The organism is Neisseria mucosa, assembly GCF_013267835.1.
Taxonomy (GTDB): Bacteria; Pseudomonadota; Gammaproteobacteria; order Burkholderiales; family Neisseriaceae; genus Neisseria.
Map to the genome: position 1 here is coordinate 571,951 of NZ_CP053939.1, position 113,417 is coordinate 685,367.

At 49.6% G+C, this 113,417-nt stretch carries 112 protein-coding genes and 3 tRNA genes (2 of these 115 only partly in view); 45 read left to right on the forward strand and 70 right to left on the reverse strand.

Features of this window, described 5'->3' with window-relative positions; translation table 11 throughout:
* The 3 genes from FOC66_RS02655 to alaS all read right to left on the reverse strand — a co-directional run.
* Window positions 1–95, reverse strand: the start of a protein-coding gene (locus FOC66_RS02655; RefSeq protein ID WP_172884818.1) for a hypothetical protein. 637 nt of this gene lie to the left of the window's left edge; the window shows 95 of its 732 coding nt (coding positions 1–95); its start codon is at window positions 93–95; its stop codon lies off the left edge, out of view.
* Between the two features lie 9 nt (window positions 96–104).
* Window positions 105–539, reverse strand: a complete 435-nt coding sequence (locus tag FOC66_RS02660; RefSeq protein ID WP_036493594.1) for a hypothetical protein — start codon at window positions 537–539, stop codon at window positions 105–107.
* Between the two features lie 170 nt (window positions 540–709).
* A complete protein-coding gene (gene alaS, locus FOC66_RS02665; protein ID WP_003746382.1) occupies window positions 710–3,604 on the reverse strand; it encodes an alanine--tRNA ligase in 2,895 nt (964 codons plus the stop codon).
* A gap of 251 nt (window positions 3,605–3,855) precedes the next feature.
* Between alaS and FOC66_RS02670 the strand changes: the two genes are divergently transcribed.
* Window positions 3,856–4,986: a polyamine ABC transporter substrate-binding protein gene (locus tag FOC66_RS02670; RefSeq protein ID WP_003746385.1), complete on the forward strand. Its 1,131-nt coding sequence runs from the start codon at window positions 3,856–3,858 to the stop codon at window positions 4,984–4,986.
* A 169-nt stretch (window positions 4,987–5,155) separates the two neighbouring features.
* Here the strand turns inward: FOC66_RS02670 and ubiE are convergent, their stop codons facing one another.
* The 7 genes from ubiE to ilvD form a co-directional block, all read right to left on the reverse strand.
* A complete protein-coding gene (gene ubiE, locus FOC66_RS02675; protein WP_003746386.1) occupies window positions 5,156–5,893 on the reverse strand; it encodes a bifunctional demethylmenaquinone methyltransferase/2-methoxy-6-polyprenyl-1,4-benzoquinol methylase UbiE in 738 nt (245 codons plus the stop codon).
* A gap of 29 nt (window positions 5,894–5,922) precedes the next feature.
* A complete protein-coding gene (locus FOC66_RS02680) occupies window positions 5,923–6,288 on the reverse strand; it encodes an MBL fold metallo-hydrolase (protein ID WP_231288067.1) in 366 nt (121 codons plus the stop codon).
* A gap of 20 nt (window positions 6,289–6,308) precedes the next feature.
* Entirely contained in the window at window positions 6,309–6,740 is a 432-nt protein-coding gene (locus FOC66_RS02685) for a gamma-butyrobetaine hydroxylase-like domain-containing protein (RefSeq protein WP_003746392.1), read from the reverse strand.
* Window position 6,741: 1 nt separating this feature from the next.
* Window positions 6,742–6,975, reverse strand: a complete 234-nt coding sequence (locus FOC66_RS02690) for a hypothetical protein (protein WP_003746394.1) — start codon at window positions 6,973–6,975, stop codon at window positions 6,742–6,744.
* A gap of 76 nt (window positions 6,976–7,051) precedes the next feature.
* On the reverse strand, window positions 7,052–8,341 hold the full coding sequence (locus FOC66_RS02695; protein WP_003746395.1) for a CAP domain-containing protein: 1,290 nt from the start codon (window positions 8,339–8,341) through the stop codon (window positions 7,052–7,054).
* 68 nt (window positions 8,342–8,409) lie between these two features.
* Entirely contained in the window at window positions 8,410–8,541 is a 132-nt protein-coding gene (locus FOC66_RS10805) for a hypothetical protein (RefSeq protein ID WP_256388404.1), read from the reverse strand.
* Between the two features lie 69 nt (window positions 8,542–8,610).
* Entirely contained in the window at window positions 8,611–10,470 is a 1,860-nt protein-coding gene (ilvD, locus tag FOC66_RS02700) for a dihydroxy-acid dehydratase (RefSeq protein WP_003746398.1), read from the reverse strand.
* Between the two features lie 279 nt (window positions 10,471–10,749).
* Between ilvD and FOC66_RS02705 the strand changes: the two genes are divergently transcribed.
* The gene (locus FOC66_RS02705) at window positions 10,750–11,313 is read left to right on the forward strand and encodes a YceI family protein (protein WP_003746400.1); all 564 of its coding nucleotides are present in this window, start codon (window positions 10,750–10,752) and stop codon (window positions 11,311–11,313) included.
* 97 nt (window positions 11,314–11,410) lie between these two features.
* On the opposite strand, the gene FOC66_RS02710 is transcribed toward FOC66_RS02705, so the two are convergent.
* Together FOC66_RS02710 and FOC66_RS02715 are read right to left on the reverse strand one after the other, a co-directional pair.
* Entirely contained in the window at window positions 11,411–12,358 is a 948-nt protein-coding gene (locus FOC66_RS02710; RefSeq protein WP_003746401.1) for a bile acid:sodium symporter family protein, read from the reverse strand.
* A gap of 150 nt (window positions 12,359–12,508) precedes the next feature.
* Entirely contained in the window at window positions 12,509–13,390 is an 882-nt protein-coding gene (locus FOC66_RS02715) for an NAD(P)H-hydrate dehydratase (protein ID WP_003746404.1), read from the reverse strand.
* Window positions 13,391–13,443: 53 nt separating this feature from the next.
* On the opposite strand from FOC66_RS02715, the gene FOC66_RS02720 reads away from it, so the two are divergent.
* On the forward strand, window positions 13,444–14,100 hold the full coding sequence (locus FOC66_RS02720) for a cytochrome b/b6 domain-containing protein (RefSeq protein ID WP_003746405.1): 657 nt from the start codon (window positions 13,444–13,446) through the stop codon (window positions 14,098–14,100).
* A 91-nt stretch (window positions 14,101–14,191) separates the two neighbouring features.
* On the opposite strand, the gene FOC66_RS02725 is transcribed toward FOC66_RS02720, so the two are convergent.
* From FOC66_RS02725 to FOC66_RS02760, 8 genes are all read right to left on the reverse strand, one after another.
* Window positions 14,192–15,280, reverse strand: coding sequence for a methyltransferase (locus FOC66_RS02725; RefSeq protein WP_003746407.1), 1,089 nt, complete (start codon window positions 15,278–15,280; stop codon window positions 14,192–14,194).
* Between the two features lie 36 nt (window positions 15,281–15,316).
* Window positions 15,317–17,020 (reverse strand): AMP-binding protein, encoded by a 1,704-nt coding sequence (locus tag FOC66_RS02730; protein ID WP_003746409.1) that lies wholly within the window; start codon window positions 17,018–17,020, stop codon window positions 15,317–15,319.
* Window positions 17,021–17,035: 15 nt separating this feature from the next.
* Window positions 17,036–17,791: a hypothetical protein gene (locus FOC66_RS02735; RefSeq protein WP_003746411.1), complete on the reverse strand. Its 756-nt coding sequence runs from the start codon at window positions 17,789–17,791 to the stop codon at window positions 17,036–17,038.
* Window positions 17,792–17,830: 39 nt separating this feature from the next.
* On the reverse strand, window positions 17,831–18,370 hold the full coding sequence (locus FOC66_RS02740) for a membrane protein (protein ID WP_003746412.1): 540 nt from the start codon (window positions 18,368–18,370) through the stop codon (window positions 17,831–17,833).
* Between the two features lie 72 nt (window positions 18,371–18,442).
* On the reverse strand, window positions 18,443–18,691 hold the full coding sequence (locus tag FOC66_RS02745) for an acyl carrier protein (protein ID WP_003680823.1): 249 nt from the start codon (window positions 18,689–18,691) through the stop codon (window positions 18,443–18,445).
* 12 nt (window positions 18,692–18,703) lie between these two features.
* A complete protein-coding gene (locus FOC66_RS02750; protein ID WP_003680822.1) occupies window positions 18,704–18,964 on the reverse strand; it encodes a phosphopantetheine-binding protein in 261 nt (86 codons plus the stop codon).
* On the reverse strand, window positions 18,961–19,719 hold the full coding sequence (locus FOC66_RS02755) for a lysophospholipid acyltransferase family protein (protein WP_003746415.1): 759 nt from the start codon (window positions 19,717–19,719) through the stop codon (window positions 18,961–18,963). The genes FOC66_RS02750 and FOC66_RS02755 overlap by 4 nt, the downstream gene beginning before the upstream one ends.
* Entirely contained in the window at window positions 19,716–20,477 is a 762-nt protein-coding gene (locus FOC66_RS02760) for a beta-ketoacyl synthase chain length factor (protein ID WP_003746417.1), read from the reverse strand. Before FOC66_RS02760 ends, FOC66_RS02755 begins: the two co-directional genes overlap by 4 nt.
* A 110-nt stretch (window positions 20,478–20,587) precedes the next feature.
* Between FOC66_RS02760 and FOC66_RS02765 the strand changes: the two genes are divergently transcribed.
* The 3 genes from FOC66_RS02765 to FOC66_RS02775 all read left to right on the forward strand — a co-directional run bounded on the left by FOC66_RS02765 (window position 20,588) and on the right by FOC66_RS02775 (window position 23,099).
* Window positions 20,588–21,076, forward strand: a complete 489-nt coding sequence (locus tag FOC66_RS02765; RefSeq protein ID WP_003746419.1) for a thioester dehydrase — start codon at window positions 20,588–20,590, stop codon at window positions 21,074–21,076.
* A gap of 65 nt (window positions 21,077–21,141) precedes the next feature.
* Window positions 21,142–21,870: a 3-oxoacyl-ACP reductase FabG gene (fabG, locus tag FOC66_RS02770; RefSeq protein WP_003746422.1), complete on the forward strand. Its 729-nt coding sequence runs from the start codon at window positions 21,142–21,144 to the stop codon at window positions 21,868–21,870.
* On the forward strand, window positions 21,864–23,099 hold the full coding sequence (locus FOC66_RS02775) for a beta-ketoacyl-ACP synthase (RefSeq protein WP_036493600.1): 1,236 nt from the start codon (window positions 21,864–21,866) through the stop codon (window positions 23,097–23,099). Before fabG ends, FOC66_RS02775 begins: the two co-directional genes overlap by 7 nt.
* 94 nt (window positions 23,100–23,193) lie before the next feature.
* Here the strand turns inward: FOC66_RS02775 and FOC66_RS02780 are convergent, their stop codons facing one another.
* From FOC66_RS02780 to rluD, 6 genes are all read right to left on the reverse strand, one after another.
* Window positions 23,194–23,718, reverse strand: a complete 525-nt coding sequence (locus FOC66_RS02780) for an RDD family protein (protein WP_003746425.1) — start codon at window positions 23,716–23,718, stop codon at window positions 23,194–23,196.
* A 91-nt stretch (window positions 23,719–23,809) separates the two neighbouring features.
* On the reverse strand, window positions 23,810–24,229 hold the full coding sequence (locus FOC66_RS02785; RefSeq protein ID WP_003746427.1) for a hypothetical protein: 420 nt from the start codon (window positions 24,227–24,229) through the stop codon (window positions 23,810–23,812).
* Between the two features lie 146 nt (window positions 24,230–24,375).
* On the reverse strand, window positions 24,376–25,377 hold the full coding sequence (gene holA / locus FOC66_RS02790) for a DNA polymerase III subunit delta (protein WP_003746429.1): 1,002 nt from the start codon (window positions 25,375–25,377) through the stop codon (window positions 24,376–24,378).
* Window positions 25,377–25,856 carry an LPS assembly lipoprotein LptE gene (gene lptE, locus FOC66_RS02795; protein WP_003746431.1) on the reverse strand — a complete coding sequence of 160 codons (480 nt, stop codon included), beginning with the start codon at window positions 25,854–25,856 and terminating at the stop codon, window positions 25,377–25,379. The genes holA and lptE overlap by 1 nt, the downstream gene beginning before the upstream one ends.
* 120 nt (window positions 25,857–25,976) lie before the next feature.
* Window positions 25,977–26,747: a peptidoglycan editing factor PgeF gene (gene pgeF, locus FOC66_RS02800; protein WP_003746433.1), complete on the reverse strand. Its 771-nt coding sequence runs from the start codon at window positions 26,745–26,747 to the stop codon at window positions 25,977–25,979.
* A gap of 81 nt (window positions 26,748–26,828) precedes the next feature.
* Window positions 26,829–27,953 (reverse strand): 23S rRNA pseudouridine(1911/1915/1917) synthase RluD, encoded by a 1,125-nt coding sequence (rluD, locus tag FOC66_RS02805; RefSeq protein ID WP_003746436.1) that lies wholly within the window; start codon window positions 27,951–27,953, stop codon window positions 26,829–26,831.
* On the opposite strand from rluD, the gene FOC66_RS02810 reads away from it, so the two are divergent.
* The 5 genes from FOC66_RS02810 (at window position 27,952) to pflA (ending at window position 35,111) form a co-directional block, all read left to right on the forward strand.
* On the forward strand, window positions 27,952–28,755 hold the full coding sequence (locus tag FOC66_RS02810; RefSeq protein ID WP_003746438.1) for an outer membrane protein assembly factor BamD: 804 nt from the start codon (window positions 27,952–27,954) through the stop codon (window positions 28,753–28,755). The two genes, rluD and FOC66_RS02810, sit on opposite strands and share 2 nt — an antisense overlap.
* 322 nt (window positions 28,756–29,077) lie before the next feature.
* A complete protein-coding gene (locus FOC66_RS02815) occupies window positions 29,078–30,235 on the forward strand; it encodes an ATP phosphoribosyltransferase regulatory subunit (protein ID WP_003746440.1) in 1,158 nt (385 codons plus the stop codon).
* 43 nt (window positions 30,236–30,278) lie between these two features.
* Window positions 30,279–31,577, forward strand: coding sequence for an adenylosuccinate synthase (locus FOC66_RS02820; RefSeq protein WP_003746442.1), 1,299 nt, complete (start codon window positions 30,279–30,281; stop codon window positions 31,575–31,577).
* 302 nt (window positions 31,578–31,879) lie between these two features.
* Window positions 31,880–34,165: a formate C-acetyltransferase gene (gene pflB / locus FOC66_RS02825; RefSeq protein WP_003746444.1), complete on the forward strand. Its 2,286-nt coding sequence runs from the start codon at window positions 31,880–31,882 to the stop codon at window positions 34,163–34,165.
* 139 nt (window positions 34,166–34,304) lie between these two features.
* Window positions 34,305–35,111, forward strand: a complete 807-nt coding sequence (gene pflA, locus FOC66_RS02830; RefSeq protein WP_003746445.1) for a pyruvate formate lyase 1-activating protein — start codon at window positions 34,305–34,307, stop codon at window positions 35,109–35,111.
* Between the two features lie 65 nt (window positions 35,112–35,176).
* On the opposite strand, the gene FOC66_RS02835 is transcribed toward pflA, so the two are convergent.
* Window positions 35,177–36,889 carry a proline--tRNA ligase gene (locus FOC66_RS02835; protein WP_003746446.1) on the reverse strand — a complete coding sequence of 571 codons (1,713 nt, stop codon included), beginning with the start codon at window positions 36,887–36,889 and terminating at the stop codon, window positions 35,177–35,179.
* A gap of 496 nt (window positions 36,890–37,385) precedes the next feature.
* Between FOC66_RS02835 and fghA the strand changes: the two genes are divergently transcribed.
* Entirely contained in the window at window positions 37,386–38,234 is an 849-nt protein-coding gene (gene fghA, locus FOC66_RS02840) for an S-formylglutathione hydrolase (RefSeq protein WP_003746449.1), read from the forward strand.
* Window positions 38,235–38,329: 95 nt separating this feature from the next.
* On the opposite strand, the gene recA is transcribed toward fghA, so the two are convergent.
* From recA to FOC66_RS02855, 3 genes are all read right to left on the reverse strand, one after another.
* The gene (gene recA, locus FOC66_RS02845; RefSeq protein ID WP_003680794.1) at window positions 38,330–39,376 is read right to left on the reverse strand and encodes a recombinase RecA; all 1,047 of its coding nucleotides are present in this window, start codon (window positions 39,374–39,376) and stop codon (window positions 38,330–38,332) included.
* A gap of 147 nt (window positions 39,377–39,523) precedes the next feature.
* Window positions 39,524–40,816, reverse strand: coding sequence for a 3-phosphoshikimate 1-carboxyvinyltransferase (gene aroA, locus FOC66_RS02850; RefSeq protein WP_036493605.1), 1,293 nt, complete (start codon window positions 40,814–40,816; stop codon window positions 39,524–39,526).
* A gap of 138 nt (window positions 40,817–40,954) precedes the next feature.
* Entirely contained in the window at window positions 40,955–43,507 is a 2,553-nt protein-coding gene (locus FOC66_RS02855) for a glycoside hydrolase family 66 protein (protein ID WP_003746451.1), read from the reverse strand.
* 321 nt (window positions 43,508–43,828) lie between these two features.
* On the opposite strand from FOC66_RS02855, the gene cysG reads away from it, so the two are divergent.
* Window positions 43,829–45,226: a siroheme synthase CysG gene (gene cysG / locus FOC66_RS02860; RefSeq protein ID WP_003746452.1), complete on the forward strand. Its 1,398-nt coding sequence runs from the start codon at window positions 43,829–43,831 to the stop codon at window positions 45,224–45,226.
* 52 nt (window positions 45,227–45,278) lie between these two features.
* Here the strand turns inward: cysG and FOC66_RS02865 are convergent, their stop codons facing one another.
* Complete coding sequence (locus FOC66_RS02865; RefSeq protein ID WP_003746453.1) at window positions 45,279–45,884, reverse strand: CoA pyrophosphatase; 606 nt, start codon at window positions 45,882–45,884, stop codon at window positions 45,279–45,281.
* A gap of 175 nt (window positions 45,885–46,059) precedes the next feature.
* On the opposite strand from FOC66_RS02865, the gene FOC66_RS02870 reads away from it, so the two are divergent.
* The 8 genes from FOC66_RS02870 (at window position 46,060) to FOC66_RS02905 (ending at window position 51,472) form a co-directional block, all read left to right on the forward strand.
* The gene (locus FOC66_RS02870; RefSeq protein WP_036493608.1) at window positions 46,060–47,922 is read left to right on the forward strand and encodes a tetratricopeptide repeat protein; all 1,863 of its coding nucleotides are present in this window, start codon (window positions 46,060–46,062) and stop codon (window positions 47,920–47,922) included.
* 56 nt (window positions 47,923–47,978) lie between these two features.
* Window positions 47,979–48,563 carry a lipoprotein insertase outer membrane protein LolB gene (lolB, locus tag FOC66_RS02875; RefSeq protein ID WP_003746457.1) on the forward strand — a complete coding sequence of 195 codons (585 nt, stop codon included), beginning with the start codon at window positions 47,979–47,981 and terminating at the stop codon, window positions 48,561–48,563.
* A gap of 8 nt (window positions 48,564–48,571) precedes the next feature.
* Window positions 48,572–49,420 (forward strand): 4-(cytidine 5'-diphospho)-2-C-methyl-D-erythritol kinase, encoded by an 849-nt coding sequence (gene ispE, locus FOC66_RS02880; RefSeq protein WP_003746458.1) that lies wholly within the window; start codon window positions 48,572–48,574, stop codon window positions 49,418–49,420.
* 5 nt (window positions 49,421–49,425) lie between these two features.
* Window positions 49,426–49,501: transfer RNA gene (locus tag FOC66_RS02885), tRNA-Gln, on the forward strand.
* 10 nt (window positions 49,502–49,511) lie between these two features.
* Window positions 49,512–49,587, forward strand: a tRNA-Gln gene (locus tag FOC66_RS02890).
* Between the two features lie 11 nt (window positions 49,588–49,598).
* Window positions 49,599–49,674, forward strand: a tRNA-Gln gene (locus FOC66_RS02895).
* A gap of 176 nt (window positions 49,675–49,850) precedes the next feature.
* Window positions 49,851–50,834 carry a ribose-phosphate pyrophosphokinase gene (locus FOC66_RS02900; RefSeq protein ID WP_141746368.1) on the forward strand — a complete coding sequence of 328 codons (984 nt, stop codon included), beginning with the start codon at window positions 49,851–49,853 and terminating at the stop codon, window positions 50,832–50,834.
* A gap of 65 nt (window positions 50,835–50,899) precedes the next feature.
* Entirely contained in the window at window positions 50,900–51,472 is a 573-nt protein-coding gene (locus FOC66_RS02905; RefSeq protein WP_003746463.1) for a 50S ribosomal protein L25/general stress protein Ctc, read from the forward strand.
* Between the two features lie 151 nt (window positions 51,473–51,623).
* On the opposite strand, the gene hscB is transcribed toward FOC66_RS02905, so the two are convergent.
* Window positions 51,624–52,124: a Fe-S protein assembly co-chaperone HscB gene (hscB, locus tag FOC66_RS02910; RefSeq protein WP_003746465.1), complete on the reverse strand. Its 501-nt coding sequence runs from the start codon at window positions 52,122–52,124 to the stop codon at window positions 51,624–51,626.
* An 82-nt stretch (window positions 52,125–52,206) separates the two neighbouring features.
* Here hscB and FOC66_RS02915 point away from each other — a divergent pair, with 82 nt between their 5' ends.
* Complete coding sequence (locus FOC66_RS02915; protein ID WP_003746467.1) at window positions 52,207–52,428, forward strand: alternative ribosome-rescue factor A; 222 nt, start codon at window positions 52,207–52,209, stop codon at window positions 52,426–52,428.
* On the opposite strand, the gene iscA is transcribed toward FOC66_RS02915, so the two are convergent.
* From iscA to iscR, 8 genes are all read right to left on the reverse strand, one after another.
* Complete coding sequence (iscA, locus tag FOC66_RS02920) at window positions 52,388–52,708, reverse strand: iron-sulfur cluster assembly protein IscA (RefSeq protein ID WP_003685774.1); 321 nt, start codon at window positions 52,706–52,708, stop codon at window positions 52,388–52,390. The two genes, FOC66_RS02915 and iscA, sit on opposite strands and share 41 nt — an antisense overlap.
* 69 nt (window positions 52,709–52,777) lie before the next feature.
* Window positions 52,778–53,023 carry a recombinase RecA gene (locus FOC66_RS02925; RefSeq protein WP_003746468.1) on the reverse strand — a complete coding sequence of 82 codons (246 nt, stop codon included), beginning with the start codon at window positions 53,021–53,023 and terminating at the stop codon, window positions 52,778–52,780.
* Between the two features lie 262 nt (window positions 53,024–53,285).
* Window positions 53,286–53,672, reverse strand: coding sequence for a Fe-S cluster assembly scaffold IscU (iscU, locus tag FOC66_RS02930; protein WP_003746470.1), 387 nt, complete (start codon window positions 53,670–53,672; stop codon window positions 53,286–53,288).
* A gap of 69 nt (window positions 53,673–53,741) precedes the next feature.
* Window positions 53,742–53,870, reverse strand: a complete 129-nt coding sequence (locus tag FOC66_RS10810; RefSeq protein WP_269208296.1) for a hypothetical protein — start codon at window positions 53,868–53,870, stop codon at window positions 53,742–53,744.
* A gap of 154 nt (window positions 53,871–54,024) precedes the next feature.
* Window positions 54,025–54,459, reverse strand: a complete 435-nt coding sequence (locus FOC66_RS02935; RefSeq protein ID WP_003746472.1) for a hypothetical protein — start codon at window positions 54,457–54,459, stop codon at window positions 54,025–54,027.
* Window positions 54,460–54,476: 17 nt separating this feature from the next.
* A complete protein-coding gene (locus FOC66_RS02940) occupies window positions 54,477–54,929 on the reverse strand; it encodes a hypothetical protein (protein ID WP_036493614.1) in 453 nt (150 codons plus the stop codon).
* 117 nt (window positions 54,930–55,046) lie between these two features.
* On the reverse strand, window positions 55,047–56,261 hold the full coding sequence (locus tag FOC66_RS02945) for an IscS subfamily cysteine desulfurase (protein ID WP_003746474.1): 1,215 nt from the start codon (window positions 56,259–56,261) through the stop codon (window positions 55,047–55,049).
* Window positions 56,262–56,312: 51 nt separating this feature from the next.
* A complete protein-coding gene (gene iscR / locus FOC66_RS02950; protein ID WP_003746476.1) occupies window positions 56,313–56,759 on the reverse strand; it encodes a Fe-S cluster assembly transcriptional regulator IscR in 447 nt (148 codons plus the stop codon).
* A gap of 358 nt (window positions 56,760–57,117) precedes the next feature.
* On the opposite strand from iscR, the gene FOC66_RS02955 reads away from it, so the two are divergent.
* On the forward strand, window positions 57,118–58,290 hold the full coding sequence (locus tag FOC66_RS02955; RefSeq protein WP_003746480.1) for an alpha-hydroxy acid oxidase: 1,173 nt from the start codon (window positions 57,118–57,120) through the stop codon (window positions 58,288–58,290).
* 61 nt (window positions 58,291–58,351) lie between these two features.
* Here FOC66_RS02955 and dsbD read toward each other — a convergent pair whose 3' ends face one another.
* Both dsbD and folE2 read right to left on the reverse strand, forming a co-directional pair.
* Complete coding sequence (dsbD, locus tag FOC66_RS02960) at window positions 58,352–60,157, reverse strand: protein-disulfide reductase DsbD (protein ID WP_036493616.1); 1,806 nt, start codon at window positions 60,155–60,157, stop codon at window positions 58,352–58,354.
* Between the two features lie 216 nt (window positions 60,158–60,373).
* A complete protein-coding gene (gene folE2 / locus FOC66_RS02965; protein WP_003746484.1) occupies window positions 60,374–61,147 on the reverse strand; it encodes a GTP cyclohydrolase FolE2 in 774 nt (257 codons plus the stop codon).
* 177 nt (window positions 61,148–61,324) lie between these two features.
* Between folE2 and FOC66_RS02970 the strand changes: the two genes are divergently transcribed.
* The 4 genes from FOC66_RS02970 to FOC66_RS02985 all read left to right on the forward strand — a co-directional run bounded on the left by FOC66_RS02970 (window position 61,325) and on the right by FOC66_RS02985 (window position 64,962).
* Window positions 61,325–62,482, forward strand: coding sequence for a trans-sulfuration enzyme family protein (locus tag FOC66_RS02970; RefSeq protein ID WP_003746489.1), 1,158 nt, complete (start codon window positions 61,325–61,327; stop codon window positions 62,480–62,482).
* A gap of 70 nt (window positions 62,483–62,552) precedes the next feature.
* Window positions 62,553–62,996 (forward strand): META domain-containing protein, encoded by a 444-nt coding sequence (locus FOC66_RS02975; protein WP_036493619.1) that lies wholly within the window; start codon window positions 62,553–62,555, stop codon window positions 62,994–62,996.
* Window positions 62,997–63,094: 98 nt separating this feature from the next.
* Window positions 63,095–63,874 (forward strand): ferredoxin--NADP reductase, encoded by a 780-nt coding sequence (locus tag FOC66_RS02980; protein ID WP_003746492.1) that lies wholly within the window; start codon window positions 63,095–63,097, stop codon window positions 63,872–63,874.
* Window positions 63,875–63,951: 77 nt separating this feature from the next.
* The gene (locus FOC66_RS02985; protein WP_003746493.1) at window positions 63,952–64,962 is read left to right on the forward strand and encodes an adenosine deaminase; all 1,011 of its coding nucleotides are present in this window, start codon (window positions 63,952–63,954) and stop codon (window positions 64,960–64,962) included.
* 44 nt (window positions 64,963–65,006) lie between these two features.
* Here FOC66_RS02985 and bioB read toward each other — a convergent pair whose 3' ends face one another.
* Window positions 65,007–66,059, reverse strand: a complete 1,053-nt coding sequence (gene bioB, locus FOC66_RS02990) for a biotin synthase BioB (protein ID WP_003746495.1) — start codon at window positions 66,057–66,059, stop codon at window positions 65,007–65,009.
* A 217-nt stretch (window positions 66,060–66,276) separates the two neighbouring features.
* Here bioB and miaA point away from each other — a divergent pair, with 217 nt between their 5' ends.
* From miaA to hpnC, 3 genes are read left to right on the forward strand one after another with little or no spacing between them, the layout of a single operon-like run.
* On the forward strand, window positions 66,277–67,218 hold the full coding sequence (gene miaA, locus FOC66_RS02995) for a tRNA (adenosine(37)-N6)-dimethylallyltransferase MiaA (protein WP_003746497.1): 942 nt from the start codon (window positions 66,277–66,279) through the stop codon (window positions 67,216–67,218).
* 3 nt (window positions 67,219–67,221) lie between these two features.
* Window positions 67,222–67,944 (forward strand): tRNA adenosine(34) deaminase TadA, encoded by a 723-nt coding sequence (gene tadA, locus FOC66_RS03000; protein WP_003746499.1) that lies wholly within the window; start codon window positions 67,222–67,224, stop codon window positions 67,942–67,944.
* Window positions 67,945–67,997: 53 nt separating this feature from the next.
* Window positions 67,998–68,813, forward strand: a complete 816-nt coding sequence (gene hpnC, locus FOC66_RS03005; protein WP_003746501.1) for a squalene synthase HpnC — start codon at window positions 67,998–68,000, stop codon at window positions 68,811–68,813.
* Between the two features lie 49 nt (window positions 68,814–68,862).
* Here hpnC and htpX read toward each other — a convergent pair whose 3' ends face one another.
* From htpX to surE, 6 genes are all read right to left on the reverse strand, one after another.
* Window positions 68,863–69,702, reverse strand: a complete 840-nt coding sequence (gene htpX, locus FOC66_RS03010) for a protease HtpX (RefSeq protein ID WP_003746502.1) — start codon at window positions 69,700–69,702, stop codon at window positions 68,863–68,865.
* A 189-nt stretch (window positions 69,703–69,891) separates the two neighbouring features.
* On the reverse strand, window positions 69,892–70,800 hold the full coding sequence (gene hemF, locus FOC66_RS03015) for an oxygen-dependent coproporphyrinogen oxidase (protein ID WP_003746503.1): 909 nt from the start codon (window positions 70,798–70,800) through the stop codon (window positions 69,892–69,894).
* Window positions 70,801–70,928: 128 nt separating this feature from the next.
* Window positions 70,929–71,462 carry a C40 family peptidase gene (locus FOC66_RS03020; protein WP_003746505.1) on the reverse strand — a complete coding sequence of 178 codons (534 nt, stop codon included), beginning with the start codon at window positions 71,460–71,462 and terminating at the stop codon, window positions 70,929–70,931.
* Between the two features lie 43 nt (window positions 71,463–71,505).
* Window positions 71,506–73,029 (reverse strand): phospholipase D family protein, encoded by a 1,524-nt coding sequence (locus FOC66_RS03025; protein WP_003746508.1) that lies wholly within the window; start codon window positions 73,027–73,029, stop codon window positions 71,506–71,508.
* 78 nt (window positions 73,030–73,107) lie between these two features.
* Window positions 73,108–74,019: a peptidoglycan DD-metalloendopeptidase family protein gene (locus tag FOC66_RS03030; protein WP_003746510.1), complete on the reverse strand. Its 912-nt coding sequence runs from the start codon at window positions 74,017–74,019 to the stop codon at window positions 73,108–73,110.
* A gap of 93 nt (window positions 74,020–74,112) precedes the next feature.
* On the reverse strand, window positions 74,113–74,868 hold the full coding sequence (gene surE / locus FOC66_RS03035; RefSeq protein WP_003746512.1) for a 5'/3'-nucleotidase SurE: 756 nt from the start codon (window positions 74,866–74,868) through the stop codon (window positions 74,113–74,115).
* Window positions 74,869–74,966: 98 nt separating this feature from the next.
* On the opposite strand from surE, the gene FOC66_RS03040 reads away from it, so the two are divergent.
* Entirely contained in the window at window positions 74,967–75,305 is a 339-nt protein-coding gene (locus FOC66_RS03040) for a hypothetical protein (protein WP_003746515.1), read from the forward strand.
* Window positions 75,306–75,359: 54 nt separating this feature from the next.
* On the opposite strand, the gene FOC66_RS03045 is transcribed toward FOC66_RS03040, so the two are convergent.
* Window positions 75,360–75,728 (reverse strand): rhodanese-like domain-containing protein, encoded by a 369-nt coding sequence (locus FOC66_RS03045; protein WP_003746517.1) that lies wholly within the window; start codon window positions 75,726–75,728, stop codon window positions 75,360–75,362.
* Between the two features lie 112 nt (window positions 75,729–75,840).
* Window positions 75,841–76,176 carry a carboxymuconolactone decarboxylase family protein gene (locus tag FOC66_RS03050; RefSeq protein ID WP_003746520.1) on the reverse strand — a complete coding sequence of 112 codons (336 nt, stop codon included), beginning with the start codon at window positions 76,174–76,176 and terminating at the stop codon, window positions 75,841–75,843.
* A 129-nt stretch (window positions 76,177–76,305) separates the two neighbouring features.
* On the opposite strand from FOC66_RS03050, the gene FOC66_RS03055 reads away from it, so the two are divergent.
* The gene (locus FOC66_RS03055; protein WP_003746522.1) at window positions 76,306–77,262 is read left to right on the forward strand and encodes a cupin domain-containing protein; all 957 of its coding nucleotides are present in this window, start codon (window positions 76,306–76,308) and stop codon (window positions 77,260–77,262) included.
* A gap of 101 nt (window positions 77,263–77,363) precedes the next feature.
* Here FOC66_RS03055 and typA read toward each other — a convergent pair whose 3' ends face one another.
* Window positions 77,364–79,175: a translational GTPase TypA gene (gene typA / locus FOC66_RS03060; protein ID WP_003746523.1), complete on the reverse strand. Its 1,812-nt coding sequence runs from the start codon at window positions 79,173–79,175 to the stop codon at window positions 77,364–77,366.
* A gap of 419 nt (window positions 79,176–79,594) precedes the next feature.
* Here typA and bfr (FOC66_RS03065) point away from each other — a divergent pair, with 419 nt between their 5' ends.
* Both bfr (FOC66_RS03065) and bfr (FOC66_RS03070) read left to right on the forward strand, forming a co-directional pair.
* On the forward strand, window positions 79,595–80,059 hold the full coding sequence (gene bfr, locus FOC66_RS03065) for a bacterioferritin (protein WP_003746527.1): 465 nt from the start codon (window positions 79,595–79,597) through the stop codon (window positions 80,057–80,059).
* A 30-nt stretch (window positions 80,060–80,089) separates the two neighbouring features.
* On the forward strand, window positions 80,090–80,563 hold the full coding sequence (gene bfr / locus FOC66_RS03070) for a bacterioferritin (RefSeq protein ID WP_003746529.1): 474 nt from the start codon (window positions 80,090–80,092) through the stop codon (window positions 80,561–80,563).
* Between the two features lie 124 nt (window positions 80,564–80,687).
* On the opposite strand, the gene FOC66_RS03075 is transcribed toward bfr (FOC66_RS03070), so the two are convergent.
* Entirely contained in the window at window positions 80,688–81,803 is a 1,116-nt protein-coding gene (locus tag FOC66_RS03075) for a methyltransferase (protein ID WP_003746530.1), read from the reverse strand.
* A gap of 226 nt (window positions 81,804–82,029) precedes the next feature.
* On the opposite strand from FOC66_RS03075, the gene FOC66_RS03080 reads away from it, so the two are divergent.
* Window positions 82,030–83,823 (forward strand): 2-isopropylmalate synthase, encoded by a 1,794-nt coding sequence (locus FOC66_RS03080; protein WP_003746532.1) that lies wholly within the window; start codon window positions 82,030–82,032, stop codon window positions 83,821–83,823.
* A gap of 82 nt (window positions 83,824–83,905) precedes the next feature.
* On the opposite strand, the gene FOC66_RS03085 is transcribed toward FOC66_RS03080, so the two are convergent.
* The 5 genes from FOC66_RS03085 to FOC66_RS03105 all read right to left on the reverse strand — a co-directional run bounded on the left by FOC66_RS03085 (window position 83,906) and on the right by FOC66_RS03105 (window position 86,535).
* Window positions 83,906–84,238, reverse strand: a complete 333-nt coding sequence (locus tag FOC66_RS03085) for a hypothetical protein (protein ID WP_003746534.1) — start codon at window positions 84,236–84,238, stop codon at window positions 83,906–83,908.
* Window positions 84,239–84,333: 95 nt separating this feature from the next.
* Window positions 84,334–84,819 carry a 5-(carboxyamino)imidazole ribonucleotide mutase gene (purE, locus tag FOC66_RS03090; RefSeq protein WP_003746536.1) on the reverse strand — a complete coding sequence of 162 codons (486 nt, stop codon included), beginning with the start codon at window positions 84,817–84,819 and terminating at the stop codon, window positions 84,334–84,336.
* A gap of 79 nt (window positions 84,820–84,898) precedes the next feature.
* Window positions 84,899–85,654, reverse strand: coding sequence for a tetratricopeptide repeat protein (locus FOC66_RS03095; RefSeq protein ID WP_003746539.1), 756 nt, complete (start codon window positions 85,652–85,654; stop codon window positions 84,899–84,901).
* 14 nt (window positions 85,655–85,668) lie between these two features.
* On the reverse strand, window positions 85,669–86,337 hold the full coding sequence (locus tag FOC66_RS03100; RefSeq protein WP_003746540.1) for a class I SAM-dependent methyltransferase: 669 nt from the start codon (window positions 86,335–86,337) through the stop codon (window positions 85,669–85,671).
* Between the two features lie 12 nt (window positions 86,338–86,349).
* Window positions 86,350–86,535 carry a DUF3460 family protein gene (locus FOC66_RS03105; protein WP_003746542.1) on the reverse strand — a complete coding sequence of 62 codons (186 nt, stop codon included), beginning with the start codon at window positions 86,533–86,535 and terminating at the stop codon, window positions 86,350–86,352.
* A 217-nt stretch (window positions 86,536–86,752) separates the two neighbouring features.
* Here FOC66_RS03105 and FOC66_RS03110 point away from each other — a divergent pair, with 217 nt between their 5' ends.
* Entirely contained in the window at window positions 86,753–88,105 is a 1,353-nt protein-coding gene (locus tag FOC66_RS03110; protein WP_003746545.1) for a polynucleotide adenylyltransferase PcnB, read from the forward strand.
* A gap of 104 nt (window positions 88,106–88,209) precedes the next feature.
* Here FOC66_RS03110 and rpoD read toward each other — a convergent pair whose 3' ends face one another.
* Together rpoD and dnaG are read right to left on the reverse strand one after the other, a co-directional pair.
* Window positions 88,210–90,162: an RNA polymerase sigma factor RpoD gene (gene rpoD / locus FOC66_RS03115; RefSeq protein WP_003746546.1), complete on the reverse strand. Its 1,953-nt coding sequence runs from the start codon at window positions 90,160–90,162 to the stop codon at window positions 88,210–88,212.
* Window positions 90,163–90,356: 194 nt separating this feature from the next.
* Window positions 90,357–92,129, reverse strand: coding sequence for a DNA primase (gene dnaG, locus FOC66_RS03120; RefSeq protein WP_003746548.1), 1,773 nt, complete (start codon window positions 92,127–92,129; stop codon window positions 90,357–90,359).
* Between the two features lie 329 nt (window positions 92,130–92,458).
* Between dnaG and FOC66_RS03125 the strand changes: the two genes are divergently transcribed.
* Window positions 92,459–93,895: an NAD-dependent succinate-semialdehyde dehydrogenase gene (locus tag FOC66_RS03125; protein WP_003746550.1), complete on the forward strand. Its 1,437-nt coding sequence runs from the start codon at window positions 92,459–92,461 to the stop codon at window positions 93,893–93,895.
* Between the two features lie 379 nt (window positions 93,896–94,274).
* Window positions 94,275–94,466 (forward strand): hypothetical protein, encoded by a 192-nt coding sequence (locus FOC66_RS03130; protein WP_155811697.1) that lies wholly within the window; start codon window positions 94,275–94,277, stop codon window positions 94,464–94,466.
* Window positions 94,467–94,562: 96 nt separating this feature from the next.
* Here the strand turns inward: FOC66_RS03130 and FOC66_RS03135 are convergent, their stop codons facing one another.
* Entirely contained in the window at window positions 94,563–95,549 is a 987-nt protein-coding gene (locus FOC66_RS03135; protein ID WP_003746555.1) for a malate dehydrogenase, read from the reverse strand.
* A gap of 121 nt (window positions 95,550–95,670) precedes the next feature.
* Window positions 95,671–96,645 (reverse strand): PhoH family protein, encoded by a 975-nt coding sequence (locus tag FOC66_RS03140; protein ID WP_003746557.1) that lies wholly within the window; start codon window positions 96,643–96,645, stop codon window positions 95,671–95,673.
* A gap of 101 nt (window positions 96,646–96,746) precedes the next feature.
* Between FOC66_RS03140 and FOC66_RS03145 the strand changes: the two genes are divergently transcribed.
* The 3 genes from FOC66_RS03145 to rlmB all read left to right on the forward strand — a co-directional run bounded on the left by FOC66_RS03145 (window position 96,747) and on the right by rlmB (window position 98,574).
* Window positions 96,747–97,457, forward strand: a complete 711-nt coding sequence (locus tag FOC66_RS03145) for an AzlC family ABC transporter permease (RefSeq protein ID WP_003746558.1) — start codon at window positions 96,747–96,749, stop codon at window positions 97,455–97,457.
* A complete protein-coding gene (locus tag FOC66_RS03150) occupies window positions 97,454–97,762 on the forward strand; it encodes an AzlD family protein (RefSeq protein WP_003746560.1) in 309 nt (102 codons plus the stop codon). Before FOC66_RS03145 ends, FOC66_RS03150 begins: the two co-directional genes overlap by 4 nt.
* A gap of 62 nt (window positions 97,763–97,824) precedes the next feature.
* The gene (rlmB, locus tag FOC66_RS03155; protein WP_003746563.1) at window positions 97,825–98,574 is read left to right on the forward strand and encodes a 23S rRNA (guanosine(2251)-2'-O)-methyltransferase RlmB; all 750 of its coding nucleotides are present in this window, start codon (window positions 97,825–97,827) and stop codon (window positions 98,572–98,574) included.
* Window positions 98,575–98,627: 53 nt separating this feature from the next.
* Here rlmB and FOC66_RS03160 read toward each other — a convergent pair whose 3' ends face one another.
* From FOC66_RS03160 to pdxH, 3 genes are all read right to left on the reverse strand, one after another.
* Window positions 98,628–100,220, reverse strand: coding sequence for a vWA domain-containing protein (locus FOC66_RS03160; RefSeq protein ID WP_003746564.1), 1,593 nt, complete (start codon window positions 100,218–100,220; stop codon window positions 98,628–98,630).
* 251 nt (window positions 100,221–100,471) lie between these two features.
* On the reverse strand, window positions 100,472–101,530 hold the full coding sequence (locus FOC66_RS03165; RefSeq protein ID WP_003746566.1) for a pseudouridine synthase: 1,059 nt from the start codon (window positions 101,528–101,530) through the stop codon (window positions 100,472–100,474).
* A 159-nt stretch (window positions 101,531–101,689) separates the two neighbouring features.
* Complete coding sequence (gene pdxH / locus FOC66_RS03170; protein ID WP_036493623.1) at window positions 101,690–102,322, reverse strand: pyridoxamine 5'-phosphate oxidase; 633 nt, start codon at window positions 102,320–102,322, stop codon at window positions 101,690–101,692.
* A gap of 110 nt (window positions 102,323–102,432) precedes the next feature.
* Between pdxH and dut the strand changes: the two genes are divergently transcribed.
* The 3 genes from dut (at window position 102,433) to guaA (ending at window position 105,112) form a co-directional block, all read left to right on the forward strand.
* Window positions 102,433–102,885, forward strand: a complete 453-nt coding sequence (gene dut, locus FOC66_RS03175; RefSeq protein WP_003680707.1) for a dUTP diphosphatase — start codon at window positions 102,433–102,435, stop codon at window positions 102,883–102,885.
* A 186-nt stretch (window positions 102,886–103,071) separates the two neighbouring features.
* On the forward strand, window positions 103,072–103,398 hold the full coding sequence (locus tag FOC66_RS03180; protein ID WP_036493628.1) for a hypothetical protein: 327 nt from the start codon (window positions 103,072–103,074) through the stop codon (window positions 103,396–103,398).
* A gap of 148 nt (window positions 103,399–103,546) precedes the next feature.
* Window positions 103,547–105,112, forward strand: coding sequence for a glutamine-hydrolyzing GMP synthase (gene guaA / locus FOC66_RS03185; protein ID WP_003746573.1), 1,566 nt, complete (start codon window positions 103,547–103,549; stop codon window positions 105,110–105,112).
* A gap of 134 nt (window positions 105,113–105,246) precedes the next feature.
* On the opposite strand, the gene FOC66_RS03190 is transcribed toward guaA, so the two are convergent.
* Window positions 105,247–106,119, reverse strand: coding sequence for a pirin family protein (locus FOC66_RS03190; protein WP_003746575.1), 873 nt, complete (start codon window positions 106,117–106,119; stop codon window positions 105,247–105,249).
* A gap of 132 nt (window positions 106,120–106,251) precedes the next feature.
* Between FOC66_RS03190 and FOC66_RS03195 the strand changes: the two genes are divergently transcribed.
* A complete protein-coding gene (locus FOC66_RS03195) occupies window positions 106,252–106,602 on the forward strand; it encodes a winged helix-turn-helix transcriptional regulator (RefSeq protein ID WP_036493631.1) in 351 nt (116 codons plus the stop codon).
* 113 nt (window positions 106,603–106,715) lie between these two features.
* Here FOC66_RS03195 and gloB read toward each other — a convergent pair whose 3' ends face one another.
* The 4 genes from gloB to purL form a co-directional block, all read right to left on the reverse strand.
* Window positions 106,716–107,465, reverse strand: a complete 750-nt coding sequence (gloB, locus tag FOC66_RS03200; protein ID WP_003746579.1) for a hydroxyacylglutathione hydrolase — start codon at window positions 107,463–107,465, stop codon at window positions 106,716–106,718.
* A gap of 23 nt (window positions 107,466–107,488) precedes the next feature.
* A complete protein-coding gene (locus tag FOC66_RS03205) occupies window positions 107,489–108,574 on the reverse strand; it encodes a hypothetical protein (protein ID WP_003746582.1) in 1,086 nt (361 codons plus the stop codon).
* Window positions 108,575–108,758: 184 nt separating this feature from the next.
* On the reverse strand, window positions 108,759–109,565 hold the full coding sequence (locus tag FOC66_RS03210; protein WP_003746584.1) for an HNH endonuclease: 807 nt from the start codon (window positions 109,563–109,565) through the stop codon (window positions 108,759–108,761).
* Between the two features lie 302 nt (window positions 109,566–109,867).
* On the reverse strand, window positions 109,868–113,417 hold the 3' portion of the coding sequence (gene purL / locus FOC66_RS03215; RefSeq protein WP_003746585.1) for a phosphoribosylformylglycinamidine synthase. 377 nt of this gene lie beyond the right edge of the window; only the last 3,550 of its 3,927 coding nucleotides appear in the window; its start codon lies beyond the right edge, outside the window; the stop codon is at window positions 109,868–109,870.

Below are 113,417 nucleotides of genomic sequence, written 5' to 3' on the forward strand. Positions count from 1 at the left end.
ATGATTAGTAACCAAAAACTATTCCAAACAATGTTCCAATTATTCTTCCCAGTTTTTTTATTATCTTGAGATGCGGTATCAGTATTTTTAGACATAATTAAACACTACTCTTCAAAAGAGAATAAATTTGATAATGCAACAATACTGCTTTGCATACTCTGCAATGCACGCTCAATTTGATTAGGTGAAATTTCTTCTTGATAATTAATGAGTATATCAACTGAACAAACAGCATACTCAGCATTCTTTTCTTTATCAGCACTCCATTTAATTAACTTTTTCTCTAGATTTTCTTGAAGCAATCTTTTTTGAAAGTCAAGGCAATTTGGTTTTAATTTTAATAAGGAAAAAAATTGTATAAAATCACCACCTTCTTGCACAGAGATTACTAGCTTGAATTGTATTTCCTGATTTTTTCTATGAGAAAAACGTAATACAAAGCCATCAAAATCTTTATTATTCCTATCTTTATATTTTAATGAATTTTTATCTAGATATGATCTAATTACTTCTTTTGTTGATTCTACATTAACTGCCATAATAATTTCCTTGTTTGTCAAGATTGTTTTTTAAATTAAACTGAATATAGAATAATTCTTCTATTTGGCTTTCTAATGTATTAGAGGAAAATTTAAATGAAATTAACCTTCTAACAAGAGATCGTCTGAAAAATTTTCAGACGATCTTCTTTGTACCTACATATTACTTATCAAACCAGTTTACTGCTTACCCAACCTTCCACGCTTACCAGCATTTCAGGCAATTTGTCGGCATCCGTACCGCCGGCTTGCGCCAAGTCAGGACGGCCGCCGCCTTTGCCGCCGACTTGTTCGGCTGCAAATTTAACCAGATCGCCTGCTTTGACTTTGCCAGTCAATGGTTTGGATACGCCTGCACATAGGGAAACTTTGCCGTCGTTGACTGCGACGAGCAATACGATGGCTTGTTCTGATTTGCCGGTTAAGTCGGTCACGATTTCGCGCAGGGCTGCGGCATCGGCTTCGATTTGTGCGGCAACGAGTTTGGCTGCACCCAAGTCTTTTGCATCGTCCAAGAGTTTGGCACCTGCATGGACGGCGAGTTCGGCTTTGGCGCGTGCCAATTCTTTTTCCAATGCTTTGGCGTGTGCTGCGCCTGCTTGGATTTTCGCCAGTACGTCTTTTTCGGTTTGGGCTTTGGTTTCGGCAATAATGTCTTTAACCAAGCGTTCTTGTTCTTGCGCCCATTTGAGTGCGTTCAGGCCGGTGATGGCTTCGATACGGCGCACGCCTGCGGCAATACCGCCTTCGCTGATGATTTTGAAGAGGCCGATGTCGCCGGTGCGTGAAACGTGTGTACCGCCGCACAATTCGGTAGAGAAACCGCCCATTTGCAATACGCGCACTTCGTCGCCGTATTTTTCGCCGAAGAGCATCATGGCGCCGGTTTTTTGGGCATCTTCCATGCTCATAATAGCTGCGTTGACGGCAACGTTTGCCAAAATGGCTTCGTTGACGCGGCGTTCTACTTCGGCGATTTCTTCGGCAGTTACTGCTTGAGGATGGGAAATGTCGAAACGGGTGGATTCGGCGGTAACCAAAGAGCCTTTTTGTTCAACGTGTTCGCCCAATACATCGCGCAGGGCTTTGTGCATCAAGTGGGTCGCGCTGTGGTTGCGCATATTGGCATTGCGGATTTCGTCATCCACTTTGGCGGTAACGCTGTCGCCGACTTTCAGACGGCCTGAAGTTTGTACGCCGAATTGACCGAATACGGCCGCTTTGATTTTTTGGGTATCGCGTACTTCAAAGCGGTTTTCGCCTGCGAAGATATAGCCGACGTCGCCGACTTGGCCGCCGGATTCTGCGTAGAACGGGGTAAAGTCGATAACGACGGCACCTTCGTCGCCTTCGTTCAATTCGTCGACTTGCTCGCCGTCTTTGTAGAGGGCGAGGACTTTAGATTCGGTTTGGCGTTCGCTATAGCCTTTAAACTCGGTGTCCTGACCTTCGTAAGGCAGTTGGGCATTGGCTTTGAAGCTTTGTGCGGCGCGTGCGCGTGCACGTTGGGCTTCCATCTCACGCTCGAAGCCTGCTTCGTCCAGTTCGATGCCCAGTTCGCGCGCCATGTCGGCGGTTAGGTCGTAGGGGAAACCGTAGGTGTCGTAGAGTTTGAAGATGTGTTCGCCGCCGATAACGAGTTTGCTGTTGGCGATGTTGTCCATCAAGTAGGTATTCAAGGCTTCGGCAAACGGTTTTTTCGCGTCGGGAATATGGGCGGTTTCCAAAGCAGCCTGCAAATCGATATACATGCCTTCGTTCAGGCTGCCTGAAACTCGAGGACGGATAACGATTTGCTTTTTGCTCGGAGCAACACGGGAAGCGGCGGTAAATTCCACACCATCTGCGGTTTTCAATGTCAGAGGTTTGCCTACACCGTCTTGCGGCAACAAGCTTTCCAGTTTCAGGAATTTCATGCCGTTGAGCACTTGGTTGAACAAGCCCATGCCTTTTTCCAGCGTTTCGCCGAAGCGGCTTTCTTCCGCGCGCAAGGCTTCCATAATCTGTGTCTGTTTCTCTTTCAACTCAGGATACGCGGCGCCCATTTCTTTCACCAAATCGGGCACGAGTTTGTAGAAAAACGCCTGTTTCTGGCCTAGTTTGTAACCGTGGCGCACGGCGCGGCGGATGATGCGGCGCAATACGTAGCCGCGGCCTTCGTTGGAAGGCAAGACACCGTCTGCAATCAGGAAGGAGCAGGATCGGATGTGGTCGGCGATGACTTTCAGGCTGGGTTCTTCCATGCTGAAAGCTGCGCCGGTTTCGCGGGCAACGGCTTTGAGCAGGTCTTGGAACAAGTCGATTTCGTAGTTGCTGTGAACATGCTGCATGACGGCGGCCATGCGCTCCAAGCCCATGCCGGTATCGACGGAAGGCTTAGGCAGTGGATTCATATTGCCTTGTTCGTCGCGGTTGAACTGCATAAATACGCAGTTCCAAATTTCAATCCAGCGGTCGCCGTCTTCTTCAGGGCTGCCCGGAATGCCGCCCCAGATTTCTTCGCCGTGGTCGTAGAAAATTTCGGAGCAAGGGCCGCAAGGGCCGGTGTCGCCCATTTGCCAGAAGTTGTCGGATGCGTATTTCGCACCTTTGTTGTCGCCGATGCGGACGATGCGTTCGGCAGGCATACCGATTTCGTTCAACCAGATGTTGTAGGCTTCGTCGTCTTCTGCGTAAACGGTTGCCAACAGTTTGTCTTTAGGGATGTTCAACCATTCGGGGGAAGTCAGGAATTCCCAAGCGAAGTGGATGGCATCGCGTTTGAAGTAGTCGCCGAAGGAGAAGTTGCCCATCATTTCAAAGAAGGTGTGGTGACGGGCGGTGTAGCCTACGTTTTCCAAGTCGTTGTGTTTGCCGCCTGCACGTACGCATTTTTGCGCGGTAGTGGCGCGGTTGTAGGGGCGTTTGTCAAAGCCGAGGAATACGTCTTTAAATTGGTTCATACCTGCGTTGGTAAACAGCAGGGTTGGGTCGTCGTGTGGCACGAGCGAGGAGGAGCGGACGATGGTGTGGCCTTTAGATTCGAAAAATTTCAGGAATTTTTGGCGTAGTTCGGTGGTTTTCATAATGTCTCGATAAAATTTTGTACAAAGATTTCAGACGGCCCGGACGGCACGTTGAGATTAAAAACGAATGGGCGTTATCTTACCGCAAAACCATATTTCAAGCTATCGGCAGAAAGGTTTTAAGTTGGCGGCAAGCTGTCTTTCAGACGGCTTCAAGCGGGTCGATATCTTTTAACAATGAAGCCTATCCGCCCCGGCTTGCCTGCTTTATAATGCCTTTCTCTTTTCAACCGGATACGCAAGGAATGATAATGGCCAAACATCTGCCCCTCATCGTACTGACTGCGCTGGCGCTGGCCGGCTGCGGCGGCTCGGACAAAAACTCTGCCGACAAGGCGGCGCAAACCGATAATCAAAAGGTATTGAGCATTTACAACTGGTCGGAATATGTTGATCCCGAGACGGTTGCCGCGTTTGAGAAAAAACACGGTATCTCAGTAACTTATGATGTGTATGACAGCGATGAAACGCTGGAAAGCAAGGTGTTGACCGGCAAGTCGGGTTACGACATCGTGGGTCCTTCCAATGCGTTTGTCGGTAGGCAGATTAAGGCAGGTGCGTATCAGAAAATCGACAAATCCCTGATTCCCAACTATAAAAACCTGAATCCACAACTGATGAAGCTGATGGAAGGCGTTGATCCGAATCACGAATACGCCGTTCCGTTTTATTGGGGGACTAACACTTTCGCCATCAATACCGAGCGTGTGAAAAAGGCTTTGGGTACGGATCAGTTGCCGGACAATCAATGGGATTTGGTGTTTAACCCCGAATACACGTCCAAACTCAAGCAATGCGGCATCAGCTATTTGGACAGCGCGGCAGAGATTTATCCTATGGTATTGAATTATATGGGTAAAAATCCAAACAGCAGTGAAACGGCGGATATTAAGGCGGCTACGGAAGTCTTGAAGAAAAACCGTCCGTACATCAAGCGTTTTACCTCGTCCGGTTTTATCGATGATTTGGCGCGCGGCGATACTTGCGTAACAATTGGTTTTGGCGGCGATTTGAACATTGCCAAACGTCGTGCCGAAGAAGCCGGCGGCAAAGAAAAAATCCGTGTGATGATGCCGAAAGAAGGCGTGGGGATTTGGGTGGATTCGTTTGTGATTCCGAAAGATGCCAAACATGTGGCCAATGCCCATGCGTATATCAATGATTTCTTAGATCCCGAAGTTGCGGCGAAAAACGGCAATTTTGTCACTTATGCGCCATCCAGCAAACCGGCTCAGGAGCTGATGGATGAAGAGTTTAGAAACGACAATACGATTTTCCCGACTGATGAAGATTTGAAAAACAGCTTTATCATGGTGCCTATCCAGCCGGCGGCGTTGAAATTTATGGTCCGTCAATGGCAAAGCGTGAAAGCAGGAAAATAAGCTGATTTGAGCATATTCAGGCCGTCTGAATGGTGTAACCGAAATCCTTGATTTCGTTTTATGGCTGTTCAGGCGGTCTTTGGTTTGTGTCAGACTGGCTTGGGTAAGGTTTGAAAAAAACAAAGGGCGTGTCTATCAATCACGCCCTTTGTTTTTGTTTCAGACGGCCTTAGAATTTCACGCCTTTATGCAGGGCGACGATGCCTGCGCTCATGTTGTGGTAATCCACGCTGTCGAAGCCTGCATCCAGCATCATTTGTTTCAAGGTTTCTTGGTCGGGATGCATACGGATGGACTCGGCGAGGTATTGGTAGCTGTCGGCATCTTTGGCAATCAGTTTGCCCATAATCGGCAACAGTTTGAAAGAGTAGAGGTCGTACACGCCTTCCAAAGGTTTGTACACTTTGGAGAATTCCAACACCAGCAGGGTGCCGCCCGGTTTCAATACGCGGTACATTTCTTTCAGCGCGGCATCTTTGTGCGTCATGTTGCGCAGGCCGAATGCGACGGAAACCAGATTGAAATAGTTGTCGGGGAACGGCAATTTTTCAGCGTCTGCCAACGATACGGGCAGAATCATGCCTTCGTTAAGCAGGCGGTCGCGGCCGACGGTCAGCATGGAGGAGTTGATGTCTGTCAGCCAAACTTCGCCTTCTTTGCCCACACGTTTTGCCCAGCCTCGGGATAAATCACCTGTACCGCCGGCGATGTCCAATACTTTGTCGCCTTTTTTCAGGCGGGCGGTATTGATGGTGAAATGTTTCCAAACGCGGTGCAGACCGCCGGACATTACGTCATTCATAATGTCGTAGTTTTTTGCCACGGAGTGGAAGACTTCGGCAACTTTGCCTGCTTTTTCGTCTTCGTCAACGGTAGTGAAGCCGAAATGGGTTTTGTGGTCGCTCATAGTGTCTGCCTTCTTAAAATAATACGGATTCAGATATCGAATACGTCGAAATCGCCAACCACTTTCGACGCGGGAAATATAGTTTGTGCCTGCTGTTCCAGCATCAGGCGTTGTTCTTCTTCGGTATAACGTGCGCTGATGTGGGTCGGGTAAAGTTGTTTCACATTGGCCTGCAAAGCCAGCTTGGCGGCATCGGATACGGTCGAATGGAACACTCGTTCCGCTGTTTCTTCATCACCTGCCGCAAAGGTTGCTTCATGCACCAAAACGTCTGCATTTTGTGCGGCGCGTACTGCCTGCGGACAGGCTTTAGTATCGCCGAAGATGGCCACTTTTCGGCCTTTTTTGGGCGGGGAGAGGAACGCTTTGCCGTCAATGCTTCTTCCGTCATCCAAGCTTACGGTCTTGCCTTTTTTCAGACGGCCTTTCCGCCGCAACCACCACTACCGCAGGAATGTGTGTGTTTGGGTTTTAAGTCTTCGGCACTTGGCGTTCTGGACGCGCCGGCTTTTTCGAGGCGGTCGAGATAGTCTTGCCAAAGCGCGTCTTGATTGTGCGCCAGTCGGTAGAGATAGTCCCAATCGTAAAGGCCGCTGTCGTGGCCGTCTGAAAAAGTAATTTTCAAGGCGTATTGGCCGACGGGGTCTAAATCGGTAATGCTGACTTCGGCTTTGCCTGTTTGCAAAACATCTTGGCCGGCACCGTGTCCGCGCACTTCCGCGCTGGGCGAGTACACGCGCAGGTATTCGGCAGGAAGGCTCTTTGCACCGTCAACATAGACCAAAGTCAGTACGCGACGCTCTTTTTGGAGGCGGATTTCTTGTGGAATTTTATCGGCTTGGGTCATGTCATGCTCCGTTCTTTTTACGCAAATAGGCAACGCGTACAGAAAAAATACCGCCAAGTACGGCAAACAGCACGATTGCGTAGAGTGAAAACCGTATCAGGCCCACTTGTGTGTCCGCCGTCAGCCCCAAGGGCAGCAACATCACGGCAACGAACAGTAAAAATGCGGCCAACATGGCGGCAATGCTGGCAAAGGCATAGCGGGTATTGGCTGCTGTTTGCGGATGTTTGGTCATATTGGATGGCTTGCCGTAGGGTGGTGAGGCGGTATTTTATCAGCTTTTTGGTGCTTCATGCCGTCTGAAAACGGCTTTATTTCCATAAATAAAGTGTAATGGCGCGCCTGTCTTCGCCTTCGGGCATTAAGCGGATGCTGCTGCCTTTGCTTCCGTTGACACGGATAATGATGCCGCCGGTCTGCCGCTCGATGATGTCGAGTTGGGTGTCGCGGTTCATGCGGTAGTTGTAACGTTCGCATTGTTTCAAGCACCAGAAATCTTGCCAATGGATAAAATATTTTTGTCCGGATTCGATGGCCAGCGTTTCGCCGCCTTTGACGATAAAGTAAGGATAATCGGGTTTTTGCGTGCTGAATGTCCATTCGGCTGTTCTGTTTTTTCCGTTTTGACGGTATTGGAACACGGCACGGTATTCGGTGTCGTATTCCAAGGGCTGTAAAGGAAACAGCGCAAATTGGCGGTCGGTTAGGAGGCGGTTTGGGTCATTATTTTTATCTAAGATTTTGACGTCTTTGATTTCTTTTGTGTCCTGATACAGTTTGAACGAACGCATTTTGACCGGAGGCGATTGTTCTGAGAATGCGATGCTGACCGGATTGCCGGTCATTTCATAATGCGGCATAGGGTCAGGACGTTCGCCGTGGAAAACCGGCGAAGCGAAATTGCCTTGTGGATAGGTGATGTAAGGCCGGGTTTTGCGGTTGGAAATTTCATCCGCATAAACAATGGCATGGCCATGACAGGCATCTTGATAAAACGAACGGCTGAGGTCGGATAGGGGGCGGTTTTTTTGGCAGAGGCTGTTGAATCTGCTGTCGCCCTGATTAATGCTCAACGCGATTTGTTTGCCTTGAGATTCAAACGCGGCACCGGCCTCGTCGATATTTTGATCGAGCAAGGAGAAACGGTGGTAAATCGCCGTCATCAGGTTGTCCAGCTGATGTTGGGCAGGCAGGTGGTCGTTGATTTTTTCGTTTGGCGGGTGTTGGCCGGTACTGACGTTTTCATGTACGCCTTGATAGGCATAACCGGCTTTGCGCGTGCGGTCAGATGGGCGTGGGCCTGTGTAAAAGGGATTGCGTGTATTGTGTTCGTCATGTCCATCATCAGGATTTTGCAGCAGATAGCGGGCATGATTGCGCGCGGCGCGTTCGAGTGTGGCCGAGTGCGCCAGTGTGGGCAGATTGGCTGAAGCGCGGAGGAAGTTTAAATACGCCAAGGCGTCAAAATCGGCAACGGCAGTACGATTTTGCGGCGGTTGGGCGTAGATGAGCTGGTCTTCGGAATAGCGATGGGTTTCGTAGTATTGGAATATGCCGAGGGCGATGGCGAAACCCCCCAGCCAGTAAAGAAAGTGTTTCATTATATGTACTGCGTTCAGACGGCCTTGAGCTGCGGCTCTTTCCCCTTGAAACTCATGCCGTTAAATGATTATTTTGATAGCGGCTTGACTTGGAATGCTTCAGGATGGGATTTGAAATATTCGACAGCGATAAATCCGCCGCCAATAATAATCAGTAGGGCAATGGCCATGCCGATCATCGCTAAAATGAATTTGTCCATATTTGTCCGTTTGAATGAAGGCCGTCTGAAACACTTGGAAGCGTTCAGACGGCCTTAAAGTCAGGTTAATTAACGTTCGATTTGCGATACGTCGCGCACTGCACCTTTGTCGGCGGAAGTCGCCATCGCGCCGTAGGCACGCAGGGCAGCGGAGACGTAGCGGTCGCGGTTTTCCGGTTTCCACGCTTTGCTGCCGCGTGCTTCCATTTCGGCACGGCGTGCGGCAAGCTCTTCATCGGAAATGACAAGGTGGATGCTGCGGTTTGGAATATCGATTTCGATGGTGTCGCCTTCGTGTACCAAACCGATGGCGCCGCCTTCTGCCGCTTCAGGCGAAGCATGGCCGATGGACAGGCCGGAAGTACCGCCGGAGAAACGGCCGTCGGTCAGAAGGGCGCAAGCTTTGCCCAAACCTTTGGATTTCAGGTAAGAAGTCGGGTACAGCATTTCTTGCATGCCCGGGCCGCCTTTAGGGCCTTCGTAGCGGATGATGACGATGTCGCCTGCCACGATTTGGTTGCCCAAAATGCCTTCGACTGCGTCTTCTTGGCTTTCAAATACACGGGCGCGGCCGGTAAATTTGAGGATGCTCTCGTCCACGCCTGCGGTTTTTACCACACAACCGCGTTCTGCGATATTGCCGAACAATACTGCCAAGCCGCCGTCTTGCGAGTAGGCATGTTCGACATCGCGGATACAGCCTTTTTCACGGTCGAGGTCGAGGGTTTTCCACATACGGTTTTGCGAGAACGCCTGAGTGGTGCGCACGCCGCCGGGAGCGGCTTTGAAACGCTCGATGGCATGGGTGTTTTCAGGGTTGGTCACGTCCCATTTTTCAATCGCGTCTTTCAGTGTCGGCGCATGGATGGTGTACACGTCGGTGTGCAGTTTGCCTGCCTTGTCCAATTCTTTCAAGATGGCGAAAATGCCACCGGCGCGGTGCACGTCTTCCATGTAGTAGTCGTGATTGTTTGGCGCGGTTTTGCAGATGCAAGGAACAACGCGGCTCAGGCGGTCGATGTCGGCCATTTTGAAATCGACACCGGCTTCGTTGGCAACAGCCAACAGGTGCAAAATAGTATTGGTAGAGCCGCCCATGGCGATGTCCATGGTCATGGCGTTTTCAAACGCTTTTTTAGTGGCAATGCTGCGTGGCAACACGGTTTCGTCGTCTTGCTCGTAGTAGCGTTTGGTGATTTCGACAATCATGCGGCCGGCTTCGAGGAACAATTCTTTGCGGCCTGCGTGGGTGGCAAGGTAGGAGCCGTTGCCCGGCAGGGAAAGGCCGAGTGCTTCGGTCAGACAGTTCATGGAGTTGGCGGTAAACATGCCGGAGCAGGAGCCGCAGGTCGGGCAGGCGTTTTGCTCGACTTCTTCGACTTGTTTGTCGCTGATATTGTCGTCAGCCGATTCGATCATGGCGTCAATCAAGTCCAAGCGGCGTTCGGGTTGAATGTTTGCAACTCCGATAACTTTACCGGCTTCCATCGGGCCGCCGGAAACGAAGATGGTCGGAATATTCAAGCGCATGGCGGCAATCAGCATTCCCGGGGTGATTTTGTCGCAGTTGGAAATGCACACCAGCGCGTCGGCGCAGTGGGCGTTGACCATGTATTCGATGGAGTCGGCAATCAGGTCGCGGCTGGGCAGGGAGTAGAGCATACCGCTGTGGCCCATGGCGATACCGTCGTCAATGGCGATGGTGTTGAATTCTTTGGCAATGCCGCCGGCTTTTTCGATTTCACGGGCAACCAGTTGGCCCATATTGTGCAGGTGCACATGGCCTGGGACGAATTGGGTGAAGGAGTTGGCAATGGCAATAATCGGTTTACCGAAGTCGGTTTCCATGACGCCGGTCGCACGCCACAATGCGCGCGCACCTGCCATATTGCGGCCGTGGGTAGAGGTTTTGGAGCGGTATTCAGGCATTTTTGTTCCTTTGTTTTATGCTGAGGCCGTCTGAAATAGGCTGAATATTGTGGCGGCCCGTTGTAGAAATAACTCGGTATTTTATACCAATTACGAGCGATGAAGCACGCTATTTTGTAATAAAACTAAACTGTGTTTGCTTCACCTGAATTTGCTGCTCACTTCTTCAGACGGCCTGAAGTTTTCTTAAGATGAAACGCTGTCTTTCTCAGTTGCAAAAGATGTTGGTGTCAAAAAGTGATATGATAGGGAACTTCTCACACTTTTAAGGATAAGACGATGAAAAAAATCATGTTTGCATTGTGTTCGGCCATGTTGGCTTCTGCTGTGTCTGCCGCTGTTTATAAAGTGGACGAATTCCATGCCAATGCCCGCTTTGCCATCGACCATTTCAACACCAGCACCAACGTCGGCGGTATTTATGGTTTGACCGGAAATTTGGAATTTGACCGCGCCAAACGCCAAGGCTCTATCGATATCGTATTGCCTTTGTCCAAACTGCAAACCGGTTCTGAACACTTTACCCAACACTTGAAATCTGCCGATATTTTCAACGCGGACAAATACCCTGAAATCCGTTTTGTATCCACCAAATTCAATTTCAACGGCAAAAAACTGCTTTCTGTTGACGGCAACCTGACCATGAACGGCAAAACTGCGCCGGTGAAACTCAAAGCCGACAAATTCAACTGCTACCAAAGCCCGATGTTAAAAGCAGAAGTGTGCGGCGGCGACTTCAGCACCACCATCGACCGTACCAAATGGGGCTTGGATTATCTGGTAAGTGCCGGCATGAGCAAAAAAGTAAACATCAATATCCAAATCGAAGCAGCCAAACAATAATCCTGCTTGATTTTAAAATAAAGGCCGTCTGAACAGCTTAGGCAGAAATCGTTGATTTCGTTTATCCCTGTTCAGACGGCCTGATGATTAAAGTCGATTAGGATTCTTTATTTTTATCGGCTTTGGCTGCCCAATAAGTTGCCAAAAGCGAGCCGGAGATATTGTGCCACACGCTGAACAATGCGCTGGGAACGGCAACAACCGGCGCGGCGGCAAAGTGTGCGGCGGCAAGGGCGGCACCCAAGCCCGAGTTTTGCATACCGACTTCGATGGCCAGCGTTTTTTGTGCATCATAAGGCAGGCCGGTCCATTTGGCGGCAAAGAAGCCGAGCAGATAGCCGATGCCGTTGTGGAGTACGACAACCGCGAAAATCAGCAGGCCGCTTTCAATAATCTTGCCTTTGCTGGCACCGACGACCGCGCCGATAATCAGCACGATGGCGGCAACGGAAACCAGCGGCAGTGCGTCGGTCAGTTTTTCAGTTTTGTTGCCCAAGACTTTATGGACAATCAAGCCCAAAACGATGGGGAACAAAACCATTTTGACGATGGACATCAACATACTGCCCGCTTGGATTTCCAGCATTTCACCGGCGAGCATCAGGAAGATGGCGGGGGTCAGCAATGGGGAAATCAGGGTGGAAACCGATGTAACGGCAACCGACAAAGCCACATTGCCGCGCGCCAGATAAGTCATTACATTGGAAGCAGTACCGCCCGGGCAGCAGCCGACCAAAATCACACCGACTGCGATTTCGGCAGGCAGGTTCAACAGCTTGGCCAGCAGATAGGCGGTTGCCGGCATGATGGCGAATTGTGCAATCACGCCGATGATGACGGCTTTGGGGCGTTTGAACAAAATATCGAAGTCAGAAGGTTTGAGCGTCAAGCCCATGCCGAACATGATGATGCCCAGAAGCCAAGGAATGTAAGGGCCGACCCATTTGAAGGTGTCGGGTGCGAAAAAAGCGATGCCGGCAAAGAGCGCCGCCCAAAGGGAAAATGTTTTTCCAATAAAGTTGCTGATTTTATTGAGGATACTCATGATAATATGTTGTGAAGTTGTTTTTAAGGGAAATCAAGGATACACGCCTTAACCTTAATTTGCAAAATGACTTAAAAATAAACCAGGCCGTCTGAAAATAGAGATTGATTTTCAGACGGCCTGCAATCTGTATTTATGATATAGGCGGTATTACTCTTTTGATAAAATATTGCGCAGCCATCGGGCGGCAGGTGCGATTTCTCCGGCGAGCATCCCGGTTTCGATTTGGCTGCTGTGTTTGATGACATCGGCTGCCGCGCCATGTAGCCAAACGCCGGCGCAAGCAGCCTGGAATGCCGGAATGCCTTGTGCCAGCAGGCTGCCGATCATACCGCTTAAGACATCGCCGCTGCCGGCGGTAGCCAATCCGGCATTGCCGCTGGTGTTGGTATAGACCATGCCGTCAGTTGCGGCAACTAATGTATGATGGCCTTTCAATACGACAGTTGCGCCATATTTTTGGCTGATTTCGGTTACGGCTTTCTGTCTGTCGGCTTGAACTGATTGGGTATCGATACCGAGTAGGCGGGCGGCTTCGGCCGGATGCGGTGTCAGGACGATATGTTTGTACGATTTGAGGCGTTCGGCTAATTCGGGAGAACGGGCCAGTAGTGTCAAGGCATCTGCATCGAGCAATAAAGGCCGGTCATGGTGTGTTGACAGGATTTTGGGCAGCAGCTGCTCTGATAATCCGTCCAGACCGAATCCGCAGCCGATTACCCGTGCGCTGACATCGTTGCGCTCCATCAGTTGGGCCGCAGTGGCGAGCATGATTTCAGGGCGTTCGGGAATGATGGCAAAAGGCAGCGCGGCTTGGTTGAAGCCTGCCCAAACCTTGCCGCACCCCTGATACATGGCGGCTGTGGCTGCCAAAACCACTGCGCCGATCATTCCCGTTGAGCCGCCGATAATGGCAAGCGTGCCGTATGTGCCTTTGTGCGACTCTTGGGCGCGGGGGCGGAATACGTCGGGAAATGCTAAGGCCGTCTGAAAAGCCTGAAGCGATTCGGGAAGCGTGTAGATGGGCTGCATGGCGTAACCTTCCAAGATAAGAAATTTAATTTTAAATCAGAAAGTAAAAGGTAATGAAGCAAAAAATAAAAGTTTGGGACGCACCTACGCGCCTGTTCCATTGGCTCTTGGTGTTATTGATGGGTTTCATGTGGTACAGCGCCACCCGAGGCGGCGATATGCTGGTATGGCATTTGCGCGGCGGTTTGTTGATGTTGGCGTTGGTGGTTTTCCGCTTGTGCTGGGGGATATGGGGCAGCGATACGGCAAGATTCAGCCGATTTGTGCGTCCATTTTCCGAAATCCGCCGCTATACACAAGGCCAGATGTCTGAAGACGAATTGGTCGGCCACAATCCTTTGGGTGCGCTGATGGTCATCGCTTTATTGGCCGCGCTGGTTTTTCAGATGGCCACTGGCTTATTTGCCGCCGATGAAAATACGTTTACCAATTCCGGCTTTTTGAATCATTTGGTCAGCGAACACGCCGGTACGCTGGCGCGAAAAATCCATGTCAATTTCTTTAATATTTTGACTGTTTTGGCAGGCGTACATATCGCAGCTGTTTTGCTGTATCGCTTTGTGAAAAAACAGGATTTGATTACGCCGATGATTAACGGCTTTAAAACCATTGATGCCAAGCAGCCTAAGTTGGCAGGAATGGGACAATTGCTTGCCGCTTTGTCGGTAGCGATTGCGTTAGTGTGCGCAGTATGGATGTTGCGCGGCTGATGTTTTAAGGCGGATACCCAAAAACAAACCGACTCCGATAGCTGAAATGGCTGTTGGGGTCGGTTGCTTTTTAGGGTTTAAAAGATGATGTTCAGACGGCCTTAACGCAGCGCAGGATGCTGTGGCCTCGGCCGATGCCGTCTGAAATTTCCGCTACTTTCAATCCGGCTTTTTCAACGCAACGGATCAGGTCTTCAGAATGGAAGATTTTGCTGTTGCCGTTGGCCATGGCAGTGAAATACAGGCTGGTCATGGTCAGGCAGTAGGCGGCGGTTTCGTAGCGTTGCCTGTCCCAGAAAGGCTCCATGATGTAGAGGCTGGTGTTTTCGCTCATGGACGCAGCGGCGCGTTGAAGAATGCTGGTGGCTTGTTCTTCGGTGAAACAGTCTAGGAATTGGCTCATCCAAATCGCGTCAAAACCGGTTGGGAACGGAATTTCAGGATCAAGCAGGTTGGCCGGATGGGCGTAGATACGGTCCGCGCCGTTTTTGCCTTTGGTCGCTTCGCGCATCAAGCCGATTTGTTGCGGCAGATCCATAATGGTTACTTCCACTTCGGCATTGTGGTTGACGCATTGCTCCGCCCAGCGGCCGGTATTGCCGCCGACATCGAGCAATTTTTTGACCGGTTTGGCGAACACGGTGTTGAGCGCTTCGGCGAAGGAGTTGTCGGAATAATAATGGTCGAATGCAAACCATTTTTCCTGCGCGATGCTTGGCAATGAAGACAAGCCTTCGTAAATGGTCGGCCAGTCGCCGAATACTTTCAGGCCTTCGGGCTTGCCGGTTTGCAGGGTTTTTTCCAAATCAAACATGCCTTGGTAGCAGATTTCCTGCGTGAAATCCATGTTGACACGGGCCATTTTGTCTTTGAGGACAAACCAACCGGCCTTGCTGATGAAATAGCGGTTGTCGCGAGTCAAGACAGTGCCGATAGAAAGTGAAGCTTCCAGCAGGACTTGTGCCGCGTAGTTACTGATTTTCGCTTTTTCAGCGATTTCGGCTTGAGTGAGGCCGTCAGGATGGGCGTTCAGCAGGTCCAGAATGCCAAATTTCACCATCAGGCGGGAAACTTGGAACACAATCGGTGCAAAAGCGATTTCTTGAGCCAGACGTTGAGCCTCGCCTGCGGACTGGTGTTCGTGGGAATAGCGTTGTTCTAGGGCAGGGAAGAGTTGCATATTGTTGGTTTTCCACTAAAAAGTTAATAGGTATATTCAGACGGCCTCAAACACAATCCGTCCTGATGCACACGGATGCTCTCCGTTGTTGATTTTAAAGCTCAGTTTGTTTTTGCCTTCATCGTATTTCAGCTCTACCGACACTTCATCATGAGGACGGATAAACTGCTGATATTTTAGATTTTCGATGCGGATAACGCGCTGTTTGCCCCATGGCTGGGGCGCGATCAGGTTGCGCACCCATTGCAGCTCTACCACGCCGGGAACCAGCGGGAAGGTGGCAAAATGGCCGCCGAAATAAACCAAATCCAAAGGCACGCGGCCGATGAAGGTTTCGATATTGGTTTCATCGTCAGATGATGTTTTCGACCAAACGGGCGAAGTTTGGGCAACGGTAAAGGCCGTCTGAAAATCCGCCGCGGCGATTTTTGCTTGGGCGTTGCGCGGCAGGCTGTCGGTAAAACGCCAGTAGCGCGGCAGGGCAATGGTGTCCTGCGTGGCGGCCAGATGGCGTTTGAGCGTATCGGCGACCGCAGCGCGGCCTTTCTCGCGCAAGGCAGCGATACCGTCTGCGTTCAATGCCGCCCATATGGCAATACGTTGATGTTGCGGATGACGGCCGCAATGGGCGTCGGCAATCCAAGGATGTTGTAAAAGTTCGTGTTCGATTTGGGTCAGCGACACGCGTTTGTCCTCAAATTTAATAATACGGTCTTGGCGACCGAGTAACAGGAAACCGTCATCTTGCGGCTCGATCAAATCGGCTGTTTGACGGCGTTCGGGCGACCAAGGCGAAGAAGCCCAAAGTGCGCCTTCTTCGTTTTGCCCGATTTCCACGCCTTCGAAAGGCTGCCATTCTTGGCGTTCGCAACGTGAGGCAATCACGCCGGTTTCGGTACTGCCATAAACTTCAAACGGGCGGACGGCAGCCTGTTGCAGCAAATCCGCCGTGGCTGAGGGCAATGCGCCACCGGCCGAGACAATGCCTGCAATTTTATGGCCGATACTTTGCCAGTTGCGGTTTTCGCCCAAGCGGTTGAGTACGGCCGGACTGGCAATCCAAACCACTTTATCATGTGCGGCCGTGCTGTAAAGCAGGTTTTCCGGATAAACGGCTTGCTGTCGCTCCATAGTCCAACCCATTGTCAGCGCGAGTGCGAAGCGGAATGTGAAGCCGTAAAGATGCTGCGGAATAACGCTACCGATCACGGTTTCACCGTGCTGTCCAAATGGCAGCGTATTTGCCAAAGTCAGGGCTTCGGCCTGCATTTGCGCGGCGGTTTTCACAATAATCTGCGCTTCGCCGCTGGATCCTGATGTTTTCAGCCATGCTTCGGCATGGTCGGGAATCAGATGGTTTTCAGGATAGGTGTGCAGCGCTTCTGATTCTGTTCGAGTCAATACATCAGGCAAGTGCCAAATGTTCAGGCCGTCTGAAGACAGCTTTTTATCTGTTGAATCTGTTAAAAACACTTCTGACGTTTTGCCCCATTCCAAATTGTCTTGCGCCAAATTGGGCAACAATAAAACCTTTCCGCCCGAATGCCACACTGCCAACACAGCACAGGCAAACAGCGCGGCATCGTCAAACCACAACGCGGCAGTTTGCACGCCTGCCTCTTTCAGACGGCATGACAGATGGAAAACCGCACGGTTGAAATCAGCACGCGTCCAATTCGGATGGGTGGCGATAAGGTCGTGTTGGGGTAGGTTTGGGGATAGGATTCGGGTTAGGTGCATGATGGTTCTAAGGTTTTATAATTTCGATGTATTTGCCTTGGTTTCTTCTTTGATTTGTGCCAAGCATTCATCGTATTGTTTATTTGTCGTTTGGCGTACCAATTCGTAATCATTTGCCTGCCACTCTTCCAATGAATGGCTTTCACTTCTTTTGAAGCAATGGAGTAAGCGATCGGTTTTGCCGCTTTGTCCGTCTACCAAAAGGCTGACTTCATTGTTCAGAAAGAATCGGTCTCGTTTATTGAATTTTTCATAAACCAAATAGAAACGACCCGGTTGGACAAATAGTTTTTTACTGGCACTATTGCCTTTAAATGACCATTTTGCCGCCCAAGCCCGAACTTTGGGAGAGAATTGTTCAAAAACGGGATTCGCAAAATTCGGTTCAATAGGCTTCCCACTTAAATTGTGTTTGCCCAGCAGGTCAGGGCCTTCATATCCAATATGACCGCTACTACCGGCAAGAATGAATAATGCAAAAGTTGCTGTAAATACGGCTGTTTGTGCAGCCCTTGCTTTTACCGTATTGGATTTCCGAATAATCATCAAATTCATGCTGCTGGTTGTAGTATCGTCAGAATAACGATTGTGTATTCGGTCAATGACGGTCAGGTTTCCCGAGCGCGTTTTGATGGTGTGGCTGGCAACTTCCGTATAATTTTTCTTGTATTCGGCTTCCGCCTTTTCTTCAGGGGATAAAGGCGTTTTAGATGTAGAAGAGCATGCGGTAAATGTGAAGGAAATCAGGGTAAGTAGGATGATTTTTTTCATTATGGTTATTCGTCTAATTGATGAAATATTTTTAATAGTTTAAACCTTCAAAACCAATTTCCGATAAATCAACTCTCCGGCAAATAAGATTCCCATTAACACATACGACACGATGCCTGTATAAGCCGCCCACCAATCGTAATATTGCAAGCCTGCCAAAATGGCGGCGGTTGCGCCGTTGAAGACAAAGAAGGCGCACCAGATTTGCGTAACTCGTCGAGTGTGGCGCACGCCTTCGGGCGGCAGGTCGGGGTGTTGCAGTCGGGCGAGGCGTTCGATAACGGTTTGTTTAGCAAACAGGCTGCCGCCGAAAACGGCAAGCATCAGCGTGTTGACGGCGACGGGATACCAATACATCGAGTCGGGCCGTCTGAAAACCAGTACCGCCGCAAAAAAAGCGGCAAGGATAATCGCCGTAATGCGTTGTGCCGTGGTTTGCGGCATGGCGGCGCGTATCAGCCATAACACACACATGGCCGCTGCAAGCCAGAAAAATGCGCCGTTTTCCCTGCCGTAATACCATAGGAGCGGATAGGCGAGGCTGGCAAGGGTCAGTAGGAGTTTTCCTAATATTTTCATGGTTGCGATTGATTTTCAGACGGCCTTGCGGATTGACAAGGCCGTCTGAAAATATGCTGATTCAAAGCAAAATCAGGAATCTTGTTGTACTTTCAAAACCGCTTGAACCACGTCTTCTACGGTACGCACATTGCGGAAGTCTTCGGCTTGCAGTTTGCGGCCGGTTTCGCGTTTGATGTGGTCGATAAGGTCGATGGCGTCGATGCTGTCGATTTCCAAATCTTCGTAGAGGTTGGTTTCGGGTTTGATGCGTTCCGGTTCGATTTCAAACAGGTTAACCAGTGCATCGGTCAGCAGGGTGCGTACTTCTTGTTCGGTCATCTTCTCTCTCCCTTATGCTTGGCGGCTCTTGACGAACTCGGCCAGTGTTTTGACGTTGGCGAAGTTTTCGCGCAGGTTGTCGTTTTCACCGTCGAGCTGGAAGCCGAAGGTTTTTTGTACGGCCAAACCAAGTTCCAATGCATCAACCGAATCCAGACCCAGGCCGTCGTCGCCGAAAAGCGGATCTTCGCTGCCGATGTCGGCAACGGTAATGTCTTCCAGACCTAAGCTGTCGATGATTAATTGTTTAATTTGGTTTTCTAAATTGCTCATGTGGTTTTCCTTGTAAAATAGTCTTGCAGGTATTCGTTTAAACGCCTTGCGGCGATGGGCAGGGGTTTTTCTGCCAGCCATTCTTCCGGCAGGATGTCGTCGCCGACGGTAATTTCATAATGAATTTTTTGCGGCGGGATTTTGTACCACGGTTGCCCCTTTTTAAAATTGGGCGGCGTCATCTTGATGCACACGGGCGTGATGACCGATGCGCTGCGCAAACCGAGCGATACAGCGCCGCGGTGCATTTTAACCTGTCCGTCCCAACCTGTGCGCGTGCCTTCGGGGAAAATCAGCATACTTTGCCCGCTTTTGAACACGGCGTCGATTTCTTCCAACATTTCCATGCTTTCGTCGTTGGGGATGTAGCCGGAAGCGATAATTTGGCTTTTCATGCTGGGGTTGTGCAACAGGTCTTTTTTGACCAACACGTTCGGGTCGGGGAAGTGGCTGATCAGTAAAACAACATCCAAAAGCGAGGGATGGTTGGCAAGGATGAGCTGGCCGGGTCTGCCGAGTTTTTCCAAGCCGTTGAAGCGGACGCTCAATACCCCCGACCATTGCAGGTAGCCGACAAAGAAACGCCAAACTTTGCCTATCATGCGTCTTGCTTCAAGTTGGCGTTTGATGTCGCCTTTGGTCGATTTGAGCGTATAGGGTAAAAGTGCGATTTTGAACAATACGCCTGCAACGCCGAAGAGGATGAAGCCGAAGAGTGTGGCAAAAAAGCGACGGAAATAGTCTAAAGTCTTCATGCGTTTTTCTGCCAGTGCCAGTTTCTACCGGCATAGTGTTGCGTATGTTGTCGGCCGTCTGAAAGCAGGAAGCGTACCCACTCCAGGCTGCTCCAATAGGGCTCGACTGTTGTATCGTTAGGGTTTTCAGACGGCCTTGCGGATGTGGTTTCCAAGCTTAAGGTATAGTCTTCGCCCTTTGTAATCACCAGTGCCAATGCATAGGCAAACGGCGCACGTGTAGCCAGGACGGGATAGTCTTCGGACAAAGGATCATCGGCGACAATCACTAAAACAGACGGCGCGCCGTCTTGCAAAAGCGCGAATGCCTCGGTCAGCGCGGTTTCAAAGGAATCGGCGGCAACGGCCAACGCGGTATGCTCACTCATGTCTTTGCGCAACATCGACCATTGCCCAATCGTTGCGTTGTGGACGGACAGGCCGAATGAGGTCGGCGACACGGTATGCGTGTTCAAAAGCTCTTGCCACAATTCAAAGCTGCGGTTGCTTTCGCCGTCGTGCGAAACGTACACCGGGACGCTTTCGGGATATTGGTCGGCCAGATTCCATGCGGCATCGCAAACCAAGCGTGCCGCTTTTCCCAAGCGGCGGCGTTGCATTGGCGGTAAAAAGGAGAGCGCGGGTTTGCACTCCGGCAGTGAGGCGGTATCAAGTTTTCCCTGCGCCCAGTCCTGCCATTGCTCCGGCGTACTGATTTTGCTGGAGGAGGCCTGCCATGCGGCGATATTGAAGCTGAAACGGCAAACGTTTTGAGGCATGATGTCTTTCAGTGTTTTACATTTTCATACATTGTAATGAAATGGGTTAGTAAAAGCTAGGCTCTGTTATAATGCATATTGTAACGTAATTTATTCCCGGATGACATTTTATGCCTTCAATACCGAGTGCCCCGATTTATGATGTGGCTCCGCTGCTTCCGCACAGCGGACATATGGTGCTTATCGACTGTGTGAAAGAATTTGGCGATGACTATACGGTTTGCCGTGCGCCGGTTGGCGATAAGCATATTTTGCTGCAGGACGGCGTGTTGCCGTCTATGGCTTATATGGAATTGATGGCTCAGGGCATAGGCGCGTATGCAGGCATTGAGGCTTTAAAGGCCGGAGAGCCTGTACGCTTGGGTTTTTTATTGGGAACGCGCAAGCTGGATTTGTTTGCCGATTCCGTGCCTGTCGGTACTGAACTGGAAGTCAGGGCGCATGTGTCCATTCAGGATTTGGGCGGCATGGGCGTATTTGATTGCGAGTTGCGCTGGACGGATGCGCCGGAAGATGTGAAGCCTCTGTTGCCGCCGGACGGTTTGCTGGCAAAAGCCTCTTTGAATGTGTACAGTCCGAAAGACGGTCAAATCATTTAAACCGTTTACAAGGCCGTCTGAAAAGACAAAGATTCAGACGGCCTGTCGATATAGTGAGAAAACGTATGAGTGAAACTATTTTAATTACAGGGTCTAATCGCGGTATCGGCAAAGCTGTTGCGCTTGGTTTGGCGCAGGACGGCTTTGATATTGTCGTCCACTGCCGCAGCCGCCGTGATGAAGCGGAAGCTGTTGCGGAAGAAATCCGTGCATTGGGTAGAAATGCGCGTGTTTTGCAGTTTGACGTGTCCGACCGCGAAGCCTGCCGTGAAATTTTGACCGCCGACATTGAGGCAAACGGCACATATTACGGCGTGGTGCTGAATGCCGGATTGACGCGCGACAATGCGTTTCCTGCGTTTACAGATGATGATTGGGATTTGGTGCTGCGTACCAATTTGGACGGTTTTTATAATGTGTTGCACCCTTTGACCATGCCGATGATCCGCCGCCGTAAAGCAGGACGTATTGTGTGTATGGCGTCGGTATCCGGTTTGACGGGCAACCGCGGTCAGGTCAATTACAGCGCGTCCAAAGCGGGCTTGATCGGCGCGGCAAAAGCCTTGGCGGTTGAGTTGGCTAAACGCAAAATTACTGTCAACTGCGTGGCACCGGGCCTTATCGATACCGATATTATCGATGAGAACGTACCTGTCGAAGAAATCTTAAAGGCAGTCCCTGCCGCGCGTATGGGATTGCCGGAAGAAGTGGCGCATGCGGTGCGCTTTTTGATGGATGAGAAAGCGGCGTACATTACGCGCCAAGTGATTGCTGTGAACGGAGGTTTGTGTTGAATACCAGAAGAGTCGTTGTAACAGGTATCGGCGGTATTACCGCTTTCGGCCGTGATTGGCAAAGTATTCAGACGGCCTTTAAAGCTGAAAAAAACGCGGTCAAATACATGGACTGGAGCGGACGCTTTCCTGAATTGGAAGCGCAACTGGGTGCGCCAATTGAAGGCTACACTCCACCCGAACACTGGACGCGCAAGCAGCTCAGAAGTATGGGGCGCGTATCGCATTTGTGTGTCGATGCGGCGGAACAAGCCTTGACGGATGCGGGTTTGCTGGGTGATGAAAGCATCACCGATGGCCGTATGGGCGTGGCGTGCGGCTCGTCTGTCGGCAGTACCAAAGACATTGGCGATATGGGCGAACTTTTGATAACAGGCACATCGCGCAATTTCAACGCCAATACTTATGTGCGCATGATGCCGCATACGACTGCTGCCAATATCGGCATTTTCTTCGGATTGAAAGGACGTATTATCCCGACTTCGAGCGCGTGTTCTTCCGGCAGCCAAGGCATTGGTTATGCTTACGAAGCGATTAAATACGGCATGATTGATATGATGCTGGCTGGCGGCGGTGAAGAGTTTTGTCCGTCCGAAGTGTATGTATTCGATTCACTTTATGCCGCCAGCCGTCGTAACGGCGAACCTGAGCTGACGCCGCGCCCTTACGACAGCGGACGCGACGGCTTGGTGATTGGCGAAGGCGCAGGCATTTTCGTGTTGGAAGAATTGGAACACGCCCGTGCGCGTGGTGCGAAAATCTATGCCGAGCTTGTCGGCTACGGTGCCAACAGCGACGGCAGCCACGTTACCCAGCCGCAAAAAGAAACCATGCAGAAATGTATGGAGCTTGCGCTGAAAGACGCCGGTATTACGCCTGATAAAGTCGGCTATGTCAGCGGTCACGGTACGGCGACCGAAAAGGGCGATATTGCCGAAACATTGGCGACCGAGGCTGTGTTCGGATTCATCCCCATGAGTTCGCAAAAAAGCTACCTCGGCCATACACTCGGCGCGTGCGGCGCGTTGGAAGCCTGGTTCACCATCGAAATGATGAACAGCGGCTGGTTTGCGCCGACCGTCAATTTAGAAAACATCGATCCGCGTTGTGGTAAGGTAGATTACATTCAAACAGGCGGACGTGAAATTCAAACCGATTATGTGGTCAGCAATAACTTTGCCTTTGGCGGCGTCAATACTTCGCTGGTGTTCAAACGTTGGCAAGAATAATCATTGCTTGATGTTATGATTAAAGGCCGTCTGAAACTTATTTTGAGTTTCAGACGGCCTTTATTTTATTTACGGATTGAGCCGCTTTTGGATTTTATTCGTTTGTTTTCTTCTGATTCAAATCTACCAGCCTTGTTCCGGCCAAGAAGTCGTAGAGGAACTGGCGGTCGGGATGGAACAGGGCGAAGCCCCATGGCAGGATGAGCCAAATAAGTGCAGCACCGAATGCGCCTTTAGGAGGGATATTGAGCAGATGGCGCAATCCGGCGTAGGCAAACAGGGGGATGAAGACAATAAAAATGCTGGCCCAAATAAAGCGCAGGCGCAGTTGCGGCAGGGGCGGCTGAGTATCGTTTTTATCGGCCAAACCGATTTTCCATGTCTGCATGGCGAGGGTTTGGCCTTTTTTGTGCCAGTTGGCGCGGAAGTAGAGCCACCATGCGTAGAACAGAATCAGGCAGGTTGTCAGCATGGACAGGCGCGTGGAAACGGGATTGAGAAAGATGGCGGCAATACCGGCTGCAAGGGCGGCAATGCTGGTCACGGCGCCGGTCAGCAGAAGTTCGTAAACCAGTGCGGCGAGGCGGCGTTTGAGTGGGGCGGTGGGAAGGCGGGTCATAATGCGATGGAAACGGAAATGGGTTTGATGGCAATAAAAACAGGCCGTCTGAAACGGGGTGGGATGTTCAGACGGCCTGTTACTGTCGGGATTAGCGATGTGGACGTTTTTGACCGCGTGCCTGTTGGGCGGCCATTTGGTTCATTTCCTGACGGGTCGGACGTTTTTTGAAGATGGCGTGCGCTTCGTCAACGGAACATTTTTGCGACAGGCAAACCAAGGTAATCGCGTCTTTTTGATGTTGGCCGCCGCTGTGGTACATGCGGCGCAGGTTGGCTTCGTTGATACGGCCTTTTTCCGGATCGATGTCGAATTTTTTCAGGCGCTCGAGGAATTGGCGTTGCTGACGGCGTGAAGTCCAAACGAAACCGCCTGCGGCAGCGGCTACGATGATGACGGCCAACAGGATGGCCAGCGGCCATGAATCGACGATCAGAACGATGATGAGGCTTAATACGGCAGTGGTCAGCAGGGCCAGACCGCCGATGCGAAGTTTGGTTTTATTATCCATATGGTTGGTGTTTCCTTGTTTTTTGCTGGAAGAGGCCGTCTGAAATGCGAGGTTCAGACGGCCTGAATTTGAGTTTACGCTATTTTACAGTATTTTCTGTTTTTGGGGCGTATTGCGTGCAAGTTTCTTGACGCGCGGCAACGGTTTCAAGCGGCCAGCGAAGTGACGAGCTGTTTGAACTCGGTCCATGCATCGCCTTCTTCCGCGCCTTTGATGATGCGGTCGATTTTGGCGCAGGTTTTGAGCGCGTCAAGCAGGCGGTTGATGGAAATGCGTTTGGCCGCCATCGGTGCAAGGGTCTGCTTGTCGCCCCATAAGCGCAGGCTGTTGCGCAGGCTTTGGATGTTTTGTCCCTGCTTGAGTGCGGCAGTCAGGCGGATTAGGGTGCGGATGTCTTCGGCAACCGCCCACAACAGCAAAACCGGCTCTTCGCCTTCTTCTTCCAAACCGTCCAGCAAACGGGAAACGCGCAGGGCATCGCCTTTCATCCATGCGCCGGCCAGTTGAAATACGTCGAAACGGGCGACGGTGGCAACCGCGGCCTCTGCGTCGGCAATATTGATCAAATGGCCTTTGGGATGGAGCAGGGCGAGTTTTTCGATTTCCTGACGGGCGGCCAAAAGATTGCCTTCGACGCGCTCGGCAAACAGGGCGAGTGCTTCAGGTTCGATGTCCAAACCCTGCTGTTTCAGACGGCCTTGTATCCATTGCGGCAAAGCATGTGGCGCAACGGCTTTGGCTTCTAAGACGATGCCTTTGCCGGCTAATGCGGAAAACCATTTGGACTGGATTTGCGCTTTTTCAAGCTTGGGCAGGAGGATGAGCGTAACCGTATCTTCGGGCAGGCGTTCGGCGAAGGCTTGCAGGGCATCGCCTCCGTTTTTGCCGGGTTTGCCGTTGGGAATATGGATTTCCAGCAGTTTCAAATCGGCAAACAAACCTGCACTGCCGGCACTTTGCAACAGCTCGTTCCAGTCAAAATTGTTTTCAGCGGTATAGACTTCGCGGTTGAGATAACCTTGTTTTTTTGCGGCTGCGCGCAGCGTATCCAAAGCCTCGATGCGCAACAAATCCTCTTCGCCGTGGATGATGTACAACGGCTTGAGCGGCGTATCGGGGCGCAGGCTCTCAATGGGCGCGGCAGCCATTATTGCGCCTTCAAGAAAGTCAGGCGGCGGACGATTTGATCTGCAGCATCGATGCGCATTTCAGACCAAATGGTTTCTTCCTCTTCCTGTTTGCCCAAGACTTCGCTGTCGGCGTAGTCCATGGTGCGGTGAACCTTAACTTCCATCGGTTCGCCAACAGGCTCGCCGTTGCGGAAAGCTTGGGCTTTGACGATCATGGCCAGCAGGTATTCATTGACTGCGGCGGCGCGGGTGATGGTGTAGATGTCGCGGCGTTTTTGAAAGTCGACAACGCGCAGGGTGATTTGTGATTCGGCTTCGCTAACCGGATGGCCGTCGGCACGGCGTAAGGCATTTTCCAGCGCTTTTTGCATGACGGCTCCGCCTTCTACATGCCAGTTCTGATAAGGCAGCGGCTGAGAAGTCACGCCTGTGCCTTTCAGGTGGAAACCGCAAGAGGCAAGCAATAGGGCGAGTGCGGGCAATAGGATTTTTTTCATTGGATATTCCTTCGTTGAAACCGGTTACGGTATCGTCGGATTATAACGAATAATGTTTAGGCCGTCTGAAACCGTAAACGGAAAGTATTTCAGACGGCCTTGTCTTTGATGGTGCAAATCTTATTTTTCCAACCAGATCAGGCTGACCATGCGGCCGGTTTGTCCGTCGCGGCGGTAGGAGAAGAAAGTATCGCGTTCCAAGACGGTGCAATGGGTGCCGCTATAAATCATGTTCACGCCTTCGCGGTGCAGAACCATGCGCGCCAAAGCGTAAATGTCGGCAAGGTATTTGCCGCCGCCGATGTCTTCAAACGCATCGACAGCTTCCGGCATGGGTGTGCAAAACGCATCAAATACATCTTGCCCCACCTCAAACGCATCAGGACCGATGGCAGGGGCGAGATAGGCCATGATTTCCAACGGCTCGACCTTCATTGCCGCAATGGTGTTTTGCAAAACACCGCCGGCCAAACCGCGCCAACCTGCATGGGCTGCTGCAACCACCGTCCCTGCTTTGTCGCAAAACAAGACGGGCAGACAGTCGGCAGTCATGGAAGCGCAGGCGACCGTGCCCGTCGTATCCACCGAGGCATCGGCATCGGGCGTATTGCCTAACGCTTCGGCGGCGTTCACAACAATGGTGCTGTGGATTTGATTGAGGTAGGCAACGGGCAGGCCGACTTGTTCCTGGACGATTTCACGGTTGCGGAGCACGGCTTGCAGATTGTCGCCGACGTGCGAACCGACATTCAGGCTGCGGTACACGCCTTCGCTGACACCGCCGTTGCGCGTGGTAATAAGCGTTTTAACATTGGCAGGGGCAGGCCAGTCGGCAGTCAAAAAGTTCTTGCCTTGGGGAGCGAGGTTTAGGGTATCTGTGATGGTTTTCATAATCTTTGAATCGCTGAAATATTGGAACGGATTGATTTCAGACGGCCTGAAATAATATTTTAGGCCGTCTGAAAAATGGGTTTAATCCCTTACGTAAACGACTTCGACATCGTAGTCGTCTTCATTCCAATCGTCGTCATCGTCCGTACCGAATTTCTCCTGCCATTCTTCTTCATTACTTAAAGACGAATCCAAACCGGCTTCCAAACGCAGGACGGAAAGCAGGTGGTACATATCGTCAGGCATAGGCGCTTCAAAGGAAACAGTTTCGCCGGTTTTCGGATGGACAAAGCTCAAGCGGTAGGCATGCAGGGCTTGGCGCGCGCCGAGGGCTTTGACGGCTTCTTTAACTGCGTCGCTGCACGGGTGGCGCAGGTTGCCGTAAACAGGGTCGGCGGCCAGCGGATGGTTGGCTTCGCGCATATGGACGCGGATTTGGTGGGTGCGGCCGGTTTCGAGCGAGCATTCGATGTAGCTATGTGCCAGATAACGTTCCAACACTTTGACGTGGGTGATGGCAGGTTTGCCGCCGAATTTGACGACTGCCATTTTCAGGCGGTTGTGCGGATCGCGGCCGATTTGGGTTTCGATTTTACCGTCAAAAGGAACGATGCCGTTGGCGATTGCGCGGTAAATGCGTTTGACTGTGCGCTCTTGAAGCTGTTGAACCAGTGAGTTTTGCGCCGGCAGGGTCTTGGCGACCACCATTAGGCCGCTGGTTTCTTTGTCCAAACGGTGTACGATGCCCGCACGAGGCACTTGGCTTAATTCGGGACAGTGCGCCAACAGGCCGTTGAGCAGGGTGCCGCTCCAGTTGCCTGAAGCAGGGTGGACGACCAATCCGGCCGGTTTGTTGATGACGATGACGGTATCGTCTTCATAAATAATGTCCAAATCCATCGGTTCGGGCGTGAACGCGAGGTTTTCTTCGCTCGGACGTACCGTAACGGCAATCAATTCACCGCCTATCATTTTATCTTTGGGTTGAGCGGGCTTATCGTTTACAATGACTGCACCCTCTTTAATCCACGAACTCAGGCGGCTGCGCGAGTAGTCGGGCATGAGTTTGGCCAATACGGCATCCAGCCTTCCGCCCGCCATTTCGAGCGGAACGGTCAAATTAACACAACTTTCTGTTTCGGGGGATGACGGAAAGTCTAAATCATCGCTATAATCGGCTTCGTTATCAAAGGAAGTATTCTGCATGAAAAAAATTCTTTTAGTAGTTTCTTTAGGTTTGGCACTGAGTGCCTGCGCAAATAAAGGCACAATCGATAAAGACGCCCAAATTACTCAAGATTGGAGTGTGGAAAAGCTTTATGCCGAAGCGCAAGACGAGTTGAACAGCAACAATTATACGCGAGCTGTCAAGTTATACGAAATTTTAGAATCCCGTTTTCCAAACGGCCGCTATGCACAGCAGTCCCAGTTGGATACGGCGTATGCCTATTATAAAGACGATGAGCCGGAAAAAGCCTTGGCTGCCATCGCGCGCTTCCAACGCCATCATCCGCAACATCCGAATATGGACTACGCGCTGTACTTGAAAGGCTTGGTCCTGTTTAACGAAGACCAGTCTTTCTTGAACAAGCTGGCTTCCCAAGACTGGTCCGACCGCGATCCGAAAGCCAACCGCGATGCTTATCAGGCGTTTGCAGAGTTGGTGCAACGTTATCCAAACAGCAAATACGCTGCCGATGCAACCGAACGCATGGCCAAGCTGGTGGACGCTTTGGGCGGTAACGAAATGTCTGTGGCGCGTTATTACATGAAACGCGGTGCTTATGTCGCAGCGGCCAACCGTGCGCAAAAAATCGTTAGCCGTTACCAAAATACCCGTTACGTCGAAGAAGCTTTGGCGATGATGGAATTGGCATACAAAAAACTGGACAAGCCGCAACTGGCTGCCGATACACACCGCGTTTTGGAAACCAACTTCCCGCAAAGCCCGTTCTTGCAACACGAATGGCGATCTGACGATATGCCTTGGTGGCGTTACTGGCGTTAAGCGTCGAGTTGTTCAGGCATGAACAAGGCCGTCTGAAAATGATGCATCTATGCATTTGGTTTTCAGACGGCCTTTGTTTTTAATGTTTTTTTACGTTTCCTGCAAACAGGGTGCAAAATTCGTTTTAATATGGTAAAGTCTGATTTTAATAACTCGACGGTTTGAAGCCGTTACTCAGGGGCTGTTTAAATTTAAAATCAGTTTTGTTGAAGCCGCATCGGATTTGCCGTTGATGCATTCAGGAAAATTCCAGTCGTCAGGCTGATTTGGTTTTAAATTTAAGCAGCCCTTTGTGTTTACAAAAAAACAGAGGTAGATTCTCATGAAGTCTTGGCAGCTTCCTGAACACGTTGCCGACGTGTTACCGATTAATGCCCGACAACTGGAAAGCGCCCGTGAGCGGCTGTTGGCTTTGTTTCGCGTGCATGGTTATGAATTGGTGCAACCGCCATTGATGGAATACAGCCATTCCTTATTGACGCATATCGATGCCGGTTTGTCTTTGAAAACCATTTTAGTCGTCGATCAGCTCAGCGGCCGCCAGCTCGGTATCCGAGCGGATATTACGCCGCAGGTAGCGCGTATTGATGCCCATTTGCTTTCTGCCAACCAAGGTATCAACCGTTTATGCTATGCCGGTTCGGTGCTTCATGCGCGACCTGACGGATTGCTCAATATGCGCGAGCCTTTGCAGGCGGGTGCGGAAATGTACGGCTTGGAAGGTATTGAAGCGGATATTGAATTGATTGATTTGATGCTGAAAAGCATGAAGATTGCCGACATGGGCGAGGTCTTGCTTTCATTGGGCCATATCGGCGTATTCCGCGCATTAGCACATGCCGCGCATTTGGATGAGCAGAAATCAGCAACCCTGCTGTCATTGATGCAGGACAAAGATGCCGAGGCTGTCAGCCAGTTGGTCAAGGAATGGAAACTCGACGGCATGTGGGCAAAAGCGTTTTCACTGTTGCCCCGACTGTACGGCGGTCGCGAAGTGCTGACTTTGGCTCGTGAGAAATTACCGGAATTATCCGCAGTCAGTGCGGCGCTGGATGAATTGCAGGCCGTATGCGACGCGTTCCCAAATCAAAAAGTGCATATCGATTTATCGGAATTGCGCGTTGACAATTACCATACCGGCTTGCTTTACGCGGCTTATGGTTCAAATCTTCATGATGCAGTGGCACGCGGCGGCCGTTATGACGGATTGGGCGGATACTTTGGACGTGCGCGTCCGGCTGCCGGATTCAGTTTTGATTTGCGCAGCTTTATCGGCCGCCTTCCCGCTATCGGACGGGAGTCCGTGGTGGCGGTCGATGTCAAAGACATGCCTGCGGCTCAAGAAGCGGTAGATGCTTTGCGCGAACAAGGACAATGTGTCGTTATCGATTACGGTATCGGCTACAACGGTTCGGAAGAGGTTACAGGCCGTCTGAAACAAGTGGACGGCGTTTGGAAAGTAATCGATTTGAACGATTGAGTTTTATTTTGAAATTTTGTATCTGAAATAAGGTTAGATGGCTATGGCTAAAAATGTTGTCGTAATCGGTGCCCAATGGGGTGATGAAGGCAAAGGTAAGATTGTTGACTGGCTGGCAGAAGAAACCAGCGGTGTTGTACGTTTCCAAGGCGGCCACAATGCCGGCCATACTTTGGTTGTCGGCGGCAAAAAAACCATTTTGCGCCTGATTCCAAGCGGCATTTTGCATGAGACTTTGGACTGCTTCATCGGCTCAGGTGTCGTGGTTTCTCCTGAAGCATTGCTGGGTGAAATCGACGAATTGAACGCCGCCGGTGTGAAAAACGTTGAAGGCCGTCTGAAAATTGCGCCGACCTGCCCATTGATTCTGCCTTACCACATTGCGCTTGACCAAGCACGCGAAGCTTCCCGCGGTAAAAGCAAAATTGGTACAACCGGTCGTGGCATCGGCCCAGCCTATGAAGATAAAGTTGCCCGTCGTGCGATTCGCGTGGTGGACTTGTTGCACCCTGAAAAACTGGTTGAAAAACTGGAAGCTGTTTTGGCTTATTACAATGTTCAGTTGCAACACTTGCACAATGCCGAGCCGGTAAAAGTTGAAGACGTGATGGCTGTGATTGAAAAAGTTGCACCGCGCATTGCGCCGATGATTACCGATGTTTCCCGTGTTTTGAACGAGAAAAACCGCAAAGGCGAAAGCCTGCTGTTTGAGGGTGCACAAGGTACGTTGCTGGACATCGACTACGGTACTTATCCGTTTGTAACTTCGTCCAACTGCTTGGCCGGTGCCGCTTCTGCCGGTGCAGGCGTAGGCCCGCAAATGCTGGATTACGTTTTGGGTATTGTTAAAGCCTATACGACCCGCGTGGGTTCCGGCCCATTCCCGACTGAATTGTTTGACGAAGTGGGTGCAGGCTTGGCTGAGCGCGGTCATGAGTTCGGCTCCGTAACCGGTCGTGCGCGTCGTTGCGGTTGGTTTGACGCGGCTGCGTTGAAACGCTCCATTCAAGTTAACGGCATTTCCGGCATGTGCATTACCAAGCTGGATGTCATGGACGGTATTGAGAACATCAATATCTGCGTAGGCTATGAATTGCCTGATGGCAGCAAAACCGACATTCTGCCTTGCGGCTCTGACGCGGTGGAAACCTGCAAACCGATTTACGAAACCATGCCGGGTTGGAGCGAGTCGACTTTCGGCGTGAAAGAATACGATAAGCTGCCTGAAAACGCTAAAGCTTACCTGAAACGTATTGAAGAAGTTTGCGGCGCGCCTGTGGCCATTGTTTCAACCGGTCCTGACCGTGAAGAAACTATTGTTTTGCACCATCCGTTTGCTTAATTGATGAAGTGAATAAAGGCCGTCTGAATTTTTCAGACGGCCTTTATATATGCAATGCAATAAAATTTATCCCTGAAGACCACCTATCTTCAGGGATGAATTTTGTATTTTACGCTGTTTTTAAGTACGAATGTTTGGAAAGTGAGATGTAGTGCCAAGTAACAATTATTCTCATTGACGTAAATCAAGAAAAACCAAATCTGTAATTTTATTTCACAAAAACCCCTGTAAATAAATGGGTATTGATGTTATCCTTTCAGAAAATTTACAGTCTATATTTTCAATAAAATTAGGAGCTTGATATGTCAAATGATGTTCAGCAACGTCCTGCCGCTTGGGAAGGTTTTGTCGGTGGTAACTGGGAAACCAACGTAGATGTCCGCGATTTTATTCAAAAAAACTACACGCCATATGAGGGCGATGCTTCTTTCTTAGCACCTGCAACCGAGGCCACAACCAAACTGTGGGCGGAAGTGATGGAAGGCATCAAGGTTGAAAACCGTACACACGAGCCGTATAAAATCGACGCGCAAATCGTCTCCGGCATTACCAGCCATGCACCGGGCTATATCGACAAAGATTTGGAAACCATCGTCGGTCTGCAAACTGACGAGCCTCTGAAACGCTCGATCATGCCGTTTGGCGGTTTGAAAATGGTGCAAGACGCGTGCAAAGTGTACAACGTTGAATTGAATCCCGAAGTCAGCGAAATTTTCACCAAATACCGCAAAACCCACAACCAAGGCGTGTTTGACGTTTATACGCCCGACATCCGCCGCTGCCGTAAGTCAGGCGTGATTACCGGCCTGCCGGATGCCTATGGCCGCGGCCGTATTATCGGCGACTACCGCCGCGTGGCATTGTACGGTATCGACTTCTTGATGAAAGACAAACTCAACCAGTTCAACTCACTGCAAGCCGATTTGGAAAACGGTGTGGACTTGGAAGAAGTCATCCGCCGTCGCGAAGAAATCAACGAACAATACAAAGCCTTGGGTCAAATGAAAGAAATGGCGGCTTCTTATGGCTACGACATTTCCGGCCCTGCAAAAAATGCACAAGAAGCCATCCAATGGACTTACTTTGCCTACCTTGCTGCCGTTAAATCTCAAAACGGCGCAGCGATGTCCTTCGGCCGTGTGTCTTCGTTCTTGGATATTTATATCGAACGCGACCTGAAAAACGGTGTGATTACCGAAACCCAAGCGCAAGAATTTATCGACCACTTGGTGATGAAACTGCGTATGGTCCGTTTCCTGCGTACGCCCGAATACGACCAACTCTTCTCCGGCGACCCGATTTGGGCAACCGAATCCATCGGCGGTATGGGCTTGGATGGCCGTACCTTGGTAACGCGCACCAACTTCCGCGTGCTGCATACCCTGTACAACATGGGTCCGTCTCCTGAGCCAAACATCACTGTATTGTGGTCAGAACAACTGCCGCAAGGCTTTAAAGAATTCTGCGCCAAAGTATCCATCGATACTTCGTCCATCCAATATGAAAACGACGATTTGATGCGCCCTGACTTCAACAGCGACGACTACGCCATTGCCTGCTGCGTCAGCCCGATGGTGGTCGGCAAACAAATGCAGTTCTTCGGCGCACGCGCCAACTTGGCGAAAACCCTGCTGTACGCAATCAACGGCGGCGTGGATGAAAAATCTAAAGAGCAAGTTGGTCCGAAAACCGAGCCGATTATGGACGAAGTTTTGGACTACGACACTGTCTTTGAGCGCATGGACAAATTCATGGATTGGTTGGCAACCCAATACGTTACCGCGTTGAACATCATTCACTACATGCACGACAAATACAGCTACGAAGCTGCGCTAATGGCGTTGCATGACCGTGATGTGAAACGTACGATGGCATGCGGTATCGCCGGTTTGTCTGTGGCTGCCGACTCATTGTCCGCCATTAGGTACGCCAAAGTGAAACCGATTCGTGACGAAAACGGCATTGCTGTTGACTTTGAAATCGAAGGCGAATACCCACAATTCGGTAACAACGACGACCGCGTGGACGATATCGCCTGTGACTTGGTGGAACGCTTCATGAAAAAAGTGGCCACCCACAAAACTTACCGCAACGCCACTCCGACTCAGTCCGTACTGACCATTACTTCCAACGTTGTTTACGGTAAGAAAACCGGTAATACTCCGGACGGCCGCCGCGCAGGCGCTCCGTTTGGTCCGGGTGCAAACCCGATGCACGGCCGTGATGTCAACGGTGCAGTCGCTTCGTTGACTTCCGTAGCCAAACTGCCATTTGAGTTTGCCAAAGACGGTATTTCCTACACCTTCTCTATTATTCCCGGCGCGTTGGGTAAAGACGAGCATTCCCGCGAACGCAACCTTGCCGGTCTGATGGACGGTTATTTCCACCATGAAGAAGGAGAAGTGGAAGGCGGCCAACACTTGAACGTCAACGTATTGAACCGCGAAACTTTGGAAGATGCGATGCATCATCCGGAGAAATATCCGCAGTTGACCATTCGCGTGTCCGGTTATGCGGTTCGCTTCAACTCGCTGACCCGCGAACAACAGCTTGACGTGATTACCCGTACGTTCACTGAAACTATGTAATCCGGGTTGAGAAACAAACCAAAAGCTAAATTTGCATTTGGTTTGTTTTGAAACAAAGCTCCAAGGCCGTCTGAAATGTTCAGACGGCCTTTATTATCGTACAATTCACATCAGCAAAATTATTTTTGAGCCGAACACTATGTCCACGACTTTTGCGATCACTCCCGAGCCGGAACTGAAAAACCTTGGCCACCGCCACTATAACGGCAAAGGCATTATTCATTCGATTGAATCTTGCGGCGCTGTCGATGGTCCGGGTTTGCGCTACGTGCTCTTTTTGCAAGGTTGCCTGATGCGTTGCCTTTATTGCCATAATCGCGATACTTGGGATTTGCATACCGAGCAGGCGCAGGAATTGGATGTGGCAACCGTGATGAAGCAGGTCATGACCTATCGCCATTATCTGCGTGCGACAGGCGGAGGCGTAACGGCAACCGGCGGCGAGCCGTTATTACAATATGAGTTTGTACGCGATTGGTTTACGGCCTGTCGGGAACACGATATCCATACCTGTCTCGACAGCAATGGCTATGCTTTGCACTATGACTCGATTTTGAATGATTTGCTTGATCATACCAATTTGGTCATGCTCGACTTAAAACAAATCGATCCTGAAATTCATAAAGTGCTTGTCGGTATCCCTAATACCAAAACGCTGAAATTCGCGCGTTATCTTACCGAACGCAATCAGCCGACGCGCGTGCGTTATGTGGTTGTTCCCGGTTATACCGATGATGAGCGGTCGGCGCATTTATTGGGCGAGTTTATCGGTGATATGGATAATGTCGAAATGGTCGAGCTTTTGCCGTATCACGAATTGGGTGCACACAAATGGGCTTTGTGCGGCGACGAATACAAATTAACAGGCGTACATCCACCGCCCAAAGAAACCATTTTGAAAATCAAAGAAATATTAGAGAGTTACGGAAAAAATATTATTTATTAAAACAGAAAAAGGCCGTCTGAAACGAAATAATCAGTTTCAGACGGCCTTTTTATCATTGAAAAAACTTAAGCTTTCAGAGCGGCCAAAACCTTGGCGACAACTTCTGATACTGCAACGGCTTGAGCCTGATTGTCACGGCGTTCGGCATATTCGACATTGCCTTCTTTTAAGGCGCGATCGCCGATGACGATGCGGTGAGGAATGCCCAGCAGTTCGGAGTCATTCAGCAAAACGCCTGCACGTTCGTCGCGGTCATCCAGCAATACATCCGCGCCTGCGGCCAGAAGCCCGGCATAGATTTTGTCGGCGGCTTCGCGTACGGCATCTGATTTTTTGTAGTTCATCGGCACAATCACAACTTCAAACGGCGCCATTGCTTTGGTCCAGATAATGCCTTTTTCGTCGTTGTTTTGTTCGATGGCGGCGGCCACAACGCGGGTAATACCGATACCGTAGCAGCCCATTTCCATGATTTGGGATTTGCCGTTGTTATCCAAGAAGCTGACGTTCATGGCTTTGGCATATTTGTCGCGTAATTGGAAAACGTGGCCGACTTCAATACCGCGCGCCAGTTTCAGACGGCCTTGTTCGTCAGGACTAATGTCACCTTCGATGACATTGCGCAAATCGACAAATTCAGGCTCGGCAGCATCGCGGCCGAAGTTGAAGCCGGTATAGTGGTAGTCGTCTTCGTTTGCGCCGATAATCCAGTCTGCGCCTTTTTCGGTGGCGAAATCGGCATAGACTTTGCCTTTGAAGCCGACAGGGCCGAGTGAGCCGCCGTTTGCGCCGAACTGTTCAACAATCGCGGCAGGGCTTGCCATGGTCAGCGGTGATTTCACGCCGGCCAGTTTTTCTGCCTTAATATCGTTAAACTCATGGTCGCCACGCAACAGCAGCAGAACAAGTTCGCCTTCGTTTTCGCCTTCAACCACGATGGATTTAAGGGTTTGTTCAACCGGAATATTGAGGAATTCAACCAAAGACTCGATGGTTTTGACATTTGGCGTATGTACTTTGGTCAACTCGGACTGAGCAGCGGCGCGTTCGCCTTTGAGCGGCAAGGTGGGCGCCAATTCGATATTGGCGGCGTAATCGGAAGTATCGCTGTATGCGATAACGTCTTCGCCGCTTTCAGCCAATACTTGGAATTCGTGAGAGCCAGTACCGCCGATGCTGCCGGTATCCGCAGCAACAGGACGGAATTCCAAACCCAGACGGGTGAAGATACGGCAGTAAGCGTCGTACATATCCTGATAGGTCGTCTGAAGCGAGGCATAGTCGGCATGGAAGGAATAAGCGTCTTTCATGACGAACTCGCGCGCGCGCATCACACCGAAGCGCGGACGCACTTCATCGCGGAATTTGGTTTGGATGTGGTAAAAGTTTTTCGGCAGTTGTTTGTAGCTGTTGACTTCTTTGCGTACGATGTCGGCGATGACTTCCTCACAGGTCGGACCCATGCAGAAATCGCGGTCATGACGGTCTTTCAGGCGCAGCAGTTCTTTACCGTAAAACTCCCAGCGGCCGGATTCCTGCCACAGCTCGGCAGGTTGTACCACCGGCATCAGCAGCTCCACGCTACCCGCGCGGGCCATTTCTTCACGCACGATATTTTCAACTTTGCGCAATACGCGCAGACCCATCGGCATCCAAGTATAAAGACCGGATGCATTGGCTTTGATCAAACCGGCACGAATCATCAGCTTGTGGCTGGCAAGTGCGGCTTCGGCAGGGGCTTCTTTAAGGGTAGAAATGAAGAACTGGGAGGCTTTCATGGCATATTTTTCTTTCTTAAAAATAAGTGCGTATTGTAACGCAAAATGTATGGCCGCGTGTCTTTTGAATGGCATCTGATGAAATCGGCCGTTGTTTTACGCAGCTTTTGATTCGGGGCGATTTTTAGGGATGTCAACCCTAATTTATGCACAAAGCCGCATAACCTTGTTTTACCTATAAATTTTCACTGTATGATTATAGTAAAATCTTATAAATATAACTTATTGATTTTATTACATCTTATTTGATTAAATTTTAGTCAATTTAAGACTTGGTTTGTTCCTAAAGAAAATTTTACGATTACCCAAAGCTTATCAACAGATTTATCCACAGAGATTGTGTATAGATTTTAAATGCTGTCGGCGTAATGATTTCGCATGATTGGCAAGCCTTATTTAAAGCAGATTTGGTTGCCTTAAAAAGATGGGGCAACAACACAATGGGCAGGTTTTGCGCTAACATTCTGCTTATTGTTGTTTCCTTACAAGGAATAAAATGAAAAATTCAGAATTGCATTTGCTGGAACGCAGAAAGATGTTTAACGGGCATCAGGAACGCTACCGCCACTTTTCTCAAACCTGCCGGACGGATATGGTATTTGATGTCTATCTGCCGCCACAAGTCTTAAAAGGTTATCCCGCGCCTGTTTTATATTTCCTTTCCGGCTTAAATAGCGATGGTTCTGAATTGGTTCAACAAAGCGGAATCCAACGTTTTGCAACGCAATGGAATATTATCGTAGTTTTTCCGGATACCTCGCCACGCGGTCAGCATGTTGCCGACGGCGGTGAACATTATCTTGGACGGGGCGCCGGATTTTATGTTGACGCAACTGAAGCACCTTGGGTGCAGCATTATCAAATGGAAAGCTATATCAGCCAAGAATTACCTGATTTGATTGAGCATCATTTTCCGGTAACGAAAGAGCGCAGCATTGCAGGTTTCAGCATGGGCGGGCATGGCGCGCTGTATTTGGCTTTGAAGCATCCCGGCCGATATGCTGCGGTTTCTGCTTTTGCGCCTTTATGTCATCCTATCGATACGGAAGGTGGCAGGCAGGTGTTTTCTGCTTATTTGGGGCAAAACGTGGAAACATGGAAACGCTATGACAGTACAGAACTGCTTCAGACGGCCTCGCATAAATTGCCTGTTTTGATTGATGTCGGCAGTGAAGATACTTTGTACCCTGAAGTCCTGCAACCCGAAGGGTTTGTCCGCTCAGCACGAGAAAAAGGTTTCGCTATCCAATATAAAGTCCGTCCGGGCTATGGCCATGATTATTTCTTTATTGCCAGCTTTATTGATTCGCATATTGAGTTTCACGCTCAGGCATTAGGGCTTTAAGCAGTATTGAATAAAAGGCCGTCTGAAATCCGATTAATGGTTGGATTTCAGACGGCCTTTATTTGGTCTTTTTTGACCTTTAATTTTAAACAGACTTATTCCTCAGGACGTTCGCCGTCGGTATCGTCCAATTTGCCTTCGGTAATATCGACATTGATACCGACTGCCGCACGGATTTTGGCATCGATTTCGTTGGCGATATCAGGATTTTCTTTCAGCCAAACGCGTACATTGTCTTTACCTTGGCCAATTTTTGCGCCGTTGTAGCTGTACCATGCGCCGGATTTTTCAACGATGTCATGTTTGACGCCCAAGTCGATCAATTCGCCTTCCCAGCTGATGCCTTCGCCGTAAAGAATATCGAATTCGGCTTGACGGAACGGAGGGGCAACTTTGTTTTTGATGACTTTGACTTTGGTTTCGTTACCAATCACGTCATCGCCTTTTTTAATCTGACCGGTACGGCGGATGTCGAGGCGGACGGAGGCATAGAATTTGAGCGCGTTACCGCCGGTTGTGGTTTCAGGGCTGCCGAACATTACGCCGATTTTCATACGGATTTGGTTAATGAAAACAACCAGTGTATTGGTGCGTTTGATGTGGCCGGTCAATTTACGCAGGGCTTGGCTCATCAGGCGGGCTTGCAGGCCGACGTGGCTGTCGCCCATTTCGCCTTCGATCTCGGCTTTAGGCACAAGTGCGGCTACGGAGTCGACAACGACCATATCGATACCGCCGGAGCGTACCAAGGTGTCGCAGATTTCCAATGCCTGTTCGCCGGTATCCGGTTGGGAGAGATAGAGTTCTTCGACTTTTACGCCGAGTTTGCGGGCGTAAATCGGGTCAAAAGCATGCTCTGCATCGATGAATGCGCAGATGCCGCCATTTTTTTGGCATTGGGCAATGGCCTCGAGACAGAGTGTGGTTTTACCGGAGGATTCCGGACCGAAAATTTCAACCACACGGCCGCGGGGCAGGCCGCCGACGCCGAGCGCCAAGTCCACGCCGAGGGAGCCGGTAGAAATAACATCAAGGTTTTCTTCCTGTTGGCTGCCGTCCATTTTCATGATGGAGCCTTTGCCGAAGTTTTTTTCGATTTGGGCAAGGGCTGCGGCTAAGGCTTTGCTTTTTTCGTCTGACATGTTTTCTCTCCGAAAGGAAATATGAATCGCTAAGAATTTATTTAGCTATTATCGCACAAATTAAGAAAAAGTATAGTTTTATTTTTATTTTTCAGACGGCCTGTGTTTTTTGTATGCAACAGGCCGTCTGAAATATTGAATAATCAATCAGTTGGTCAATGATGCAAAAACTTGGAAATACTCGGGGAAAGTTTTATGCGTACATTTCGGGTCGTTGATGATGACGGGGACGCCCAAAAGCGAAACCAGCGAGAAACACATGGCCATGCGGTGGTCGTCGTAAGTGTCGATGACGGCATCGGGGGTAAGCGTTTCGGGCGGTGTAATATGGATGGCTTCGGCTTCTTCGATGACGTCTGAGCCCAGTTTGCGCAGTTCGGTTGCCATGGCGGCGATACGGTCGGTTTCTTTGACGCGCCATGAACCGATATTGCGCAGGGTGCAGGGTTGTTTGGTGGCCAATGCGACGATGGCCAGAGTCATGGCCGCATCTGGAATATGGTTGGCATCCAAATCAAAAGCCTGAACCTTGCGTTCGGCAGGACGGGAAATTTCTACAAAATTTTCGCCCCAAATAACATCCGCACCGATTTTCTCCAATTCGCGTGCGAAGGCAACGTCGCCTTGAATGCTGTGTGCGCCGATGCCGGTTACGCGGATGGGTGTACCGGCAATCAGGCCTGCGCCCAAGAAATAAGATGCGCTGGAGGCATCGCCTTCTACATATAAATGCTCTGGCGCATGATATTTGGCATCGGCCGGGATTTTAAATACACGGTAGTCTTCATTGATGATGTCCACACCGAACTGCGCCATCAGCTTGAGCGTGATGTCGATATAAGGTTTGGAAATCAACTCGCCTACCATGTGGATTTCAAATGCTTGTCCGGTCAAGGGCAAAGCCATCAGCAGGGCGGTCAGGAATTGGCTGGAAACATTGCCTTTAATTGGAATAACGCGCTCGCCGTTGTCTTGGCGTTTACCGATCTGAAGCGGCGGATAGTTTTCATTGCCTAGATATTGTACGTCCGCGCCGGCAATGCGCAACGCGTCGACCAAATCGCCGATGGGGCGTTCGTGCATACGCGGTACACCATGCAGATGATAGTCGCCGCCCAAAACGGCAAGTGCGGCAGTCAAGGGACGGAATGCCGTACCGGCATTGCCTAAAAACAAATCGGCAGTTGGGTTGGGAAAGCGGCCGCCGGTGCCATGAACTTTCAGACGGCCTTCAGGTAAAGATTCAATTTGCACGCCGAGTTTGTCGAGTGCTTCAAGCATTCGGTCGGTATCGTCGGATTTGAGCAAAGAATGGATTTCGCAAACGTTGTCGGAGAGTGCCGCCAAGAGCAGCGTGCGGTTGCTGATGCTTTTGGAACCGGGCAGGGCAACGGTAGAGGGCTTGAGTGTGGAAGCGGGCAGGCGGATGGATTCGGTCATGGGTCAGGATTTCAAATTGTAGACAAAACGATATTATACGCAGGCAAAGGCCGTCTGAAAAATGGAAGTGGCGTTGTAGGCAAGAAAAGCCGGACTCTTTTTGAAAGTCCGGCTTTGGGATGCTCGATATTTTAATGGTTAACCCAAAATATGCATTAACTGGTCAATGTTGAACGTACCTTCGTCAAAGCGGAATTCGCTGACTGAGGGGATTTTTTGACCTTGGATATCGGAATATTGGTGGTCGATGGTAATGAGGTCGTTGTGATTGTTTTCGTTACGAATGGTGATGTTCCAAGTCGTGCCGTCCTTTTCTTTGACGGTTTCGAGTGACAGATCCGAGAGGGAAATGCCTGCTCCGAATTGGATGGCGTTTGTACCGTGATGGTCGAAAATGGTGTCATGGCCTTCGCCGCGATTGAATACGTAGGTATCGTTACCGGCTTCGCCGCGCAATATATCGTCCCCTAAGCCGCCGAACAGTGTGTCGTTGCCTGCGCCGCCGTGAAGGATGTCGTTACCCGCTTCGCCCAACAAGGTGTCGTTACCGGCGCCGCCATACAGCGTGTCGTTGTCTAAACCGCCGTTCAGATGGTCATTGCCACCGCCTCCGTAGAGAATATCGCTGCCGGCATCGCCGTTGATGACGTCGTCTCCGGTGCCGCTGGACAATTTGTCATTGCCGCTGCCGCCGTGAATCTCATCATTGCCCCGGTTGCCGTAGATGATGTCTTCGCTTTCAGTACCTTTGATATGGTCGTCGGCGTGGGTGCCGTTGAATGTGGTTTTGCCGTCGGCAAAGGTTTGGCTGACGCTTGCCTGCCCTAAATTGCTGACATAAAGCATATCCCAGACATCCAGGCTCGGTACGGTGACTTCCAGTGCCACCGGTTTGCCGTTTTCATAGATGACGGAAGATTCCAATGTGTGCATGGATATATCGTCTGAGTCGGGGGAAGCCAGTTGTACGATGGCTTGCTCGGCCTGTTCTGCGCTGATTTCCATATCAAACGGGATTCTGACTTTAGGGTTGTCGAGTTTCAGCGTGTGGTGGTTGGAGCTGTTCCAATTGGTGTCTTTGTCGAGGCCTGCGAGATTGATTAATTGGACAACTCGGCTGCCGTCTGCGGTGGCTTTGGTCCATGTATAAACTTTGCCTCCTTCGCCTGAGGTGGAAGTCATGTCGTAGCCGTCGGATGCTACGATGGAGGCATGACTGTCTTTGAGTTCAACCAAGCCTTCGCCGCGCAACAGCTCCTCATAGGCGGTAATGAATTGTTGATAGTTGAATTCTGATTTGGCCAGGGCTTCGTTGGTTTTGAGCGTTTGAGCGGGATAGTATGGATCTTGCAAAATACCAAAACCATGTGCGTTTTTATCCGGGTGGTTGTTTAATGCGGCAACAGTCATGTGGTAGCCGCCACTCGCTGCGATAACGGCATCGACCAGCAATTCGTTGTCCGGATTGAGTTCGGAAGAATGATCTTCCGGGTGGGTACCTTTTTGAGTATAGGCGGCAATAATCGGGGAAACGTGATTGTAATCGTACAGACGGCCTACCAAGCGTTTAAGCTCGGCATAGTTGTGGTTTTCATAATGGGTATTTCCGGCTGTATCTTTAAAATCGCGCGGCCAGATTTCTGAGTAAGGAACATCCATGCCGGTGGTGGATAAGACATCGGCCCTGCCTGTGCTGATGTCGTTGATCATATAAGTTTGACCGTAATCGTGTAACTTTTCCGCAGCCGCGGCTGACAAATCGTCATAACCGTCAGACATTCTGAAGTTTTCAGTCTTTTGGCCGTTTTGTATTTTATAAACGAGGTTATCACCCATGGTATCGGCCTGCCAGCCGTCGAAGCCGCCTGTTTTCAGGGCTTTGATCATGGTGTTGACGATATAGTTTTGCCAGCTTTTGTCGGCAGGATCGACGAATTGTTGTACGGATGTTTTGGTTTCTGCACCGGCTTTGCCGAAGTTGGAATGCTCTTGGGCATTGTAGAGTTTGACATTATTTAAAATGTCTTTGATGGCCGGGTTATCGAGTTCGTCATTGGAGGCAGCGTTAAGCATATTGTAGAGCATGGCACTGCCGCCTTTTTCGTGAATTTTATTCACGAGGTTTTTAATCAGCAGGGTATCGATTTGGGGAGGGTTGGGTTTGCCGTTGTTGACAGCCCAAGTCGCCCATTCTTGCTTGAAGCTGTTGACATTTGGAAATGGATTGGAGGTTGTGTCGTACACATCATAGAAGAAATAATTGTTGATGTGCATTTGTGCCAGCTGATCGATATTGTTTTGATAACCTTCGAGCTGGTCATTGGTCATGGAGTTGTTTCGTTCTGCCGAATTATCGTTAGATCCCGCCACTACGCCATAGCGGGGGAAAATGGTCCAGTCGTCTTCGACAGACAATCCCAGGGTTTTGCTGGTGTGGTTGCCGGTGTTGTCAACGGTTTCTACTTTGATGACGTAGCCCGAATTGGGTGAAAAAATATCGGAAGAAAGTTTGACGGAGGTTGCGTCCAGATGATCCAATTTTTGGATTTCCGTACCCAAATGGCTGACGGTAACAGAGGTGATTTTGTCTGTCGCATTGGAGATGTTCAGAATAACATCATCGCCGTTGGTATAGGCTGCCTTGTTAAAGAGAATAGTCGGTAAAGGGGCTGTTTTTGCTTCAGTTGTCATGCTGTATATTCGCTTCTAAATATTATATTTTGAAATTGCCTTAACAAATTAATATCACTTAAGTTGTTGATATGGATAATTGTTAAGACTTTTTAGTAGGAAGAGCGGAAAATAAGTTCCCCGTTTGATAGCAAATATCTAAAATAATTCGGGTTATGATTGAAATTCAAAAAGGCCGTCTGAATGCTTTGTTATTCGAAAGGCGGTTTTTTGCAGGCATATAACCAAACACCATAAGAAAATCAGAAACCATTCTTTCCTATTTTTTCAGACGGCCTTTAATATCGGCGGACAATCATTGATAAAAGCAAGAACACGACCATGAGCCATTATCCTTTGTTTGCCGATTTGAGAAACCGCCCTGTTTTACTGGCAGGCGCGGGCAAGGTTGCCGAGCGCAAGGCGGAAAGCCTGTTGTCTGCCGGAGCGCGCGTGCGCGTTGTTGCGGAAACTTTAAATCCTCAGTTTCAGCAATGGGCGGAAGAAGGGAAAATAGTTTGGCTGGGCGGCCTGTTTGAAGAAGCCATGCTGGACGAGGTGTATTTCGTTATTGCGGCGACGGATGACGGTGTGTTTAACCGCCGTGTTTTTGAAGCGGCGGAACGACGGGCGAAATTGTGCAATACGGTGGATACGGCGGACTTGTGTTCGTTTATCGTGCCTGCCGTGGTGGATAGGGGGCCGTTGAAAATAGCCATATCCAGCGGCGGTACTGCGCCTGTATTGGCGCGGAAATGGCGGCAGATGATCGAGACATTGATTCCGCTGCATACGGGTACAATGGCGCGTATTGCCGGCAAATGGCGTGAGAAGGTTAAGCAAACGCTGAATAATGTCGAACAACGCCGTTATTTTTGGGAAAAGTTGTTTGACAGCCGTTTCGGTATTTTTGCGGCTCAAAACAATATCGAGGCGGCGGAACGCGAATTGATTACGCAGTTAAACCGGGAAACGCCGTTTGGCGGCGAAGTGGTTTTGGTGGGCGCAGGGCCGGGCGATCCTGGCTTGTTGACCATACATGCTTTGCAGGCGATTCAGGCTGCGGATACGGTGTTTTACGATGCTTTGGTGTCGGATGAGATTTTGGCGATGGTGCGTAAAGATGCGGTGAAAATAAGCGTGGGCAAACGCGCCGGTGCGCATCATGTCCAGCAGGAAGAAACCAACCGTCTATTGGTTGAACATGCTCAAAAAGGCGAGCGCGTGGTGAGGTTGAAAGGCGGCGATCCTTTTGTGTTCGGGCGCGGCGGGGAGGAAGTGCAAACCCTGCATCAGGCCGGAATTGCCTACCGCATTGTGCCGGGCATTACTGCCGCGCTTGGTGCCACTGCTTATGCCGGTATTCCGTTAACCCATCGTGATTGCGCCCAAAGTGCTTTATTTGTGACCGGCCATAGCAAACACGAGGGCAGTCAGCCCGATTGGCAGACTTTGGCTTTAAGCCGCCAAACGCTGGTGATCTATATGGGTACGCTTAAAGCGGCTGAAATTGCGGAAAAACTGATGGCTTATGGTAGACAGCCTTCTACGCCTGTCGCCGTGATTTCCAATGGGACTTTACCGCATCAAACCGTGCGGACAGGCCGTCTGAAAGATTTGGGTTTGTTGGCCGCCGAAGCGGAGCGTCCGGCTTTAATGGTGATTGGCGAAGTGGTTGCCCTGCGCAATGAGATGAAATGGTTCGGAGAAGGTATCGAATATTTCGAAGAAGCCGCGTAAAGAGAATGGATTAAATCAGGCCGTCTGAACATTGGTTTCAGACGGCCTTGCCTTATTTAAAAGCTTGGCAATATTGCTGATAACGTTCTGCCAGTCCGTATAGAATGAGTGCGGTCAGCCCCCAGATGTCGTAGTGTTGGAAAGGCAGGGCGGGGAGGGCGAGGGTTTGATTGTTGTGATGAAGTTGGCGGAATGTGTAGTTTTGCAGGTTTAAGGCGAAGTCCAAAGGCAGATAAAAAATTTCTGCTACTTCGTCGGGATTGGCTTTGGGGTTGACGGGCTGGACGCAAATTGCTGGAACAGGCGTAACACGGTAGCCGGAAGGTGTGTCATAAAAGGGTAGCGGCGTAAAAGTTTGCCATACGGTAATCGGAATGGCGGTTTCTTCATAAGCCTCTCTTAACGCCGTTGCCGTTAGGCTGTCGTCTTGGGCATCTTCGCGGCCGCCGGCAAAGGCGATTTGCCCGGTGTGTTGCCTTAAGGTATCGGCTCTTTTAGTCAGTAAAATTTGCCACATTCCTTCATGCAAGACAATGCCGACCAAAACGGCTGCTTCTTTGACCGTTTCAGCGGTAACTAATTGATTTCGCTCTGCTTGCATACGGCTGCTGAAGTGTGAAGCTTGAGTGAAGAAATGGATAATTTGGTCGGTATTCATCTTTGATGCTGATGGTTTTATGCAGATGAGGATTACACAAGGTTTACGGTTGCTGTGTCAACAAAATAGGGTGCGTGTGTTACAGTTATGCCTGAATGATAAATAAAACTTTGCATCTGTTCTGCAAGTGCTTAGGCCGTCTGAAAATGTCGGCATGTTCTCAAAAAGGATAGTTATGTTGTTTTCTCCATCCCGTATTCGAGTAGCAGCTGCGGCTGTCATGATGTTGTTTGCTACACAAACTTTTGCTGCGCCCGGCGATTCAAATACAGTTTTTGAATCGGCTAAGATTATCAAAAAGAAAAGCCGCGCCGACCGTTTTTCTCCTGAAGAGCGCGAGCAGGAACGGATACGTCTGTTGGGTATACAAAACCGCACCTCGCAGGTTTTCACTTTGTTAAATTCAGAACTGGCCCTGCAAAAGGGCGATGCGGCTTCTGCGCTGTTTACTTATATTTTGACTTTGCATCGCACCAAATCTCCCGAAGTGGCCGAACGCGCTTTGGAGATGGCGGTTTCGTTAAACGCGTTTGAACAGGCTGAAGCCATTTACCAAAAATGGCGCGAAATCGAGCCGGAGCCTGGTGAAACACAAAAGCGTATGACTTGGTTGCGTAATTTGCTGCTGGGCAAAGCCGATAAGAATTTGAGCGGATTGGACAAGGTGATTGCCGGCGGTAGTGAAGATGAGCAAAAGCGCGTGTTCCTGCTTTTGGCGCAAACCGCAGCCCAACAGCCGAATCTGACTAGCGACGCGGTCAAACAGGTACATAAAACGGCCTTGAATTATCAAGACTTCCCTGAAGCGGCGATTGCGGATGCAATTTTTAGTGCAAAAGACGGTCAAAAGAAACACGCCATTGCGGCATTGCAGCGATTGGCCAAGTTGGACAACGAAATTTTGCCGCCGACTTTTGTTACATTGAGACTGATGGCGCAACGGCATCCTGATATTCTGGACGGCTTTTTCAAAGAGACAGACACCAAAACCTTATCTCCGATTTGGCAGGAGTTGGACATTGCCAATTTGATCGCTCATGGTCAAAATGATAGGGCATTCAAGCGTTTGCAGACTTTATTGGAAGAAAATCCCAACCCTGATTTGTATATTCAGGCCGCCTTATTGTCAGCGAGCAAGACAGAAAATATTTCTGCGGTAAACAGTTATCTGGAAAAGGCTTATAAAGCCGGTACGGAAGAGCAGCGCAGCCGTGCGGCGTTGATTGGTGCGGTTTCATATAATGATGTAGAAGAATTGGCCAAAGCCAAACAATGGCTGGATAAGGTAACGGCTACGGCTTATACATTTGATAAAACCATTTTGGCTGCTTCCATCGAAGCCAAACAGGGCAACCATAAAGAGGCTTGGGCTTTGGTGCAACGCGCACAAAAAATGCCCGAGCAAAGAGGACGATATTTTGAAGCTAAGGATTTGTTGAGTACGGCTTTGTTCGTATTGTCTAAAAATACCAATCTTCAAGAATCGTTGAACGCTTTGAACAGCTTGGTAAGTTCCACCGAAAAATCCTTGAAAACTCAAGCTTCTCCGGAGTTGCTTGCCAATGTGTTGTATCAGCGTTCGATGACGTATGAAAAACTGAATCAGCCAGGCAAGGCGATTGCCGATTTGCGCCGTGTGGTAGAGCTGTATCCGGACAATCCGCACGGTTGGAATGCTTTGGGCTATACCTTGCTGTCCAACGGCAAGGATTTGGAAGAAGCGTTTAAAATGGTTCAGACGGCCTATCAAATGGAGCCGGAAAGCGCAGCCATTAATGACAGTGTGGGCTGGGCTTATTATCTTAAAGGCGATGCCCAAATGGCTTTGCCGTATATCCAATATGCCTACGAAAAAGAACCTGAAGCTGAAGTAGCCGCACATTTGGGCGAAGTCCTATGGACGCTTGGAGATCAAGAGAAGGCCAAAGAAATCTGGAATGACGGTTTGAAACGCGGAAGTAATCTCCGAGTATTAAAAGAGACAATGTCCAAATTCGGTATAACGCCCAGCAAACCGCATACTCAAAAACACAAATAAAACCAAAAGGCCGTCTGAAAAGCGTTTGATTTCAGACGGCCTATGAAGGAATATCCATGAATTTAAAACAAATATCATCGGTTGCAGCCTTATTGCTTTTAGCTGCCTGTGCGCAGCCAAACCTGCCTCAGCAAAACAGTTGGCAAGCGGCAGAGCAGGTGCAGGATTTTAGCGCAGATGGTCGTTTGGCTGTCAAAGTGGAAGGCAAAGGCTCTTATGCCAATTTTGACTGGACTTATCAGAACGCGGTTCAAACCATTGATGTCAATACACCGTTGGGTAGTACCGTAGGCCAGCTGTGCCAAGACAGCGAAGGCGTATTGGCAGTAGACAGTAAGGGTAAGGTTTATCAGGCGGAAACGGCTGAAGAATTGAGCAGACAGCTTTTGGGCTTTGCTTTGCCGGTTCAATATCTGCATATTTGGGCAGATGGCAAACGCGTTGCCAATGCGCCATACAAAATCCTGTCTGACGGCCGACTGGAGCAGTTTGACTGGACAATATCGCGCACATTAAATAGCTCGGGACAGCCCAAAACGCTACAACTTGAAAATGCCAAGTTTAATATCCGCTTGGTGTTCGACACGGTAAACCACTCTTTAGATAAAAATGGACAAACCCGATGCGCAGCACGCAAATAGAGGATAACATGTCTGTTTCAGCGGAAATCCAAGCCTTTCCTGCACCGGCCAAATTAAATTTGGATTTGAGGATTACCGGTCGCAGGAGCGATGGTTATCATAATTTGGAAAGTATTTTCTGTTTGATCGGCTTATACGATACCGTTCATCTGAAAATGCGTACCGATGGGCAAATTATTCTACATACGCCGGTTGAAGGGCTTAAGCCTGAGCAAGACTTGACTTATCGGGCGGCTAAATTATTACTGCCCTATGCAAGCGTACCGTACGGCGTCGAAATCTGGTTGGATAAAGTGATTCCGACGGGTGGTGGATTGGGTGGTGGCAGCTCCGATGCGGCCACTGTCTTAATGGTTTTAAACCAATGGTGGCAATGCGGCTTGAGCAGGCAGCAACTGATTGATTTAGGTGTAAGTCATGGTGCGGATGTTCCTTTTTTTATTTTTGGCAGAAGTGCTTTTGCCAAAGGTGTGGGCGAGAAGCTGGCTGAAATAGATGTTCCTAAACAATGGTATGTTATCGTTAAGCCCCCCGTCCATGTGGCAACAGCTAAAATTTTTGCACATGAAGGCTTGACACGGGATTCTAAACCCAGCATAATGCCGACTTTCCAATCATTACAGCCGTTTCAAAATGATATGCAGGCGGTTGTGTTTCAGGAATATCCTGAAGTTTGGAAGGCTTATATTGAGTTATCCCAATATGGTCATGCATTAATGACCGGTTCTGGGGCATGCTTATTTATAGCATGTGAATCTCATCAAGAAGCAAATACAATTTACCAACAGGTTTCTCAATTATATGAAGCTTATTGTGTGGAAGGATTAGATATTCATCCGCTGTTTCATATGATTTAGTAAGTTGGGGAGTCGTCAAGCGGTTAAGACACTGGATTTTGATTCCAGCATGCGAAGGTTCGAATCCTTCCTCCCCAGCCAAACCCTTTGTTGGGGAGTCGTCAAGCGGTTAAGACACTGGATTTTGATTCCAGCATGCGAAGGTTCGAATCCTTCCTCCCCAGCCAACACCCTTTATTGGGGAGTCGTCAAGCGGTTAAGACACTGGATTTTGATTCCAGCATGCGAAGGTTCGAATCCTTCCTCCCCAGCCAAATAAAAGCGTGTAAGTTTTCTTACACGCTTTTTTACGCCAAGGGAAAAATAACGCTGAAAAACTTTTTTTTACCCGTCTTTACGCGTATAATCGCGAAATTAGTGTCTTGGACATAGGGCAAAGGGAAGCGTAATGTTTTCTGAGCGTAAATCAAATCTAGAATCAGGTGAAGATATGGCTGCTTATGACAGTTTAATGGTGTTTACCGGTAATGCAAATCCGGAATTGGCGCAACGTGTTGTCAAACATTTGGATATTTCACTCGGTGAAGCCACCGTTTCCAAATTCTCTGATGGCGAAGTGGCCATTGAATTGCTGGAAAATGTGCGTGGTCGCGATGTGTTTATTTTGCAACCTACCTGTGCGCCTACCAATGACAACCTGATGGAAATTTTGACTATGGCCGATGCACTCAAACGTGCTTCTGCTGGTCGTATTACTGCCGCGATTCCTTACTTTGGCTATGCACGCCAAGATCGCCGTCCACGCTCTGCTCGTGTACCGATTTCCGCTAAATTAGTGGCGAACATGTTGTACTCAGCAGGTATCGACCGTGTATTGACTGTTGACTTGCATGCCGACCAAATTCAAGGTTTCTTTGATATTCCGGTAGATAATATTTACGCTACCCCGATTTTATTGAACGATATTAAACAGCAACGCATTGATAATTTGACCGTCGTCAGCCCCGATATCGGTGGTGTTGTGCGCGCGCGCGCTGTTGCTAAATCTTTAAATGCTGATTTGGCCATTATCGATAAACGCCGTCCTAAAGCCAACGTGGCTGAAGTAATGAACATCATTGGCGACATTCAAGGCCGTACCTGCTTGATCGTAGATGATATGATCGATACGGCAAATACTTTGTGTAAAGCAGCCGTTGCCCTGAAAGAGCGTGGTGCAGATCGTGTATTGGCATATGCCAGCCATGCAGTATTCTCCGGTGAAGCAGTGAATCGAATTGCTTCTTCTGAAATTGACCAAGTAGTTGTAACAGATACGATTCCGTTGTCTGAAGCAGCTAAAAAATGTGAACGCATCCGTCAAGTAACTATTGCCGGTTTGCTGGCTGAAACGGTACGCCGTATCAGCAATGAAGAATCCGTCTCATATCTTTTTAATGAAGAAGTGATGACAGGCAGTATGTTGCTGCCATAACCCCATGTCGTCTTAAGCTGGTCGCGGCCGATGACGACGATTTTATCTAAATTGGAGTATTAAACATGACTTACGAAATTCAAGCCTCTGTACGCGAAGCCCAAGGCACTGGTGCGAGCCGCCGCCTGCGTCGCGAAGGCCAAATCCCTGGCATTCTGTACGGTGAAGGTCAAGAGCCTGTTGCAATCGCTGTAGACCACAAAACTGTATTCTACGCATTGGAAAAAGAATCTTTCCATACCGCTTTGATTAAACTGTCTCTGAACGGTGAAGCCAAAGACGTTATCGTGCGTGACTTCCAAATGCATCCATTCCGTCGCGAAGTTCAACACATCGACTTCCAAGCTGTGAAAGCCGATCAACCTGTACGCATCCGCGTTCCTCTGCACATTGTTAACGCTGAAAACTCTCAAGCTGTTAAACTGCAAGGTGGTCGCGTATCTCTGTTGAACACTTCTGTTGAAGTAATTGCTTTGCCTGCAAACATTCCTGCTTTCTTGGAGCTGGATTGTACATCAGTAGTTGCCGGCGACATTCTGCACTTGTCAGACATCAAATTGCCGGAAGGTGTTGAAAGCGTTTCTTTGAAACGTAACGAAAACCTGGCTGTTGCTACTGTTACCGGTAAAAAACGCTAATCGTAGTGAATATAAGAAAACCGTATCAGATAAATCTGATACGGTTTTTGTTTGATGTAAGCGGCTATAAATTCAAACAGTGGAGATAAAGCCAAAGTATCTTATAAAGTCATTTGCTATAAAACTTGGGTATAGCGTAAAGCGATACGTTTTATAAGATTGAAGCAATTTCTTTGCGAAGCTTATTAAGAAAGCGTCCATGCCGTACCCATTGTGCAGCTGATTCATAATCCTGCTGTTCAAATGCTTGTTTCAAATCTTGATATAGGCTGCTTTGTGCATTTTGGATTTCTTGATCCAATGCTCGGATAGCATCATGGTTTTGTTCCATCTGAGCATCCATTAATGTTTCTCGCCATTCCATTTGTTGCATGAGGAATTCTGGAGAGAAAGAAGTATGTTCAGGTGCGTCAGCATCGATACCTTGCATTTTCAACAGGTACGCAGCGCGGTCAATGGGATTTTTTAAGGTACGGTAGGCTTCGTTGATGGTGGACGACATCATCACTGCCTGCTTTTGCTCGAAGGCGGAGGCTGAAGCGAATTTGTCAGGATGGAAACGGGCAGCCAAGGCGCGGTAGGTTTGCTCCAAGTTTTCGGCGTCGATATCGAAAGCGGGTTCAAGCTGGAAGAGTGTGAAATATTGAGACATAGCGGGATAATTAATGTGAAATTTTCGGCAGAAACCTGATTTTGCCTTATAATCCGCTGATTCTTAATCAAAAGGACTGAATATGAGCAGTAAAGTGCAACACAATAAAGGCAAAATACGCGACAATGCTTTAAAAGCCTTAGTGAAATCCGATTTGTTCCGACACAAGGTGGAACGGAAAAGAAAAGGCAAAGGCAGCTATAACAGGCAGGAAGCGAAAAAATGGCGGGATGGTTTTGATACTGTCCCGCCATTTTTATGTCTTAAACGTGGAAGCTCTCGCCGCAGCCGCAAGAGTCTTTGACATTCGGGTTTTCAAATTTGAAACCTTCCTGCAAACCTTCTTTGGTGTAATCGACTTGCGTGCCGTCCAGATAAACCAAGCTTTTTGGATCGATATAAACGCGCGCGCCGTGTTCTTCAAAAATCAGATCATCCTCGTTCACTTCATCGACAAATTCAAGGTTGTATGCCATGCCCGAGCAGCCGCTGGTTTTCACACCCAAGCGCACACCCAACCCTTTGCCGCGTTTGGTCAGGTAGCTGTTGATGTGTTTGGCTGCGTTTTCTGTGATAGTAATCATGCTTTTTTCCTCATTTCGCAATCATTTTCTGTTTTGCCTGCTTTTTTATTTCAGACGGCATCTTGATTATCAGGCCGTCTGAAAACGCTGTTTTGCCCACTCTATTGCGGCGGCAATGGCAGCTTTAGCCTGCGGACTATTTCTCCAACAGGTCGAGCCGGTTAATTGTGCGCCCCGTTCCAAAATATCGTCTAAATCTGCCGCCGCCAGCTTGGCAATATCATCTAATCCCATTTGCTGCAAACGCTGCAATATGGTTTTACCTATGCCTTCGACAGCAAGTAGGGATTGGACTTCTTCATCAGTAAAAGGCATTTCGCCTCCTTTGATTTTGCAGGTATAACGACTAAATTAAATATAAGCTGCGATTTATTGCCCTCTCCCTAACCCTCTCCCGCGGGGAGAGGGGATAGATTGGCAGGCAGTCCCAAATTTGGCGGCAACTTCAAAAGGATGAAGTTTCTGTGCTCTCAATTCACCCTGTCTGCTTAAGAGGAGAATAAATCACCAGATTTGCTTTTCTCGAAGACTCGCTAGGAGTCTTGGGCACCTGCCGACAAGGGGTCGTTGAATTCGGTTATTTGTTTTCCTGACGTTTGCGATAGTCGGCAACGGCTGCTTTTACCGCATCTTCAGCCAAGATAGAGCAGTGGATTTTAACTGGAGGCAATTCCAACTCTTCGGCAATTTCGCTGTTTTTGATTGCCAGTGCATCGTCAAGGCTTTTGCCTTTCACCCACTCGGTAATCAGGCTGGAAGAAGCGATGGCGGAGCCACAACCGTAAGTTTTGAATTTGGCGTCTTCGATGATGCCTTCATCGTTTACTTTGATTTGCAGGCGCATGACGTCGCCGCAGGCGGGTGCGCCGACCATGCCGGTGCCGACAGACTCGTCGTCTTTGTCGAATGTGCCGACGTTGCGGGGGTTTTCATAGTGGTCAATTACTTTATCGCTGTATGCCATGATGTGGTTTCCTTTATGTTTTTTGATGGTTTAAATGGTTTGTTTGCCGGTTTTCAGACGACCTGAAATTCAGATTTTGCACGCGCCGCCTTCGCAGCCGTCATCGTTTTCCGAATCGACGCCGCCTTCCACGGTAACGCCGTCAAAATCTCCAAGCAGGCTGTCGAGATTGTCGAGGTCAAGTTCTTGTTCGTTCATGGGCTGTATCCTTGATTTTAATGTGGTGGCTTTTAGGTCGTCTGAAAAGGTTTTTTGGGATTTTCAAGACGACCTTTTTATTTATTAGGTAGGTTTAGTTGTTAAGCCCAACATTTCGGGTAGATTGATAGGCTTGTTGGGTTTTCAACCCAATCTACGCTTGCTGATTTAATTTTTTGATATAAGAAATAATCTCACTAAATTCAACTGGCTCATATCCATATGATTTTACAAATTCCACACAAACAGTAACCCACCGACTTTCTCGAAAGAAAGCTAATACAACAGATTTAACCTCTTGATAACCAAGATTTAAATCCTCATTAAAATCTTTTTCCATCAAGGAATGTAGATTACCGTCTAGTCTTCCTTCAAGTATTTTCTTATCATATTTTTCAAATATATCATGGGCTTTATCTAAATCTTCTTCAGACCAATCAAACTCAATAACTAACGATCCGATCGGATTATTCGAATAATTTTGATAGCTATTCAACATGCTTATATGGAATTTAATTTTTGCAATTTCTTCCTTTTGGTTTTCTAGAAGTTTTTGTACGTCAAAATACTGTCTATCGTCTACCATCATAAAATCCTTTTATCTTTTTACCCTATTATTTTATTGCCATTTGAAATCATTAATGCAATATCCGATTGCAAGGCATGTTTAATTTCCAGGATAGACTCTTCCGCACTTTTTTGTTCATAATAGCGATTGTATTTAGAGAGAGTATTCTTCCAACCATTGATCTTTTGTCCCAGCACAGGATTCGAAAATTTATCATCACTAGCAATAGCTAATTGCGATACTGCTGACATAAGTTTCTCAATTTCTGCGATCTCTGCATCAATTTTTACACCTCGTAAATGTCTAGCAGGTAACTTCCCAATTTTTTCATAACAATAGCGTAGATTTAAAACCATATCATGCAAATCTCTACGATTAGATATTTCATCTCTTAATTTCTCTGTTTGTTTTTTCAATCCCCATGCTTTAACAGCCGATACAATGCTGACAATACCTGCAATAATATTGATAAAAGTATTTATTTTTTCCATTTGTAATCTGTGTTCAAAAAATTTTGATTCAAAATTAGTCTATTTTCAGACGACCTGTATAGGCCTATATGTTTAGAGATCGTCTGAAGTTTAGTCAGCTAAATATTTGTACCTTTATCAATGCGCCGCCCATTCAATCGAATTCAAATCAATCCCATCTTTGAACATTTCCCACAGGGGCGACAGTTCGCGCAGTTTGCCGATTTTGGATTTGATTAGTTCAGCGGCGAACTGCACTTCTTCTTCGGTGGTCATGCGGCCGAAGGTGATGCGCAGGGATGAGTGTGCCAATTCGTCGTTGCGGCCGAGTGCGCGTAAAACGTAGCTTGGCTCAAGGCTGGCGGAGGTACAGGCGGAGCCGCTGGATACGGCGAGTTCTTTCACTGCCATAATCAGGCTTTCGCCTTCGACGAAGTTGAAACTGACGTTTAGGTTGTTCGGGGCGCGGTGTTCGAGGTCGCCGTTGATATAGACTTCTTCGATGCCTTCGATACCTTTGAGGAAGATGTCGCGCAGTTTGCGGTAGTGCGCCATGTCTTGCTCGAGTTCTTCTTTGGCGATGCGGAAGGCTTCTCCCATGCCGACGATTTGATGGGTCGGCAGGGTGCCGCTGCGGAAGCCGCGTTCGTGGCCGCCGCCGTGCATTTGGGCTTCGAGACGCACGCGTGGTTTGCGGCGTACATACAGGGCGCCGATGCCTTTGGGGCCATATACTTTGTGACCGGACATGGACAGCAAATCAACTTTGGCGGCTTCAACGTCGACAGGCACTTTGCCGCATGCTTGCGCGGCATCGACGTGGAAAATGATTTTGCGTTCGCGGCAGATTTCGCCGATGGCGGGAATGTCTTGCACCACGCCGATTTCGTTGTTTACCCACATTACGGAAACGAGAATGGTGTCTTCGCGGATGGCGGCTTTCAGTACGTCTAAATCAACCAAGCCGTTTTCTTGTACGTCCAGGTAAGTTACTTCAAAGCCTTGGCGTTCGAGTTCGCGCATGGTGTCGAGCACGGCTTTGTGCTCGGTTTTGACGGTGATGAGATGTTTGCCTTTGGTTTTGTAGAAGTTTGCCGCGCCTTTGATGGCGAGGTTGTCGGATTCGGTCGCGCCGCTGGTGAAGATAATTTCTTTGGGGTCGGCGTTAATCAGGGCGGCGATGTCGGCGCGGGCTTTTTCGACTGCCTCTTCTGCTTCCCAGCCGAATGCGTGGCTGTTGGAAGCGGGGTTGCCGAAGGTTTCGGTCAGGTAGGGAATCATTTTTTCGGCAACGCGTTTGTCAACGGGGGTTGTGGCGGCGTAGTCGAGGTATACAGGGGTTTTGACGGTCATGGTTTGCTCTTTCGTTGGGTCATCTGCCTGCGGTCTTTGCCGTAGGTCGGTTTAATGAATGTGTGTAAAGGTAACGACATGACTGCTGTCGCTGCAGTTTTTTTGTTCAATGATGCTTTGCAGCGTAACGCCGCTGAGGTAATCATTGATGGTTTTGTTTAAGTTTTCCCAAAGGTCATGGGTCAGACAGGGGGCGCCGTGGTGGCAGTTTGCTTTGCTGCCGCATTGTGTGGCATCCAGTCGGTCTTCGGCTGCGGAAATGATTTGTGCAATATTGATTTGCTCGGCGGGCGCGGCAAGGATGTAGCCTCCGCCTGGGCCGCGTAGGCTTTCAACCAATCCGGCACGGCGCAGCTTGCTGAATAATTGTTCGAGATAGGAGAGCGATATGCTTTGTCGTTCGCTGATGGCACTGAGTTTGACAGCACCGGTTTGCGCGTTCATCGCCAAATCTATCATGGCGGTTACTGCAAATCGCCCTTTGGTAGTCAGTCTCATGGTGTGGTTGCCTGTGTGGGCGTTTTTATTAGTGGGGGAATTGTCTAATATCTGAGTGTTTCAGTCAAGTATGTGGCGGCTCGGTTTGATTGTTTGTTTAAATGGTGGCATGGGTTGATTTTTAAATCGGAAAATATTTTCTTTATTTTTCTGTAATTTGGATTTGAGGCCGTCTGAAAAAAGGCTATCAACCCTACAAATATCAGGGTTAAAATGTTTTGATTTAATATTGATAGTAATATAGATTATCAAAATTATTCTTAAAATTTAGTTGTTTTGATGGAGCAAAGTGAAGGGTTGTTTGAAATGTTCAGACGGCCTGAACCATCCGTCTTTACCTTAACAGAGGCAATCGACAATGAAATGTGATTTAAGCAAAATAACCTGTATCGAAGACTTGCGCCTTGTTGCCAAACGTAAAATGCCGCGTATGTTTTATGACTATATTGACTCAGGCTCTTGGACGGAAACCACTTATCGTGAAAATACTTCGGATTTTAAAGACATCCGTTTCCGTCAAAAAGTATTGGTTAATATGGAGGGACGCAGCCTTGAGACCAAAATGATCGGGCAGGATGTGAAAATGCCGGTAGCGATTGCACCGACCGGTTTCACGGGTATGGCGCACGCCGACGGCGAAATCTTGGCGGCGCGGGCGGCGGAAAAATTTGGTATTCCGTTTACGCTGTCGACCATGTCCATTTGTTCGATTGAAGATGTGGCTGAAAACACCAGCGCGCCGTTTTGGTTTCAGCTTTATGTGATGCGCGACCGCGAGTTTATGGAAAACCTGATTAAGCGTGCGAAAGATGCTAACTGCTCGGCTTTGGTTTTGACAGCCGATTTGCAGGTTTTGGGTCAGCGCCACAAAGACATCAAAAACGGCCTGTCTGCGCCGCCGAAACCGACCATCGCCAATTTAATCAATTTGGCGACCAAACCGGAATGGTGCATGAAAATGCTGAATACGGAACGCCGCACCTTCCGCAATATTGTCGGTCATGCGAAAAACGTGGGCGATTTGTCTTCGCTGTCTTCATGGACTTCCGAACAATTCGACCCGCGCCTGAGCTGGGACGATGTGGCGCGCATTAAGGATTTGTGGGGCGGCAAGCTGATTATCAAAGGCATTATGGAACCTGAAGACGCGGAAAAGGCAGCGAAAAGCGGTGCGGACGCATTGGTTGTTTCCAATCATGGCGGCCGTCAGCTTGATGATACCGTATCCGCCATCAAAGCTTTGCCTGATGTAGTCAGCGCGGTGGGCAGCGATATCGAGGTTTGGATGGACAGTGGCATTCGCAGCGGTCAGGATATTTTGAAGGCTTGGGCTTTGGGTGCAAAAGGTACGATGATAGGCCGGGCGTTCCTGTATGGTTTGGGTGCGTATGGTGAAGAAGGCGTAACCCGTGCGCTGGAAATCCTGTATAAAGAAATGGATATTTCCATGGCGTTTACCGGTCACCGCAATATTCAAGATGTGGATTCCAGCATTTTGCGTTCTACGCGTTGGACTCAAGATGAATTTTAATTTTTAAACATAAGAAAAGGCCGTCTGAAAATCTGTTTTCAGACGGCCTCTTTATAGACTGCTATTTCTCGTTTTTGCGATACCATTCGATGAAGGCATCAGGTTTGACAAAGCCTAATAAGGCTTCGCTATGACTGCCGTCGGCGCGGACAACAAACACGCCCGGAGGGCCGAAGAGGCCGTATTCTTTCAGTAAGGCCTGATGGCCGGGAGTATTGGCAGTCACGTCGATTTGGAAGAAGCGCTGCATATCGACCGCTTCGTGTACCTGCGGCTGGTTGAGCGTGTAGGCGGCCATTTCTTTGCAGGATACGCACCAGTCGGCGTAGAAATCAATCAGCACGGGCTTGCTTGGATCGGCTTTCAAGGCGGCATCCATAGCGGCTTTGAGTTCGCCGACATCGGTAAACATCTTGCCGTGGTCGGTTTCTTGTCCGTCTTCTGATGGAGGAACCAGCGTTAGGAAGTGGTGCAGGGCGGTGGTTTGTTTATTGAAGCTTTGCCAGCCAAACCACGAGCCGCCAATCAGCAGTAAAAAGCCCAATACGGCGGCAACTGTTTTCAGACGGCCTTTTTGTTTGCCTGATTTTGCCAAAAGCATCAGGGCGGGAACAATCATCAGCAAGGTGTAGAGGCCGACTACTGCGAAATAGGGCAGATGCGGCGTGGCGAGATATACGGCAACGGCCAGCAAAATGAAGCCGAATGCGTATTTGATGCCGTTCATCCAGTCGCCTGCTTTAGGCAGGATATGGCCGCCGAATGTGCCGATGATAATGAGCGGTACGCCGGTGCCAAGTGCCAAGACGTAAAGCGCGAGGCCGCCCAACACGGCATCGCCGGTCTGGCCGATATAGCCCAAAGCAAATGCCAGCGGAGGCGCAACGCACGGGCCGACAATCAGCGCAGACAAAATACCCATGATGAAGACGGAAACGATTTTACCGCCGGAGAGTTTGCTGCTTTGATTTTGGAAATAGGATTGGACGGAGTTGGGCAGCTGGATATTGAAGAAGCCGAACATCGACAGCGCCAATACCACCATCAACGCAGCGGCGGCAAGTACGACCCAAGGTTGTTGCAGCCATACGGTCAACAGCGCGCCGGTCAAACCGGCAATCACGCCGACCAAGGTGTAGGTCAATGCCAAACCTTGTACATAAACCATAGACAAGGTAAACGCGCGGCCTTTGCCGGCTTTTTTATCGCCCACGACAATACTGGAAACAATCGGCAGGAGCGGATACATGCAGGCAGTAAAGCTTAAGCCCAAACCTGCGACAAAAAACGCCAACAGGTTGGCGTTTAAAGTATCCCAAGAGAGCTTGAAGCGGCTGCTGTCGGGATTGTTTGCACTAGGCTGGGCAGGCATTGGGCCGTCTGAAGAGGTGGACGGTTGTAAAAAGCGGTCTTTGGCAGAAACCGGCTCATCGCTTTGCGGCTGGTAAACCCCGTTGCCTTTTACGTCAAACTCAGTATCCACCGGCGGATAACACACACCGGCCTCGGCGCAGCCTTGATAAGTCAGCGTCAGTTTGTATTGCGGCGCGGCTTGTTTGTAAGGCAGGTCAACCTGTGCGGTATGGTGGTAAACCGTTTGTTTGCCGAAGAATTCGTCTTCTTTTTCTTCGCCTTTGCTGAATTTGGGTTTACCCAAGACTTTGTCCGGATCGGTTGCTGCAACGATTTTGGACTGGTACATATAGTAGCCGTCAGCGATTTTGAACTGCACGCTGACGCCTTGATCAGTTACATTGACTTGAGGCACAAAGGCTTGCTCGGGAGGCAGCAAATCATTGGCATCTACTGCGAATGCGAAGCTGCTCAAGCCTAAAAATGCAATGAGGAAATAAAGGAATTTTTTCATAATATCCACGGATATGCCGTTGAGAAACCGTCATTATAAATGATGGGAAAACAATCGGCTTAATTTAAGTTAAAGATTACGCGAGTTGTCTAATTCTTTTGAATTATATCGGATTACAGTTAACCGTACATGAGCGATAGTCTCATGTTATCGTTCAATTTATGCCAAAGGCCGTCTGAAACGTTCAGACGGCCTTTGTTGCTATTCGGCTTAACTTTAAGGATAAGCGATATAAGCGTAAGCGGAATGGTTGTGTATCGATTCGAAGTTTTCGCTTTCGACGACGAATGATTCAATGCGTTTGTCGGCTATTAACACCGTGGCCACATCACGAACCATGTCTTCGACAAACTTCGGATTTTCGTATGCTTTTTCCGTTACATACTTTTCGTCAGGGCGTTTGAGCAAGCCGTAGAGCTGGCAGCTTGCCTGTGCTTCAACGTAATCGATGATTTCTTCAATGCCTACATCCGCATTCGCAATCAGACTGACGGTTACATGCGAACGTTGATTGTGCGCGCCGTATTGGGAAATTTCTTTGGAGCACGGACACAAGGAAGTAACCGGAACCATCACTTTCAAGCTGTGGCTGTATGTACCGTTTTTGGTTTCGCCGGTCAGGGTAACATCATAGTCGAGCAGCGATTGGATGCCGGAGACCGGCGCGCTCTTCTTGCGGAAAAACGGGAAGGACACGCTGATTTTGCCGGAATGCGAATCCAGCAGGGCAACCATGTCGGCAGTCAGCTTGTGCAGCGTATCGAAATCCAAAGCATCGGTTTGTTTTTCCATCAGGGCGACAAAGCGCGACATATGCGTGCCTTTTTGGTCGGCAGGCAGGAAAACCGTCATGGTCAGGCGGGCGACGGTGGATTGTTCGCCTTCTTTGCTTTTGAGGGAAATCGGAAAGCGCAGGTCTTTGATGCCGACCTGATTAATCGGCAGGTTGCGTAAATCGCGGCTGGATTGCACGTCTGCAATGGCGTTCATGCGTTGTATGTCCTTCATGATAGGATTGTTGAGATGCGTGTAGGGGAATCGGCTCGTGTCGGCCGATTTGCAAATGCGAGATTATATCACTTGCTTTATCCGCCTGCATTGATTGTTTCTATTTTTCAGATAGTGATAAAATCTTCGATTATTCACATCTACATAGGCAGAGACCCAATGAAATTCGCCACGAAAGCCATCCATTCCAGCTACGATTGCGACGAACACAACCGTGCGCTGATGCCGCCGATTTATCAAAACAGTATGTTTGCGCTGCACGAAATCGGCGAGCAGGTTCCTTACCGCTATTCGCGTCTGAGCAACCCGACCCGCCAAGTCTTGGAAGATACCGTTGCCGATTTGGAGCACGGTGCGGCCGGTTTTGCGTTTTCCAGCGGCATGGCGGGGATTGATGCCGTGTGGCGCACTTTCCTGCAACCTGGCGATACCCTTGTTGCCGTCGCCGATATTTACGGCGGCGCTTATGATTTATTGGTCGATGTTTATCAAAAATGGGGTGTGAACGTTATTTTTGCCGATTTGGGCAATCCGGATAATTTGGACGAGCTGCTCAAAGCACACAATGTCAAACTGGTTTGGTTGGAGACTCCGTCCAATCCGCTTTTGCGCTTGGTAGACATCAAAGCGCTTGCCGAGAAAGCCAAAGCGGCCGGCGCGCTGGTCGGCATCGACAACACCTTTGCCACGCCGTATCTGCAACAACCCTTGGATATGGGTTGCGATTTTGTGTTCCATTCCGCTACCAAATATTTGTGCGGCCATTCCGACGTATTGATGGGCATCGTTGTGGCCAAAACCAAAGAACTGGCACAGCCTTTGCACGACATGATGGTGCATACCGGCGCGATTGCAGGTCCGATGGACTGCTGGCTGGTGTTGCGCGGTATCAAAACACTGGCTCTGCGCATGAATGCCCATTGCCAAAACGCACTCGAAATCGCGCGCCGTTTGGAAGCTCATCCTGCCATTGAAAAAGTGTTCTATCCCGGCCTGCCGTCGCACGAATATTACGAACTCGCCAAAACACAAATGCCCAAAGGCATCGGCGGCGTGGTTACGGTTTATCTCAAAAACGACACGCGTGAAGCGGCCAATAGCGTGATTAAAAACATGAAACTGGTCAAAATGGCTTCCAGCCTCGGCGGCGTGGAAAGTCTGGTCAACCATTGCTATTCCCAATCCCACAGCGGCGTGCCGCATGATGTGAAAATGGAAATGGGCATCAAAGTCGGCCTGCTGCGTTTCTCTGTCGGTATTGAAGATGTGGACGATATTTGGAACGATATTTCCAAAGCATTGGATACGACTTTGTAAATAAGGCTTAAAGGCCGTCTGAAGGTGGATGGTTTTTCAGACGGCCTTTAGCAATAAATTAGGAATGGATATGAAAACATTATTCGGCGCATTAATGAGTATGGTGGTTTTGGCAGCTTGTACATCTCCTTCAGCGTCTCAGGCTGAACAAGCCTCTAAAGTGCAGGTGCAAACTCAACAAATGGCGCAGCCTACTTTAGCTGCCAAATGGCGTGTTGTTGCTTTCAATAAATTCACTGAAAAAGAATTGGCCGGTACTGATGCCTATCTGGATTTGAGCGAGATGCCTAAGGCGTATGGCAAGATGGGTTGCAACGGTATGATGTTTCAAGCCAATACGATTGGTTCGGACAAAATTGATTTTGGCCATATTGCGGTAAACATGATGCTGTGTGAAGACATGAAGTTGGAAGATGCGTTTTTGCGCAAACAAAGCGTGTGGAACTATCGTTTTGACGGTAACGATTTGATTTTGGAACAAAAAGGCATCAGTATCCGTTTGCGCCGTGAATAATCTTAAAGGCCGTCTGAAAATAAATATTTCAGACGGCCTTTTGAATCTTTATAATAAGCCCTATTTGAAACTGATACCGCATATCAAGGAAACCTATTATGGCAGCTTCTCCAGAAGCCAAGTTTACCGAAGAAAAAGTCTTGTGGGTCAAACACCATACGCCTAAGCTGATGACTTTTGCCATCAGCCGCCCCGAGTCCTACCGTTTTTCGGCAGGGCAGTTTTCGCGCCTTGGTTTTCGTGACGGCGAGGGCTTTATTTGGCGCGCGTATTCTGTCGTTTCTGCCGAATACGCCGATACGCTTGAGTATTTCGCGGTGTTAATCGAAGGCGGCCCGATGTCGGCACGTTTTGCTGCGATGAAAGAGGGTGACACTATTTTGCTGGATAAAACGGCTACCGGTTTCCTCTTGCCCGAGCGTTTCCCCGACGGTAAGGATTTGGTCATGCTCTGCACGGGTTCCGGCATTGCGCCTTTCCTCTCCATTATCGAGCAGCCTGAAATTTGGCAGCGTTTCGACCGTTTGGTTTTGGCGCATTCCGTCTCTTATGCCGACGAGTTGATTTTCAACCAACGCCTTGCCGATTTGAAAGAGCATCCGCTGATTGAAGAATATTTCCATAAATTCACTTTTGTTCCGGTTACCACGCGTGAAGAAACGGAAGGCGCATTGAGCGGCAAACGGATTCCCGAATTGCTGAAGAATGGCGGTTTGGAAGCAAAAATCGGCTTTAAGTTCACCAAGGCCGATACGCGCTTTATGGTTTGCGGCAATCCGGCAATGGTCAAAGACACTTTCCAAGCCCTGATGGATTTGGGCTATGCCATGCACCGCAACCGCATCCCCGGCGAAATCATGATGGAAAATGGTTTTTAACAGATAAATGGTCAAAGGCCGTCTGAATATTTCAGACGGCCTTCAATATTAAATATAAACCGAAAAACAGAGAAAATATGAATATCAAACAACTTATCCAAGCCCTGCCCAAAGCCGAGCTGCACGTCCATATCGAAGGGACGTTCGAGCCGGAATTGATGTTTGAAATCGCCAAGCGCAACCGTATAGCGATTCCTTATGAAAATGTCGAAGCGGTACGGCAGGCTTATGATTTTCACAATTTGCAGTCGTTTTTGGATATTTATTATGCCGGTGCCGGCGTATTGTTGCAGGAGGCGGATTTTTACGATTTGACCCGCGCGTATCTTGAGCGTTGCCGTGAAGACAATGTCGTGCATACGGAAATATTTTTCGATCCGCAAACCCATACTGCGCGGGGCGTGGCGTTTGAAACCGTGATTAACGGCATTGTTCGCGCCTGCCGTGAAGCCGGGCAGCAATGGGACATAAGCACGCGTTTGATTATGTGTTTCCTGCGGCATTTGTCGGAAGAAAGCGCATTTGAAACCTTAAATCAGGCTTTGCCGTATAAAGAACACATCATCGGCGTAGGCTTGGATTCGAGCGAACTGGGGCATCCGCCGTCCAAGTTTGAACGCGTGTTTGCACAGGCGCGGACGGAGGGTTTGTTGACAGTGGCGCATGCCGGAGAAGAAGGCCCGCCGGAATATGTTTACGAGGCTTTGGACTTGCTGCATGTCCGCCGTATCGATCATGGCGTACGGGCGGAAGAAGACGAGGCATTGATGACGCGTTTGATTAAAGAGCAAATGCCCTTGACCGTGTGCCCGTTGAGCAATTTGAAATTGAAAGTATTTCCGGAGATGGCAAAACACAATTTGCGCCGTATGTTGCAACGCGGCGTGTTGATAACCGTCAATTCCGATGATCCGGCGTATTTCGGCGGCTATATGAACCGCAATTTTGAAGCGCTTGCCGAGGCATTGGATTTGAGTGCGGAAGAAATCAAAACCTTGTGCGCCAATTCGTTCCGCGCTTCGTTTTTGAACGAGGCGGAAAAGGAAGAATGGATACGGAAGATTGAAGGTTTTCATGTTGAATCATGATAAAAGGCCGTCTGAAAGTTTCAGACGGCCTTTTATCATGACGGTTAATAGTCGACTTTGATTTTAGGCGTTTCCTGCGCGGCTTTGTATTCTTCTTCCAATTCAAAGCGCAGTGGATACAAATTCAATTTTTCCATCAGCAGGCGGTCGCCGTCTTCGTCCGGATTGCCCGTAGTCAGCAGCTTGTCGCCGTAGAAAATCGAGTTTGCGCCAGCCATGAAACACATGGCCTGCATGGATTCCGGCATATTGCTGCGGCCTGCGGAGAGGCGGACGTAGCTGTGCGGCATGGTAATGCGCGCGACGGCGATGGTACGGACAAATTCCGTCCAGTCCAAATCTTCGGCATCGGCCAGCGGCGTGCCTTCCACTTTGACCAACTGGTTGATCGGCACGCTTTCGGGTTGCGGGTCGAGGTTGGCAAGGCTGGCAATTAGGCCTGCGCGTTCGGCGCGGGTTTCGTTCATGCCGACGATGCCGCCGCAGCAGACTTTCAAACCGGCATTGCGGACTTTGCCCAAAGTATCCATGCGGTCTTCGTGTTTGCGGGTGTGGATGATGTCGTTGTAGCGTTCGGGGTCGGTATCGAGGTTGTGGTTGTAGTAGTCCAGGCCGGCTTTTTTGAAGTCTTCCGCCATGCCGTCTTCGAGCATGCCGAAGGTGCCGCACACTTCCATGCCCAAGCTTTTTACCGCGCTGATGATTTCGGAAACGACAGCCACGTCTTTGGGTTTGGGGCCGCGCCATGCCGCGCCCATGCAGAAACGGCTGGCGCCGCGCGACTGGGCAATTTTGGCTTTTTCGACGATTTCATCTACATCCATCATCTGCTCTTTGCCCAGATTAGTGTTGTGGTGTGCCGATTGCGGGCAGTAGGCGCAGTCTTCGGGACAGCCGCCGGTTTTGATGGAGAGCAGGGTGGAGAGTTGGATTTCGCGCGGATTGAAGTTTTGGCGGTGGATTTCGGCGGCTTGGAAAACGAGGTCGAGAAAAGGCAGTCCAAACAAAGCCTCGACATCGCATTTTTTCCAATAACGCGCAGTCGGATGCGGCTTGCGCTCGGTTTGACGGCGCAAGGCTACGGGAGATACGGTCATAGTGTGTTCTTTCGTGTTTACAGCGGCGCAGTGTCGCTGACGGCTTGACTGCCGGCGCAATGACGGCAGCAGCAGGTTTGAAATCAATATAAAAGGCCGTCTGAAACGGCGCAGCAAGTGTAACGCTTTTGATAATGTAGAGCAAATGTTTCAGACGGCCTGAAATATGGTCTGCCCGGGTTTGCTATAATCGCATTTTTAATTTTTCCGTTTTCTTATGAACGCGCCCAAAGCTTTCGCCGTACTCGGCCCGACTGCCGGCGGTAAAACCGCACTGGCCTTAAATATTGCCCGATCGTTGCCGGTGGAAATCATCAGTTTGGACTCCGCGCTGGTGTATCGCGGCATGGACATCGGTACGGCCAAGCCGACTGCCGAAGAGCTTGCCGCCGTACCGCATCATTTGATTGATATTATCTCGCCGCTGGAAAGTTACAGTGCGGCGGATTTTGTCGGCGACTGCGTGCGCTTGGTGAACGAAATACATGCGCGCGGACGCTATCCGCTGATTGTCGGCGGCACGATGATGTATTTCCACGCGCTGACGGAAGGCTTGAACGATTTACCCGGCGCGGATGCGGCGGTGCGCGCACAGCTTCAGGCGGAAAAGAACGAACACGGTCTGGCAGGCCTGTATCGCCGTTTACAGGAAGTTGACCCGATTACGGCAGGCCGTCTGAAAGCCAATGACAGCCAGCGTATTGAACGCGCTTTGGAAGTCTATCTTCTGACCGGAAAGCCTTTGAGCAAACATTTTACAGAGCAGAAGCAGGCCGCGCCTTTATTGGATTTATGTACGGTTGCCCTGATTCCCGAAGACCGTCATTTGTTACACCGCCAAATCGAAAAACGCTTTTTAAATATGCTGGAACACGGTTTCCTCGATGAAATGCACACCTTGCGCCGCGATTATCCGCAACTGCATGCGGATATGCCGTCTATGCGCTGCGTGGGCTACCGTCAGGCTTGGGATTATCTCGTAGGCGAAACCGATTATGAAAGCTTTGTCGAAAAAGGCATTGTTGCCACGCGCCAGCTTGCCAAACGCCAGTTGACCTGGTTGCGGAAAATTCCTTTGGCGCACACGTTAGATCCTTACGCAGACAGCGATTATGTTCAGACGGCCTTAGCCTTGGCGCGACGGCATTTTCAGGAATAATCCATGCTGACCACGCCACCACTTTCGCCTAAAACATTGACCGCGCTAAAAGAATTGGGTATTTGTACACTGGAAGATTTACAAAAAATCGGCGCAGTCCGCGCATTTCTATTGCTGAAAGCATCGAGTTTGACCGTAACCAAAAGCACCTTGTGGCAACTGGATGCGTTGGTTTCAGGTGTGGATGTCCGGCATATTTCCGAGGAGGGAAAGACGGAGCTGGGCGAGGCTTTGAAAAACCATCCGCCTGTTGCCGTTTTCCCTTTGCAAAACGATATGGAAGCCTTTATGCGGCTGGCGATAGAACAGGCCAGACAATCAGCGGCATTGGGCGAAGTGCCCGTTGGCGCGGTCATCGTATATCAAGGCAAGGCAATCGCAGCGGCACACAATACCTGCATTGGCGACCACAATGTCAGCCACCATGCCGAAATCAACGCGCTTGCCGCCGCAGGCAAAGCCTTACAAAACTACCGCTTGGAAGATTGCGACGTATACATCACCTTAGAACCTTGCGCCATGTGCGCCTCTGCCTTGATACAGGCACGGGTCGGGCGCGTGATTTATGGTGCGGCCGAACCCAAAACCGGCGCGGCAGGCAGCGTGGTCGATTTGTTTGCCGACAAACGTCTGAACAAGCATACCGCAATTTTAGGCGGCATATTGGTAGAAGAATGCCAAAGCGTATTGCAGGATTTCTTTGCGGCCAAACGGAAGGCCGTCTGAATTTCAGACGGCCTGTCAGCAAAAATACTTTATTTTAAATTTTCGGATTTCCCATGTCAGTCAATCATTACGAAAACTTCCCAGTCGGCTCCATTGTGTTGCCACGCCGTTTGCGTAAGCCGGTTCACGCCGTTTACGCTTTTGCGCGGACGGCGGACGATATTGCCGACGAAGGCAACGCCGAAGCAGCCGAGCGCCTGCACCAACTGGACGAACTGAAATCAGAGTTAGACCGCATTGCAAAAGGTGGGAAACCGCAAACGGCTTTGATGCAACGTTTATATAACGAAGCGATTGTGCCGTTTCAATTGCCGTTGCAGCCGTTTTATGATTTGCTGGCGGCGTTCAGTCAGGATGTGGTCAAAACCCGTTATGAAAACTTTGGCGAATTGATTGCCTATTGCCGTTTGTCCGCCAATCCGGTGGGACGTATTATGCTGCATTTGTACGGGCAAACCGATGAAGTGAGCATGGCGCAAAGCGACGGCATTTGCACTGCCTTGCAGCTGATTAATTTCTGGCAGGACGTGGCGGTAGATTGGCAAAAAGGACGCGTGTACATCCCTCATGAAGATTTGCAGAAGTTCAAAGTCAGTGAAGAGCAGATTGCGGCCGGCAAAGCCGACTTTGCTTTCCAACGATTGATGGCGCACGAGTGCCAACGTGCTTTTCAAATGCTGAAGGCCGGCTCGCCGTTGGGCAAAACCCTCAAAGGACGAATCGGTTTTGAGTTGCGCATGATTATTGTCGGCGGCCAGTTGATTTTGCAGAAGCTGGACGGTTGCAAATATGATGTGTTTAACCAGCGGCCGTTGTTGGATAAGAAAGACTGGATGATTATCATCAAACGGGCTTTGCTGAAGAAATAAAAAAAAGGCCGTCTGAACTTAATGTTTCAGACGGCCTTGATGTTTTCGATTAGCGGTTTTTCAAACGGCTGATACGGTTGTCCAATGAAGGATGGGTGCTGAACCAAGAGTCTTTGGCATCGCTGGCAATGCCCATTGCCGTCATGGTTTGCGGCAAATCGCTGGGGTTGCCTTTCAAGCGTTGCAGGGCGGCAATCATTTTCGGCGCGCCCACCAGTTTTGCAGCACCCGCATCGGCACGGTATTCGCGTTGGCGGCTGAACCACATCACAATAATGCTGGCAAGGAAGCCGAATACAACCTGCAAGACCATGCTGACCATGAAATATGTGCTTTGAGAAGTGCTGCCGTCATTGTTTCGCGCCACCATGCTGGAAATGATACGCGCCAAGAAGACGACAAAAGTATTCACAATACCTTGAATCAGCGTCAGCGTTACCATATCGCCGTTGCCGACGTGTGCCATTTCATGCGCCAAAACGGCTTCGACTTCATCGCGGGTCATGTGGTCGAGCAGGCCGGTGCTGACGGCGACGAGCGAGCTGTTTTTGGTCGCGCCGGTTGCAAAGGCGTTAGGCTCGGACGAGTTGTAAATGGCGACTTCCGGCGTTTTCAGATTCCATTGGCGGGCTTGCGCTTCAACAGTTGCCAACAGCCAAGCTTCTTCTTCGCTTTGGGGCTGGTCGATGACGACGGCGCCGACCGAATGTTTGGCAATGGTTTTCGACATCAGCAGGGAGACAATCGAGCCGCTGAAGCCGACGACTGCGGAATAAGCCAACAGACTGCCGACTTGGTTGGTACTGTTGATGCCCAAGATGGCCAAAACAACACGGATGACAACCAAAACGGCGATATTGGTTGCGATAAATAAGAAAATGCGTTTCACCGATTATTCCTTTTTAGTGCGGTTTGTGAGGTGATTTTTATATGGGCGCATTGTCTCAAAAACTCTATAGAGATGAAACAGCATGATAGGCAAAGGTATGCAAATTCAAAGCAATTGAAGCAAAGGCCGTCTGAAAAGGTAGTCTCAACCAGTGAGAATCGCTTTTCAGACGGCCTTTTATAGGTAAAACTATCTACCGGCTTCTTTTAGCCAGTTGCGCGGTATGAGGAATTGATTGAGGCGTGCTTCGGGCGAACCTTCTTCCGGCGCATATTGATACTCAAAGCGCACCAAAGGTGGCATGGACATCAAAATGCTTTCCGTGCGTCCGCCGCTTTGCAGGCCGAACAGCGTGCCTCTGTCCCAAACCAAGTTAAATTCAACATAGCGTCCGCGACGGTAGAGTTGGAAGTCGCGTTCACGTTCTCCATAAGGCGTGTTTTTGCGTTTTGCCACAATCGGCAGATACGCTGCGATATAGCCTTCTCCGACTGCCTTGATAAAATTCAGGCAGGTATCGAAATCCCAGCGGTTTAAATCGTCAAAAAACAGGCCCCCCACGCCGCGTGTTTCGTTACGGTGTTTCAAGTAGAAATATTCGTCACACCATTGTTTGAATTCAGGATAAACCGATTCGCCAAATGGCGCGCATACGTCTCGCGCTACGGTGTGCCAATGCACAATATCTTCTTCAAAAGGGTAAAACGGCGTCAAATCAAAGCCGCCGCCAAACCACCAAACCGGCTCGGCATTTTCAGGATAGGCAATAAAAAAGCGCACGTTCGCATGGCTGGTCGGTACATACGGATTTTTCGGATGAATGACCAGCGACACGCCCATGGCTTCAAACGCTGCGCCCGCCAGTTCAGGACGGTGCGCCGTCGCTGAAGCAGGCATTTTGCTGCCTTTCACATGAGAAAAATTCACACCGGCCTGCTCGAATACTGCGCCGTTTTTCAATACGCGTGTTTCGCCGATGCCCAATTTCCCTGTCCATGCTTCATGCACAAATTCGGCTTCGCCATCTTCTTGCTCCAACGCGGCGCAGATTTGGTTTTGCAGGGTTTTGAGGAGGGTTAGAACGGATTCTGTGTGCATGATATATCCTTGATGGTGTTTGTTATGGGCAAATTTTTGCACAGGCCTATCTTGTAACCAAGCTTCATTCATCAGCAATAGATTGAAAGGTATCGATGATATTGCGATACCTTTCAGACGGCCTTGATTTATTCAGTAAAAAAAGTATGTGCGCCCAAATAGTTTTTGGCGTAAAACGGGGTGGAAAGTTTTTCGGTTTTGATGGTTTTGCCGCTGCTGGGGGCGTGAATAAATTCGCCGTTGCCGATGTAGAGGCCGACATGGGAATATGTGTGTGCACCGCCGGTATTGAAAAAGACAAGATCGCCGGCTTTCAATTTGCCGTCGGGAATTTTCCGGCTGGCTGCGGCCATATCGCGTGCGGTGCGTGGCAGATTGACGTTGAGGGCGTTTTTATAGACGTATTGGATCATGCCGCTGCAGTCAAAGCCTGTGGCTGTGGTGCTGCCGCCCCATTTGTAGGGTGTGCCGATCAGGCCTAGGCTGTGAAGCATCAATTCCTGCGAACCTTGGGTGTGGTCGATATGGGAAATACGGACAGGTTGGACCGTTCTGGCGGTTGTTTGCGGCTTGTGGGATTTATGCTTGCCAGTGGTGCCGCAGGAGGCCAACAATAGGCCGGTGGTACAAACAAATAGGGTTTTGCAGATGAGTCGAGACATGGTGAATTCCTCCGGCCGCATGATTTTTGTTTTCAGACGGCCTCTATAATAATCCTTCTATGGGCAGAATGGACAGGATTTTTGAAGTCATCCGTTTCCAGAACTTGGCTTCGGGCTCGTGTGCGTAAGTTCGTTTTTCGCTCGGGTCATACCAGTATAGTTTATTGTAATTGCCAAGCGTTACCTGATAGGCGTAGCTTGGGGTGGTCGTTACGAGGGTGCGCTGCATTTGGCCTGCGATTTCGGGGCTTTCGATGACGACACCCATTTCGGTATTGAGGCGTGCGGAGCGTGGGTCGAGGTTGAATGAGCCGATGAAAATGCGTTTCTCGTCCACGATGAATGTTTTGGCGTGCAAGCTGGTGGCGGAGCTACCGGTCAAGCCGCGGTCTTTGGAGGTCGGAACGGCGTGGTTGGGCTGGAGCTCGTAAAGTTTGACCCCGGCTTTAAGCAAGGGCTTGCGGTATTTGACGTAGCCGGAATGGACGGCGGCAACGTCGGTCGCCTGGAGGGAATTGGTCAGGACGGTAACGTCCACGCCGTTGTGTATCAGCTTTTCTATGGCTTTGACACCTGATTTTGTGGGTACAAAATAGGGCGAGACAAGGTAAACGCTTTTTTCGGGTTGCTTGAGGGCGTCTTGTAGGCGTTCGGAAATAGGCGGTTTATGCCGGTCGCGGTCTAAGCCTTTGGCCGGATCGTCGCTGATTAAACGTGTGCTGACGCTTTGCCACTCTATAAGGTTGCTCTGCATTTTTTGATAGAGGCTGGAGTGTTCGATGCTTTGGCGATAGCGGATGAGCGTTTGATTTTTATCTTGGTCGGTGTAATTAAGTTCGGCCAGTCCTTTTTGCAGGTTTCCCCGTTTGATGACGCTGGTCGCATTATAGGCGGAATGGCTTGCCCAATAGCGGTCGAAGTCTTGGGAAACTTCGGTTACTACGCGGCCTGTGGCGAGGATATCGAGGTCGGCAAAGATGGTATCGTCGTTAACCTTAAAATATTCGTCGCCGATATTGCGGCCGCCTAAAATGGTGGCACGGTTGTCGGCGGTAAACGATTTATTGTGCATTCGGCGGTTAAGTCGCGGAAAGTCGGCAATATAGCCGAGTGCACGCCATTTTCTGAAAATAAAGGGATTAAACAGACGGACTTCGATATTGGGATGATTGTCAAGTGCCAGCAGGAGATCATCCATGCCGTTGGTGTTGTTGTCGTCCAAAAGCAAACGCACACGGACGCCGCGTTCGGCCGCGCGATGAATCAGGTTGAACAAAAGCTTGCCGGAGATGTCGTTGTGCCAGATATAGTACTGTAAATCAAGGGTATGGTCGGCGGCTTCAATTAAGGCTGCTCGGGCGACAAAGGCTTCATGGGCATCGTTCAGCAGATAGATATGGGAAATATCGGCCTTGGAGGGGGCGGAAGGAATACCTAAGGTGCTGTCCAGCCGCGGCGTTGAAGGGATGTCAAGATAACTGCTTTGGGTGCGTTCGTCCAATGATGGCAAAAACGCGGCGCAACCGCCCAATAGCAGAGTATAAAGAAGAGGAAGATGAAATTTCATGGGAAACCGGTACAAACAATCCCTACCTAAATGACATTTAGGCAGGGATTGAAGTGAAATTAGGTTGCTTGAATCAGCTTAGAAGGCAACATAATTTGCCGGATTGACCGGTTTGCCGTTTTGACGGATTTCAAAGTGCAACTGGGTGCGAGATGCATCGGTATTACCCATGTGGGCAATGGTTTGGCCGCGTTTCACGGTTTGGTTTTCATTAACCAGCAGGCGTTGGTTGTGGCCGTATGCGCTCAAGAATGAGGAGTTGTGTTGGATGATGACCAAGTTGCCGTAACCGCGCAAGCCTGAGCCTGCGTAAACGACTTTACCGTCTGCCGCTGCAACGACAGGCTGGCCTTGAGTACCTGCGATATCCACGCCTTTGTTGCTGCCGCCGAAGTTGGCGATAACGTTACCGGTAGTCGGACGCTGCCATGTGATGCCGCTGACGTTGCGGCTGCTGCCGGTAGATACGGTTGGTGTATTGGCAGGCGTGCTTGGGACCGGAGCAGTGGTTGTAGTTGTTGGCGTCGAAGGTTTGCTTGCAGAAGCTGCAGGTGCAACGTAGCCTTCAGGTTTCACGCGCAGGGTTTGACCAATGCTGATGGTGTTGTCGGCCAGGTTATTCCATGCACGCAGATTGTCTTGGGTAATGTTGTAGCGTTTGGAGATGTTGTAAACGGTATCGCCACGAACAACAGTATGTGTCGCTGCATTGATATCGACAGGCGCATAAGAAGGCGTGTAAGTGCCGGTGCTGCCGCTGTTGTACGTTGGGGCAGGTGTACTTGCCGGCGGAGTGTATGGCGCATCTGCCGCAGGGCTGGTGTTGGTATTGTAAGGCGCGGCACCGTAAGGATTGTCAGCGGTAGAGCTTGTTGTTGAACCACCGCTTTGTGTGCCGACGACTACAGGAGCCGGTTGTTGGCTGGCACAGGCTGCAAGTAATAAAACCAAAGCTGCCGATCCGGCATAAGATACACTTTTTTTCAACATGTTAATGACTTTCGTATTCGGGTAATTGTTCTCGTCGGGGCATATCATAATAAAAATATGCTTGATTCTCAAGTGTTCGGCTGTTAGGGACTGTTAAGGCGCAGGGATTTCTGACCAAAAGGAAGCGGTTTGCTCCATTTGTCCGTAGGCAGTCAAATCGACTTGCAGGGGGGTAATCGTGATGAAGCCGGCCGCGCATTCGCCAAAGTCGGTACCTTCTTCGCTGTCGGAAACATCGCCGACCGGCCCAATCCAATAAATTTGTTCGCCACGTGGATTATACATGGGAACAATGCTTTGTTCATGATGGCGACGGCCGAGCCGTGTTATTTTTATGCCTTGGATATCTTCAGGTGCGACGGCAGGGATATTGATGTTCCATAAGATGGGTTTGGAAATAGGGCGTTTGAGAAAGTAGGAAAGCAGCATCCAAGCGGCTTTTTCTGCGGTTTCCCAATAACGGCCGCTGGAATCGGCAAGCGAAAAGGCAATAGCGGGAATGCCCATCAGATAGGCTTCCGTCGCGGCGGCAACCGTACCGGAATAAAGCGTATCGTCACCCATGTTTGCGCCGTTGTTAATGCCGGATAAGACTAAGTTGGGTTTGAAATCGGCAAGGGCATGCTGGCCGACATGAATGCAGTCGGTGGGCGTGCCATTCACATAATAAAACCCGTTTTCCGCCTGTTTCAGTTGTAAAGGACGGTCTAAAGTCAGGGAATTGCTGACGCCGCTGCGATCGCGTTCAGGCGCAACCACCCTGACATTGGCAAATTCTGCACATACTCTTGCCAAAACTGCCAAACCGGGCGCAAGATAACCATCGTCGTTTGAGATTAATATGTTCATGTGACAATATTGTGTCTATCGGTAAGATGGACGGTATTGTACTGGTTTGCTTGAGCGATTGTCCATGAATCGGCAACGTTTGGGCGGAAAGGATAATAATGAAACATTATGAATTAGACCCCAAAGCTTTATTGGGCGGCGTGATTGCTTCAGACGGCAATCAGGAGATTGTTCAGCTTTCACTGCAGAAAAATAATGAAATTCCGGCATATGAGACGGATGCGATTATTTTGCTTTTGGTTTTAAACGGCAAAGCCGAAATCAAAACGGTGGACGAAGTTTTGCAAACCGAAGGCTTGCAAGTTATCCGACTTGAGCCGATGGAGGCGCACAGCATTCGCGCGTTGTCCGATAACACCAATATTTTGGTTATCAAACAATTGATTCATGAAGCCGGTCTCAGCAAACGTTTGAGATTTGGAAGTTGCTGTCTGTAATGTAATAAAGGCCGTCTGAAAAATTTCAGACGGCCTTTTTAAAATCAGCTAGGTTTATTTCAAACCTTTTTTCACTAAGTCTTCATAACCGCCGTGGTTGGTTACATTGGTGTAGCCGGCTTTTTTCAGTTCGGTCAGTGCGGCTTCTGCTCGGCGACCGCTGCGGCAGTAGAGGTTGACCGGTGCGTTTTTATCCGGGCTGACGGATTTGATGCGTTCAACGATTTGGTCGTGCGGAATATTGAGCGCACCTTGCAAATGGCCTTCTTTGAATTCTTCGGCAGAGCGGACATCAATCCAAACGCCTTTTGCTTTTGCAGGTTGTGCCGCGCTTTTTTCAACTTTAGGCATAGAGGCAGCGGAAGCGGCCAAAGGAGTGGCGATAGCGGCGGCAAAAAGTACGGCGGTCAGCAGTTTCTTCATGATTCAATCTCCTGTTAGATAGAAAATAATATAATAACTATATTAGTTTAGCATTTCATCAGGCTGTCTGAAAGGGGAGTTGTCTTTCAGACGGCCTGATTTTACAAGCTGATTAGCGTTGGGTTTCTACTGCTTCTAAGGCGCGCAAAGCATATGTATAAGCAGCACCTGCGTTTAGAGAAATAGCGGTGGCCAATGCGCCGGCGATTTCGCTGTCGGTTGCACCTGCTTTGGCAGCGGCGGCTGCGTGCACGCTGATGCAGCTTTCGCAACGTGTGGTAATGGCAACGGCAATGGCGATCAGTTCGCGTGTTTTGGCATCCAGTGCTTCGGCAGCGGCTGCTTGTTCCAGCGCGCCGTAGGCTTGCAGCATTTTAGGATGGTTTTTACCCAGTTCGCCGAATGATTTTTTTACCAAGGCGGTATGTTCAGGCCAGTCTTTAAACATGATATGTCCTTTCTTAATGTGAGTGGATAAGATAAAAAATCCTATCCGTTTGTGTTTGGTGTGTGTATTATTGCAATAATTGGAAGATTTTAATCGTCAAAACATCTCATTTATTGGTAAAAAAACACTATGGATATTTTAGATAGGCTGGTCGAATTGGCGCAGATAAAGGGCAGTGTGGATGTTCAGTGCCTGTTTCAAGGGGAGTGGTATGTGCGGCATGAGCCCAAGCGTGCGCATGGTTTGGTGCATATCGTAACTGCCGGTTCGGGCTATATCCGAATTGATGGAGAGAAAGAGGCCAGGCTGCTGAGTGCGGGGGATATTATTTTCTTCCCGCGCAGCGTTGGGCATACTTTGAGCAGCGACAGCAGTTGTGAAAATTTCGGTGTTCGCGTGCTGACGGCTGAGAATGGTGCATTTAAAGTCAAGCAAAGTCATGCCGGTGGAGAGGCGGCTTTGCATCTTTTTTGCGCAAGGTTTGAATATGAAGCGCAGGCGGATATGATGACGGGGCTGCCTGATACCGTTTTATTGAACATCAACCATCCGTCTTTGCAGTATTTGGTGACCTTATTGCAATATGAGAGCAGTCAGGCTTTATCCGGCTCGGTAGCGGTTGTGAATGCATTGGCTTCGGTATTGCTGGTCTTTCTGCTTCGTGCCTGTTTGGAGAAAAATGAGGAAGCGCAATTAAGCGGTTTGCTGAATGGTTGGCAGGATAAACGTTTGCGGAATTTGCTTCAGGCAGTCGTCGAAAAACCGGAAGAAGAATGGAATATTGAGAAAATGACTGCGATGGCCAATTTGTCCCGCGCCCAATTGATGCGGGTATTTAAACAGCAGACGGGAACAAGCCCGCATGCCTTTGTTAACAGCATCCGCTTGCAGCAGGGGGCGTTATTGTTAAAGCAGACGGCGGATTCGGTTTTATCGGTTGCGCTTTCGGTCGGTTTTCAATCGGAAACGCATTTTGGTAAGGCATTTAAAAAGCAATATGGGATATCGCCGGGGCAATATCGTAAAAATGACCGACCTGATGAAGCGGCGGTGCAGGCGGAAGAAATGTCGATTTACTTTATTTAAACAGATGATAAAAGGCCGTCTGAAAGTGTAAAAGTGAAATCTAGGATTTCCAAAACACTTTTCAGACGGCCTTGATTTTAAAGTATGTCAATCAAACAGGATTAGTCCAGTTTTTTGAAATGGCGGCGACGTTCCAACTCGCTCAGGTAACGTTTGCGCAGGCGGATGGATTGTGGCGTGATTTCAACCAGTTCGTCATCGTCGATAAACTCAACTGCGCCTTCCAAAGTCAATTTAATAGGCGTGGTCAGGCGGACGGCTTCATCTGTACCGCTGGCGCGGATGTTGGTCAGTTTTTTGCCTTTCAGAGGGTTTACCACCAAGTCGTTATCACGGCTGTGGATACCGATAATCATGCCTTCGTAGACTTTATCGTTTGGAGAAACGAACATACGGCCGCGGTCTTCCAAGTTCCACAGGGCGTAAGCAACGGCTTCACCTTGCTCTTGAGAAACCAATACACCATTGTGTCGGCCTGGCATATCAGGTTTAACCGGAGCATAGTCGTCAAAAACGTGGCTCATCAAGCCGGTACCGCGGGTCAAGGTCATAAATTCACCTTGGAAACCGATCAGGCCGCGTGCAGGAATATGGTATTCCAAACGCGTACGACCGTTACCGTCGCTTTCCATATTGGTCAATTCGCCGCGGCGGCGGCCGAGTTCTTCCATGACCGCGCCTTGGTTTTCATCCGGTACGTCCACAGTCAGATTTTCGTAAGGCTCGCATTTTTGACCGTCAATTTCACGGAATACCACGCGCGGTTTGCCGACCGCCAATTCAAAGCCTTCGCGGCGCATGTTTTCCAACAAAATGGTCAAGTGCAATTCGCCGCGGCCGGAAACGCGGAAGACATCGGCATCGGCAGTATCTTCAACACGCAGGGCAACGTTGGTCAGCAATTCTTTTTGCAGGCGGTCGCGGATTTGGCGGGAAGTTACGAATTTGCCTTCAGTACCGGCCAGAGGGGAAGTATTGACCATAAAGTCCATGGTCAGTGTCGGCTCGTCCACGCTCAACATCGGCAAGCCTTTGGGATTGTCTTTGTCGGTAATGGTTACGCCGATACCGATGTCTTCGATACCGGAAATAATCACGATGTCGCCGGCTTCAGCTTCTTCCAAAGGTACGCGTTCCAAGCCTTGGAAGCCCAACAGCTGGTTGATGCGGCCTTGGGCGACTTGTTCTTCATGATTCATGACGGCAACGACTTGGCCGGGTTTGATGCGGCCGTTCAGGATGCGGCCAATACCGAGGCGGCCGGTGTAGTTGTCGTAGTCCAGTTGGGAAATTTGCAATTGCAGCGTTTCGTCCGCGCTGCCGCTTGGTGCAGGCGTGTGTTTTAAGATGGTCTCAAACAGAGGACGCATATCGTTGCTCTCGTCGGTTTCTTCCAATTTGGCAAAGCCGGAGAGGCCGGAAGCATAAACAATAGGGAAGTCCAATTGTTCGTCTGTTGCACCTAAGCTGTCGAACAATTCGAATGTTTGGTCGATAACCCAGCTTGGACGGGCGGACGGTTTGTCGATTTTATTGATGACGACGATCGGTTTCAGACCCAAAGCCAAGGCTTTTTTGGTCACAAAACGGGTTTGCGGCATAGGGCCTTCTTGTGCGTCAACCAACAGTACGACGCAGTCGACCATGCCCAATACACGTTCCACTTCGCCACCAAAATCGGCGTGTCCCGGGGTATCTACGATGTTGATATGGTAGCCTTCGTATTCGATGGCGGTATTTTTAGCGAGAATGGTAATGCCGCGTTCTTTTTCAAGATCGTTGCTGTCCATGACGCGTTCTTCGACTTGCTGGTTGGAACGGAATGTACCGGACTGGCGCAGCAATTGGTCAACTAATGTGGTTTTGCCATGGTCGACGTGGGCGATGATGGCAATATTGCGGATTTGTTTCATGATAATTTATAAGGTTTAGCTGGTTGCTTAAAAAAAAGATAACTGGCAATTATAGCACGATTCGCAAGTGATGACGGAATGGGTGATTCAAAAAAATAAGGCAAAAGCAGTTGAGAATAATTCATAATTAAATTTGATTGATTTTGTCGGATTATTTGCTTTTATTTATGGTTAACGAATGTAAATGTTTTTGAATAATGCAATGGATTCTTAATACTAATATCAAAAAAATATTATTAAAAACAGGGGATTAATTTTTCAGACGGCCTTTTGGGTGGGTTAAATTTTTTGATAATTGTTTGTATTTTAAATAAAAAATTTGTCAAAACCGCTACTTGTGCATACAATTCACTCATTCCGTAACAACACACGAATCTTCATTTCGTCATCATCAATTTTTAAAAGAAAGAGAAAGAATTATGCAAGGCAACCAAGCAGTTATTGATTACATGAATGAATTGTTGTCCGGTGAGCTGGCTGCTCGCGACCAATACTTTATCCACTCTCGTCTGTACTCTGAATGGGGTTACAACAAACTGTTCGAACGTTTGAACCACGAGATGGAAGAAGAAACTACTCACGCTGAAGATTTCATCCGTCGTATCCTGATGTTGGGCGGTACTCCTAAAATGACTCCTGCTCCAGTAAACGTAGGTACTGACGTTATTTCTTGCCTGAAAGCAGACTTGAACACTGAATACGAAGTACGCGATGCGTTGAAAAAAGGCATCAAACTGTGTGAAGAAGCTCAAGACTACGTTACCCGCGACCTGATGATTGCTCAGTTGAAAGACACTGAAGAAGATCACGCTCACTGGTTGGAACAACAATTGCGTCTGATCGAGTTGGTTGGCGAAGGCAACTACTACCAAAGCCAAATGTAATTAAGCGTTTAACTGAATAAGGAGCTGAATATGAAAGGCGATCGCTTAGTTATCCGCGAATTAAACAAAAACTTAGGTTTGTTGCTGATTACCATTAACCAATACTTCCTGCATGCCCGCATTTTGAAAAACTGGGGCTTTGAAGAATTGGGTAGTCATTTCTACAAACAGTCCATCCGCGAAATGAAATCCGCAGACGATTTGATCGAGCGTATTTTGTTCTTGGAAGGCCTGCCTAATCTGCAAGAATTGGGTAAATTGTTAATCGGTGAATCTACCGAAGAAATCATTGCCTGCGACTTGAAAAAAGAGTATGAAAAACATGATGCTCTGGTTGCAGCCATCGCCCTTGCAGAAGAGCAACAAGACTACGTCAGCCGTGATTTGTTGGAAAAACAAAAAGACATCAACGAAGAACACATCGACTGGCTTGAAACCCAGCAGGAATTGATTGGCAGAGTTGGTCTGCCAAACTACCTGCAAACAGGGGCGCAAGAGGACTAAAACACAAACCACTGCCAAATATAGCAGTCCCTGCTGCTCCCATCGACGGCATATCTTTACGGATATGCCGTTTTCTTTTATAAAAATGCTTAAAGGCCGTCTGAATGTTCAGACGGCCTTGATTTTATTTTGTTTTCAAACGGTACAGATAGGTAGTTTCCTTATTTCTGGCAAATGCCAAAGGATCGGATTCATCAATTGCTTTTTTATGTTGCGGCTTGGTTTTCAGAATATCGACGACATCGAGTGAGGCCGTTTGAAAGCATTGGTTTAAGAAGTCTTTATCGCGTAAATGCAAGTGTTCTGCCAAGTCGGAAATAATCAGCCAGGCTTCGCCGTTTGGATTTAAGTGGTGACTTACGCCGTTGAGGAAGGCTGTCAACATGGCATTGTTTGGGTCGTAAAGTGCAATTTCAATGGCGGAGGTCGGTTTTGCCGGCAGCCAAGGCGGATTGCAGACGATAAGGTCGGCACAAGTTTCGGGAAATAAATCAATCGATTGGATGTTGACAGCTTTATCTAAGCCTAGACGCTCAAGGTTTGCTGTGGCGCAGGCTATTGCTTTTGGGTTGGTGTCTGTGGCGATGATGTCGGGTATGCCTCGTTTGGCCAAAATTGCGGCAATAACGCCTGAGCCGGTGCCGATGTCAAAGGCCGTCTGAATATTGGGAGCGAGTGGCGCTTGTGCGATTAAATCCAAATACTCGCCGCGCAGTGGAGAGAATACGCCGAAAGGAACATGGATTTTTCCGTCTAGTTGCGAAATGTCTATGCCTTTTTTGTGCCATTCGTGTGCACCGATAAAGCCCAGTAATTGATTCAGCGGCAAAAGAAACGGTTTGTCGTTTGGTGTGTCGTAAACATTGTGCAAGGCGGCGTAGATATCGGGTGCACGCGCATTGTCCAGTTGAAAATTAGGTTGGATTTCGATGGCAAGCATATTGAGCAACCGGCTTTGTTGCGCTTGTTTCATACGGTGGGCATGAAAGGCCGTCTGAATATCGGCAGGTGCGCCTTTCTTTTTTTCAGACGGCCTGCGGATACGTTTTTTCATTGCAGATAAGACTTGCTTGGCATTATGAAAATCACCAGTCCAAACGGTTGCAGTTTGCGCGTGGGCATTTTTTAAGATTTCTGCTGCGCCTGCTTCTTGTATGTAAACAGCCTGCTTAGGCGGCTTTTGTGTGCTTTCGTTGCGCCATTCGATGTCGGAACGGTCGGTAGGGATGGTGTGGGGCATAGTGTGTTTTAAATCGGGGAAATAGGGGATTAGTTTACTATATTTAGGATGTGTTCGGTTTGAGAGGGGCTTTTAATAGTTCAAATTAGACAAAATGTATAAAAATTTCTCAATTTTTAAAATTTACACCAATTTTTTGATAAAAATAGATTGTCGTTTTGTCTAAAATAAGTATAATGCAAAACCTAAACACAATAATCTTAATCAGATTTGGACAAGGAACATCATGCAATTAGACATTGACCGTTTGGTTGCCTATTTTGGCGGCGTAAACGCGCTGGCCGAAGCCCTGAAACAGCATGACCCGGAAAATGCTGCAACGACGGCGGCTATCTATAAATGGCGTACACGCGGTTCCCTGCCTTTGGCTCAGTTGCAAAAACTAACCGCTTTGGCGGAAGCGCAAGGCAGACCGCTTGATTTGAATGCTTTTTTACAAAAAAACGAATCTCTGGAGAGAACAGAAATGACACAAACCAACCGCGTTATCATTTTCGATACCACCATGCGCGACGGCGAGCAGTCGCCCGGTGCATCCATGACCAAAGAGGAGAAAATCCGTATTGCCCGCCAGTTGGAAAAGATGGGTGTCGATGTGATTGAAGCAGGTTTTGCCGCAGCCAGTCCGGGCGATTTCGAGTCGGTTAATGCGATTGCCAAAATCATCACCAAATCCACAGTCTGTTCGTTAGCGCGTGCCGTTGAAAACGATGTGCGCAAAGCGGGCGAAGCCGTTTCCCCCGCACCGAAAAAACGTATTCACACTTTTATCGCCACCAGCCCCATCCACATGGAGCACAAACTGAAAATGAAGCCGCAGCAGGTCATCGATGCGGCGGTCAAAGCGGTGAAAATCGCCAAAGAATACACTGACGATGTGGAATTTTCCGCCGAAGATGCCGTGCGTTCGGATTTGGACTTCCTCGCCAAAATCTTTACGGCGGTTATCGAAGCGGGCGCAACCACCATCAATATTCCCGATACTGTCGGCTACTCCATCCCTTCCGTATGGTACGAGCGTATCAGTAACATCATCAAAAGCGTGCCCAATGGAGACAAAGTAGTTTGGTCGACCCACTGCCATAATGACTTGGGTATGGCGGTTGCTAACTCATTGGCTGCTGTTCAGGCAGGTGTGCGCCAGGTGGAATGTACTATCAATGGTTTGGGTGAACGTGCTGGTAATGCCAGCCTTGAAGAAATCGTGATGGCGTTGAAAGTGCGTCATGATTTGTTCGGCTTGGAAACCGGCATTGATACCACGCAAATCGTGCCGGTATCCAAACTGGTGTCCACCATTACCGGTTATCCGATTCAGCCAAATAAAGCGGTAGTCGGCGCAAACGCCTTTGCACATGAATCAGGCATCCACCAAGACGGCGTGTTGAAACACCCTGAAACCTATGAAATTATGACGGCCGAATCAGTCGGCTGGTCAACCAACCGCCTGACTTTGGGCAAATTGTCCGGTCGCAGCGCATTCCGCAGCAAGCTGGCAGATTTGGGCATCGAGTTGGAAAGCGAAGAGGCGTTGAATGCGGCATTTGCACGCTTCAAAGAGCTGGCGGATAAGAAACGCGAAATCTTTGATGAAGACCTGCACGCTTTGGTGTCTGACGAAATGGGCAATATGAATACCGAAAGCTACAAATTCATTTCCCAAAAAATCAGCACTGAAACTGGCGAAGAGCCGCGCGCCGATATTGTGTTCAGTATTCGCGGTGAAGAAAAACACGCTTCCGCTAGCGGCTCAGGCCCTGTTGATGCCATCTTCAAAGCCATTGAAAGTGTGGCGCAAAGTGGCGCAACCTTGCAGATTTACTCTGTCAATGCGGTAACTCAAGGTACAGAAAGCCAAGGTGAAACTTCCGTCCGCCTGCAACGTGGCGACCGTGTGGTCAACGGCCAAGGTGCAGATACCGATGTATTGGTGGCAACTGCTAAAGCCTATTTGTCTGCGCTGAGTAAATTAGAATTCGGCCAAGCCAAGCCAAAAGCGCAAGGCAGAGGCATGATTTAATGTTTTGAAAAAGTAAAGGCCGTCTGAAAACGTTGTAATACGTTTCAGACGGCTTTTTTATTAGACCGAAGAACCAGCTCGATTATTGAAGTTTCAGCAGCCTATCTTGTTCGACGGACAATACGCCGTTTACCTTTTTGAAATAGGCAATGGAATCTTCAATCTTGGTCTTGGAAGACGGACGAATAGCAATGCCGTTCAGGTTTTTGTATTCATAAATCAAACTTGCGCCGGAGGCTTTCACTGCTTTTAACAATGGCGCAGAACCGGTCTGTGTATCATAGAAGATAATCAGGTTGCCGGTAGTATCTTGAGCTTTTTGCTGAGATGGAATGGCGGTTGATTGAGCAGGAATACTTGGGCTTTGGCAGGCACAAAGTAGGGTGGAGAGTAGGATGAATGCCAGGGGTTTCATGATGTTGATTTAATTTGATCAATAAACAAGGCCGTCTGAAAAGTGTAAAACGAAATCTAAGTTTCCTTTTACAACTTTCAGACGGCCTTAGTCCGTTATGCTTCGGGCAATTCCATGGCTAAAACGGTTTGCTCTTGTTTGGCACGGAAAGCCGCCAATTTTTCAGCCAATTCAGGATTTTCGTTGGCTAAAAGTGAAATGGCAAACAGCGCCGCATTGGCCGCGCCTGCTTCGCCAATGGCAAATGTGGCAACTGGAACGCCTTTGGGCATTTGCACAATTGAAAGCAGGGAATCTTCGCCGCGCAGATATTTGCTGGGAACGGGTACGCCCAAGACGGGGACAGTGGTTTTAGCTGCGACCATACCCGGCAAGTGCGCCGCGCCGCCTGCACCGGCAATAATGGCTTTGATGCCGCGTGCGCGTGCGGTTTCGGCGTATTCAAACATCAAATCAGGCGTACGGTGTGCCGAGACGACACGCGCTTCGTATTCAACACCGAATTCTTTGAGAAATTGTGCTGCCTGCTGCATCACCGGCCAATCGCTGTTGCTGCCCATAATAATGCCGACTTGGATCATGAAGAGTTCCTTTTGTTTGAATGGATTAAGGGTAAAAAATATTCAGACGGCCTTGGGGATGATAAGGCCATCTGAACGTTTATCTTTGTTTCAGGCTGATTGCAGCGCGTTTTGCCGCTTCGCTGTTGGGGAAGCTTTGCATCAGTTTGCGCCATGTGCTGCGGGCAATGTCTTTTTGTTGCAGTTTGTATTGGCACTGGCCGATGCTGTACATGGCGTCCGGGGCTTGCGGGCTGTTGCGGAATCGATTCGCATAGCGGTTGCCGATTTCGATAACGGATTCGCAGTTGCCCAGACGCTGTTGGCTTTGCAGAAGTAGATACATATTGCGGCGGGCAATTTCGCTGCCGTTGCCGCCGTCGGCTTCTTTCAAAATGGCCACTGCGGCGGAGAAGTTGTTGCGCTGATAGTATTTTTGCGCCTGGTTATAAAGGCGCAGCTCGTTTTGTGCGGCTGAATCTGTTTCAGACGGCACGCCGCCGCCATTGGCCAAATAGTTCATTTTCAGCTTGCGGTCGTCCAATCGCTGGGCTTTGGGTTTGGGAGCCAAAGGGGTTGGACGTTTGATAGTTCGCTGTTGTTCCAATGTGTGCAGGCGTTGATTTAATTCTTCAACGGTGCGTTCCAGTCGGGCGATTTGTATGCCCAAGTGGTCAATCTGGGTTTGTTCGTCCAAGCGCGGATAGGGAATATTTTTTTCAGGCAAAGGCTCGCGCGGAATATCCGGCAGGACAAAGTTGGCATTGTCGGCAGGTTGATGGGGATGGGAAACGGCGCATGATGCGGCCAATAGAGTAAGCGGTAAAAGAAACAGGGAACGTGATAATGTTTTCATCAGATTGTGTCGTTTTATTTTTTTAGCAGCAGTGTCAAACCGTCGCCGATAGGCAGGGTAATGGGAATAATGCGTGTATCGTGCGGCAGGTTTTGGTTGAAATGGCGCAGGATATCCAGGCTGGGTGGATCGTTTTCGGCAGCTTCATTCATGACGCGCCCACCCAACAAGATATTGTCGATGGCAATCACGCCGCCACTCCGTACCAGTTGTAAACAGCGTTCAAAATATTTCGGCGTAGGCGGTTTGTCGGCATCGATAAGCGCCAAGTCGTAGCTTTCCGATTCGCCTTGCGTTATCAAATCGTCCAAAGTCAGCAAAGCCGGCTGCAGATGAAGCGAGATTTTATGCGCTATGCCTGCTGCCTGCCATGTTTCGCGGGCAATATCGGTAAAGGTTACATTGATGTCGCAAGCCATGATTTTGCCGTCTTCGGGGAGGGCAAGCGCTATGGCGGTGCTGCTGTAACCGGTAAAGACGCCAACTTCCAAATATTTTTTGGCATTCAATAATTTGGCCAACCACACCAACATGGCTGCCTGCTCTTGGGCGATGGCCATCTTTCCCAGACGATGTGATTGGGTACGCTCGCGCAATGCGGTCAAAACGGGATGTTCGGATTGACCGATGCTGTTGAGGTAATGTTGTAATGCCGGATCGGTATTGTGCGTGTTGGTCGTCATGCCGATGCGGGATTAGTCTTGATAGTAGGTGTAAGGTTTTTTGTTGACTTTGGCCGCTTCAAATTCAGCCTGTTCGGCCGGATTAAGGGTTACATCCCACAGTAAATGGCGGTTTTCGAGGCGTTGCGCTTCTAATTCGGGATGATCGGCCATGAGTTTGTCGAGGAATTGGGTAGCTTCGGATTTGTAGTGGTACATGATGTTTTGCCTGAATCGTTGTCAGACCGTCATTATAGCCGATATTTTTTGTCAATACGCTAATTAATCGAACTTCCATAAGGTATAATGGCACGTCTTTTTTAGGCCGTCTGAAGCCTTTGCTCAATGTTTTGTCTTTATCTACGGCAGGATATTGTGCAAAGGCTTAAGCCGGACAAGTTTCAGACGGCCTTTTTTATTGTGAAAAGAGCTGCTTATGTTAAAAAAATGGCTGCATAAAGTGTTGCCTAAAAAACACGTCAAGTCGTTGCCCGAAAAGGAGATTATTCCGCTTGAGCAACATGGTATCCATGCGGATATGTTGAGCTTTGCCGCTGAGAAAATTGCCAAACGCCTGCATGAAGCCGGTTTTCAGGCTTATGTTGTAGGGGGAGCCGTTCGGGATTTGTTGCTCGGGGTTGAGCCCAAAGATTTTGATATTGCAACCGATGCCACACCGGAGCAAATCCGTAAAATATTCCGCCGCAGCCGCATTATCGGCCACCGCTTTCAAATCGTTCATGTGATGATTGGTCCTGAAACTATTGAAGTGACGACGTTTCGCGGTGGCGATAAGGTTCAGCAAAATGCGCAAGGCCGCATTATGAAGGACAATACTTACGGCAGCATTGAAGAAGATGCCATGCGCCGCGACTTTACTTGCAACGCGCTGTATTACGACCCGATTAAAGAGGAAATTTGGGATTTCCATCAAGGCGTGGCTGATGTTGCCGATAAGAAATTGGTGATGATAGGTAATCCTGCCGAACGCTATCAGGAAGATCCCGTCCGTATTCTTCGCGCCGTCCGTTTGTCGGGCAAGTTGGGCTTTGAAGTGGAAGAGCAAACGGCTTTGCCGATTGCCGAATACGCAGGCCGTCTGAAAAATGAGCCGGTGGCCCGTCTTTTTGACGAAATCATGAAAATCCTGTTTTCCGGCCATTCCCGTGCCTGTTTGAAACGGTTGAACGAGTTGGGTATTCCCGAAGGCATCCATCCGCTTTTAGATGCCTTGAAAACTGCCGAAGCAGCCGACAAACGTATGATTATGTTGGCCTTGAAAAATACCGATGAGCGTCTTCGTGCGGATAAGTCCGTTTCCGTCGGTTTTGTATTGGCGGCGGTATTATGGCCGACACTAAACGCCATTTGGCAACGCAATCAAAGCCATGGTCAAAAACCTGTCCCTGCGCTGATGGATGCGATGAACACCATGCGCGATACGGTGGAGAAAGGTTGGGGCGTACCGCAAAGATTCTCTGCAACCATGCGTGAAATCTGGCAATTTCAGCCGCAATTCGACAATATGCGCGGCGCGCGCCCGTATCGTCTGTTGGCGCAAGCCCGTTTCCGTGCTGCTTATGATTTCCTGATTTTGCGTAGTGAAGTTGGCGAGGTTGATAAAGAGGTGGCTTCTTGGTGGACAACTTTCCAACATGCCGATGAGGAAACCCGCCAGCAAATGACTGCGGCCAATGATCACAAACGTCAGAAACAAAGTGGATCAACCGATGGCAAACCTAAACGCCGCCGACGCCGTCCGAAAAAGAAAACCACTGAAGCTGAATAAAATTTAAGGCCGTCTGAAACGATTAAATCTTTTGAGATTTGGTTTTCAGACGGCCTTTTCGTATTCCAATAAAAACCGCAGGCTTTTCAACCTGCGGTTTGCTTTTATGATTTGTTTTCTTCGCTGTCGAGGAAGCTGCGGAGGCGGTCGCTGCGGGTCGGATGGCGCAGCTTGCGCAGGGCTTTGGCTTCGATTTGACGGATACGTTCGCGGGTTACGTCAAATTGTTTGCCGACTTCTTCGAGCGTGTGGTCGGTATTCATATCGATACCGAAACGCATACGCAACACTTTGGCTTCGCGCGGTGTCAGGCTTTCGAGGATTTCTTTGGTTACTTCGTGCAGGCTGGTGTACATCGCAGCTTCTGCCGGCGCAACATTGTTGGCATCCTCGATGAAGTCGCCCAAGTGCGAATCGTCGTCGTCGCCAATCGGTGTTTCCATGGAAATCGGCTCTTTGGCGATTTTCATGATTTTGCGGATTTTGTCCTCCGGCATTTCCATCAGCTCGGCCAGTTTGGCGGAATCAGGTTCTTCACCGGTTTCTTGCAGGTATTGGCGCGAGATACGGTTCATTTTGTTGATGGTTTCAATCATGTGAACCGGAATACGGATGGTACGCGCTTGGTCGGCGATGGAACGGGTAATCGCTTGACGGATCCACCATGTGGCATAAGTAGAGAACTTGTAGCCGCGGCGGTATTCGAATTTGTCCACCGCTTTCATCAGGCCGATATTGCCTTCTTGAATCAAATCAAGGAACTGCAAGCCGCGGTTGGTGTATTTTTTGGCAATGGAAATAACCAAACGCAAGTTGGCCTGAATCATTTCTTGTTTGGCGGCTGAGGTTTCTTTTTCGCTCAACACCATGTTTTTGTTGATTTCTTTTAACTCTTCAATGGAAATGCGGGTTTCGGTTTCCATATTGGCCAGCTCGGCTTGTTTTTCGAGGATGGCGTGGCGGAAACGATCTAAAGCATTGGCCCACACTCGGCCTTTGGCTACTTCTTTTTCAACCCATTCCAAATCGGTAATGGCAGGCAGGAAGTTTTCGATGAAGTAGTCGCGTTCCATACGCACGCGGTCGATGCAGATATCGCGGATTTCTCGTTCGAGCTTGCGAATGTTTTCAACGCGGCTGCGCAGGTTGCTGCTCAAATTTTCAATTTGGCGTGTGGCAAAACGAACTTCCAGCAGTTTGTTGGCAATGGCATCGCGGTGTTTCAGGTAGTTGGCATGTTGGCTGCCGTGTTTTTCCAGCTGCTTGATCATTTTGCCGTATTCGCTCTCGATAAAGGCGAAATGTTCCAACACTTTTTGTTTCAGTTCGGCCAAATGGGCGGCGGACATGGCTTCGGAATCGCTGCCGGAGTCATCTTCATCATCTTCGTCGTCATCTTCGACTTCGCTGTCGGTCTCGCCTTCTTCATCGTCAGGTTTGGTATTTTCCAAATGACCCAGACCCAATTCGTTTAACAAAACTTCATTAGGGTCGATGATAGCTTCAACCACTTCATCCACACGGATTTCGTCGTTGCGGACTTGTTCGATCAAAGCCAAAATCTCGGCAATCGAACCCGGGCAGGCGGAAATGGCCTGCACCATATTTTTCAGTGCATTTTCGATTTTTTTGGCAATGATGATTTCGTCTTCGCGTGTCAACAAATCAACTTGGCCCATTTCACGCATATACATGCGTACAGGGTCGGTTGTACGGCCGAATTCGGAATCTGCGCTGGAAAGTGCCGCTTCGGCTTCTTCAACGGCATCGTCGTCGGTCAGGGCGGCGGCATTGTCGCTCAAGAGGATGTCTTCAGCATCAGGAGCCTGCTCGGTTACCTGGATACCCAAACCGGAAATCATGCTGACGATGTTGTCGATTTGCTCGGCGTCGGACATATCGTCGGGCAGCGCGTCGTTAATTTCGGAATAAGTGATGTAGCCGCGTTCTTTACCCATAATAATGAGTTGACGCAGACGGGCGCGCTGCTCTTCGATACTCAAGGGACGGTTGTCATCTTGGTCTTGGTATTCTTCGTAGTTTTGGTTTTTAGACATGGATTGCTCTCTAGGTTGATAGGATGCCGACGGTTTACGGTGATGTGGCCGTACCTGAAGGCAGAGCAGAGCTTTTTGTTGTGAAATCAGATTTCACTTTAATACTCTGAGGCCGTCTGAAAATATTACGGATGGAGTGTTCTGCGTGTCATGCTTCGCAGCGTGTGTTTAGATTGTTCAGACGGCCTGAGGGGTTAGTTTTGCTTTGCCGTCAAAAGCGACAGCAATAGTCTTTTTTCATTTTCGGTCAAACCAGTTTGAATACTTTTTTGCTTTAAAGTTTCGATTTGACTGTATTTTAATTCATTTAACAACTTTTTCATGCCGATTTGGAAACTTTCGCAATCTTCTTCGTCATCCCCTTCCATTTCTTCAGAGTGAAGGGTTGATAAAAAGATTTGATTGACGGTTTCCTCATAGGGCGAACCGCGCATATATTCAAGCACTTGTGCCGTTGCCGGAATCGTGGCGTGATTCTTGATGGTTTCGGCCAGATTGGCAAGGCAGGCAAAGTCGCCGCTTAAAGCCAGATAATCGGGCAGGTCTATATATGAAGCCCAAGCCGGATTTATCAAGAGGCTGCGTATTTGCCTTTGCACCAGTGTCAGCATGGTTGGCTGTTTGACAGAAATGGGCGGCAGTTTGTAACTTTTTTGTTTGACGTGCCGCTTGGGCGCTTCTTGTCCGAGTAACTGGGCGAGGTTGTCAGGATCAATGCCCACCAACTCGCTGAGTTTTTGTTTCAGGAGATAGCCCAATGCCGGCGCGGTAATTTGCGCTAAAAGCGGGGAACTGGTTTTGACCAATTCTGCTTTGCCTTCTTGTGTATTGAGGTTGAGGCCGTCTGAAAGATGTTCCCAAAAATATTCGGATAGGGGCTTGCTTTGGTTTAACAAGGCATCTTCAAACTGCGTCTTGCCATAGGTGCGGATGTAGCTGTCGGGGTCGTGTTCTTCGGGCAGGAAGAGAAAATGCAGCGATTTATCGTCTTTTAATTGCGGCAACGCATTTTCCAGCGCGCGCCAAGCCGCTTTACGTCCCGCGCCGTCGCCGTCAAAACAAAAATAAATACTGTCGGCCTGACGCATCAGGATTTTGACATGTTCCGCCGTGGTTGCCGTACCTAGAGCCGCTACGCCGTAGCCGATGCCGAACTGCGCCAATGCGACCACGTCCATGTAGCCTTCGACCACCAAAATCCGTCCGGCCTCTTTTACGGCAGCACGCCCTTCATATAGCCCGTAAAGGTTTTTCCCTTTATCGAACAAAGGAGTGTCGGGAGAATTCAGGTATTTGGGTTTCGAGTCGTCCAATACGCGGCCGCCAAAGCCGATGACCTGCCCACGCGGATTACGGATAGGGAACATAATCCGATGACGAAAGCGGTCGTAATGTTTGCCTTCGTTATCAATGACCATGCCCGTATCCACCAACGCAGTATTCGGATAGGGCTGAAATACTTGCGCCAAAGGCTGCCAACCGTCGGGCGCATAGCCCAAACCGTAATGCGCGATGACTTCCGCACTCAAGCCGCGTTTGTCTAAATAAGCCTTCGCTGCCGGATTGAATTTCAACTGTTGCGCGTAAAAATCCGCTGCCGCCGCCGTTGTTTCTTCCAAAGTCTGCTGTTTTTTCTTACGTTCGGCACGGATTTCGGGATTGTCTTCCTGCCCGCGCACTTTAGGCACCGTCATACCGACGCGATCAGCCAAAAACTGCACCGCCTCCGGAAACGACAGCCCCTGATGCTCCATCACAAAACCAATCGCCGAACCATGCGCCCCGCAACTGAAACAATGGTAAAACTGCTTGGTCGGACTGACCGAAAACGACGGCGTCTTTTCCTTGTGAAACGGACAGCAGGCCATATAGTTCGCCCCGCCTTTCTTCAGTGGAACCTGCTCGTCGATAATATCGACAATATCGACTTTGGACAAAAGCTCGTCAATGAAATCAGATGGAATCATGGTTCGGCAGAAGAGGATGGACGGAAAACATTTCAGACGGCCTTATAAACAGACAAAGGCCGTCTGAAAATGGAATTTCGAATGAGGGTTAAAATGAGTTTTGTATTATAGCAAATTGTTGTCATACATGTGTCCTATCCTTTTGAGGTAGAGTATCAATCATCTTATTTTATTCGTTATTAAGATAGATATGATATAGCTAAAGCAAAGGCCGTCTGTAAGATATTCAGACGGCCTTTGCTGTTGTCTTATTTTGCGATTCAGTTGCGCTTTCATGGTATGAATATGATAATGAACACATATTCCAGATTTTAGAAAGCTAGTTTCTCATGAAAGATTTTGTCCGCTTGCTCAACCATTCCGATATTTCCTTTTCTCCGATTCCAAATGCTATTAAAGTTGATAATCCTGCAACAGGTGAGGCTTTGGCGTTTGTCCGTAAGACCGATTCAGACGGCCTGAAGCTTCTGATTCAGAAGGCGGAGGCGGCACAAAAATTGTGGGCGGCAAAAACTGCGTTAGAGCGCGCCGATGTGTTGTGGCGTTGGTATTTTCTGATGAAGGAAAACAAAGAAGAACTGGCGCGCATCATGACGATGGAGCAGGGCAAAAGCCTGACCGAGGCGCGCGGCGAGATTGATTATGCGGCTTCATTTGTACGCTGGTTTGCGGAAGAGGCGCGGCGGATTGACGGCGATGTGCTGACGAGTGTGAAAGCATCGCAAAAACTGGTCGTGTTGAAACAGCCTATCGGTGTTACCGCCGCGATTACGCCGTGGAATTTCCCATCCGCAATGATTGCGCGTAAGGCTGCACCTGCTTTGGCGGTAGGCTGCGCGATGATCGTCAAACCTGCATCGCTCACGCCTTTGAGTGCGTATGCATTGGTCGTTTTGGCTTATGAAGCCGGCGTGCCGCAGGATTTGTTGCCTGTTGTCAGCGGTAGTGCTTCGGAAATCAGTCATGAATTTGCCACGAATCCGACCGTGCGCAAAATCAGCTTTACCGGCTCAACCGAAGTCGGCGCGAAAATTTTTGCCGACAGTGCGGCGGACATTAAAAAACTCAGCTTGGAACTGGGCGGCAATGCGCCGTTTATCGTGTTTGACGATGCCGATTTGGACAAAGCTGTCGAAGGTGCACTTGCCAGCAAGTTCCGTAACAGCGGTCAGACCTGCGTCTGCACCAACCGCGTTTACGCCCAATCCGGCATTTACGACGAATTTTGCCGCAGATTGAGTGAAAAAGTGGCGGCGCTCAAATTGGGCAACGGCTTGGAAGAGGGCGTAAACCAAGGGCCGTTGATTGAGAAAAAAGCGGTGGAGAAAGTCGAGCAGCACATCGCCGACGCGCTTGCTAAAGGCGCAAGTTGCCTGACCGGCGGCAAACGCAGCGCATTGGGCGGAACGTTTTTTGAGCCGACTGTTTTAAGTGGTGTTACGGCGCACATGGCGGTAGCTCGCGAGGAAACCTTCGGGCCGTTGTGTCCGGTGTTCCGTTTTGAAACCGAAGCCGAAGTCATCGTAGCCGCCAACAATACGGAATACGGTTTGGCAGCTTACCTTTTCACCTCCGACACCGCCCGCCAGTGGCGCGTCGGCGAAGCCTTGGAATACGGAATGGTCGGCATCAATACGGGCTTAATCAGTAATGAAGTGGCACCGTTTGGCGGCGTGAAACGCAGTGGTTTGGGACGTGAAGGGAGCAAATATGGTGCGGATGAGTATTTGGAATTGAAATATTTATGTATTGATGTAGCGGAATAAGGCTTACACAGTAAAGGCCGTCTGAAATTCGGTTTTCAGACGGCCTTTTTTAAACGCAGAAAAGGTATCGGATAATTTTCATATTGTGAGAACGATCTTTATAAAAAGCAAAACCATAAGAAACAAAGTTGCAAAAATTTTGTCACATGTTTATAAAATTAGTTTGATAACTATTTTGATGTTTTTAATCTTGTTGGATGTGTATTTCAAGTTTCTAGCTGTAGTTTTTTGAGTGATGGCAGCGGAAATTTTGGATAATACAACCGTGAGCAAGGAAGGATTGTTTTTTTGCTCACACAGTGTGGCTCATATCGATAGCGTGGGAACTTTATCTAGGCTGCAATTTTGTGGTGTGACTTTTATAAAAAAGGTGATGTGAATGTTGAAGAAATTTTTAATCCTGTTTTGCGTAGCTTTTATCGGCGCATGCAGTTCCTTTAATGGGGACGGTTTGTCAAATGGCTCATATTCTCAAGGGAAACGGCTTGATCCGAATTGTGATCATTATGCTGTCGGCGGTAGTGGCGGCGGTTGTACACCGGCAGGTCAATGGCATCTTAAAGATAAATAAGGACAAAGAGTTCCATTCTAGCTTTTAAAAATGATTGTAGAATGGGCATTTAATTATTTAGGCCGTCTGAAATTTGGTTTTCAGACGGCCTTTGTTTTAGAGTAGATCTTGGATGGCTGAACGCTCTTCTTCCAATTCGGCCAGCGTGGCTGCAATACGTTTTTGGCTGAATTCGTCCGACAAATCTAAGCCTTGGACGATGCGGTAGCTGCCTGCGTCGCAAATGACGGGGAAGCCGAAAACCAAACCTTCGGGAATGCCGTAAGAGCCATCGGATGGAACGCCCATCGTTACCCATTTGCCGCTGCTGCCGAGCAGCCAGTCGCGCAGGTGGTAGATGGCGGCATTGGCGGCGGAGGCTGCGGATGATGAGCCGCGTGCGGCGATAATGGCTGCACCGCGTCCGGCGATTTTCGGCATGAAGACTTCGGTGTTCCAGTCGGGTTCGGTAATCATGTCTTGGACGGACTCGCCGTTGCTGGTGGCGTAGCGGTAGTCGGCGTACATGGTCGGGCTGTGGTTGCCCCAGACGCACATTTGCTCGATGGAAGGAATCGGGCGGTTGATTTTTTCGGCAATTTGGCTGACGGCGCGGTGGTGGTCGAGGCGCATCAGGGCGGTGAAGTTTTCCGGCGGGATGTCGGGTGCGGACTTCATGGCGATGTAGGCGTTGGTATTGGCCGGGTTGCCGACGACGAGGACTTTGACGTTGCGATGGGCAACTTTGTTCAACGCCGCGCCTTGTATTTTGAAAATTTCGGCGTTGGCATGCAGCAGGTCGGCGCGTTCCATGCCTTGCGTACGCGGGCGCGCACCAATCAAGAGGGCGATGTCGGCATCTTTGAAGGCGACTTCGGGATCGTCTGTAGCGAAGATGTCGGCTAAGAGGGGGAAGGCGCAATCCTGCATTTCCATAATCACACCGCGCAATGCTTGTTGCGCCTGCGGCAGGTCGAGCAGTTGCAGGATAACGGGTTGGTCGCGTCCGAGCATGATGCCGCCGGCGATACGGAAGAGGGTGGCGTAGGCGATTTGCCCTGCCGCGCCGGTAACGGCGATTCGGACGGGTGGCTTGAGGGTCATATTTTTCCTTTTGAAGTCGTTGTTTTACTTGGTTTTCGGATTATAGCAGTATTATGTGCCGAATGATGTAGGAAGGCCGTCTGAAATTTGATTTTCAGACGGCCTTCAGTGTTTGAAAAGATTATTCGTCGTTTTTCTTTTCAGCTTGTTCTTCGGCAGCTTCATAGGCTTCGACGATTTTCTGTACCAATGGATGGCGGACAACGTCTTCGCTGGTGAAGGTGTGGAAATACAGGCCTTCTACGTCGCGCAGTTTTTCGCGTGCATCTTTCAAGCCGGATTTGATGTTGCGCGGCAGGTCGATTTGGCTGATGTCGCCGGTAATGACTGCTTTGGCACCGAAGCCGATACGGGTTAGGAACATTTTCATTTGTTCGGGCGTGGTGTTTTGCGCTTCGTCCAAGATGACATACGCGCCATTTAAGGTACGGCCGCGCATATAGGCCAGCGGCGCAATTTCAATCAAACCTTTTTCCATCAGTTTGGTTACGCGGTCAAAGCCCATCAAGTCATAAAGCGCATCATAAAGCGGTCGCAGGTAGGGATCGACTTTTTGCGCTAAATCGCCCGGCAGGAAGCCTAATTTTTCGCCTGCTTCGACTGCAGGGCGCACCAAAACGATGCGTTCGATTTGGTGTTTTTCCATGGCATCAACTGCGGCGGCAACGGCAAGATAGGTTTTGCCTGTACCGGCAGGGCCTAAACCGAACACGACATCGTGGTTGAGCAAGGCGCGGATATAGCCGTTTTGGCGCGGTGTGCGGCCGCCGATGCTGCCGCGTTTAGTGCGGAAATAGTATTGTTGGTCGTGGTGTTTTTCTTCGTGTTTTTCATCTGCGGTTTTGGCTTCAACGGCCGCGAGGCTGATGGCGTTGTCGTCCAAGTCGCCTTTTTCTGCGGCTTCGGCAAGCGATAGCAAGGCACGGCGGCCGGCGTGTGCCAGTTCGCCCATGAAGGTGAAATGTTCGAAGCGGCGGCTGATTTGGATATCAAGGGCTTTGCCTAAGGCTTCGAGATTGCTGTCGAGCGCGCCGCACAGGCGTTGCAACACGGTATTGTCAATTTCTTCAAACTGCAGATGGACGGTGTGGGTCATATCGGTTTCCGTAAATAAATCTATTTTTCCGTATTATACCCTTGTTCAGACGGCATGCTTTATAATACGTCGCTTCTTTTTGATAAACCGTTTCAATTAAAATGAGTCATACTATTTCCCCGCAGTCTGAGTTTCTGCGCGGCATTAAAGAATGTTCCCCTATGCTGATCGGCCTGTTGCCGTGGGCGCTGATTTTGGGTATGCAGGGCGGGCAGAAGGGCATGAGTTGGCTGGAAATGCTGCTGATGACGGGCATGAATTTTGCCGGAGGTTCGGAATTCGCCGCAGTCAATTTATGGGCAAATCCTTTGCCGATTCTGCTGATTGCAACGGTAACGTTTATGATTAATTCGCGCCATATCCTGATGGGTGCGGCGATTGCGCCGTATATGAGGGATATGCCGTTGAAAAAGGCGATGCCTGCGCTGTTTGTGATGTGTGATGAAAGCTGGGCAATGGCGTTTGCTGAAATTCAAAAGCGTAAGGCGGCAGGTTTGCCTGCGTTCAACATGCCGTTTTATGCCGGCGTGTGCTTTATTTTGTATGTAACTTGGATTGGTTTTGCGGCGTTTGGCGCGGCAGTCGGTCCGATGTTCGGCGATGTGGCGGCATGGGGCTTCGGCATGGCGTTTCCTGCGGTGTTTTTGGTGTTGCTGCGCGGTATGTGGAAGAGCTTTGCGGCTTCACGCCCTTGGTTTGTCAGCCTGATTGTGGCGTGCGCAACTTATTTGACCGTGGATGGCGCATGGTATGTTCCGGCTGGAGCGTTGTCGGGTTTGTTGGCGGCGTATTTTTTGGGAGAGCAAAAATGAAGGATTTGTTGTCGCTGCAATCGTTTTTGCTGTTTTTAAGTATGTTGGCCGTAACCTATTCGACCCGATTAATCGGCTTTTTTGCATTGCGCAACCGTACGTTGAGCCGTCGCGCGCAAGTAGTTATGGAGGCCGCGCCGGGCTGCGTGTTGATTTCCGTGATTGCGCCTTATTTTGTATCGGACAAACCGCATGAGCTGATTGCCATTGCTTTGACGGTATTGGCCGCCAGCCGGTTTTCGATGTTGGTGACGGTATTAATCGGCGTTGGTGCTTCGGGCATACTCGGTTATTTGATGAAATAAAAAATTTTCAGACGGCCTTACTTGTTATAATGGCCGTCTGAATTTTTTGATAAAGCAAAAACATGGCAAACCAACGACTCATCTATGGCTTTCACGCCGTCAATGCCCGTTTGTGGCAAAACCCGAAATCGATTACCGAACTCTATATCCAAGAGGGCAAATCCGATGCGCGCACCCGCGATGTATTGGATAAAGCAGCCTCTGAAAACGTACGCGTGCATTTTGCCGATGCCGACCGCTTGAATGCCATCAGCAAAGGGGCGCGTCATCAGGGCGTGGTCGGGTTTATCGATGCTTCCAAAAACCATGTTCACTTGGAAGATGTGTTGGAAAATCTGAGCGAACCGCCGTTTTTGCTGGTATTGGACGGCATTACCGATCCGCACAACCTCGGCGCGTGCCTGCGTACTGCCGATGCGATGGGCGTGCATGCCGTGATTGCACCCAAAGACAAAAGCGCCGGCCTGAATGCGACCGTCAGCAAAGTTGCCTGTGGCGCAGCGGAAACCGTGCCGTATATTACTGTAACCAATCTTGCCCGTACTTTGCGTGAGCTGAAAGAATACGGCATTTGGATTGTCGGTACGGACATGGGCGGCGACTCAGACCTTTACCACTGCGATTTACCCGACAGCGCGGCATGGGTGATGGGCAACGAAGGCGAAGGCATGCGCCGTCTGACGCGCGAACATTGCGATATGCTGGTATCGATTCCGATGTTTGGCACAGTCGAGAGCATGAATGTTTCCGTCAGCGCAGGCATGGTATTGAGCGAAACCCGCCGTCAACGTGTGTTGAAATCGGAAAAATAAAAAGTGTAATTAAAAGGCCGTCTGAATGTTTTTCAGACGGCCTTTTTCAGGTTTTATTCTTTAACCAAAGGACCTGATTGCTTTTCATTACCGGCGGCAATGCGAACCAATTGGAGAAATTCCGATTTCAGCTCAAACGGATCATCGCCTTGGACTTGCTGTACCATTTTTTCAATGTCGCTCCAGCCAAGTTTGCCGTTGTATTCGCCGCCGCGCAGGGCTTGGGCATAGGAAGCCGCGGCAAGGGCGAGCAGGGTGTCTTTATCGGCTTGCTCCAGCGGTTTGCTGCCAACGGGAATTGCTTGTTCCATCAGCTTGCTGTCTTTTTCCCCAGGCAGTTTGTAGCGGACTTTGACAAAGGCGTATTCGTTTTTACTGCCTTTGGCGGCAGGGGCTTTTTGATAGCGTGATTCGTTCAGCCAGCCGGTTTTTCCTGCCGGAATGATTTCATAAATGGCGGTCACGCTGTGGCCTGAGCCGATATCGCCCGCATCTACTTTGTCATTATTGAAGTCTTCATTGCGCAGGGTACGGTTGGTGTAGCCGACCAAGCGGTATTCTTTGACAGTGGCAGGATTGAATTCGACTTGGATTTTGACATCCTGCGCTACGGTGGCGAGCGTGGAAGTCAGTTGTTGCTGTAAAACTTTTTTCGCTTCTTTTTCGTTGTCGATATAGCTGTAATTACCGTCGCCTGCATCAGCAATTTGTTCCATCATGTCTTCGTTGTAATTGTCCGTACCAAAGCCTAGCGTACTGAGTGAAATACCGGTTTTACGTTTTTCGGCAACCATGGATTTGAGGGTTTCGGTATCAGATACGCCAACGTTAAAGTCGCCATCGGTCGCCAGCAGGATACGGTTGATGCCGTTAGGTACAAAGGCTTTTTGCGCTTCTTCGTATGCCATGCGTAAAGCGGATTCGCCCGAAGTCGAGCCTTCGGCTTTCAGCTTGTCGATGGCCTTCAGGATGGTTTCTTTATCTGAACCTGATGTGGGCGGAAGCACCAGCTCTTCGCCTGATGAATAGGTAATCAGTGTAACCTTGTCCTGCGGGCGTAATTGTTGGGTCAAGATACGCAACGTTTTTTGAACCAACGGAAGTTTATTTTCTTCATCCATACTGCCGGATACGTCCACGAGGAACACAAGATTGGCGGGCGGCAGGTCTTTCTTTGCCGTGTCTTGTGCTTGAATGCCGATTTTGATCAGCTTGGCTTCCGGTTGCCATGGAGAATCAATGGTTTCAGTGTGAACGGCAAATGGGCGGCCGTCAGTAGGCAGTGGGTAGTTGTAAGGGAAATAATTGATGATTTCCTCAATGCGCACGGCATCTTTGGGCGGCTGTTTGCCGCTGTTCAGAAATCGGCGGACGTTGGCGTAGCTGCCGGTATCGACATCGATGCTGAATGTGGAAACAGGTTCTTGGGCAACGGATTTGACCGGTTGATCGGGTTGGTCTTGGTAGCGTTCGGTGTTTTCTGTAAGAGACAGATTTTCTTCAGCAACGGCAGTAGCAGGCAATGCTGAGTCCGGTGCGCCATGAAGATTTTCGGTTGACGAGTCTGAACGGTCGAGTGGGCCGGAACACGCGGTTAAAGCTGCCAAAGTGAGTATGGAAACGGTTTTTAGGAAAAAACGGGGCATGATTCGAGCTCCATAGAAATATCTCTTGCTGATTGTTAAAAGTGTTGATGGCAGTGTATTGGCAGAGTTAACGCTGGTGCTGAGTCACTTTTTTTGAATTTTAATGTGTGAATAGTGGGTTAAGTTTAAATCAGGACAAGGCGGAGCAACGCGGTACTGGTCTAAACTTAACCCACTATTTTTATGACTTAGGCAAGATTTTGTCGGGCTGAGACGATTTTGTAAAGGCCTCAGCCCCGATTTATCTTACATTAACTTTTCTTCCGGCGACGTTCACCCGGCAGCAGCATGTCCGCCCATTTGATGATGTTGGCGACTTCTGCCGGATTGAGTTCGTAGAACTGGCCGCGTTTGAGGCGGTTTGGCAGGCCGATAGGGCCGAAGCCTACGCGGACGAGGCGGCTGACGGTCAGGCCTTGGCTTTCAAAAATGCGGCGTACTTCACGGTTGCGACCTTCTTTGATGACGACGTTGTACCATTTGTTTGCGCCTTCGCCGCCTTGTTCGTAGATGCGTTCGACTTTTGCCAAACCGTCTTCGAGCATGACGCCTTCTTCGGTCAGGACGCGCATTTGTTCGGTGGTCAACTCGCCCAATACGCGCACGGCGTATTCGCGTTCGACTTCAAAGCTGGGGTGGGCAAAGCGTTGAACGAGTTCGCCTGAAGTGGTTAGAATCAAAAGGCCGCTGGTATTGATGTCCAAACGGCCGATAGCCACCCAGCGACTGCTGGCTGCTTGCGGCAGGCGGTCGAAAATGCTGATGCGGCCTTGCGGGTCGTCGCGGGAAACGATTTCGCCTTCTTGTTTGTAGTAGAGGATGATGCGCGGCAGGCGGTCTGCCCATTTGAGTTTGATAATGCTGCCTTTGACGGTAACGTGGTCGTCGGGGGTGACTTTGTCGCCCAGTTGGGCGACGCGGCCGTTGACCGTTACCCAGCCGTTGCTGATCCATTCTTCCATTTCGCGACGAGAGCCGACGCCGGAAGCGGCCAGGACTTTTTGCAGGCGCTCGGGTTCGAAGCGGGAAAGGTCGCTGCGGCGTTCTTTCAAATCGCGGGCGTGCTCCATGATTTTTTGGTTGGGATTGCGGACAACCAGTTTTTTGGCTTTGGCGGCACGTTGTTTTGGCGCGGTATTTTGAGCTTTAGGGCCGTCTGAAACTTTTTGGCCGTAAGGTTTGCCTGATGTTTTGCGTTCGTTGTCTGGACGTTTTTTATTGGCGAAGGATTTGGCCGGTTTGGAAGGTTTCTTGGCGGCAGATGATACGCCGTCGCGCCATTGGCGTTTGCTGGAAGGCTGTTTGGACATGATTTTTCCTAACTCGCTTGAAAAAGCGGTTCTTCTGCGGCAGTTGCGGCAGGGGTTGGATTGGGGGAAAAGGCCGTCTGAAAATCAGATTCAGACGGCCTGCCGATGAAAGGCTGTATTGTAACTCAACCAGTAAATTTTTGTTTGAAAATCCGAAAATTATGGCGAAAGGCGTTCGCGTATCCAGTTGCCGTCAACCAGGCGGTATTGGATGCGGTCATGCAGGCGGCTGGGGCGGCCTTGCCAGAATTCGATGCGGTCGGGAATAACGAGGTATCCGCCCCAATGCGGAGGACGGGGAACATGCAGGGGATGTTTGACGCCGACGGCTGCGGCTTTGGCCACCAAAACGGCTTTGCTGGAAATCACTTCGCTTTGCGCGCTTGCCCATGCGCCGATACGGCTGGTATACGGGCGGCTTTCAAAATATTCGTCCGAAGCGGCGGCGTCGAGTTTTTCAATGCGTCCTTCAATGCGCACTTGGCGCTCGAGTTCCGGCCAGAAAAAAGTCATGGCGGCAAAAGGGTGTGCCGTATAGGAGCGGCCTTTGCGGCTGTGGTAATTGGTAAAGAAAACAAAGCCTTTGGGGTTGACTTCTTTTAGCAGCACCATGCGGCTGTTGGGCCTGCCGTCTTCGCCCACAGCGGCAACGTTGACCGCGGTCGGCTCGTTGACTTCGGCGTGAATCGCTTCGTTCAGCCATTGCTCGAATTGGACAATCGGGTCGGCGTGGCATTCGGCTTCCGACAGCTCGCGTTTGCTGTAATCTTCGCGGATATTGTGCAGATCCATGATTTTTCTCCTTAGGTTTGACCGAATCATACTCCGTTTTTTCAGACGGCCTCAAGGGCATTGTGTATAATCGTAGCCCTTTCCAATATAGAACAATACGGAGTCCTGTCATGCAAACCGAAGTCGAACTGAAAATCTTAAATCCGAAAATGGCCGATTCCCTGCCTGCTTATGCAACGCCTGGTTCTGCCGGTTTGGACTTGCGTGCCTGCTTGGATGAAGCCGTTGTATTGCAACCGGGCGATGTGTATCTCGTGCCGACCGGTTTGGCTGTGCATTTGGCCAACCCTGCGTATGCAGCCGTTTTGCTGCCGCGTTCCGGTTTGGGTCATAAACACGGTATTGTTTTGGGCAATTTGGTCGGTTTGATTGACTCGGATTATCAAGGCGAATTGAAGGTTTCCTTGTGGAACCGTGGTAAAGAAGCGTTTACCATCGAGCCGATGGAGCGTATCGCGCAAATGGTGATTGTGCCGGTTGTCCAAGCCGCGTTTAAAGTCGTGGACGAGTTTGCCGCCAGCGAGCGCGGCGAAGGCGGATTCGGCAGCACCGGCAAAGCCTGATGATTTGAAAGGCCGTCTGAAACAGGATAAATTGAAATATTTGATTTCGGTTTGCCGTTGTTCAGACGGCCTTTTTGTTGTGCCAACCTTTGCATAATCACACACAAGATTGCATTTTTATATCTTGTCTGTATGACCGGCGCACCCAATAATACAGGCCGTCTGAAACCTTTACGGAGCGTTGTTATGTCCCGTCCTTCACTTTTTCTGCCTTTATTTTTGATTATCTTTGGCGCAGTTTGGTTTTTACGCGCCACGGATATTTTGCCTGCGACATCGACAATGATTGCCGGCGCATTAATTATTTTGGGCTTTGCCGTGTTGATTATGGACGGCATCAACAAACAGTCCATCGTTTCCGGACCGATGCTGGTTTATATCGGTACAGCTATTTATCTGCACATGAGCTACTGGATTTACCTCTCGCCGTTGCTGGCCATCGGCATGGTCGTGTTGGGTTGTCTGCTGTTGCTCTCGCGCAGCGATATGATTCCTGAGAAACACACAAAATAGAAAGATGAGAGATTTAGGTTTTACCCTATAAAGGCCGTCTGAACAATGGTATAATCCGCCGATTCAGACGGCCTTTTTTATTGTGGTTTAAATTTGAAATTTACCCTCCCGGCCGCACCGTTTTCTTACATTTTGCAAAGTTTCCGCCATGACCCAAGACAAAATCCTCATCCTCGACTTCGGCTCGCAAGTTACCCAGCTGATCGCCCGCCGCGTGCGCGAAGCCCACGTTTACTGCGAACTGCATTCTTTCGACATGCCTTTGGAAGAAATCAAAGCCTTCAATCCAAAAGGCATCATCCTCTCCGGCGGCCCCAATTCCGTTTACGAATCCGATTATCAAGCCGATACCGGTATTTTTGATTTGGGTATTCCGGTTTTGGGCATTTGCTACGGTATGCAATTTATGGCGCACCACTTGGGCGGCGAAGTTAGCCCGGGCAACCAACGTGAATTCGGTTATGCGCAAGTGAAAACCATCGACAGCGAGCTGACACGCGGCATTCAAGATGATGCTCCTAATACGCTCGACGTTTGGATGAGCCATGGCGATAAAGTTTCCAAACTGCCTACCGGCTTCTCCGTCATCGGCGATACGCCGTCTTGCCCGATTGCCATGATGGAAAACGCTGAGAAACAATTCTACGGCATCCAATTCCACCCTGAAGTGACCCATACCAAACAAGGCCGCGCGTTGTTGAACCGCTTTGTCTTGGATATTTGCGGCGCACAACCAAGCTGGACCATGCCGAACTACATCGAAGAAGCCGTTGCCAAAATCCGCGAACAAGTCGGCAACGACGAAGTGATTTTAGGTTTGTCCGGTGGCGTGGACTCTTCCGTAGCGGCGGCGCTGATTCACCGTGCCATCGGCGACCAACTGACCTGTGTGTTTGTTGACCACGGCCTGTTGCGCCTGAACGAAGGCAAAATGGTGATGGACATGTTTGCCCGCAACTTGGGCGTACGCGTGATTCACGTTGATGCCGAAGAGCAGTTTTTGGCGAAACTTGCCGGCGTGACCGATCCCGAGAAAAAACGCAAAATCATCGGTGCGGAATTTATTGAAGTCTTTGACGCTGAAGAGAAAAAACTCACCAACGCCAAATGGTTGGCACAAGGTACGATTTACCCTGACGTAATCGAATCCGCAGGCGCGAAAACCAAAAAAGCCCACGCCATCAAATCGCACCACAATGTCGGCGGCCTGCCTGAAAACATGAAACTCAAATTGCTTGAGCCGTTGCGCGACTTGTTCAAAGACGAAGTGCGCGAATTGGGCGTCGCTTTGGGTCTGCCTCGTGAAATGGTGTACCGTCATCCGTTCCCGGGCCCGGGTTTGGGCGTGCGTATCTTGGGTGAAGTGAAAAAAGAATACGCCGACTTGCTCCGTCAGGCGGACGACATTTTCATCCAAGAATTGCGCAACACCACCGATGAAAACGGTACATCTTGGTACGACCTGACCAGCCAAGCCTTTGCCGTATTCCTGCCTGTGAAATCCGTCGGCGTGATGGGCGACGGCCGCACATACGATTACGTCGTTGCCTTGCGTGCCGTGATTACCAGCGACTTTATGACTGCGCACTGGGCAGAGCTGCCATACTCGCTGCTTGGCCGTGTGTCCAACCGCATCATCAACGAAGTCAAAGGTATCAACCGCGTGGTTTATGATGTCAGCGGCAAACCGCCTGCCACGATTGAATGGGAATAATCCCTAAATAATAAAGGCCGTCTGAACAGATATTGTTCAGACGGCCTTTTTGCACTGATGAGCTTAGTTAACGCATACAATGAAATCAATCAGCAAACTTTCCGTTAGCGGTTTAAGCAAACTCAGCAAATACCTTAATCAATACGGCCGAATTTTCCGCTTTTAAAATCGCTAACGGCTTGTCGGATTTCTTCAGCAGTATTCATCACAAATGGGCCGTAGCCGACTACGGGTTCATCAATCGGAACGCCGGAAAGCAGCAAGATTTTGACTTCTTCGCTACCGGCTTTCGCGCGCACTTTACCGCCGGTTTGCTCAAAATTGACCAATTCTCCGGCTGTTGCCTGTTCATTGCCATTAAACGTAACCGTTCCGCGCAGGACAACCATAGACAGATTGTGATTGTCAGGTATTTCCAACTCGGCTTCTTTATTGGCATGGAGCACAATATCCCAAACATTCATTTCGGTGAACGTGTCCGCCGCGCCTTTTACGTCGTCATGTTCGCCTGCAATCAGGCGTAAGTAGCCGGCTTCGTTGGGAAATTTGACGACGGGAATATTTGCTTTGGCAAGATGCTGATAGCGTGGCGGAGTATTTTTGTCTTTGGCCGGCAGGTTGACCCAGAGTTGCACCATTTCAAAGAGTCCGCCTTTTTTGCTGAAGTTTTCAGAGTGGAATTCTTCATGAATGATGCCTGAACCTGCGGTCATCCATTGCACGTCGCCTTCGTAAATAATGCCGCCGCCTCCGCTGGAGTCGCGGTGTGCCACTTCGCCGTGGTAGGCGATGGTAACGGTTTCAAAGCCTTTGTGCGGATGTTGTCCGACACCGCGCGGACCGTGCGTTTCGTTGGGTGCAAATTCATATGGCGCAGCATAGTCCAACATCAGGAATGGATTGGTGCAGCGGTCGTCAGCCATGTGGGAGAACAAAGGTTGCACGAGGAATCCGTTGCCTACCCAGTGTTGGCTGTCGGCTCGGTAGATTTGTTTGATGTTGCGCATGATAAAGTTCCTTCTTTTTATGGCGTCTGAAGCCTTTCAGATGGCCTTTTGTTACGGAATGATTGTATTATAGGGGGTACAAACTTTATAACAAATACGCACATTTTTTATACTGTGGTTTGGAGATTTTGTATGTCGGAAACAGTACACGCACACGGCTCTTGCTGTCCGGTCGTCAATACTTTGGATATTATCGGCGGTAAATGGAAGGTATTGATTTTATATTATTTAAATAGCGAAACCCGTCGCTTCAATGAGTTGCAGCGTTTGTTGGCAGGTATTACCCAGCGGATGCTGACGTTGCAGCTGCGCGAATTGGAAAACGACGGTATCGTTCATCGGGAAGTGTATCCGCAGGTACCGCCGAAGGTAGAGTATTCGCTGACTGAATTTGGGCGGACGCTGATGCCTGTGATCGAAGCCATGCACCGTTGGGGCGAACAATATGCTGCGGAATGTGTGAAACATAAAAAGCAGCCGTAGGCTTATGCTTTTATGGTTATGATATTGATGAAGGCTTTAAGGCCGTCTGAACAGGCGTGATTCAAGGTTTCACGCTTGTTCAGACGGCCTTATTCTTTGGGGACTAAGCCCAATCAAAATTGATTTTTCAATTCACGCAAAGCGGCGAAGACTTCGAGTTCGCTGTTTAATTTTCGTCCGCTCAATTCTTCGGCGCGTGCCCGAACTTGGGGCAGGTGTACGCGGAAAAACGGATTGACTTTGCGTTCGTGCGCCAGGCTGACAGGCAGTGTCGGCGTGTGTTCGGCTGCGGCCAAGGCCGTCTGAATGTCGGCGTTGTCCGGCTCGATATGTTGGGCAAAGCGCAGATTGGAGGCGGTGTATTCGTGCGCCGGATAAAATAGTGTTCCTTCGGGCAGCTGGTTGAATCGGTGGAAGCTGTCGTAAAGCTGCTCGATTGTGCCGGTGAATACGCGGCCGCAACCGGCGGAGAACAAGGTATCGCCGCAGAAAACGTGCAGGCCGTCTGAATTTTCCAACAGATAGCTGATGTGGCGGTCGGTATGGCCGGGGGTCGCCCAGACGGTAACCAAGCCTTCGCCAAACGGGAACTGCGTGCCTGCTGTGACGGTATGCGTCGCCACGTCGATGTCGCTTTCGCCATAGATTGGGGATTCTAAGAAGCCGTTGTGCAGCGCTTTTGCGCCGCCGGTATGGTCATGATGGGGATGGGTAATCCATATTTGCGCCAGCATCAAGTGGTTGTGAACAAGGAATTTTAAGACCGGCGTGGCATCGGACGGATCGACGCAGACGGCATGATTGCCTTCTTGAATCATCCAGATGTAGTTGTCGTTTAGGGCTTGGATTGGTGTGATTTTCATATGCTTTCTTCTGGTTTGGGGTTTCAGACGGCCTCTAAATAATCTTTGATATTCGGGCTTTGGCCGAACACGGCTTCATAGGCTTGCTGGATGCACAGTCGGTTGAACAGCAATCTTTGAGTTTGGTCGCCGTCAATAATCCGCACTTGGCCTTGCAGTTTGGGCGCGTCGTGATGAAAGGTGTTTTTAAACGCGTGCCAACGGCCGGTTTGCAGATGGACGATGGCAAACATATCGTGCGAAATATTGACGCCGACGCTCAATAGCTTGGCCGAGGCTTGCAGGCAGAAACTGCTGTCGCCAAACAGGCACAGCCCCGTGTTTTCCGGATAGCGGAACAATTCGATTTTCACGGCTTCGGGTTCGGCAAAGATATTACAAAACAACCTCTCAAACAACGACGGCTGCGCCACGCCTTCGCTTAACATACCGTAAAGCCCGCCCAGCCAATCAACATAGCCGAGAAAGGTGAAACGGTAGTCCTGCATAATGGTTTCGATGCGCTTGGGGTCGCGTTTGCTGATCAAGCGGACAAATTCAAAACCGACTTCCGGCAGCCGCGCCCGAAGTGTTTGGTGCAGGCGGTGGGCAAACAGGTTTTTATGGTTGTGCGGATTGCGCAGGATACCGAGGAATTTCAGCCGCAATATCCGCCACAAGGCATCCGGTACTTTGACGGTATCGGCATTTGCCGTAGTTGTTTTCAGACGGCCTTCGGGCAGCGTGCGCAGGTGGTTGCAGGCCTCTTCGTAGCCGCTTTCATGACGGTTGAACCAGCTTTCCAGATTGTATTGGTTGGCAGAGTCTTCGACAAAGGTCAGCGTATAGAGGTTTTTCGCCGCCAAGTTTCCGATGATGTTGACGCTTATCGCTTCGCTGCGGTTTTGTTCTTTGCCGTGGTTTTTTTCGCCAGTATGGAACATTGACAGCGGCAGGTGGTAAACGTTTTGATTCTGCGGGCTGACCTGCGGATTATGCGAATGCTGCCGCTGCTCGGTCTGGGCGATGAAGTGGTGTTCCTTCGTCGGATTCGCGGTCAACAGGGCGTAAGGCTTTTCTCCGCATTCGGAAAATTCGCAATCGCTGAGGATAAAGGCTTGTCGAGTCATAATGTCGGGAAAGGCCGTCTGAATATGTTGATTATAGTTTAAAAGTGGGAATTATACAGAAGGACGGCGACGGGTTTGGTCTTTATACGCAAAAGGACGCAAAAAGGTCGTCTGAAAACAAATATAGTGGGGTTCGCTAAATCGTTTTCAGACGACCTTAAATCAACGGACTGTTCAACACTATTTATTCTTCTTTTTGGAAAACATGGTTGCGGTGATACTCGAAATATTTTTTGCTTTTCGGTCGAATTTTCAATTTAATATTGGGAGAAATTCCAAGCCGCTTTTGATTTTCCGGATCGATTTTCGGACTGATTTTTATCGTCCCGTCGGTCTCAAACGTAATCAGACCGCTATCGAATAATGCGTCGATATTGGGTGCGAGCATCAGACCATTGGAGGGGTCTAAACGCTCTGTATCGTTGCACTTACTCCAAGGTTTAATATGGCTGGCAATGAGTAAAGATTGAATATTTAGACCTGTTAGCGGGCAGCTTGGATATAGTTCGAGTACGTCTTGCCGGAATTTTCCTTGCGCTAGACGGGCTTTGATCAAAGTCTCAATTTCGGTTCGCTTTTCTGGATTGGTTTCGGATGCTAAACATTCTTCGAGTTCGTCTATATCAGATTTTAAGGATAAGGCAGAAGCTGCCTGAAAATTTGGTATTCCTGTGAGCTGTTCTAACGGTAACCCTTTATCCTTACAGGTTTTGCATGGATTTAGTCCTTTTTGGTATTCAATCCAGCTCCATTGTTCAAGTTCTTCAATGGAGTTTGAGCAAACTTTGAAATATTTTTCAGTTGTGCTTTCTCCCGGTCTATCATTTAGGTGGTGACAATTAGCAAAATGTATTCTGGGATGACTCTTATGAATATTAGAAGGGTTTTTACGCCTATGTATATTTAATACAAATCCATTTGGGTTTTCATCAATCCATTTAATATAGTCATCATCATCTGGCATATCTTTAAAAATTTTTATATCAGACATAAGTTTCTCCAAATCTTTTCTATAGATTCAATTAAGTTTGTTTGTATATATAGGTTCGGGACAAAAAATCTAGGCCGTCATTCCCGCGCAGGCGGGAATCCAGAAGTTTGGATTTACAGTAATCTTTAAATATTTCTGAAATACAGAGGTCTGGATTCCCGCCTGCGCGGGAATGACGGCGGTCGGCTCGGTCTTATACGCAAAAGAACATATAAAGGTCGTCTGAAAATAGATATAGCAGAATCCGCTAAATCGTTTTCAGACGACCTTTTCTTTAAAGCCGAATCAAATCAGCCTGCCGGTTAACCCAAAGCCTTCCTTGCTCCGGCGAAGAGGCGGTACCAGCCGGACAGTTCCGTCCAGTCTTCCGGTTTCCAGCTCATTTGTGCGGCACGGTACACGCGTTCCGGATGCGGCATCATGATGGTAACGCGGCCGTCGGTGTTGGTCACACCGGCGATGCCTTGCGGCGAGCCGTTAGGGTTGAGCGGATAAGTTTGGGTCACTTTGTTTTGACCGTCCACATATTGCAGCGCAATACCCAAATCGGCAGAAATATTGCCGCCGTGAAGCGCGAAGTCGGCGCGGCCTTCGCCGTGGCTGACGACGACGGGCAGGCTGGAGCCTTGCATTTCGTTCAGGATCAGGGAAGCTGATTGGGGGACGTGAACCATACTCAGGCGCGCTTCGAACTGTTCGCTCAGGTTGCGTTTGAACTTCGGCCAGCCTGCCGTGCCGGGGATGATTTCGGCAAGGTTGCTGACCATTTGACAGCCGTTGCACACGCCCAATGTCAGCGTGTTCGGATCGGCAAAGAAGGCGGCAAATTGGTCGCGCAGAGCAGGGTGGAACAGAATCGATTTCGCCCAGCCTTCGCCTGCGCCGAGTACGTCGCCGTAGCTGAAGCCGCCGCACGCCGCCAGCATTTTGAAGTCGGCAAGGTGGACGCGGCCTGCCATCAGGTCGGACATATGCACGTCGTAGGCATCGAATCCGGCGCGGGTAAACGCGGCGGCCATTTCGATTTGTCCGTTTACACCCTGTTCGCGCAGGATGGCGATTTTGGGTTTCGCGCCGCTGTTGATAAACGGCGCGGCGATGTCTTCTTTTACGTCGAATTTCACGTCGGCAAACAATGCGCTGCGTTCGTTGTCGCCAATCAGGGCAAACTCGCTGTCGGCGCAGGCAGGGTTGTCGCGCAGGCGTTGGATGGCGTGGCTGGTTTCCTGCCATGCGCGTTGCAGGTCGGTAAGGGATTGATTGAAAATTTCTTCTCCTGCATTGATGACCATATGGCCGCTGTCGGTAAACTCTCCCAAATGGTGCAGTGTGAGATTCAGTTTCTCGCACAAATTAGAAATATATTCGTGGTCGGCAGCGTGAACAGCAATAACGGCTCCTAATTCTTCATTAAACAGGGTAGTTAGGACAAATTTTTGCCATTCTTGAGGCGAGTAATACTCGTTTTGAACGTTAATATTTTTACTTACCATTGTCAGCAGGTCGAGATTCATGCCACGGCGAGAAGCAAATGCCATTTCTGCCAGAGTCACAAACAAACCGCCGTCGCTGCGGTCGTGGTAGGCCAGCAACTTATCTTCTTGAACGAGTTGCTGAATTAACTGATAAAATGCTTTCAGACGGCCTGCATCAATATCAGGTGCTTCGCCGCCGCTTCGGTTATACACTTGAGCCAGTGCAGAACCACCCATACGGCACTTGTTGTTGCCTAAGTCAATCATCAGCAGAATAGCGAACGAATTGGCATTGTCTTTTAATACGGGTGTAACAGTCTTGCGTACGTCTTCCACTGGCGCGAACGCAGAAATAATTAGGCTCAACGGCGAAACGACGGATTTTTTCTCTTCGCCGTCCTGCCACACGGTTTTCATCGACAGGCTGTCTTTGCCTACGGGAATGCTCAAATCCAATGCCTGACAGGCTTTGGAAACCGCTTCGACGGTGCGGTAGAGTTTTTCGTCTTCGCCCTCATTGCCGCACGCCGCCATCCAGTTGGCGGAAAGTTTGATGTTGCCGATGTCGCCGATGTTGACCGCCGCGATGTTGGTGATAGCTTCGCCGACACACATTCTGCCTGAAGCAGGTGCGTCAAACAGGGCGACGGTCGGTTTTTCGCCCATAGACATCGCTTCGCCGCGATAGGTGTTGAAGCCCATCATGGTAACGGCGCAGTCGGCTACGGGCGTTTGGTATTTGCCGACCATTTGGTCGCGGTGGGTCATGCCGCCGACGCTGCGGTCGCCGATGGTAATCAGGAAGTTTTTAGCGGCTACGGTAGGCAGGCGCAAAACGCGGTAGGCGGCTTCGGTAATGTCGATATCGCCGGCGTTAAACGGTTTTTCAGACGGCGTAACTGTTTTGTCGGTGCGCGTGGTTTTGGGCGGTTTGCCGAGCAAAACGTTCAACGGTAAATCGACAGGATTGTTGGAGAACAAATCGTCGCGTACCTTCAAATGACCGTCGTCGGTCGCCGTGCCGACTACGGCAAACGGGCAGCGTTCGCGTTCGCAGATGGCGCGGAAGGTGTCCAAATCTTTTTCCAAAATCGATAACACATAACGCTCTTGCGATTCGTTACACCAAATCTGCAATGGACTGAGGCCGTGTTCTTCCAGCGGCACTTCGCGCAGCTTGAATACCGCACCGCGTCCGGCATCGTTGACCAATTCGGGGAAGGCGTTGGACAGACCGCCCGCGCCGACGTCGTGGATAGAGATAATCGGGTTTTTGTCGCCGAGCTGCCAGCAGCGGTCGATGACTTCTTGCGCGCGGCGTTCGATTTCGGGGTTGCCGCGTTGTACGGAGTTGAAGTCCAAAGACGCGTCATTTGTACCGGTGTTCATTGAAGAAGCCGCGCCGCCGCCCAAGCCGATGAGCATGCCCGGGCCGCCTAGTTGGATCAGCAAGGCGCCTTCGGGGATTTCGTCTTTGTGTGTTTGTTGTGCCTGAATGCTGCCCAAGCCACCAGCAATCATAATCGGTTTGTGATAGCCGCGGACTTGGCCGTCAAATTTTTCTTCAAAGGTGCGGAAGTAGCCCAAGAGGTTCGGGCGGCCGAATTCGTTGTTGAACGCTGCGCCGCCGATCGGGCCTTCGATCATGATGTCTAAAGGGGAAGCAATATGGCCGGGTTTGCCGTAGGCTTGTTCCCAAGGCTGCTCCAGGCCCGGGATATTCAGGTTGGAGACGGTAAAGCCAGTCAAGCCTGCTTTCGGACGTGAGCCTTTGCCCGTTGCGCCTTCATCACGGATTTCACCGCCTGCACCCGTTGCCGCGCCCGCAAACGGCGCGATGGCGGTCGGGTGGTTGTGCGTTTCCACTTTCATGATGATATGGGTATCTTCTTCGTGGAAACGATAGCCTTGGTTTTCCGCCGCATTCGGATAGAAACGCTCGATTTTCGCGCCTTCGATTACGGACGAATTGTCTTTATAGGCAACGACTGTGCCTTCGGGATGCGCGTTGTGCGTGTCGCGAATCATGCCGAAGAGCGATTTCGGTTGTTTTTCGCCGTTGAGGATGAAGTCGGCGTTGAAGATTTTGTGGCGGCAGTGTTCGCTGTTTGCCTGAGCGAACATCATCAATTCAACATCGGACGGATTACGGTTTAAAGCCTGATAGTTTTCAACCAGATAATCGATTTCGTCGGCTGAAAGCGCCAAACCCATTTCGGTATTGGCTTTGACCAATGCCTCTTTACCGCCGCCCAATACATCTACGCTGGAGAAGGTTTCCGATTGGATGTGGTGGAACAGTTGCGCCGCTGCATCGATGTCGGTCAACACGCTTTCGGTCATGCGGTCGTGCAACAGGGCTGCCCATTGTTGTTTT

Coding starts and splice junctions, on each gene's coding strand:
- FOC66_RS02660 (WP_036493594.1), bottom strand. CDS start 539: ATGGCAGTTAATGTAGAATCAACAAAAGAAGTAATTAGATCATATCTA.
- alaS (WP_003746382.1), bottom strand. CDS start 3,604: ATGAAAACCACCGAACTACGCCAAAAATTCCTGAAATTTTTCGAATCT.
- FOC66_RS02670 (WP_003746385.1), top strand. CDS start 3,856: ATGGCCAAACATCTGCCCCTCATCGTACTGACTGCGCTGGCGCTGGCC.
- ubiE (WP_003746386.1), bottom strand. CDS start 5,893: ATGAGCGACCACAAAACCCATTTCGGCTTCACTACCGTTGACGAAGAC.
- FOC66_RS02685 (WP_003746392.1), bottom strand. CDS start 6,740: ATGACCCAAGCCGATAAAATTCCACAAGAAATCCGCCTCCAAAAAGAG.
- FOC66_RS02690 (WP_003746394.1), bottom strand. CDS start 6,975: ATGACCAAACATCCGCAAACAGCAGCCAATACCCGCTATGCCTTTGCC.
- FOC66_RS02695 (WP_003746395.1), bottom strand. CDS start 8,341: ATGAAACACTTTCTTTACTGGCTGGGGGGTTTCGCCATCGCCCTCGGC.
- FOC66_RS10805 (WP_256388404.1), bottom strand. CDS start 8,541: ATGGACAAATTCATTTTAGCGATGATCGGCATGGCCATTGCCCTACTG.
- ilvD (WP_003746398.1), bottom strand. CDS start 10,470: ATGCCTGAATACCGCTCCAAAACCTCTACCCACGGCCGCAATATGGCA.
- FOC66_RS02705 (WP_003746400.1), top strand. CDS start 10,750: ATGAAAAAAATCATGTTTGCATTGTGTTCGGCCATGTTGGCTTCTGCT.
- FOC66_RS02710 (WP_003746401.1), bottom strand. CDS start 12,358: ATGAGTATCCTCAATAAAATCAGCAACTTTATTGGAAAAACATTTTCC.
- FOC66_RS02715 (WP_003746404.1), bottom strand. CDS start 13,390: ATGCAGCCCATCTACACGCTTCCCGAATCGCTTCAGGCTTTTCAGACG.
- FOC66_RS02720 (WP_003746405.1), top strand. CDS start 13,444: ATGAAGCAAAAAATAAAAGTTTGGGACGCACCTACGCGCCTGTTCCAT.
- FOC66_RS02725 (WP_003746407.1), bottom strand. CDS start 15,280: ATGCAACTCTTCCCTGCCCTAGAACAACGCTATTCCCACGAACACCAG.
- FOC66_RS02730 (WP_003746409.1), bottom strand. CDS start 17,020: ATGCACCTAACCCGAATCCTATCCCCAAACCTACCCCAACACGACCTT.
- FOC66_RS02735 (WP_003746411.1), bottom strand. CDS start 17,791: ATGAAAAAAATCATCCTACTTACCCTGATTTCCTTCACATTTACCGCA.
- FOC66_RS02740 (WP_003746412.1), bottom strand. CDS start 18,370: ATGAAAATATTAGGAAAACTCCTACTGACCCTTGCCAGCCTCGCCTAT.
- FOC66_RS02745 (WP_003680823.1), bottom strand. CDS start 18,691: ATGACCGAACAAGAAGTACGCACCCTGCTGACCGATGCACTGGTTAAC.
- FOC66_RS02750 (WP_003680822.1), bottom strand. CDS start 18,964: ATGAGCAATTTAGAAAACCAAATTAAACAATTAATCATCGACAGCTTA.
- FOC66_RS02755 (WP_003746415.1), bottom strand. CDS start 19,719: ATGAAGACTTTAGACTATTTCCGTCGCTTTTTTGCCACACTCTTCGGC.
- FOC66_RS02760 (WP_003746417.1), bottom strand. CDS start 20,477: ATGCCTCAAAACGTTTGCCGTTTCAGCTTCAATATCGCCGCATGGCAG.
- FOC66_RS02765 (WP_003746419.1), top strand. CDS start 20,588: ATGCCTTCAATACCGAGTGCCCCGATTTATGATGTGGCTCCGCTGCTT.
- fabG (WP_003746422.1), top strand. CDS start 21,142: ATGAGTGAAACTATTTTAATTACAGGGTCTAATCGCGGTATCGGCAAA.
- FOC66_RS02780 (WP_003746425.1), bottom strand. CDS start 23,718: ATGACCCGCCTTCCCACCGCCCCACTCAAACGCCGCCTCGCCGCACTG.
- FOC66_RS02785 (WP_003746427.1), bottom strand. CDS start 24,229: ATGGATAATAAAACCAAACTTCGCATCGGCGGTCTGGCCCTGCTGACC.
- holA (WP_003746429.1), bottom strand. CDS start 25,377: ATGGCTGCCGCGCCCATTGAGAGCCTGCGCCCCGATACGCCGCTCAAG.
- lptE (WP_003746431.1), bottom strand. CDS start 25,856: ATGAAAAAAATCCTATTGCCCGCACTCGCCCTATTGCTTGCCTCTTGC.
- pgeF (WP_003746433.1), bottom strand. CDS start 26,747: ATGAAAACCATCACAGATACCCTAAACCTCGCTCCCCAAGGCAAGAAC.
- FOC66_RS02810 (WP_003746438.1), top strand. CDS start 27,952: ATGAAAAAAATTCTTTTAGTAGTTTCTTTAGGTTTGGCACTGAGTGCC.
- rluD (WP_003746436.1), bottom strand. CDS start 27,953: ATGCAGAATACTTCCTTTGATAACGAAGCCGATTATAGCGATGATTTA.
- FOC66_RS02815 (WP_003746440.1), top strand. CDS start 29,078: ATGAAGTCTTGGCAGCTTCCTGAACACGTTGCCGACGTGTTACCGATT.
- FOC66_RS02820 (WP_003746442.1), top strand. CDS start 30,279: ATGGCTAAAAATGTTGTCGTAATCGGTGCCCAATGGGGTGATGAAGGC.
- pflB (WP_003746444.1), top strand. CDS start 31,880: ATGTCAAATGATGTTCAGCAACGTCCTGCCGCTTGGGAAGGTTTTGTC.
- pflA (WP_003746445.1), top strand. CDS start 34,305: ATGTCCACGACTTTTGCGATCACTCCCGAGCCGGAACTGAAAAACCTT.
- FOC66_RS02835 (WP_003746446.1), bottom strand. CDS start 36,889: ATGAAAGCCTCCCAGTTCTTCATTTCTACCCTTAAAGAAGCCCCTGCC.
- fghA (WP_003746449.1), top strand. CDS start 37,386: ATGAAAAATTCAGAATTGCATTTGCTGGAACGCAGAAAGATGTTTAAC.
- recA (WP_003680794.1), bottom strand. CDS start 39,376: ATGTCAGACGAAAAAAGCAAAGCCTTAGCCGCAGCCCTTGCCCAAATC.
- aroA (WP_036493605.1), bottom strand. CDS start 40,816: ATGACCGAATCCATCCGCCTGCCCGCTTCCACACTCAAGCCCTCTACC.
- FOC66_RS02855 (WP_003746451.1), bottom strand. CDS start 43,507: ATGACAACTGAAGCAAAAACAGCCCCTTTACCGACTATTCTCTTTAAC.
- cysG (WP_003746452.1), top strand. CDS start 43,829: ATGAGCCATTATCCTTTGTTTGCCGATTTGAGAAACCGCCCTGTTTTA.
- FOC66_RS02865 (WP_003746453.1), bottom strand. CDS start 45,884: ATGAATACCGACCAAATTATCCATTTCTTCACTCAAGCTTCACACTTC.
- FOC66_RS02870 (WP_036493608.1), top strand. CDS start 46,060: ATGTTGTTTTCTCCATCCCGTATTCGAGTAGCAGCTGCGGCTGTCATG.
- lolB (WP_003746457.1), top strand. CDS start 47,979: ATGAATTTAAAACAAATATCATCGGTTGCAGCCTTATTGCTTTTAGCT.
- ispE (WP_003746458.1), top strand. CDS start 48,572: ATGTCTGTTTCAGCGGAAATCCAAGCCTTTCCTGCACCGGCCAAATTA.
- FOC66_RS02900 (WP_141746368.1), top strand. CDS start 49,851: ATGGCTGCTTATGACAGTTTAATGGTGTTTACCGGTAATGCAAATCCG.
- FOC66_RS02905 (WP_003746463.1), top strand. CDS start 50,900: ATGACTTACGAAATTCAAGCCTCTGTACGCGAAGCCCAAGGCACTGGT.
- hscB (WP_003746465.1), bottom strand. CDS start 52,124: ATGTCTCAATATTTCACACTCTTCCAGCTTGAACCCGCTTTCGATATC.
- FOC66_RS02915 (WP_003746467.1), top strand. CDS start 52,207: ATGAGCAGTAAAGTGCAACACAATAAAGGCAAAATACGCGACAATGCT.
- iscA (WP_003685774.1), bottom strand. CDS start 52,708: ATGATTACTATCACAGAAAACGCAGCCAAACACATCAACAGCTACCTG.
- FOC66_RS02925 (WP_003746468.1), bottom strand. CDS start 53,023: ATGCCTTTTACTGATGAAGAAGTCCAATCCCTACTTGCTGTCGAAGGC.
- iscU (WP_003746470.1), bottom strand. CDS start 53,672: ATGGCATACAGCGATAAAGTAATTGACCACTATGAAAACCCCCGCAAC.
- FOC66_RS10810 (WP_269208296.1), bottom strand. CDS start 53,870: ATGAACGAACAAGAACTTGACCTCGACAATCTCGACAGCCTGCTTGGA.
- FOC66_RS02935 (WP_003746472.1), bottom strand. CDS start 54,459: ATGATGGTAGACGATAGACAGTATTTTGACGTACAAAAACTTCTAGAA.
- FOC66_RS02940 (WP_036493614.1), bottom strand. CDS start 54,929: ATGGAAAAAATAAATACTTTTATCAATATTATTGCAGGTATTGTCAGC.
- FOC66_RS02945 (WP_003746474.1), bottom strand. CDS start 56,261: ATGACCGTCAAAACCCCTGTATACCTCGACTACGCCGCCACAACCCCC.
- iscR (WP_003746476.1), bottom strand. CDS start 56,759: ATGAGACTGACTACCAAAGGGCGATTTGCAGTAACCGCCATGATAGAT.
- FOC66_RS02955 (WP_003746480.1), top strand. CDS start 57,118: ATGAAATGTGATTTAAGCAAAATAACCTGTATCGAAGACTTGCGCCTT.
- dsbD (WP_036493616.1), bottom strand. CDS start 60,157: ATGAAAAAATTCCTTTATTTCCTCATTGCATTTTTAGGCTTGAGCAGC.
- folE2 (WP_003746484.1), bottom strand. CDS start 61,147: ATGAACGCCATTGCAGACGTGCAATCCAGCCGCGATTTACGCAACCTG.
- FOC66_RS02970 (WP_003746489.1), top strand. CDS start 61,325: ATGAAATTCGCCACGAAAGCCATCCATTCCAGCTACGATTGCGACGAA.
- FOC66_RS02975 (WP_036493619.1), top strand. CDS start 62,553: ATGAAAACATTATTCGGCGCATTAATGAGTATGGTGGTTTTGGCAGCT.
- FOC66_RS02980 (WP_003746492.1), top strand. CDS start 63,095: ATGGCAGCTTCTCCAGAAGCCAAGTTTACCGAAGAAAAAGTCTTGTGG.
- FOC66_RS02985 (WP_003746493.1), top strand. CDS start 63,952: ATGAATATCAAACAACTTATCCAAGCCCTGCCCAAAGCCGAGCTGCAC.
- bioB (WP_003746495.1), bottom strand. CDS start 66,059: ATGACCGTATCTCCCGTAGCCTTGCGCCGTCAAACCGAGCGCAAGCCG.
- miaA (WP_003746497.1), top strand. CDS start 66,277: ATGAACGCGCCCAAAGCTTTCGCCGTACTCGGCCCGACTGCCGGCGGT.
- tadA (WP_003746499.1), top strand. CDS start 67,222: ATGCTGACCACGCCACCACTTTCGCCTAAAACATTGACCGCGCTAAAA.
- hpnC (WP_003746501.1), top strand. CDS start 67,998: ATGTCAGTCAATCATTACGAAAACTTCCCAGTCGGCTCCATTGTGTTG.
- hemF (WP_003746503.1), bottom strand. CDS start 70,800: ATGCACACAGAATCCGTTCTAACCCTCCTCAAAACCCTGCAAAACCAA.
- FOC66_RS03020 (WP_003746505.1), bottom strand. CDS start 71,462: ATGTCTCGACTCATCTGCAAAACCCTATTTGTTTGTACCACCGGCCTA.
- FOC66_RS03025 (WP_003746508.1), bottom strand. CDS start 73,029: ATGAAATTTCATCTTCCTCTTCTTTATACTCTGCTATTGGGCGGTTGC.
- FOC66_RS03030 (WP_003746510.1), bottom strand. CDS start 74,019: ATGTTGAAAAAAAGTGTATCTTATGCCGGATCGGCAGCTTTGGTTTTA.
- surE (WP_003746512.1), bottom strand. CDS start 74,868: ATGAACATATTAATCTCAAACGACGATGGTTATCTTGCGCCCGGTTTG.
- FOC66_RS03040 (WP_003746515.1), top strand. CDS start 74,967: ATGAAACATTATGAATTAGACCCCAAAGCTTTATTGGGCGGCGTGATT.
- FOC66_RS03045 (WP_003746517.1), bottom strand. CDS start 75,728: ATGAAGAAACTGCTGACCGCCGTACTTTTTGCCGCCGCTATCGCCACT.
- FOC66_RS03050 (WP_003746520.1), bottom strand. CDS start 76,176: ATGTTTAAAGACTGGCCTGAACATACCGCCTTGGTAAAAAAATCATTC.
- FOC66_RS03055 (WP_003746522.1), top strand. CDS start 76,306: ATGGATATTTTAGATAGGCTGGTCGAATTGGCGCAGATAAAGGGCAGT.
- typA (WP_003746523.1), bottom strand. CDS start 79,175: ATGAAACAAATCCGCAATATTGCCATCATCGCCCACGTCGACCATGGC.
- bfr (WP_003746527.1), top strand. CDS start 79,595: ATGCAAGGCAACCAAGCAGTTATTGATTACATGAATGAATTGTTGTCC.
- bfr (WP_003746529.1), top strand. CDS start 80,090: ATGAAAGGCGATCGCTTAGTTATCCGCGAATTAAACAAAAACTTAGGT.
- FOC66_RS03075 (WP_003746530.1), bottom strand. CDS start 81,803: ATGCCCCACACCATCCCTACCGACCGTTCCGACATCGAATGGCGCAAC.
- FOC66_RS03080 (WP_003746532.1), top strand. CDS start 82,030: ATGCAATTAGACATTGACCGTTTGGTTGCCTATTTTGGCGGCGTAAAC.
- FOC66_RS03085 (WP_003746534.1), bottom strand. CDS start 84,238: ATGAAACCCCTGGCATTCATCCTACTCTCCACCCTACTTTGTGCCTGC.
- purE (WP_003746536.1), bottom strand. CDS start 84,819: ATGATCCAAGTCGGCATTATTATGGGCAGCAACAGCGATTGGCCGGTG.
- FOC66_RS03095 (WP_003746539.1), bottom strand. CDS start 85,654: ATGAAAACATTATCACGTTCCCTGTTTCTTTTACCGCTTACTCTATTG.
- FOC66_RS03100 (WP_003746540.1), bottom strand. CDS start 86,337: ATGACGACCAACACGCACAATACCGATCCGGCATTACAACATTACCTC.
- FOC66_RS03105 (WP_003746542.1), bottom strand. CDS start 86,535: ATGTACCACTACAAATCCGAAGCTACCCAATTCCTCGACAAACTCATG.
- FOC66_RS03110 (WP_003746545.1), top strand. CDS start 86,753: ATGTTAAAAAAATGGCTGCATAAAGTGTTGCCTAAAAAACACGTCAAG.
- rpoD (WP_003746546.1), bottom strand. CDS start 90,162: ATGTCTAAAAACCAAAACTACGAAGAATACCAAGACCAAGATGACAAC.
- dnaG (WP_003746548.1), bottom strand. CDS start 92,129: ATGATTCCATCTGATTTCATTGACGAGCTTTTGTCCAAAGTCGATATT.
- FOC66_RS03125 (WP_003746550.1), top strand. CDS start 92,459: ATGAAAGATTTTGTCCGCTTGCTCAACCATTCCGATATTTCCTTTTCT.
- FOC66_RS03130 (WP_155811697.1), top strand. CDS start 94,275: ATGTTGAAGAAATTTTTAATCCTGTTTTGCGTAGCTTTTATCGGCGCA.
- FOC66_RS03135 (WP_003746555.1), bottom strand. CDS start 95,549: ATGACCCTCAAGCCACCCGTCCGAATCGCCGTTACCGGCGCGGCAGGG.
- FOC66_RS03140 (WP_003746557.1), bottom strand. CDS start 96,645: ATGACCCACACCGTCCATCTGCAGTTTGAAGAAATTGACAATACCGTG.
- FOC66_RS03145 (WP_003746558.1), top strand. CDS start 96,747: ATGAGTCATACTATTTCCCCGCAGTCTGAGTTTCTGCGCGGCATTAAA.
- FOC66_RS03150 (WP_003746560.1), top strand. CDS start 97,454: ATGAAGGATTTGTTGTCGCTGCAATCGTTTTTGCTGTTTTTAAGTATG.
- rlmB (WP_003746563.1), top strand. CDS start 97,825: ATGGCAAACCAACGACTCATCTATGGCTTTCACGCCGTCAATGCCCGT.
- FOC66_RS03160 (WP_003746564.1), bottom strand. CDS start 100,220: ATGCCCCGTTTTTTCCTAAAAACCGTTTCCATACTCACTTTGGCAGCT.
- FOC66_RS03165 (WP_003746566.1), bottom strand. CDS start 101,530: ATGTCCAAACAGCCTTCCAGCAAACGCCAATGGCGCGACGGCGTATCA.
- pdxH (WP_036493623.1), bottom strand. CDS start 102,322: ATGGATCTGCACAATATCCGCGAAGATTACAGCAAACGCGAGCTGTCG.
- dut (WP_003680707.1), top strand. CDS start 102,433: ATGCAAACCGAAGTCGAACTGAAAATCTTAAATCCGAAAATGGCCGAT.
- FOC66_RS03180 (WP_036493628.1), top strand. CDS start 103,072: ATGTCCCGTCCTTCACTTTTTCTGCCTTTATTTTTGATTATCTTTGGC.
- guaA (WP_003746573.1), top strand. CDS start 103,547: ATGACCCAAGACAAAATCCTCATCCTCGACTTCGGCTCGCAAGTTACC.
- FOC66_RS03190 (WP_003746575.1), bottom strand. CDS start 106,119: ATGCGCAACATCAAACAAATCTACCGAGCCGACAGCCAACACTGGGTA.
- FOC66_RS03195 (WP_036493631.1), top strand. CDS start 106,252: ATGTCGGAAACAGTACACGCACACGGCTCTTGCTGTCCGGTCGTCAAT.
- gloB (WP_003746579.1), bottom strand. CDS start 107,465: ATGAAAATCACACCAATCCAAGCCCTAAACGACAACTACATCTGGATG.
- FOC66_RS03205 (WP_003746582.1), bottom strand. CDS start 108,574: ATGACTCGACAAGCCTTTATCCTCAGCGATTGCGAATTTTCCGAATGC.
- FOC66_RS03210 (WP_003746584.1), bottom strand. CDS start 109,565: ATGTCTGATATAAAAATTTTTAAAGATATGCCAGATGATGATGACTAT.